The 114216-nt window shown below is 61.6% G+C and carries 101 protein-coding genes and 3 pseudogenes (1 of these 104 cut by a window edge); 45 read left to right on the top strand and 59 right to left on the bottom strand.

Features of this window, described 5'->3' with window-relative positions; translation table 11 throughout:
* Window positions 1-1080, top strand: the 3' portion of a protein-coding gene (locus tag AC0L3L_RS07285; RefSeq protein WP_473637090.1) for a helix-turn-helix domain-containing protein. It extends 60 nt beyond the left edge of the window; only the last 1080 of its 1140 coding nucleotides appear in the window; the start codon falls outside the window, past its left edge; the stop codon is at window positions 1078-1080.
* 510 nt (window positions 1081-1590) lie between these two features.
* On the opposite strand, the gene AC0L3L_RS07290 is transcribed toward AC0L3L_RS07285, so the two are convergent.
* From AC0L3L_RS07290 to AC0L3L_RS07300, 3 genes are all read right to left on the bottom strand, one after another.
* Complete coding sequence (locus AC0L3L_RS07290; protein WP_473637091.1) at window positions 1591-3363, bottom strand: SLC13 family permease; 1773 nt, start codon at window positions 3361-3363, stop codon at window positions 1591-1593.
* A 162-nt stretch (window positions 3364-3525) separates the two neighbouring features.
* A complete protein-coding gene (locus AC0L3L_RS07295) occupies window positions 3526-3762 on the bottom strand; it encodes a hypothetical protein (protein WP_077381301.1) in 237 nt (78 codons plus the stop codon).
* A gap of 111 nt (window positions 3763-3873) precedes the next feature.
* Window positions 3874-4806 (bottom strand): complex I NDUFA9 subunit family protein, encoded by a 933-nt coding sequence (locus AC0L3L_RS07300; RefSeq protein WP_473637092.1) that lies wholly within the window; start codon window positions 4804-4806, stop codon window positions 3874-3876.
* A gap of 331 nt (window positions 4807-5137) precedes the next feature.
* On the opposite strand from AC0L3L_RS07300, the gene AC0L3L_RS07305 reads away from it, so the two are divergent.
* From AC0L3L_RS07305 to AC0L3L_RS07340, 8 genes are all read left to right on the top strand, one after another.
* Window positions 5138-5749, top strand: a complete 612-nt coding sequence (locus tag AC0L3L_RS07305; protein ID WP_473637093.1) for a cupin domain-containing protein — start codon at window positions 5138-5140, stop codon at window positions 5747-5749.
* 120 nt (window positions 5750-5869) lie between these two features.
* Complete coding sequence (locus AC0L3L_RS07310; protein ID WP_473637094.1) at window positions 5870-6808, top strand: ABC transporter substrate-binding protein; 939 nt, start codon at window positions 5870-5872, stop codon at window positions 6806-6808.
* A 74-nt stretch (window positions 6809-6882) separates the two neighbouring features.
* On the top strand, window positions 6883-7680 hold the full coding sequence (locus AC0L3L_RS07315; RefSeq protein ID WP_473637095.1) for an ATP-binding cassette domain-containing protein: 798 nt from the start codon (window positions 6883-6885) through the stop codon (window positions 7678-7680).
* Window positions 7677-8681, top strand: coding sequence for an ABC transporter permease (locus AC0L3L_RS07320; protein ID WP_473637096.1), 1005 nt, complete (start codon window positions 7677-7679; stop codon window positions 8679-8681). Before AC0L3L_RS07315 ends, AC0L3L_RS07320 begins: the two co-directional genes overlap by 4 nt.
* A 4-nt stretch (window positions 8682-8685) precedes the next feature.
* On the top strand, window positions 8686-9777 hold the full coding sequence (locus tag AC0L3L_RS07325; protein ID WP_473637097.1) for a phosphotriesterase family protein: 1092 nt from the start codon (window positions 8686-8688) through the stop codon (window positions 9775-9777).
* 40 nt (window positions 9778-9817) lie between these two features.
* Window positions 9818-10588: a glutamine amidotransferase gene (locus tag AC0L3L_RS07330; protein ID WP_473637098.1), complete on the top strand. Its 771-nt coding sequence runs from the start codon at window positions 9818-9820 to the stop codon at window positions 10586-10588.
* A gap of 3 nt (window positions 10589-10591) precedes the next feature.
* Entirely contained in the window at window positions 10592-11500 is a 909-nt protein-coding gene (locus AC0L3L_RS07335) for a ribokinase (RefSeq protein WP_473637099.1), read from the top strand.
* The gene (locus tag AC0L3L_RS07340; protein ID WP_473637100.1) at window positions 11497-12327 is read left to right on the top strand and encodes a BtpA/SgcQ family protein; all 831 of its coding nucleotides are present in this window, start codon (window positions 11497-11499) and stop codon (window positions 12325-12327) included. Before AC0L3L_RS07335 ends, AC0L3L_RS07340 begins: the two co-directional genes overlap by 4 nt.
* A gap of 79 nt (window positions 12328-12406) precedes the next feature.
* Here the strand turns inward: AC0L3L_RS07340 and AC0L3L_RS07345 are convergent, their stop codons facing one another.
* The 4 genes from AC0L3L_RS07345 to AC0L3L_RS07360 all read right to left on the bottom strand — a co-directional run bounded on the left by AC0L3L_RS07345 (window position 12407) and on the right by AC0L3L_RS07360 (window position 18502).
* The gene (locus tag AC0L3L_RS07345) at window positions 12407-13393 is read right to left on the bottom strand and encodes an NAD-dependent epimerase/dehydratase family protein (protein WP_473637101.1); all 987 of its coding nucleotides are present in this window, start codon (window positions 13391-13393) and stop codon (window positions 12407-12409) included.
* Between the two features lie 173 nt (window positions 13394-13566).
* On the bottom strand, window positions 13567-17025 hold the full coding sequence (gene smc, locus AC0L3L_RS07350) for a chromosome segregation protein SMC (protein WP_473637102.1): 3459 nt from the start codon (window positions 17023-17025) through the stop codon (window positions 13567-13569).
* Window positions 17026-17142: 117 nt separating this feature from the next.
* On the bottom strand, window positions 17143-17871 hold the full coding sequence (locus AC0L3L_RS07355; protein ID WP_473637103.1) for a DsbA family protein: 729 nt from the start codon (window positions 17869-17871) through the stop codon (window positions 17143-17145).
* Between the two features lie 130 nt (window positions 17872-18001).
* Window positions 18002-18502 carry a DUF721 domain-containing protein gene (locus AC0L3L_RS07360; protein ID WP_473637104.1) on the bottom strand — a complete coding sequence of 167 codons (501 nt, stop codon included), beginning with the start codon at window positions 18500-18502 and terminating at the stop codon, window positions 18002-18004.
* A gap of 56 nt (window positions 18503-18558) precedes the next feature.
* On the opposite strand from AC0L3L_RS07360, the gene mutY reads away from it, so the two are divergent.
* Window positions 18559-19743, top strand: coding sequence for an A/G-specific adenine glycosylase (gene mutY / locus AC0L3L_RS07365; protein WP_473637105.1), 1185 nt, complete (start codon window positions 18559-18561; stop codon window positions 19741-19743).
* Window positions 19744-19789: 46 nt separating this feature from the next.
* Window positions 19790-20416, top strand: a complete 627-nt coding sequence (locus AC0L3L_RS07370) for an HAD family hydrolase (protein WP_473637106.1) — start codon at window positions 19790-19792, stop codon at window positions 20414-20416.
* Window positions 20417-20592: 176 nt separating this feature from the next.
* Here AC0L3L_RS07370 and AC0L3L_RS07375 read toward each other — a convergent pair whose 3' ends face one another.
* The 4 genes from AC0L3L_RS07375 to AC0L3L_RS07390 all read right to left on the bottom strand — a co-directional run bounded on the left by AC0L3L_RS07375 (window position 20593) and on the right by AC0L3L_RS07390 (window position 30200).
* Window positions 20593-21393, bottom strand: coding sequence for an FkbM family methyltransferase (locus AC0L3L_RS07375; RefSeq protein ID WP_473637107.1), 801 nt, complete (start codon window positions 21391-21393; stop codon window positions 20593-20595).
* A 627-nt stretch (window positions 21394-22020) separates the two neighbouring features.
* The gene (locus tag AC0L3L_RS07380; protein ID WP_473637108.1) at window positions 22021-26076 is read right to left on the bottom strand and encodes a glycosyltransferase; all 4056 of its coding nucleotides are present in this window, start codon (window positions 26074-26076) and stop codon (window positions 22021-22023) included.
* 65 nt (window positions 26077-26141) lie between these two features.
* The gene (locus AC0L3L_RS07385; protein WP_473637109.1) at window positions 26142-29756 is read right to left on the bottom strand and encodes a glycosyltransferase; all 3615 of its coding nucleotides are present in this window, start codon (window positions 29754-29756) and stop codon (window positions 26142-26144) included.
* Window positions 29757-29777: 21 nt separating this feature from the next.
* Window positions 29778-30200 carry a hypothetical protein gene (locus AC0L3L_RS07390; RefSeq protein ID WP_473637110.1) on the bottom strand — a complete coding sequence of 141 codons (423 nt, stop codon included), beginning with the start codon at window positions 30198-30200 and terminating at the stop codon, window positions 29778-29780.
* Between the two features lie 174 nt (window positions 30201-30374).
* On the opposite strand from AC0L3L_RS07390, the gene AC0L3L_RS07395 reads away from it, so the two are divergent.
* Window positions 30375-33335 carry an extracellular solute-binding protein gene (locus AC0L3L_RS07395; protein ID WP_473637111.1) on the top strand — a complete coding sequence of 987 codons (2961 nt, stop codon included), beginning with the start codon at window positions 30375-30377 and terminating at the stop codon, window positions 33333-33335.
* A gap of 139 nt (window positions 33336-33474) precedes the next feature.
* On the top strand, window positions 33475-33750 hold the full coding sequence (locus AC0L3L_RS07400) for an AbrB/MazE/SpoVT family DNA-binding domain-containing protein (RefSeq protein ID WP_473637112.1): 276 nt from the start codon (window positions 33475-33477) through the stop codon (window positions 33748-33750).
* Between the two features lie 73 nt (window positions 33751-33823).
* Here the strand turns inward: AC0L3L_RS07400 and AC0L3L_RS07405 are convergent.
* The 3 genes and pseudogenes from AC0L3L_RS07405 to AC0L3L_RS07415 all read right to left on the bottom strand — a co-directional run bounded on the left by AC0L3L_RS07405 (window position 33824) and on the right by AC0L3L_RS07415 (window position 36334).
* Window positions 33824-34428: pseudogene (locus AC0L3L_RS07405) on the bottom strand (DUF1349 domain-containing protein).
* A 6-nt stretch (window positions 34429-34434) separates the two neighbouring features.
* Window positions 34435-35112, bottom strand: a complete 678-nt coding sequence (locus tag AC0L3L_RS07410; protein ID WP_473637113.1) for a class I SAM-dependent methyltransferase — start codon at window positions 35110-35112, stop codon at window positions 34435-34437.
* A 298-nt stretch (window positions 35113-35410) separates the two neighbouring features.
* The gene (locus AC0L3L_RS07415; RefSeq protein WP_473637114.1) at window positions 35411-36334 is read right to left on the bottom strand and encodes a glycosyltransferase family 32 protein; all 924 of its coding nucleotides are present in this window, start codon (window positions 36332-36334) and stop codon (window positions 35411-35413) included.
* Between the two features lie 558 nt (window positions 36335-36892).
* Between AC0L3L_RS07415 and AC0L3L_RS07420 the strand changes: the two are divergent.
* The 3 genes and pseudogenes from AC0L3L_RS07420 to AC0L3L_RS07430 all read left to right on the top strand — a co-directional run.
* Window positions 36893-37168 (top strand): annotated as a pseudogene (locus AC0L3L_RS07420) (NUDIX domain-containing protein); the annotation flags it as partial.
* A gap of 46 nt (window positions 37169-37214) precedes the next feature.
* The gene (locus AC0L3L_RS07425; protein ID WP_473637115.1) at window positions 37215-37826 is read left to right on the top strand and encodes an HAD family hydrolase; all 612 of its coding nucleotides are present in this window, start codon (window positions 37215-37217) and stop codon (window positions 37824-37826) included.
* A 10-nt stretch (window positions 37827-37836) separates the two neighbouring features.
* Window positions 37837-38304 (top strand): hypothetical protein, encoded by a 468-nt coding sequence (locus AC0L3L_RS07430; RefSeq protein ID WP_473637116.1) that lies wholly within the window; start codon window positions 37837-37839, stop codon window positions 38302-38304.
* On the opposite strand, the gene AC0L3L_RS07435 is transcribed toward AC0L3L_RS07430, so the two are convergent.
* On the bottom strand, window positions 38223-39356 hold the full coding sequence (locus tag AC0L3L_RS07435) for a DNA methyltransferase (RefSeq protein WP_473637117.1): 1134 nt from the start codon (window positions 39354-39356) through the stop codon (window positions 38223-38225). The two genes, AC0L3L_RS07430 and AC0L3L_RS07435, sit on opposite strands and share 82 nt — an antisense overlap.
* A gap of 173 nt (window positions 39357-39529) precedes the next feature.
* On the opposite strand from AC0L3L_RS07435, the gene AC0L3L_RS07440 reads away from it, so the two are divergent.
* A complete protein-coding gene (locus tag AC0L3L_RS07440) occupies window positions 39530-40219 on the top strand; it encodes an HAD family hydrolase (RefSeq protein WP_473487608.1) in 690 nt (229 codons plus the stop codon).
* Window positions 40220-40258: 39 nt separating this feature from the next.
* Here the strand turns inward: AC0L3L_RS07440 and AC0L3L_RS07445 are convergent, their stop codons facing one another.
* Window positions 40259-40933, bottom strand: a complete 675-nt coding sequence (locus tag AC0L3L_RS07445; RefSeq protein ID WP_473487686.1) for a hypothetical protein — start codon at window positions 40931-40933, stop codon at window positions 40259-40261.
* A 126-nt stretch (window positions 40934-41059) separates the two neighbouring features.
* On the opposite strand from AC0L3L_RS07445, the gene thrC reads away from it, so the two are divergent.
* From thrC to AC0L3L_RS07465, 4 genes are read left to right on the top strand one after another with little or no spacing between them, the layout of a single operon-like run.
* Window positions 41060-42457 (top strand): threonine synthase, encoded by a 1398-nt coding sequence (thrC, locus tag AC0L3L_RS07450; RefSeq protein ID WP_473637118.1) that lies wholly within the window; start codon window positions 41060-41062, stop codon window positions 42455-42457.
* Window positions 42458-42471: 14 nt separating this feature from the next.
* Entirely contained in the window at window positions 42472-43764 is a 1293-nt protein-coding gene (locus AC0L3L_RS07455; RefSeq protein WP_473637119.1) for a M16 family metallopeptidase, read from the top strand.
* Between the two features lie 15 nt (window positions 43765-43779).
* The gene (locus AC0L3L_RS07460; RefSeq protein ID WP_473487610.1) at window positions 43780-44376 is read left to right on the top strand and encodes a GNAT family N-acetyltransferase; all 597 of its coding nucleotides are present in this window, start codon (window positions 43780-43782) and stop codon (window positions 44374-44376) included.
* 3 nt (window positions 44377-44379) lie between these two features.
* Window positions 44380-47268 carry an EAL domain-containing protein gene (locus tag AC0L3L_RS07465; protein WP_473487611.1) on the top strand — a complete coding sequence of 963 codons (2889 nt, stop codon included), beginning with the start codon at window positions 44380-44382 and terminating at the stop codon, window positions 47266-47268.
* Between the two features lie 163 nt (window positions 47269-47431).
* On the opposite strand, the gene AC0L3L_RS07470 is transcribed toward AC0L3L_RS07465, so the two are convergent.
* Window positions 47432-48358: an oxygenase MpaB family protein gene (locus AC0L3L_RS07470; protein WP_473637120.1), complete on the bottom strand. Its 927-nt coding sequence runs from the start codon at window positions 48356-48358 to the stop codon at window positions 47432-47434.
* Window positions 48359-48523: 165 nt separating this feature from the next.
* Window positions 48524-48787 (bottom strand): DUF4242 domain-containing protein, encoded by a 264-nt coding sequence (locus AC0L3L_RS07475; protein WP_292180858.1) that lies wholly within the window; start codon window positions 48785-48787, stop codon window positions 48524-48526.
* Window positions 48788-48938: 151 nt separating this feature from the next.
* On the opposite strand from AC0L3L_RS07475, the gene AC0L3L_RS07480 reads away from it, so the two are divergent.
* From AC0L3L_RS07480 to AC0L3L_RS07495, 4 genes are all read left to right on the top strand, one after another.
* Window positions 48939-49817, top strand: coding sequence for a LysR family transcriptional regulator (locus tag AC0L3L_RS07480; protein WP_473528644.1), 879 nt, complete (start codon window positions 48939-48941; stop codon window positions 49815-49817).
* A 17-nt stretch (window positions 49818-49834) separates the two neighbouring features.
* Window positions 49835-50131, top strand: a complete 297-nt coding sequence (locus tag AC0L3L_RS07485; protein ID WP_473528645.1) for a hypothetical protein — start codon at window positions 49835-49837, stop codon at window positions 50129-50131.
* Between the two features lie 146 nt (window positions 50132-50277).
* On the top strand, window positions 50278-51087 hold the full coding sequence (locus AC0L3L_RS07490) for a class I SAM-dependent methyltransferase (protein ID WP_473528646.1): 810 nt from the start codon (window positions 50278-50280) through the stop codon (window positions 51085-51087).
* Window positions 51088-51527: 440 nt separating this feature from the next.
* The gene (locus tag AC0L3L_RS07495; protein WP_473637121.1) at window positions 51528-52553 is read left to right on the top strand and encodes a transglycosylase SLT domain-containing protein; all 1026 of its coding nucleotides are present in this window, start codon (window positions 51528-51530) and stop codon (window positions 52551-52553) included.
* Window positions 52554-52681: 128 nt separating this feature from the next.
* Here AC0L3L_RS07495 and AC0L3L_RS07500 read toward each other — a convergent pair whose 3' ends face one another.
* Complete coding sequence (locus AC0L3L_RS07500) at window positions 52682-53290, bottom strand: YqgE/AlgH family protein (RefSeq protein ID WP_473487616.1); 609 nt, start codon at window positions 53288-53290, stop codon at window positions 52682-52684.
* A gap of 191 nt (window positions 53291-53481) precedes the next feature.
* On the opposite strand from AC0L3L_RS07500, the gene AC0L3L_RS07505 reads away from it, so the two are divergent.
* The 3 genes from AC0L3L_RS07505 (at window position 53482) to AC0L3L_RS07515 (ending at window position 55521) form a co-directional block, all read left to right on the top strand.
* Window positions 53482-54288, top strand: a complete 807-nt coding sequence (locus tag AC0L3L_RS07505) for a protein-disulfide reductase DsbD domain-containing protein (protein WP_473528648.1) — start codon at window positions 53482-53484, stop codon at window positions 54286-54288.
* 123 nt (window positions 54289-54411) lie between these two features.
* Entirely contained in the window at window positions 54412-54894 is a 483-nt protein-coding gene (locus AC0L3L_RS07510; RefSeq protein WP_473637122.1) for a redoxin family protein, read from the top strand.
* Between the two features lie 147 nt (window positions 54895-55041).
* Complete coding sequence (locus tag AC0L3L_RS07515) at window positions 55042-55521, top strand: DUF2938 domain-containing protein (RefSeq protein WP_473637159.1); 480 nt, start codon at window positions 55042-55044, stop codon at window positions 55519-55521.
* A gap of 5 nt (window positions 55522-55526) precedes the next feature.
* On the opposite strand, the gene AC0L3L_RS07520 is transcribed toward AC0L3L_RS07515, so the two are convergent.
* From AC0L3L_RS07520 to coxB, 12 genes are all read right to left on the bottom strand, one after another.
* Window positions 55527-56120 carry a histidine phosphatase family protein gene (locus tag AC0L3L_RS07520; RefSeq protein WP_473637123.1) on the bottom strand — a complete coding sequence of 198 codons (594 nt, stop codon included), beginning with the start codon at window positions 56118-56120 and terminating at the stop codon, window positions 55527-55529.
* 41 nt (window positions 56121-56161) lie between these two features.
* A complete protein-coding gene (gene rnhA / locus AC0L3L_RS07525; RefSeq protein ID WP_473637124.1) occupies window positions 56162-56689 on the bottom strand; it encodes a ribonuclease HI in 528 nt (175 codons plus the stop codon).
* Window positions 56686-57648, bottom strand: coding sequence for a homoserine kinase (locus AC0L3L_RS07530; protein ID WP_473637125.1), 963 nt, complete (start codon window positions 57646-57648; stop codon window positions 56686-56688). The genes rnhA and AC0L3L_RS07530 overlap by 4 nt, the downstream gene beginning before the upstream one ends.
* A gap of 7 nt (window positions 57649-57655) precedes the next feature.
* On the bottom strand, window positions 57656-58666 hold the full coding sequence (gene ispH / locus AC0L3L_RS07535) for a 4-hydroxy-3-methylbut-2-enyl diphosphate reductase (RefSeq protein WP_258119018.1): 1011 nt from the start codon (window positions 58664-58666) through the stop codon (window positions 57656-57658).
* Between the two features lie 96 nt (window positions 58667-58762).
* Entirely contained in the window at window positions 58763-59518 is a 756-nt protein-coding gene (locus tag AC0L3L_RS07540) for an SURF1 family protein (RefSeq protein WP_473637126.1), read from the bottom strand.
* Entirely contained in the window at window positions 59515-59901 is a 387-nt protein-coding gene (locus tag AC0L3L_RS07545; protein ID WP_473528654.1) for a DUF983 domain-containing protein, read from the bottom strand. The genes AC0L3L_RS07540 and AC0L3L_RS07545 overlap by 4 nt, the downstream gene beginning before the upstream one ends.
* Window positions 59902-59983: 82 nt before the next feature.
* Window positions 59984-60865 carry a cytochrome c oxidase subunit 3 gene (locus AC0L3L_RS07550; RefSeq protein WP_473528655.1) on the bottom strand — a complete coding sequence of 294 codons (882 nt, stop codon included), beginning with the start codon at window positions 60863-60865 and terminating at the stop codon, window positions 59984-59986.
* A 1-nt stretch (window position 60866) separates the two neighbouring features.
* Window positions 60867-61508 carry a cytochrome c oxidase assembly protein gene (locus AC0L3L_RS07555; protein WP_473528656.1) on the bottom strand — a complete coding sequence of 214 codons (642 nt, stop codon included), beginning with the start codon at window positions 61506-61508 and terminating at the stop codon, window positions 60867-60869.
* An 8-nt stretch (window positions 61509-61516) separates the two neighbouring features.
* A complete protein-coding gene (locus tag AC0L3L_RS07560) occupies window positions 61517-61678 on the bottom strand; it encodes a hypothetical protein (RefSeq protein WP_095492403.1) in 162 nt (53 codons plus the stop codon).
* A 2-nt stretch (window positions 61679-61680) separates the two neighbouring features.
* Window positions 61681-62625: a heme o synthase gene (locus tag AC0L3L_RS07565; RefSeq protein ID WP_473528657.1), complete on the bottom strand. Its 945-nt coding sequence runs from the start codon at window positions 62623-62625 to the stop codon at window positions 61681-61683.
* A gap of 77 nt (window positions 62626-62702) precedes the next feature.
* Window positions 62703-64352 (bottom strand): cytochrome c oxidase subunit I, encoded by a 1650-nt coding sequence (ctaD, locus tag AC0L3L_RS07570; protein ID WP_123147071.1) that lies wholly within the window; start codon window positions 64350-64352, stop codon window positions 62703-62705.
* 37 nt (window positions 64353-64389) lie between these two features.
* The gene (coxB, locus tag AC0L3L_RS07575; protein WP_473487625.1) at window positions 64390-65274 is read right to left on the bottom strand and encodes a cytochrome c oxidase subunit II; all 885 of its coding nucleotides are present in this window, start codon (window positions 65272-65274) and stop codon (window positions 64390-64392) included.
* A gap of 374 nt (window positions 65275-65648) precedes the next feature.
* Between coxB and AC0L3L_RS07580 the strand changes: the two genes are divergently transcribed.
* The 4 genes from AC0L3L_RS07580 (at window position 65649) to AC0L3L_RS07595 (ending at window position 68588) form a co-directional block, all read left to right on the top strand.
* Entirely contained in the window at window positions 65649-66239 is a 591-nt protein-coding gene (locus tag AC0L3L_RS07580; RefSeq protein WP_473487626.1) for an invasion associated locus B family protein, read from the top strand.
* A 138-nt stretch (window positions 66240-66377) separates the two neighbouring features.
* On the top strand, window positions 66378-67790 hold the full coding sequence (tldD, locus tag AC0L3L_RS07585; protein WP_473637127.1) for a metalloprotease TldD: 1413 nt from the start codon (window positions 66378-66380) through the stop codon (window positions 67788-67790).
* 146 nt (window positions 67791-67936) lie between these two features.
* Window positions 67937-68212 (top strand): AbrB/MazE/SpoVT family DNA-binding domain-containing protein, encoded by a 276-nt coding sequence (locus tag AC0L3L_RS07590; protein WP_123147067.1) that lies wholly within the window; start codon window positions 67937-67939, stop codon window positions 68210-68212.
* A complete protein-coding gene (locus AC0L3L_RS07595) occupies window positions 68199-68588 on the top strand; it encodes a type II toxin-antitoxin system VapC family toxin (RefSeq protein WP_473637128.1) in 390 nt (129 codons plus the stop codon). The genes AC0L3L_RS07590 and AC0L3L_RS07595 overlap by 14 nt, the downstream gene beginning before the upstream one ends.
* 124 nt (window positions 68589-68712) lie before the next feature.
* On the opposite strand, the gene AC0L3L_RS07600 is transcribed toward AC0L3L_RS07595, so the two are convergent.
* The 4 genes from AC0L3L_RS07600 to AC0L3L_RS07615 form a co-directional block, all read right to left on the bottom strand.
* A complete protein-coding gene (locus tag AC0L3L_RS07600) occupies window positions 68713-69219 on the bottom strand; it encodes an RES family NAD+ phosphorylase (RefSeq protein WP_473637129.1) in 507 nt (168 codons plus the stop codon).
* Complete coding sequence (locus tag AC0L3L_RS07605) at window positions 69212-69583, bottom strand: antitoxin Xre/MbcA/ParS toxin-binding domain-containing protein (protein ID WP_095492412.1); 372 nt, start codon at window positions 69581-69583, stop codon at window positions 69212-69214. Before AC0L3L_RS07605 ends, AC0L3L_RS07600 begins: the two co-directional genes overlap by 8 nt.
* An 86-nt stretch (window positions 69584-69669) precedes the next feature.
* Window positions 69670-70911 carry a class I SAM-dependent RNA methyltransferase gene (locus AC0L3L_RS07610; protein ID WP_473637130.1) on the bottom strand — a complete coding sequence of 414 codons (1242 nt, stop codon included), beginning with the start codon at window positions 70909-70911 and terminating at the stop codon, window positions 69670-69672.
* Window positions 70908-71702 carry a TlyA family RNA methyltransferase gene (locus tag AC0L3L_RS07615; RefSeq protein ID WP_473637131.1) on the bottom strand — a complete coding sequence of 265 codons (795 nt, stop codon included), beginning with the start codon at window positions 71700-71702 and terminating at the stop codon, window positions 70908-70910. The genes AC0L3L_RS07610 and AC0L3L_RS07615 overlap by 4 nt, the downstream gene beginning before the upstream one ends.
* Window positions 71703-71876: 174 nt before the next feature.
* Here AC0L3L_RS07615 and AC0L3L_RS07620 point away from each other — a divergent pair, with 174 nt between their 5' ends.
* Window positions 71877-72278: a GFA family protein gene (locus tag AC0L3L_RS07620; RefSeq protein ID WP_473637132.1), complete on the top strand. Its 402-nt coding sequence runs from the start codon at window positions 71877-71879 to the stop codon at window positions 72276-72278.
* 347 nt (window positions 72279-72625) lie between these two features.
* Entirely contained in the window at window positions 72626-74815 is a 2190-nt protein-coding gene (locus AC0L3L_RS07625; RefSeq protein WP_473487633.1) for an adenylate/guanylate cyclase domain-containing protein, read from the top strand.
* Between the two features lie 139 nt (window positions 74816-74954).
* Here AC0L3L_RS07625 and AC0L3L_RS07630 read toward each other — a convergent pair whose 3' ends face one another.
* The 7 genes from AC0L3L_RS07630 to AC0L3L_RS07660 form a co-directional block, all read right to left on the bottom strand.
* The gene (locus AC0L3L_RS07630; protein ID WP_473487634.1) at window positions 74955-76550 is read right to left on the bottom strand and encodes an ABC transporter substrate-binding protein; all 1596 of its coding nucleotides are present in this window, start codon (window positions 76548-76550) and stop codon (window positions 74955-74957) included.
* Between the two features lie 603 nt (window positions 76551-77153).
* Complete coding sequence (gene dxs, locus AC0L3L_RS07635) at window positions 77154-79067, bottom strand: 1-deoxy-D-xylulose-5-phosphate synthase (protein WP_473637133.1); 1914 nt, start codon at window positions 79065-79067, stop codon at window positions 77154-77156.
* Window positions 79068-79200: 133 nt separating this feature from the next.
* On the bottom strand, window positions 79201-80121 hold the full coding sequence (locus tag AC0L3L_RS07640; protein ID WP_473487636.1) for a pirin family protein: 921 nt from the start codon (window positions 80119-80121) through the stop codon (window positions 79201-79203).
* Between the two features lie 40 nt (window positions 80122-80161).
* The gene (locus tag AC0L3L_RS07645) at window positions 80162-80428 is read right to left on the bottom strand and encodes a DUF2277 domain-containing protein (protein ID WP_123147057.1); all 267 of its coding nucleotides are present in this window, start codon (window positions 80426-80428) and stop codon (window positions 80162-80164) included.
* A gap of 109 nt (window positions 80429-80537) precedes the next feature.
* Window positions 80538-80789, bottom strand: coding sequence for an exodeoxyribonuclease VII small subunit (locus AC0L3L_RS07650; protein WP_258119043.1), 252 nt, complete (start codon window positions 80787-80789; stop codon window positions 80538-80540).
* A 3-nt stretch (window positions 80790-80792) separates the two neighbouring features.
* Window positions 80793-81719 (bottom strand): histone deacetylase family protein, encoded by a 927-nt coding sequence (locus AC0L3L_RS07655; protein ID WP_473487690.1) that lies wholly within the window; start codon window positions 81717-81719, stop codon window positions 80793-80795.
* Window positions 81720-81901: 182 nt separating this feature from the next.
* Window positions 81902-82546: a TetR/AcrR family transcriptional regulator gene (locus AC0L3L_RS07660; RefSeq protein WP_473487637.1), complete on the bottom strand. Its 645-nt coding sequence runs from the start codon at window positions 82544-82546 to the stop codon at window positions 81902-81904.
* A 119-nt stretch (window positions 82547-82665) separates the two neighbouring features.
* On the opposite strand from AC0L3L_RS07660, the gene AC0L3L_RS07665 reads away from it, so the two are divergent.
* Window positions 82666-83886, top strand: a complete 1221-nt coding sequence (locus tag AC0L3L_RS07665) for an MFS transporter (protein WP_473637134.1) — start codon at window positions 82666-82668, stop codon at window positions 83884-83886.
* A gap of 61 nt (window positions 83887-83947) precedes the next feature.
* Here AC0L3L_RS07665 and ribB read toward each other — a convergent pair whose 3' ends face one another.
* Window positions 83948-85048 carry a 3,4-dihydroxy-2-butanone-4-phosphate synthase gene (gene ribB / locus AC0L3L_RS07670; RefSeq protein WP_473487639.1) on the bottom strand — a complete coding sequence of 367 codons (1101 nt, stop codon included), beginning with the start codon at window positions 85046-85048 and terminating at the stop codon, window positions 83948-83950.
* Between the two features lie 162 nt (window positions 85049-85210).
* Window positions 85211-86320 (bottom strand): chorismate synthase, encoded by a 1110-nt coding sequence (gene aroC, locus AC0L3L_RS07675; RefSeq protein ID WP_473637135.1) that lies wholly within the window; start codon window positions 86318-86320, stop codon window positions 85211-85213.
* A gap of 277 nt (window positions 86321-86597) precedes the next feature.
* On the opposite strand from aroC, the gene AC0L3L_RS07680 reads away from it, so the two are divergent.
* Window positions 86598-86861 carry a DUF1344 domain-containing protein gene (locus tag AC0L3L_RS07680; protein WP_128242504.1) on the top strand — a complete coding sequence of 88 codons (264 nt, stop codon included), beginning with the start codon at window positions 86598-86600 and terminating at the stop codon, window positions 86859-86861.
* A 597-nt stretch (window positions 86862-87458) separates the two neighbouring features.
* Here AC0L3L_RS07680 and AC0L3L_RS07685 read toward each other — a convergent pair.
* On the bottom strand, window positions 87459-87962 hold the full coding sequence (locus AC0L3L_RS07685) for a hypothetical protein (RefSeq protein ID WP_473637136.1): 504 nt from the start codon (window positions 87960-87962) through the stop codon (window positions 87459-87461).
* Window positions 87963-88357: 395 nt separating this feature from the next.
* On the opposite strand from AC0L3L_RS07685, the gene AC0L3L_RS07690 reads away from it, so the two are divergent.
* Window positions 88358-89146, top strand: coding sequence for a DUF1194 domain-containing protein (locus tag AC0L3L_RS07690; protein WP_473545376.1), 789 nt, complete (start codon window positions 88358-88360; stop codon window positions 89144-89146).
* Window positions 89147-89291: 145 nt separating this feature from the next.
* Here the strand turns inward: AC0L3L_RS07690 and AC0L3L_RS07695 are convergent, their stop codons facing one another.
* The 4 genes from AC0L3L_RS07695 to AC0L3L_RS07710 all read right to left on the bottom strand — a co-directional run bounded on the left by AC0L3L_RS07695 (window position 89292) and on the right by AC0L3L_RS07710 (window position 92389).
* A complete protein-coding gene (locus AC0L3L_RS07695) occupies window positions 89292-89879 on the bottom strand; it encodes a histidine phosphatase family protein (RefSeq protein ID WP_473487644.1) in 588 nt (195 codons plus the stop codon).
* A 54-nt stretch (window positions 89880-89933) separates the two neighbouring features.
* Window positions 89934-90752: an enoyl-ACP reductase FabI gene (fabI, locus tag AC0L3L_RS07700; RefSeq protein WP_473487645.1), complete on the bottom strand. Its 819-nt coding sequence runs from the start codon at window positions 90750-90752 to the stop codon at window positions 89934-89936.
* A 140-nt stretch (window positions 90753-90892) separates the two neighbouring features.
* Window positions 90893-91813 (bottom strand): DnaJ C-terminal domain-containing protein, encoded by a 921-nt coding sequence (locus AC0L3L_RS07705; protein WP_123147048.1) that lies wholly within the window; start codon window positions 91811-91813, stop codon window positions 90893-90895.
* 99 nt (window positions 91814-91912) lie between these two features.
* Window positions 91913-92389, bottom strand: a complete 477-nt coding sequence (locus tag AC0L3L_RS07710; RefSeq protein WP_473637137.1) for an RT0821/Lpp0805 family surface protein — start codon at window positions 92387-92389, stop codon at window positions 91913-91915.
* A 40-nt stretch (window positions 92390-92429) separates the two neighbouring features.
* On the opposite strand from AC0L3L_RS07710, the gene pdxH reads away from it, so the two are divergent.
* A complete protein-coding gene (pdxH, locus tag AC0L3L_RS07715) occupies window positions 92430-93047 on the top strand; it encodes a pyridoxamine 5'-phosphate oxidase (RefSeq protein ID WP_292186738.1) in 618 nt (205 codons plus the stop codon).
* Window positions 93048-93199: 152 nt separating this feature from the next.
* Here the strand turns inward: pdxH and AC0L3L_RS07720 are convergent, their stop codons facing one another.
* Together AC0L3L_RS07720 and AC0L3L_RS07725 are read right to left on the bottom strand one after the other, a co-directional pair.
* Window positions 93200-93958: a crotonase/enoyl-CoA hydratase family protein gene (locus AC0L3L_RS07720; protein WP_473637138.1), complete on the bottom strand. Its 759-nt coding sequence runs from the start codon at window positions 93956-93958 to the stop codon at window positions 93200-93202.
* Window positions 93959-94014: 56 nt separating this feature from the next.
* Window positions 94015-95784 carry an acyl-CoA dehydrogenase gene (locus tag AC0L3L_RS07725; RefSeq protein ID WP_473637139.1) on the bottom strand — a complete coding sequence of 590 codons (1770 nt, stop codon included), beginning with the start codon at window positions 95782-95784 and terminating at the stop codon, window positions 94015-94017.
* 211 nt (window positions 95785-95995) lie between these two features.
* Here AC0L3L_RS07725 and AC0L3L_RS07730 point away from each other — a divergent pair, with 211 nt between their 5' ends.
* Window positions 95996-96226, top strand: coding sequence for a hypothetical protein (locus AC0L3L_RS07730; RefSeq protein WP_473487650.1), 231 nt, complete (start codon window positions 95996-95998; stop codon window positions 96224-96226).
* A 169-nt stretch (window positions 96227-96395) separates the two neighbouring features.
* Entirely contained in the window at window positions 96396-97502 is a 1107-nt protein-coding gene (locus AC0L3L_RS07735; protein WP_473487651.1) for a glycoside hydrolase family 25 protein, read from the top strand.
* Window positions 97503-97521: 19 nt separating this feature from the next.
* Here the strand turns inward: AC0L3L_RS07735 and purD are convergent, their stop codons facing one another.
* Entirely contained in the window at window positions 97522-98799 is a 1278-nt protein-coding gene (purD, locus tag AC0L3L_RS07740; protein WP_473637140.1) for a phosphoribosylamine--glycine ligase, read from the bottom strand.
* Window positions 98800-99005: 206 nt separating this feature from the next.
* On the opposite strand from purD, the gene ubiA reads away from it, so the two are divergent.
* Window positions 99006-99989 carry a 4-hydroxybenzoate octaprenyltransferase gene (gene ubiA, locus AC0L3L_RS07745; RefSeq protein WP_473637141.1) on the top strand — a complete coding sequence of 328 codons (984 nt, stop codon included), beginning with the start codon at window positions 99006-99008 and terminating at the stop codon, window positions 99987-99989.
* Here the strand turns inward: ubiA and AC0L3L_RS07750 are convergent, their stop codons facing one another.
* The 3 genes from AC0L3L_RS07750 to AC0L3L_RS07760 form a co-directional block, all read right to left on the bottom strand.
* Window positions 99990-100556, bottom strand: coding sequence for a DUF6101 family protein (locus AC0L3L_RS07750; protein WP_473637142.1), 567 nt, complete (start codon window positions 100554-100556; stop codon window positions 99990-99992).
* A gap of 184 nt (window positions 100557-100740) precedes the next feature.
* A complete protein-coding gene (locus AC0L3L_RS07755; protein ID WP_473637143.1) occupies window positions 100741-102171 on the bottom strand; it encodes an FAD-binding oxidoreductase in 1431 nt (476 codons plus the stop codon).
* Between the two features lie 9 nt (window positions 102172-102180).
* The gene (locus AC0L3L_RS07760; protein ID WP_473637144.1) at window positions 102181-103152 is read right to left on the bottom strand and encodes an L-threonylcarbamoyladenylate synthase; all 972 of its coding nucleotides are present in this window, start codon (window positions 103150-103152) and stop codon (window positions 102181-102183) included.
* A gap of 176 nt (window positions 103153-103328) precedes the next feature.
* On the opposite strand from AC0L3L_RS07760, the gene AC0L3L_RS07765 reads away from it, so the two are divergent.
* Window positions 103329-103787: a hypothetical protein gene (locus AC0L3L_RS07765; protein WP_473637145.1), complete on the top strand. Its 459-nt coding sequence runs from the start codon at window positions 103329-103331 to the stop codon at window positions 103785-103787.
* 130 nt (window positions 103788-103917) lie between these two features.
* On the opposite strand, the gene AC0L3L_RS07770 is transcribed toward AC0L3L_RS07765, so the two are convergent.
* The 3 genes from AC0L3L_RS07770 to AC0L3L_RS07780 all read right to left on the bottom strand — a co-directional run bounded on the left by AC0L3L_RS07770 (window position 103918) and on the right by AC0L3L_RS07780 (window position 108221).
* On the bottom strand, window positions 103918-104247 hold the full coding sequence (locus tag AC0L3L_RS07770) for a hypothetical protein (RefSeq protein WP_473637146.1): 330 nt from the start codon (window positions 104245-104247) through the stop codon (window positions 103918-103920).
* A gap of 54 nt (window positions 104248-104301) precedes the next feature.
* Window positions 104302-106749: a glycine--tRNA ligase subunit beta gene (gene glyS, locus AC0L3L_RS07775; RefSeq protein ID WP_473637147.1), complete on the bottom strand. Its 2448-nt coding sequence runs from the start codon at window positions 106747-106749 to the stop codon at window positions 104302-104304.
* A 404-nt stretch (window positions 106750-107153) separates the two neighbouring features.
* Window positions 107154-108221: a glycine--tRNA ligase subunit alpha gene (locus AC0L3L_RS07780; RefSeq protein ID WP_473487661.1), complete on the bottom strand. Its 1068-nt coding sequence runs from the start codon at window positions 108219-108221 to the stop codon at window positions 107154-107156.
* Between AC0L3L_RS07780 and AC0L3L_RS07785 the strand changes: the two are divergent.
* Together AC0L3L_RS07785 and AC0L3L_RS07790 are read left to right on the top strand one after the other, a co-directional pair.
* Window positions 108198-109121 (top strand): annotated as a pseudogene (locus tag AC0L3L_RS07785) (NmrA/HSCARG family protein). The gene AC0L3L_RS07780 and the pseudogene AC0L3L_RS07785 overlap by 24 nt on opposite strands.
* 79 nt (window positions 109122-109200) lie before the next feature.
* A complete protein-coding gene (locus AC0L3L_RS07790; protein ID WP_473637148.1) occupies window positions 109201-111108 on the top strand; it encodes a patatin-like phospholipase family protein in 1908 nt (635 codons plus the stop codon).
* A gap of 67 nt (window positions 111109-111175) precedes the next feature.
* On the opposite strand, the gene AC0L3L_RS07795 is transcribed toward AC0L3L_RS07790, so the two are convergent.
* Window positions 111176-112951: a tetratricopeptide repeat protein gene (locus AC0L3L_RS07795; protein WP_473637160.1), complete on the bottom strand. Its 1776-nt coding sequence runs from the start codon at window positions 112949-112951 to the stop codon at window positions 111176-111178.
* A gap of 298 nt (window positions 112952-113249) precedes the next feature.
* Here AC0L3L_RS07795 and AC0L3L_RS07800 point away from each other — a divergent pair, with 298 nt between their 5' ends.
* The gene (locus AC0L3L_RS07800; RefSeq protein ID WP_473637149.1) at window positions 113250-114212 is read left to right on the top strand and encodes a helix-turn-helix transcriptional regulator; all 963 of its coding nucleotides are present in this window, start codon (window positions 113250-113252) and stop codon (window positions 114210-114212) included.
* Window positions 114213-114216: the final 4 nt, after the last annotated feature.

Consider the following 114216-nt stretch of genomic DNA (forward strand, 5'->3'; position numbering starts at 1 on the left):
TGGCCGCGCATGTCGCAGGATCCACTCGGCGAGGATGAGGTGGAGAAGGCCGTCCTGACGTCGTTGCGCTTTGAGACGGAAATCCTTCCACCAATCCAGCAGTTTGCTGCCTGGCGGGAGCATATGGCGGTATTGATGGATTCGCGCCTGCCGAACAATGTGGATCCCGAGGATGGATTTGTCGTCCAGCAGGCGGTGTGGAATCTGGGCGGCATGCTTTTGTTGCAACAAACCGTTCCGGCCTTCAGTTACGAACGCTCGCCAGACGCGGTGCGGTTCAGTCCAATTGACCATTGGCAGATCACCGTTCTCCGCGCCGGTCGCACCTGGACCGGAGTTGACGGACGTGTCGCGCAAAATGAACCGGGCATGATTGAAATCCGCTCGCTCGGGCATCCGTTTAGCGGGCGGGCGCTGGCAACGGAGTCGATCAGCCTGATCGTTCCCGTCGATCTGTTTGCCGATGGAGGTAGCTTGCCGGCGGCGAGCAACAACGTCGTTTTGGGTGGACACCGGGCCAAACTGCTGATCGATCTTGTGTCAAGCGTTGAAGCCAATCTCGATCGCTTCACGCAAGACGACCTTCCTAGAATCAAGGACCGTTTGCGGAAAATGGTATTCGACGCGGTTACACCTTTGGTGGATCGTGATGACGGCAACGATCAGATCTCACAAATCGGATTGATGACGCGGGCGAGACGCTTCATTTCGAGCAATCTTGCCTCGCCCGACCTGACACCGGATGCTCTCGCCCGGGAACTGGCGACCTCGAGGACACGGCTCTATGAGCTTTTCGAAACGTCCGGCGGCGTTGCGAATTACATTCGTCGACGACGTCTATCCGCAGCTCATGCAATGTTAGCCGATCCTTCCGACACCCGAAAGGTCGCCGAAGTTGGTCTAGCAATCGGCTTTGATTCAGCGGCGAATTTCAGTCGAGCTTTCACGCAGCAGTTCGGGTATAGCCCGAGCAACATACGCAAGCAGTCGTCCGAAGACTACATGTACCCGGATGGGCAAACAGGTAAGAAACCAAAGGTCACATTCGAAAGTCTGCTGCAAACGCTCGGCCTCTTTTGAGGATAACGAGGAGCATATATAAGATGTACACTAAGGACGTTCGATGACGACTTCGGGCATCTAAGCAATCGACCAACCTTCTATCCCTATAAATGGAAAATTTTCGAATAAGTCGCACGTCGCCGATAGTAGAATAACGCCTCTTCCATAGTAAGCCTCGCGATGTAGCGGTCTTCCGGCTCGAACCCCCGAGAGCTGGCAAACGCGACAGCCCAATTGGACCTCTCTGTCGTGAACCGCTGAGGGAATCTAGAGAGCCAATGCGTCAATCAAGGTTGTCCCATAGCGTGTTCAGATATCCTGATCTCTTTCACAAACGCTCGCAATTCGGCTGGAGGTGCGAGACAAAAAGTTCGAAAAGCATCCAGGAACCCCAGCCATCGCTCACAGGGTCCGTTCCGGACACATGTGTAGCAGCCGTTTAATAATGCGACAGTTGAGCACGTTAGTGATGCGACAGTTTTCGCCGGCCGGCGAAAGTTCGAGCCGGATTGGTCCGTCCATCGCATATCAGTTCATTGGCCATACGATCATTAGCATCGGCACAGCAACAATGACGACGAGGAACGATAGCGGCAGTCCCAGACGTGGATAATCGCTGAAACGGTAGCCGCCCGGCCCCATGACGAGCGTGTTGCACTGGTGGCCGATCGGGGTGAGAAAATCGCAGCCGGCGCCAATGGCGACCGCCATCAGAAATGCTTCCGGCCTGTAGCCGAGATCGCCGGCAAACTCGGCGGCGATAGGCGCCATGACCAGAACGGTGGCGGCATTGTTGAGGAATGGCGTAACGGCCATGGCGGCGACAAGGATGAGCATCAGTGCGCCGGGCGCCGGAAGAATGGTCCCCAGTTTGGCGAGCTCGCCGGCAACCACTTCTGTCGCCCCTGTACTGCGTAGCGAATCGCTCACCGGGATGAGAACGGCGAGCATGACGAGGATTGGACCATCCAGCGATTGGTAGACCTCCCGGACCGGGATGACCTTGAGAAGCACCATCCCGACCGCGGCCGCAAAGAAAGCAACGGAGACCGGTAGCAGCCCGAACGCAGTCGCCACCATAGCGAGAGCAAGGATGGTTACCGGCACGATACCCTTACGGACGCTACCAAGCAGGATAGCCCTTTCTGCCAGCGGCAGGCAGCCGAGTTCGCGCAATATCTCGGGTATCGTCGCTGCATTGCCCTGCAGCACGACGACGTCGCCGAGCCTTAGCTGGACTTCGGCCAGCCTGCGGTCGAGGCGCTCGCCGTGACGGCTGACAGCCAGGAGGTTGACATTGAAGCGGTGGTAGAGGGCAAGGCGCTGGGCTGTCCAGCCGATCAAAGGGGAGCTTTCACCGATGACGGCTTCGATAGCGACCATCTCGCTGGTCGTGTCGTCCCCTCTGGCCCTGTTGCCCGTAACGCTGAGTTTGCCCTGGGAGACAAGGCGATCCAGCGCCCCTGGGTCGCCCTCAAGCAGCAGAATGTCGTTCACTTTGAGGACAACGTCGGGCAGTGGCGTCATCCGCATAGTCCGGTTGCGCAGGATCGACGTCACGACAGCATCGCCGCCGGAAAGCTTGATGAGGTCTGCGACGGTTTTTCCAAGCACCGTCGAATCGCGGACAATTCGGGCCTCTGTCAGGTAATTCTTGATGTTGATGGCTTCATTCACCGACCCGCCCAGCTTTTCGCGCACCGGTAACAGCCAATAGAAAAACACCAGGAAGATCGTTCCGGCGGCGGCCAGCGCGGCTCCAACAGGTGTAAAGTCGAACATTGTGAAGGCGGTGCCGGTCAGTTCCTCCCGCACACGGGACACAACGACATTGGGAGATGTCCCCACCTGCGTCATGAGTCCACCGAGCAGTGACCCGAAGGCCATAGGCATCAGGAATATCGAGGGTGAAACGCTCGACCGGCGCGCGAACTGGAAGGCGATCGGGATCATGATGGCGAGCGCACCGATATTCTTTACAAACGCAGACAGGATCGTAACCACGATCACCAGCAGCGCCAGTTGCGACCGAACAGCCGACAGGTTGGGAGCAAAGCGCTTGATGGTAACTTCCATGATGCCCGAGCGGGCTATGCCTGCGCTCACCAGCAAGGCACTGCCGACAATGATCACGATGTCGTCGCTGAACCCGCTGAAGGCTTCGTCAAAAGGCACGATGCCAACCGCGAGTGAAAGCAACAGTGCCGCAGCTGCGACCAGATCATATCGATACCGGCCCCATACGAGCGCCGCCATCATCACGAAGATAACGGCGAACGACAGGATTTGCGGCGTAGTCATGTCTTCGAATGCCCCGCCGCAAATGCGGCTGATCAGAACGGCCAAACCGACCTTTTGTTGCTTTCGCTGGTCACGACTTTGCTAGCACGGTTCCATCTTGCCAATAAGCCCGTGTCGAGCGGTGTTCCTGGCTCATGGGGCCATGACCCTGGTAGCGTTGCATCAAGGTGCGCGATCGGTCAGTGCGCTTGCACCTTCCTCCGCGGCGCAATGTGCGCAGCAGTAGATGATGTCATCTTGTTCGACGCCATGTCCGATGATCCGGCATCCGCAATGCGGACAGAGCGGCGCAAGCTTCTGGATCGCGCATTCGAAGCTGTCGAACGTATAGGTTTCCTCAGCCAGCTTCACTTCGAAAGCCTTGTCGTAGTCATTCCCGCATTGATCGCATCTGGCCATAGTCCTTTTCCTTCTTCTTCATTGGCTCAAGCTCGACCAACCCGCCGCATGGCGATAGGTTCCCGTCAGGATCGTAGAGTCTTGCTAAGCAGGTGACGAGCCCGAGCAGCGTCACGCGCGCCGTTCGATCAAGCGGATCACCTCCTCGATGTCCCGCGGCGCGATGTCGAGTTCCTTCAGGCCCGGCGCGCCGATTGCTGCGACATTGTCGTGCCGCATAAGATCGACCTGGTTGCGCGTTAGGGGCGCGGCCGGAAGGAGTTCCGCGACGCCGGCCAAGGCGTCCCACGCCGCAAACGGCACCGGCATCAGCCTGATGTGCGTACCGAGCTGTCGGGCGATTTCCCGCAGCAGTTCCTTATAGGTGTAGATGCGCGGGCCACCGAATTCGAATATGGATGAGCCCTTGTTGTTTCGTCCGTCGATCAGCCGGCCGACTGCGTCTGCGACGTCTTCCACATAGACCGGCTGAAGCCGTGTGCCACCATCGCCGAACAGCGGATAGACCGGCAGGAGACGTATCAGCCTGACAATGGTCGTGAGGAAAACGTCGTCAGGTCCTGTCATGACGGCGGGACGCACAATGATGGCGCCGGGAAATGCGCTCGCCACCGCCTCTTCTCCGCGCCCACGTGCCCTGATATAATTCGAATCCGATTGGGGATCGGAGCCGATCCCCGAAATCTGGACGAACCGGTCGACCTCGCCAGCGCGCGACGCGGCGGCAAGATCAGCTGCGGCTTCCACATGCACGCGCTCAAACGTCTGGGCGCCCTGCTCGACATAGAGACTGACGGCATTCACGATGGCCTGTGATCCGGCAATGGCCGAGCCGATCGAGGACGCATCCAATATATCCGCCTCGACGGCTTCGGGCATCCTTGCAGTCGAAGAAAACACCGGGCCCACACGAGCCGGGTGGCGGGATGCGGCGCGGACCGTGAAACCCTTTTCAAGGAGCCGCTTCACGATCCGGCGCCCGAGAAAGCCTGTCCCGCCGAACACAGTGACGATCCGTTCTGCGTTGAGATCGTCAGGATCCATCTGCCTCGCCATCCCTTCTTCGCGTGCCTGCCAAGCGCCTGCCGCGAGGATTGCCCCTGGCCGGCGTATGAACCAGCCCCTTCGAACATCGGGTCGGTTGGAGAACAACGCAGGAACGCTTTTTGTTCCAGTCGGCGCTGGGTTGATCGGGGGACGGCCGATGTCGCTATAGAGGGCGGGTGTTTGACGCTGAGTTGCTTTATCCGTGCTATCAAAACCTGGTCGAGGCACTGCAGCGTCGAAATTGACAAATCATCACTTGCAAATCGGTCGCCGCTGTCTTTTGCTCGCGCGACAGTTGTCCCATGACTGTTGAATGGTTGGCGAACGGATGAACAAAATCGATCGGCGACGGCCGGAGTCCGAAATGGACGCCACCGTAAATGCCGCGCGGCTTGGAACGCGGTTGCGCCTCGCCCGGCAGACACGGGGCATGACGCTGAAGGCGCTGGCGACAGCTGCGAACTGCTCTGAAAGCCTTTTGTCCAAGATCGAGAACGGCAAGGCTTCGCCATCCCTGCCCATGCTTCACCGCCTGGTCGAAGTTCTGGAGATCAATATCGGCTGGATGTTCGAACAGGTCGACGACGACGAGGCGATCGTGTTCCGCGCAGGCGCGCGGCCACTGATCTCGCTCGACGCGCTGAGGCGCGGCGAAGGAATTTCGCTTGAGCGCATTATTCCGTATTCGCCCGGTCACCTGCTGCAGTGCAATATCCATCATATCGAGGCGGACGGCGAGAGCGAAGGTCCCATCCAGCATGTCGGCGAAGAAGTCGGCTATGTGCTCGCCGGCCGTATCAAGCTGATCGTCGATGGCAAGAGCCATGATCTCGCCACCGGAGATGCGTTCGTGTTCAGGTCGGAGCTGCCGCACCATTACCGCAACATCGGCAAGGAGAGAGCCAGCATTTTCTGGGTCAACACGCCAGCGACCTTCTGACGGGCGCTCAGAGATCAAATTCGTTGACAAATATTCAAGTCTCTTGAATGTTTGCCTCGTGCCTGTAGCACCAATGGGTCCAGCCGAACAGGTTTGGCCCGCAAGCAAGGGGAACCGTAAATGAGTCCGTTCACACTTCTCTTCCGTTGCGCCGCCCTCATCGCCATTTGCTCGACAGCGATGGGATCGGCGTTCGCCGATACGTTCGCTCTCGTCAACATCAACCAGCAGGCCCTGTTCTTCAACCAGATCAATGAGGGCGCGCAGAAGGCAGCCGACGCCGCAGGCGCCAAGCTGGTCATCTTCAATGCCAACAATGTGCCGAGCGCGCAAAATGACGCGATCGAGAACTACATCACACAGAAAGTCGACGGCATCATTCTGGTCGCCATCGACGTAAACGGCGTCAAGCCTGCAATCACCGCCGCGAAGGCGGCCGGCATCCCCGTGATCGCCATCGACGCGCAGATTCCCGACGGCGACAACGTTGCGTTCATTGGCGTCGACAACGCCAAGGCCGGCGAGGATATCGGCAAATTCTACGCCGACTATGTGAAGTCGGAGATGGGCGGCACTGCCAAGATCGGTATCGTCGGCGCGCTCAATTCGTTCATCCAGAACCAGCGGCTCGACGGCTTCAAGAAGGCGGTCACTGACAGCGGCCTGGCGATCACCTTCCTCGACACGGTCGACGGCCAGAATGTCCAGGAGACCGCGATGAGCGCTTCGGAAAATTTGATGACCGCCAATACGGACATGACGACGCTATACGCGACCGGCGAGCCGGCTCTGCTCGGCGCTGTTTCGGCCGTAACCAGCCAAGGCCGCACCGGCGACGTCAAGGTGTTCGGCTGGGACCTGACCAAGCAGGTCATTCAGGGCATTGACGATGGTTGGGTGGTTGCGGTCGTCCAGCAGGATCCGGCCGGTGAAGGCAAGGCCGCTGTCGAAGCATTGACCAAGCTCAAGAAGGGCGAAACGGTCGAGCCGATCATCAATATTCCGGTGACGATCGTGACCAAGGACAACGTCGACAAATTTCGCGCGATGTTCCAGTAAACTCCGTCGATGACCGGTCCGCGGCGCCGCTTGAGGCTACGCCGCGGACGCTTGGCAAAGCCCGTGGATCGAAGATGAGCAGTAGCGAGACCTATCGGGTGCGGATGAGCGGCATCTCAAAGCGCTACAACGCCATTCAGACGCTTGATGACGTGTCGCTGGTGCTGAAGCCGGGCGAGGTCCTGGGGCTTGTCGGCGACAATGGCGCGGGAAAGTCGACGTTGAGCAAGGTGCTGTCGGGGGCGGTGGTTCCCGATGCCGGCACGATCGAGATCGATGGCATGCCGGTGACCTTCAGCTCGCCAGCGGAGGCGCGTGCAGCGCGCGTCGAGATGGTCTATCAGGATCTGTCGCTCTGCGACACGGTCGACGTCGCCGGCAATCTCTTTCTCGGCCGCGAGCCGCGCCGCCGCATCGCCGGCATTTCCTTTCTCGACAAGAAGCGCATGCACGAGCAAACGCGCCAGATGCTCGACCGTCTCGGCATCGTCATCGCCGACACGCGGCTTAAGGTCGAAAACCTGTCCGGCGGACAGCGACAGTCGATCGCGATCGGCCGCGCCGCCTCGTTCGAGCCGTCCGTGCTGATTATGGATGAGCCGACGGCAGCGCTTGCCGTCGCCGAGGTCGAGGCTGTGCTGGACCTGATCCGCGCCGTGAGCGCGCGCGGCGTCAGCGTCATTCTGATCACCCACCGCCTTCAGGATCTATTCCTCGTATGCGACCGCATCCAGGTCATGTACGAAGGACGCAACGTCGCCGAGCGGCTGATCGGCGAAACCAATATCGAAGATGTCGTCAACCTGATCGTGGGCCGCAAGTTCAACGCTCGTTCGGCCACCAGCGCCTATCGCGATGGAGCGCCGGCATGAGCGACCTGACCCACTCCGCTCAGTCTCAAAGGGTCCGCGAAGGCACGTGGCGAGATGCGGTGCTTGCCAATGGCAGTGTCGTGTCGATCGCGCTGTTCTTTCTTGTCGTTAGCGTCATCTTTTCGGTGGCGACGGACGCCTTTCTGACGTCGCCCAATCTGCTGAACATCCTGCGTCAGTCGGCACCATTGCTGATCGTCGCCGCGGCGATGACATTCGTCATCACTACGGGCGGCATCGACCTTTCGGTCGGCTCCGTGCTGGCACTAGTGGCAACCTTGTCGGCGACATTGCTGCAGCTGGGCCTGCCATGGCCGCTGGTCATCCTCGCCATGCTTGCGCTGGGCGCCTTGCTTGGCGCGCTTCAGGGTTACTTCGTCGCTTATGAGGGCATCCCGGCCTTCATCGTCACGCTTGCCGGGCTTTCGGTGATCCGTGGCGTGGCGCTGCTGATCACCGGCGGCTACTCGATCCCCATCGAGCCGGGAAGCCCTTTCACGGTGCTGGGCCGCGCCTGGTTGCTTGGCGTGCCGGCGCCGGCGCTGATCGCGCTGGCGATCCTCGCGATCGCCTATATCGCCTTCAACGAGACGCCGTTCGGCCGCTACGTGACCGGCATCGGCGCCAACGCCGAAGCGGTTAGGCGCGCCGGTGTGAACACGCGGCTGACGACACTTTTCGTTTACGTGATTTCCGCCGCAGCGGCAGCACTTGCGGGGATCATCATTGCGGCCCGGCTCGGATCCGGATCGTCGAATGCCGGGCAAGGCTTTGAGCTCGAAGTGATCGCCGCGGTCGTGCTTGGCGGCACCAGCCTGTTCGGCGGCCGCGGAACGATCGTCGGCACGGTGCTCGGCGCGCTTACCGTGGCCGTCATCGGCAACGGCCTGATCCTGGCGCACCTGTCGCCTTTCCTGACGCCGATCGTGACCGGGACGATCATCCTGATCGCCATCTGGCTGAACTTCCGCCTGTTCCGCGGCGCCGTACGGAGCCGTTGAGCCTATGAGTGATCTTTTCGAGGACGCAGCTCCCAGGCAGCGGCTGGCGATCGGGGTCGATACCGGCCATGTGATGACCGTGCTCGGCCCCGTTCCGATCGAAGAAATGGGCATTACGCTGATGCACGAGCACATCTTGCTCGACGGCGCGCGCAGCTGGAAATGTCCCTGTCATCCCGACGACATGGCGCTCGCCGAGCAGCCGGTGAACATCGAGATCATCGGCGAATTGCGCATGAACCCTTACGTCAACCGCGATAATGTTTCGCTCGACGACAGTGACCTGGCGCTGTCTGAGCTGCAACGCTATCGCGCGCTGGGCGGCCACACCGTCGTCGACGCGACCAATATCGGCATCGGCCGCGAGCCGGAAAAGCTCGCCCGCATCAGCCGCATGTCCGGCCTGAAGATCGTCATGGGGACCGGCTTCTATCTGGAGCACACCCATCCCGAATGGCTAAAAGCGATGGATGTCGACGCAGTGACCGAGTTCATCGTCAACGACGTCGGCGGCGGCGAGACGCAGCCGCCGATCCTGGCCGGACTGATCGGCGAGGTCGGCGTCAGCAAGGATTTTACCGCCGAGGAGCGAAAATCGTTGCAAGCTTCGGCGCGGGCCTCGCGCATCACCGGCGTGCCGCTGTCGATCCACCTGCCCGGCTGGGAGCGGCTGGCGCATGAGGTGCTCGATGTCGTGGAGGCCGAGGGCGCCGATCTTCGCCACACGGTGCTCTGCCACATGAACCCCAGCCACAGCGATGTCGACTATCAGACAAGCCTCGCCCGGCGCGGCGCTTTCTTGGAATACGATATGATCGGCATGGATTACTATTATGCCGATCAGGACGCGCAATCGCCCTCCGACGAAGAGAATGCGCGAGCGATCGCGGCACTTATCGAGGCCGGCTTCGGCGACCGCCTGCTGCTGTCGCAGGATGTGTTCCTCAAGATCATGCTGACCCGCTTCGGCGGTTTCGGCTACGGCTACATCCTCAAGCACTTCATACCGCGCCTGAAACGGCATGGTGTCGAGCAGCCAGCCATCGACCGCATGCTGATCGCCAATCCGAAGGCCGTGTTCGCGCGGCAGAACTAAGCGGCCCGAACTTACGGCTGAGACTTATGACGGAGTTCAAATGTCCAAGAAAAAGATCCTGCTTGCCGGTGAATCCTGGGTGTCGACCGCCACCCATATTAAGGGCTTCGACCAGTTTCCGACGGTCACCTACCACACCGGCGCGGACGAATTGCTGACGGCGCTGAAGTCGACCGACTTCGACGTGACCTTCATGCCGGCGCATGAGGCACAGCGCAGCTTTCCGCAAACAATGGAGGCGCTTTCGGCCTATGATACGGTGGTGCTCTCCGACATCGGCGCCAACACACTGCTTCTGCATCCCGACACCTGGGTCCACTCCAAGCCGACGCCGAACCGTCTGCGTCTGCTGCGCGATTATGTGCGCGACGGCGGCGGGCTTTTGATGTTCGGCGGCTACTATAGCTTCCAAGGCATCAATGGCGGCGCGCGCTACCGCAAGACGCCGGTCGAGGAGGTGCTGCCGGTGAACTGCCTCGCGTTCGACGACCGCGTCGAGGTGCCGGAAGGGTTTTCGCCTGTCCTGAAAGGCTCCTCGGACCATCCGATCCTGAAGGGTCTCGGTTCGGATTGGCCAGTCCTGCTCGGCTTCAACGAGGTGACGCCGAAAGACGGGGCGGAAGTTCTGGCAACCGTGTCGTCGGACTACGGATCGCTGCCACTGCTCGTCACCGGCCACTATGGCAAGGGCCGCACTGTGGCCTGGACATCCGATGTCGGGCCGCATTGGCTGCCACCGGAGTTCATTGCCTGGAACGGCTACAAAACCCTGTTCGAACAGATGCTGAGTTGGGCGACCGGTGAGAGCTGAGCGATGCATGTCCATGTCGTCGGCAATGCCTGCGTCGACACGATTTTTCGCGTCGGCCGCTTCCCTGCCACCGGCGAGACTTTGAACGCCAGCAGCTACGCCGACGGCCTCGGCGGCAAGGGAGCAAACCAGGCGGTTGCTGCCGCGCGCACGGGTGCTGCGGTGACGTTTTGGACGGCGCTCGGCAAGGACCGCGCAGGCACATGGATCAGGAGCCGCCTCGACAGGGAGTTGTCCGACCTCGAGGCGATTGAATTCGACCTGCCAAGCGACCGCTCGACCATCGTCATTGAGGCCAGCGGTGAGAACTTCATCGTCAGCGGTGTCGCCTGCAGCGAGGCGTTCGATCCAATCGCGCAAACCGCACTTGCGCGCCAGATTGCGTTTGGCGACATCCTTGTCTGCCAAGGAAACCTGCGAGGCGACGCGATAGATGCCTGCCTGCTGGCAGCACAGGAAAATGGTGCGCGTACCGTCCTGAACGCCAGCCCTATCGATGCGGCGGCTCTGCCTGACTTGCGTCTGGCGCAGGTGTTGGTGGTGAATCAATCCGAGGCGAAAGAACTGACCGGCCAGGGTGATATGGCAGCCGCAGCCGGCGCGCTGGCGGCCAAAGGCGCCGGGACAGTCGTGATCACACTTGGCGCTGAAGGTTGTCTCTTCCTTGGCCCTGACCGGGGGGGATCGCTTCGTTTGCCGGCGCCACGTGTCGAGGCGCTCGACACCAGCGGCGCCGGCGATGTGTTTTGCGGCTGCCTGGCTGGCGGGCTTGCCAAGGGCATGTCGGTTATTTCAGCGCTGAACTTCGGGCTCACCGCCGCGGCGATTGCGGTGACTCGCCCGGGCACACTGATATCCTGTCCTTCCGCGTCTGAAATGGCGGCGCTCATCGATCAAACGGAGCTCTCATGACCCAACTCGGCCAATCAGGCGGCGACGCGCTCGTAGAACTTTTCGGCCGCACCAAAGTGGTGATCGGTGTCGTTCATCTTGCGCCGCTTCCGGGCGCGCCGCGCTATGACGGCGAGGCGGTCGAGGCGATCTATCAGCGGGGACTGGATGATGCGAGATCCTATCTCGATGGCGGATGCGATGGCGTGATCGTCGAGAATCATGGCGACATCCCCTTTGCCAAACCTGACGATATCGGACCGGAGACAGCGGCCTATATGGCGGTCGTTTCCGACCGTATCCGTCGCGAGCTCGGCAAGCCGGTCGGCATCAATGTGCTCGCTAACGCCGCGATCCCTGCCCTTGCGATCGCCAGTGCCGCTGGCGCGGGCTTTATCCGCGTCAATCAATGGGCGAATGCCTATGTCGCCAACGAGGGTTTTGTCGAGGGGGAGTCGGGTCGCGCGGCACGCTATCGCGCCAGGCTGCGCGCCAACGGCATCCGCGTTTTCGCCGATGCTCATGTCAAGCATGGCGCACATGCGATCGTTGCCGACCGCCCGATGGAGGAACTGGTCAAGGATCTGGTTTTCTTCGACGCTGACGCCATCATTGCGACCGGTCAGCGCACCGGGCACGCTGCGGATCTGAGCTATATCCGCATGATCAAAGAGGCTGCCGGCCTACCGACGCTGGTCGGCAGCGGCGTGACGCCCGATAATGCAAACGATATCCTTGGCATCGTCGATGGGATCATCATCGCCAGTGCGCTGAAGCATGACGGCGTCTGGTGGAACCAGGTCGACCCTGCCCGAGTAAAGACCTTCATGGCCGGGCTGAGGCGATGATCGAGCGGCGATTGGAGCGAAGTCGCGTCCCTCGGGCCGCAAACGCGGAGACCCGCAGGCGACGACACTCAGGCCGCAGTCACCTTGTCGTTGGTCCTGCAGCCCATTCGGACCGGTACCAGTCGATAAATCTCTTCAGCCCATCTTCAATTGAAACACTCGGCTTGAAGCCGAAATCGCGCTCCAGCGCAGTCATGTCGGCATAGGTCCGCTCGACGTCGCTGCTCTGCATCGGCTCGCTGTGGCGGATCGCCTTTACACCGAGCAGTCTTTCCAGATTGTCGATGAAATCGCCCAGCCGCACCGGCCGGTTGTTGCCGACATTGTAGAGCCTGCTCGGCGGAACTTCAGCCGATGGCGGCTTGTCGAGCACGGCAACGACTGCCCTCACCACATCGTCGACATAAGTGAAATCCCGCCACATCTCGCCATTGTTGAACACCCGGATCGGCTTGCCTTCGAGCATCGCCTTGGTGAATATCCAATAGGCCATGTCGGGCCGGCCCCAGGGACCGTAGACGGTGAAAAATCGCAAGCCGGTCTGCGGTACCCCGAAGAGATGGGCGTAGGTATGGCTCATCAATTCATCAGACTTCTTGGTGGCAGCGTAGAGCGAGACGGGCCGGTCGACCTGATCGGTCTCGCTGAACGGCACCTTGCGGTTGCCGCCATAGACCGAACTCGACGAGGCATAGACCAGATGCTCTAATGCGGGCTGCGTGCGACAGAATTCGAGCATCTCGAGATGGCCGACGACATTGGAACGGACATAGAGCCTCGGATTGTCGAGTGAATGGCGCACACCCGCCTGCGCGGCGAGATGGACAATCCTGGTTATGCCTTGGCCGGCCAAAGCGTTAGCGAGCGCCCCCTCTTCGGCGATCTCGATCTGATGAAATGAAAAGTCCTTGTGGGGCTGAAGGCGGGCGAGACGCCCCTTTTTAAGCGCCAGGTCGTAATAGTCGTTCATATTGTCGACACCGACGACTGCTTCCCCCCTGTTCAAGAGGTGGTGGCAAACATGGCTGCCAATGAATCCGGCGGCTCCAGTGACAAGTACAGGCAACAAGGTTCTCCATGCATATGCTGGCACACGACCGTGAAATCGAGATCGATTTCGGAAAGGATCATGCGGAATATCTAAACGCTACATGCGGATGGACGGCACCGACCTAGTCCAATTCGGTCTATAGCCGAAAGCCCCTACAGGCGCTACCAACAAGCCATACTGTCGAAGCTTCAGCTCGCCTCGCGCAGGGCCTCGGCCGCCTGCAGGTCGACCGACACGAGCTGGCTCACGCCCTGCTCGGCCATGGTGACCCCGAACAGCCGGTTCATGCGCGCCATGGTGATCGGGTTGTGCGTGATGATCACGAAGCGCGTCTCGGTGGTGGCGGCCATTTCGTCCATCAGATTGCAGAAACGCTCGACATTGTGATCGTCGAGCGGTGCGTCGACTTCGTCAAGCACGCAGATCGGCGCGGGATTGGTCAGGAACACGGCGAAGATCAGCGACATCGCCGTCAACGCCTGCTCGCCGCCGGAAAGCAGCGTCATCGTCTGCGGTTTCTTGCCGGGCGGCCGCGCAAGGATTTCGAGACCGGCCTCGAGCGGATCGTCGGATTCGATCAGTTGCAGTTCCGCCGTGCCGCCGCCGAACAGATGCGAAAACAGCCGCTGGAAATGGCCATTGACCACGTCGAAGGCAGCCAGAAGCCGTTCGCGGCCTTCGCGGTTCAGGCTCTGGATCGCCTGCCGCAGCTTGCGGATCGCCTCGATGATGTCCTCGCGTTCGGAAACGATGGTCTCCAGCCGGTCCGACAGATCCTTCTGCTCTTCCTCGGCGCGCAGATTGACGGCGCCAAGCCGCTCGCGTTCGATCTTCAGCCGGTCGAGCTGACGCTCGATCTCAGTCATCTCCGGCATCGGGCTGTCGGCCTCCAGGCCGGTGTGGCGGATGATCAGATGCGGCGGGGTGTTCAGCGTTTCCTGGATGCGCGCCTCGACCTCCAGCCGTCTTTCGTCGGCAGCGGTCAGCCGCTCTTCGGCGCGGACGCGGGTTTCGCGCGCCTCGGCCAGCGACTGGATTGCTGATGTCGCGGCCTTATCCAGTTCGGACTGCTTGTTCTCCGCTTCCTGCAACCGGTCGCCCGCCGCCTGGCGCAGGCTTTCGGCCTCGGCAAGCTGCGACAGCAAGGCGCGCCGCTTGGCGTCGATCTCGTCGGGTGCGTCGGCCAGCCTCTCGCGTTCGGCCTCGGCCTCGGCCTTGCGTTCGCTGAGCGCTGCGATCTGCGTCGAGGCGTTTTCGGCGCGCTCCAGCCAGTTGCGGCGTTCCGCGCCGATGGCGTCGAGGCGGCGCGTTCGCGCCTCGGCTTCCCGCCTCAAGCCTTCATGGACGGCGCGGGCATCGGCAAGGGTGGCGCGGTCGCGAGCGACGTTGGCAGCCGACTGTTCGAGCTGCAACTGCAGATCACCGAGATCGGGAGCGCTTTGCAGCAGCATCTCCGCCTCGATGAAAGCCGCGGCCGTCTCTTCATGGCTGTCGACGATGCGCGCGCGGGCTTCGTCAAGTGCGGCGCGTCGGCTCGACAGCTCGCCGCCGGCCTTCTCGGCCTCCGCCAGCACGTTGCGGGCGGCGTCCAACCCATGCTGGGCATCACGCCCGGTTTGACGGGCGTTGCGCTCGGCCTCGCTCGCCTGGGCAAGCGCCTGCTCGGCATGGGCAAGGGCTTCTTCGGCCTGACGCAGGATGCGGGTCGCGTGGACCGCCTCGGCATCGAGCTCGGCCAGCCGGTTTTTCTGCGCCAGCCGCTGCGCTGCCGCGGTCGGCGCGTCGGCGCTGGCGGTGAATCCGTCCCAACGCCACAGCGCCCCTTCGCGGCTGACCAGCCGCTGCCCGGGCGCAAGCAGCGCCTGCAGCCGCTTTCCGTCGCCCGCCTCGATGATGCCGACCTGCGCCAAGCGGCGGGCCAGTTGCGCCGGCGCGCGGACCACACTGGCAAGGCTCTTGATGGCTTCGGGCAAAGCGGCGTCGCCGGGCTGAACCTCGCTTTGGCCCCAATGCACCGGCGCGCTGCGGTCGAGCGGCACATCGAGATCCTCGCCAAGAGCCGCGCCGAGCGCCGTCTCATAGCCGCGTTCGACGCTGATCTGCTCCAGGACGGAGGGGAAGAGGTCGCCGCTCGCGGCATTCAGGATCTTGGCCAGCGTGCGGGCCTCGGTTTCGATCCGCGCCAGCTCGGCCTTTGCATCCTGAACCGGCGGGCGGGCGGCACTTTCCGCCGTGCGCGCCTCGGCGACAGCCTGTTCGGCGGCGATCGCCGCGGCTTCGGTCTCCTCGAGCAGCGCCAGCGCCTGTTCGACCAGAAGCTGCTTCTCGGCGGGATCGGGCAGGCCGGCGACCCTGGAGGCGATGTCGGACAACTCCCGGTCGACATCGGCGAGCTGGCGCGCGAAACGGTCGCGGCGCTCAGCGGTGTCGCGCAGCGTTCGTTCGATCTGGTTGCGGGAGGCGGCGGCCTCCGCCCGTTCGGCGGTCAGCCCGGCGAGTTTGGCTTCACTGGCGGCAAGCGTCGACGCCGCCTGTTCGACCGCCGCGCGGGTGCTGGCCTCGCGGTCGGCGGCGCCGGCGTTCTCGGTGTTGAGCGCGGCTTCTTCGGCGGCGAGGCGTTCAAGAATATCTGCATTGTCGCGGACCATCCGCTCCTCGCGAACGATGTCACCGTCGAGCTGCTGGAGCCGGCGGTCGAGTTCCAGTTGGCGCGTGCGGATGCGGCCCGCTTCTTCCTCGATCTGCGTCTTGGCGATCGACAGGCGCTGGAAGGCGGCAGCGGCGGCGGCTTCCGCGTCGCGCAGCTCCGGCAACCGGTGGGCGCCGATCCCTTGCTCCCTGGCGGCAGCCATCTGGGCGGCGGCGCGATCGCCGACAAGTGCCGTGGCAATCGCCAGCGCCGAGCGCGCCTCGCCTTCCTGCGTCTTGGCCAGCGTCCAGCGCAGATGCAGCAGCGTCGCTTCAGCCTTGCGGATATCGGCCGACAGGTTCTTGAAGCGGGAGGCCTGGCGGGCCTGGCGCTTCAGGCTTTCGATCTGGCTTTCCAGCTCGCCGACGACATCGTCCAGCCGTTCCAAATTTTGTTCGGCCGCCTTCAGCCGCAGTTCGGCCTCGTGGCGGCGTGTGTGCAGGCCCGAAATTCCGGCCGCCTCTTCCAGCAGGGCGCGGCGCGCCTGCGGCTTGGCCTGGATCAACTCGCCGATGCGGCCCTGCCCAACCATCGAGGGCGAGCGCGCGCCGGTGGATTGGTCTGCGAAAAGCAGCTGTACGTCCTTGGCGCGGGCTTCCTTGCCGTTGATGCGGTAGAGCGAACCCGCCTCGCGCTCGATGCGGCGCGAAACCTGCAGTTCGTCCGCGTCGTTGAAGGCCGAGGGCGCGCTGCGGTCGCTGTTGTCGAGGAAAAGCGTGACTTCAGCGGTGTTGCGGGCCGGACGCGTTCCAGAACCGGAAAAGATGACGTCGTCCATGCCGGACGCGCGCATGTTCTTGTACGAGCTTTCGCCCATCACCCAACGCAGCGCCTCGACAAGGTTAGACTTGCCGCAGCCGTTCGGCCCGACGATGCCGGTCAGGCCGCGTTCGATGACGAACTCACCGGGTTCGACGAAGGACTTGAAACCGAGCAGGCGGAGGCGCGAAAACTTCATTCGCGCCGCCCCATAAGCGGGTTCCGCAAAAGTGTTCCGCGGTGTTGCGAACAGAACCCGCGGCACAACAAAAAGTCGCGCACGCCGAAGCGCAGCCGCTTCGGCGCTGCCGAAACGTCAGAGCAGAGGGTCGATAATGGCCGAGATTTCCTCAATCGACAGCGCCCCCTTGTAGGTCTTTCCGTTGATAAAGAAGGTCGGCGTCGAGTCGACCTTGAATTCATCGGCGCCGCGCTTTTGGACCGATCTCACATCGTCCAGAAGTTTCTGGTCCGTCAAGCAGGCCTCGAAGGACTCCTGTGTAAAACCGGCCATCTTGGAGATTTGCAGCAGGGCGTCCTTGGTATTGGCGACACCTGCCCAGTTCGCCTGCTGCCTGAACAGAACGTCCACCATCGGGAAATAATTGTCTTTGGAGCAGCGCGCCAGCATGAAACCAGCCTCGGCGCTCGGGTCGAACGGAAATTCGCGCAGGATAAGGCGGGCCTTGCCGGTATCGATATATTTCGTCTTCAGCTCCGGGAGGGTGGTTTCGTGGAAATGCGCGCAGTGCGGGCAGGTCATCGAGGCATATTCGACGATGGTGACCTTCGCGTCGTCCTTGCCCAATTGCTCGTCGGGCAGTGCGCCGGGTTTCAGCAAGGCCGCCATGTCCACCGAGCCCTGGGCCTGAGGCGCCTTGGCCGCGGCCGGAGTGGCCGGCTTCATCGGATCGGCGGGGGCCGCAGGTTTCACATCCTCCGCCACGGCTTTCTCACCCGAGTCGCTGCAGGCGGCGAGCAGAGCCACCGCTGGAATGGCGGCCAGTGACGACAGGAGGTTTCTGCGGGACAAAAGACGGGTCATACGAATCACCTGACAATGGTTGGATTTTGCAATGCAAAGGCTAGAAAAGGCGAGAGTTGGCGCGAATTAAGGCATCGCCGTCCCCATTCCAATCGCCAAATCTTGTGTACGCGATCACGAAAGCGCGAGATTATACCTTCTTTTGACCGAGAATGGTGGCGCCGAGCCGCTCCAGCGAAGCGCGCAGCCCGTCATCCTCGATCATTCCGACAGTGCCTGACAACTTCACCTTCTCGGCCGCGGTCAGCGGCCGAAAGCTTGGTTTAGGCCGCCCTTTGTCCGCCGTCACCGGCTTTTGCACGATTCTGATCCGGCCGATAGCGTTGAAGCCGAGGAAGGCATTGACCCTGTTGATGATCTCGCCGGTCTCGTGCTGCAGATGGAGGGCGGCCATGCCTTCGCAGGCGATGACCAGCACCGCCGGCTCGAACGGATCATCTTCATGCATGCTGCGCGGCCACTGGATCTTTTCAGGGCGCGAACGGCTGGCAAGCCGCGGCCCGGCAATCTCCTCCCATGACTGGACGAGCCCGATCGACATGCCGGCCCGCTTGCGCAACACCGGATCGAGAATCTGGGTTGCGAGATCACTCACCGGAACGGGATTGCCGAAGGGCCTTTTCCCTGCCATGTGCGTTCTCCAGTCACGACCTTCACCACGCATCGGTTAGGCCAAGTCCTCGATCAATGGCACTGCACGACCAGACCCGCAAGACCGCATCCGGAGTTGGCGGCAAAGCCGCGTCTGGGGACAGCATCAAAGCTGCATCCGGAGACAGCGGCAGAGCCGCGTCTGGAGACAGCGACCACATCGCGTCCCGCCTGCTTGGCTGGTACGACGCGCATCACCGCGACTTGCCGTGGCGCATTGCGCCGCGCGAATTGGCACGCGGCATACGGCCCGATCCCTACCGCGTCTGGCTTTCCGAAGTCATGCTGCAGCAGACCACGGTCGAAGCGGTAAAATCCTATTTCCGGGCCTTTGTCGAGAAATGGCCTGATGTCGAGGCTTTGGCTGCCTCACCGACCGAAGATGTGATGAAGGCCTGGGCCGGGCTCGGCTATTATTCCCGCGCCCGCAATCTCAAGGCATGCGCCGATCTCGTCGCACGGCAAGGTGGCAGGTTTCCGGATACGCAAGCTGGCTTGAGAGAACTACCCGGCATCGGCGCCTACACGGCGGCTGCGATCGCGGCGATCGCCTTCGACCAGCCCGCCGCGGTCGTCGACGGCAACGTCGAGCGGGTCGTTTCCCGGCTGTTTTCGATCGTCACGCCGCTGAGCGAAGCCAAGGGGGACATACGCACCTATGTCGAGCGCATGGTTCCAGCGACCAGACCTGGCGATTTCGCCCAGGCAATGATGGATCTCGGCGCGACGATCTGCACGCCACGCCGACCGCGTTGCATGCTGTGCCCGCTGCGCGAGGTTTGCAGCGCCATTATTTCCGGCGATGCCGAACGCTTCCCTGTCCGCCAGCCGAAGGGCGAGAGACCATTGCGCCGCGGGGCTGCCTTCGTCGCCGTACGTGGCGATGGCGCCATCCTGTTGCGCAAACGTGGGGATAGGGGCCTGCTCGGCGGCATGACCGAAGTGCCGACGACCGGCTGGACCGCGCGGATCGACGGCGCCACCACAGCGGCGGCGGCGCCCTTCCCCGGCAACTGGCGGCCAGCCGGGAAAATTGGCCATGTCTTCACCCATTTCGCGCTCGAACTCGACGTCTTCAAAGCGATGACCGCTGTCGCCGCCCCAGCGGGGCATTTCTGGTCGCCGGCGCATGAAATTTCCGGCGAAGCACTGCCCACCGTCATGAAAAAGGTAATCGAAGCAGCGATACCGGGCGCGACGAAGAAGCAGCGTGCACATTGAATAGCCTACATCGCCCCGCATTGAATTGCGTTGAACGAGGACAAGAATGACCGAAATCCGCCACATCGTTTTCGACATCGGCAGAGTGCTGATCCACTACGATCCGAACCTGCCGTTCAGCCGTATCATTCCGGATGCCGAGGAGAGAAAGTGGTTTTTCGACAATGTCTGCACGCATGACTGGAACATCGAGCAGGACCGCGGCCGCAGCTGGGAAGAGGCCGAGGCGTTGCTGATCGCCGAACACCCGGACCACGCCGAAAACATCCGCAACTTCCGCCGCCTCTGGCACGAGATGGTGCCGCACGCTTATGACGACAGCGTCCAGCTCATGGGCAAGCTGATCGAGAGCGGCCACGACGTCACCATGCTGACCAATTTTGCGGCCGACACGCTTGCCGAAGCCCGGCAGCGTTTCGACTTTCTCAACCGCCCGCGCGGTGTGACCATTTCGGGCGAGATCGGCATGATCAAGCCGGATCGCGGCATTTACGACCATCACGTCGCCGCGTTCGGCCTCGAGCCCGCGGCCACGCTGTTCATCGACGACAGCCAGAAGAATGTCGACGGCGCCAAGGCCGCCGGCTGGCAGTCGGTGCTGTTCACCGACGCAAAGACGCTCGAGGCGGACCTCGATCGCCTGGGGATCAGAGTCGTGGTGCCGGCCTTCTGACTGTACCCCACACGAATGAAGCCGAGCCGCTCCATAAAAGGATAAAGTGAAGTTTGTACATGGCCTGCCGCCCTTCGGTCATGCAGTGTCTTTGCCTTTCTGGCGGTGGGGCTTCTGAAGATATCCTTCCAGAAAACGGTCCCCAGGGTAAACTGTGGAGGTTCAAAAAAAGGAGTTCAAACGCCCGCCGCCCTCGGCATGCGACGCCGAGCGTGCAGGTCCAGCCAGAACGAAAAGCTCGCACCAAACCAGAACGGTGTTGAGGTCTGCTCGTCGCGGAGCTTCGAGTAATGGGCGTGTGTCCGGCGGACTTCATCCTGATCAAGCCATCGTCCAAGCGTATCCTCGCCGAATGGACCTGATGCCCCTTCCGGGAAAACCCAATCACGTGTCCGCCGCAGTGTGCTCGTATCCCCAGCTTCCAATGCCAGCTGCTCCGGGGTGGGCGGAAGTTGCAAGGGGAGGAACTGGAACTGACTTATGCACTTGAACTCCGTATAGCCGAGAGCGCTCAATTTCGTGACGAACTGATCGAGGTCACCTAGTTCAACTGAGACATACGCCGGCAGATCGGCACGATCTTGTAACGCTTCGATGCATAGCAAATCGTTACCTTCGATATCGACCTTAAGGTAGAATGGCACACCGCATTGCTCCAAGACCCATCCGAACGTCTGGCAAGGGACCTGGATCCTGTGGTGGGGCAACCCGTTGCGGGATGAAATAGTGCGGTCAAAAGAGTTCCAAACGCTGTGTGCTTCGCATATCCAGAAATCTGAGACGCCGGGTTTTGCCGCGATCCCAATGTTGACGATCTGCAGACGTCCGCTTTCCAATTCTTTCCCGAAGCGGCTCACGGCGCCTTTGCAGAGATCTGGATCCGCTTCGATGGCTACGACACGAAAACCTCGGTGGAGGTAATATGCGGTATCATCCCCATTGTTCATTCCGACGTCATAGACCAAGTCAGCCTGCATGATACCTCGTTGTCTACTGAACCTACATTGTTGTTTGGACCAATCAATCTATCTGGCCAATTCGAGATCAACGTCCTTGATAACTTTCGGTTCAACTCGACTGTCAATGTAGACCTCGACATGACGATCTAACAGCTGCGGGCGGCATCTGTTCCCATTCACCGGTTGGGGCTGCGTTCGTGGACCGCCCTCTTGTTTATCATTTATTGCTATGGATCTCCAATGCCTGCGCATTTGACAATCGCGATCATGCTGACGGCTTCTGTACTTTCGCACCTCTATGAAAACGCCGCCGTGATGCCGAAATCGGCCGCCAGCATCAGCCCTAAAGACCGAAACCGTAACCCACCGACGCACATCAGACCGTCCAGTCGCGGAAATGCCGGTAGGTCGAGGTGTCCAGTTGCGGAAAGACTTTGTTGAACAAGATGTTGGCGATATCTCGCCGTCTCCCATGAATGCACGATGACCATGGCCGCCGTGGGAGACAGGATGGGTTCGCTGGCTGGAACGCAAAGCAACGCCCGCCAGCATCACCATCGTGACTGAGTGGCTTGACTGAGTGGCTCGTCCCGAACCGGCGGAAACGGCGCGGCCGGCGGCCCCGGGAATATCGGATGACGCACGCTATTCCCGAGTCGCCCTTCTTTCATCATTGCGGACGCGCTCCGTCCACCAACCGGCGTCTATCGCGATCTTTTCGAGCGCAGCCGAAAATTCGGGGCCGAATCGCTGCGGATCGTTGTGGGCGGGTGGGCCAGCCGCCAAGGCCAAGCCCAGCCGGTCTCGAAGCGCTCTCAACTTCTGGCGGTCATTCGCCAGCCCCGCCGCAATGAAGCGGTAATCGTCAGGGGTGTGTGCGACCATTTCAGGTAGTCCGAACGCTCGAATCCAGGATGTTCCTGTCAACTCGCGAAGGGAGTCGCCGGCAAGAGTCAACGCAGGCGTACCTGCCGACAGCGCTTCGCAGACGGTCGTCGCTCCAGTGTAGGGAAAACTATCGAGATAGAGATCGGCGTTTGCCATGATCTCTCTCACTCGCTTCGGCGTCTGAGTCGACAGAACAACCGCCCGCTCTTCCGAAACACCTGCAGCTTGCAAGCAGCGCAAGAGCCGATCGCGAAAACGGGCAGGCGCGAAATCCATCGACCAGTTGGACGCGAATGGACAGAGTACGAGCATAGACGCCGGTGCATCGCGCAAGATCGCCGCCCAGGTCTCCAGAAGCCTGTCCTCGACCTTGTGCGCCATCGCGCCGCTCACGAGCATCACTGCGTCTCTTGCGATACCGAGGTCCTGCCGGAGCTTTGCGGTTCTTCGAGGGGTCTCTTCGGTGAAGGCATAGGCGCTTTGGAGCGGCCCCTCGATCCAGGCCAGCTGTTCGACGTAATGCCTCTGTGGCTCGCCAGGTTCGGTGGCGCGGCACGACAATGCGAAATCGAAGCTGCGAAATCCACCAGTCGTCGGGCACACCGCGGCGTGCCAGATCTGAACCTCCGCCAGCCGGTGCGCGACAATAGCCGACGTCTTCTCGTAATCGGCGACGTAGCAGCCGGTTACGAAGAGATCCAGTTGCAGCGCTCGGATCGCTGCGACGGATTCGCCTACCGAAAGTCCACTTAGGCAAAGTTCGCGCTCGAAGCGCTTGCCAACGGAGACACCACCAGCCCCCTTGTCCATGCGGATGAGCACCGGTTCGAAGAGATTGCGGTCGATACCGGCGTACATGCCGAGCAGTGCCCAACCTTCGGGATTTGGCAACACATCGCGCACCAGGACACCGAGCCGCAACTTTCCGCTGGATGGGGGGCGACGGCGCGGCATGGCGAGGTGCGCGCCGTGCCGGACCAGCAGGCGCTCGATGCATCGGCTGCGCAGCCGAACAAGATCGCGCAATTCGCCGGCGCCGAAGATGGCGACCGTACTGCGCAACTCTCGTAAGCAACGAGCGGCCAAAGCGTAGATGGCGCTCTCAAGAGGCGCGCGTCCCAAGACGCGGTCGATACTTGAAAGCAAACGCAACAGAAAAGCACGATAGGTTTCACGGGCGCTTGCGGAATGGATATCGGGCGCGCGACCGAGATAGACCGCCGCACCGTCCGGTATCCAGAGAAGCGGCGCAGGCAGGCTTTCCAAGTCAGGCGAAAGGGCCAGATAAACGGGGCGAAACAGGAAAGACAGCAGCCATCCCCGCAATGCCGACGCTTCGGGGCGGTCACGTGGCCGGCCTGTCCAAGAGACTGCACTCACGAAGGCGACCGCTTCTGCGTTCTGGACAGCATGGCCGAGGCCCACGATGACGTCCAGACTACCTTTTTCCGAGGCGAGCAGGACCAGCGCCTTCGCGTCGCATGTCTCGATGAACTCGGCCAATTCCTGGCAAATCGCGGACAGCTCTACCATACCGCCGGCACCTCGATCTGAAACAAGCAGCGCTTTGCCCTGCCCGATCAGAGAGCGGAACCTCGGCGACGGCCTCGCCTGCGCCTTCGGCAGAAACGGCAGTGCGTCGATCGCCTCGCGACCTCGAAGCTCCATACTGGTCAGGACGAAGGCTGCGACCGTCGTAGCCGCGCTCATACTGGATGTTTCGGGCACATACACGGAGTGAAACACGAGGTTGGAAGGCTTGCGCCCGGATTGCCGGGGCAGCGCGATCTCGATCTCGCCGGCACCATCGAGCTGTACGGCCGTGTGGATATTGCCGTCCTCGCTGACCGCGAAGAAGTGGCGGAATCCGGGAAGTGGATCGAAAAGCGGTTCGATACAGACGCGAAGGACAAGATCACTTGCCATTTCTGGCGTGCAAAAGGACATCTGGGCTTCGGCTAGGACGTTGCGCGCACCTCCCAGTTCCGGTTCGACATGCCAACCTGAGCCTAGAAAGGCACGGCCGGAATCCTCAATTCCGAGGAAGATACATTCGCCTAGATTAAGGATAGGCGGAATGCTCCGATCGTCAATCACCGACAGGCTTAGGTCCAGCAATCCGATTTCGGCGATGCGAAGCAGCGCGCCCACCGCGTCGGTAGCCGGCTCGAATCCGATTTCGATATCATTAGATAAGACCGCGACCTGGTTTGTGGGCAGTCGCACGACCAAGCTTCGTGTGCTCCCGAGCCAGCCTGAAAACAAGGAACGCCCGTCCTGACGCAACTGCAGCCAGCCGCGCGGCGGAAGTTCTCCGAAAGAAAGAACAACTGCGAACTTTCCCGACGACGCCACCTGAAATCGCATTCTGGCACTTTCGGCGCGCATGGTTGCCCCGCCGTCGTTGTCCGTTTCCCATTCGCTGATGTCGAGTCCAGCGGCAAGCGCTTCCGCGAAAGGAAGCAATCCCGCCGTGCACAAACAAGGCGCGGGCGCGTTGGCTCCCTTGGTCGATACTTCCAGGCCAAGAATCCTCGGCGGAGGCGGTTGACGATCGGCCGGTCGCTGGGCTCCGACCCTGGTGGAGACCTCGACCGTGATGCATCGGTCCAACGCCCAAGGGTCGTAGGCGATCGGTACGCGCACGTGTATCGCATCGCTCAGTTGTCCGTGCCAGACAAGCTCCCCGTCGAGCTTGACCTCCGCACAGGACTGACCATTGTCCGCCCCAGCGGCAGGTTCGATTTCGAGCGCGAGGAGCAGCGCTTCCGGCGTTGGGTCGATGCGGAACTCAACCAGACTACTGAGTCGCGACGAAGACGTGCCGTCAAGCAGATCCGGTACAGGACGTAGGGGTTCGCGCCTATCCCTGAGAACGCCGGTCCAGCGATCGAAAGGTAGGAATTTCGGCCATCGCGATCTTTCCAGCCGAGCGACCGCAGAACGGTCCACCCGTATTTCCTGGCCCGCAGATACTTCACTCGGTGGGTATGTTCGCGAAGGCCTTCGGCTCGTGGCACCGGCTTCTTCGAGAATTTTCCGGGCACGGTGGCCAAGCAGGAATCGCAGCGCCTCCGCTTCATGTGGATCCTCGGTAAAACGCTCCGCGACTTCTGCAAGATCAAACAGCGCGTCGGAGGTGTCGGTTCTGTTGGCAAACTCGCGCGCAAGGTGCGGCATGGCGTCTAGCGCCTGGGCATGGTTGTTGCCGCCATGAATGCGATAAGAACCCAGAACCTGCGGCACGTGGTCGGCGCGCCCGAAGAGCGCTGCCGCGCGGATGAGATAACAGTCGGCACTGGTGCGCCAGCGCGGTTCAGGCATAGGCAGAACGCGCTCGAGCAAGCGCCGCGAGAACGCGTTGCCCGATGTCGGCGGAGATGAAAAAGCGCCGGTACTGAGCAATTCCGGACGGTTATCACCTGCACTCGATCTGATCGATGCGGCATGCACGCCTGTGCTGTGACCAGCACCGTCGACGGTTTCCAGCCCGAATGTGAGGACGGCGAGATCGTCGCTCCAATGGTAGAGGATGACATCGATCGCGTCTGGACGAAGCAGATCGTCTGCGTCGACGAAGATCACAATGTTCCCAGTCGATCGGGCGAAGCCGACGTTAAAGGCAGCTGCCTGCCCGCGATTGTCGGTCCTCAGCAGTTCGATTCGACTGCCGTATCCCTCGAGAACCCGGCCGGTGGCATCCGTGGAACCGTCGTCTACCACGATCACTTGGGAGGGGGGGCATGTTTGGCCCAGGATGCTTTCGAGGCAGTCCTGCGTGAAATGTCCATAGTTGTAGCAGGTGACGATCACGCTTACTGTAAGATCCGCAGGTGCTTTCAAACTCGGTGGTCCGCCGTCGCTTCGCCTCTGATCCCTCATTTTTCCTGATCCACTAGTTTGCGCCGTGCCTTGTCGCCCGATGACCGTCCATACCTGGCTGCTACGCGCGATCGTCCAGCGTGTCGGACGACCTCGACGGCGCATATCGCGCCGCCGAGCATGCCGGGGCTGCTGGCGCCAACGGCAATGGCGGCCACGACGGCATCCACTTCGATCGTCAGCAGCGGGCCGCGTTTCGCGTCAGAGGGCACGATCGGCAGGCGGAGCGTTTCGAGGCCGCCTATCTTGGTTTCGGCGTAGGCATCCCCACACATCAACCGAAGATGCTGCCTCGGTCGAAGCTGGGTTAGCACGGCTACATCCAAGAACTGCGAGTCTTGAGGCAATGGCGGCAACTTGAGGGAAGTGCGGTGCACCGCAAACCAGAGCGCCGAATCAAGCACCGGATACCAGTCCGAGGGCGCGACGGTAAAACGCGACAAGGTCCCAGCATCGAAGAAGGATGCCGCAGCTTCGGAAGTCCCCTCATCTGGCTGGATCGCAGGTGAGGCAGGCCTGAAAAGCTGAACGGAACCGAGCGTGAACGGCCAATCGCCTTCCAATCTGCCTTCCAGCACCGGACACGCCTCCCCTTCCGGAAGGTCGACCGTTAGCAGATTGTCGGCCCCCAACCAGTAAAGGCAGGTTCGTCCGCCAATAGACAATTTGGCCATGACCGGCTCCGTGTGCGCCGCCCTCATCGTCAAATAAAGTGCCAGCCTCGCCGGTCCAAAGCCTGCGGGCACCGGAATGCCCAGCCGGAAGTTGCCCGGCGCCAACAACGCTACCTTTCCGTCGGGGATTAATCCCCGCGCGTCTCGCCCGGGGCCCTCCGCAAAGGGTCCAGCGTCATGGCGGATGTTTGGGCTAAGGACGGTGCCGCCATGACCGTAAGTGAGCGCATCCACTCGAAGCGAAGCGAGTCGCAGAAAGGGCCATCGGCCGGTTCCCGGATCGGCTCCGAGCCAAAGCTCCACCTTGAGCCGGCCCGATATTCCGGCGATGTCTTGGGAGACCATCACGGAAAAGGATCTCCCGTCTGGGGCCTCGTGGATTTCCATCATCACGCCGTTGACGACAACCTGCAGCACGTCGACGAGCGGAGAGCCGACGTCGTCCGCCAGGCAAAGGCAGAGCGAGTAAGGCGCACGCTCGTGCACGGACAATGCCAGAGTTGCGTGCGCACCCGCCATCGCTACGCCATGCCTGTCCGGCCAGTCCCATCCATTGACCAGCATTCCGTCGGCCCGCGAGAATTCAGGCGGCCAACTGGCGTGCGATCGTTTGCGTGAGAATAATACCTCGTGCGATACGGGAACGCGCGGCGCAACCGGCGGCGCTGCAGGTAGGAGGGAAATCTCTAACAGCCGGAAGCAAACCCGTTCGGCTTGCGCGGGAGGTACCCGCATGCTCAGGCATGCCGCGTATGCTCCCGGACCCGAACCGATCGGCGTCCAGCGCAGGAGTAGTTCCTGCGGCAGGGTGAATTCCATCGAGCCGGTTCTATGAAGGTTGAAATCATCGATGGCAACGCCGTTGAGGCGCACTTCGATGCCCCGGACCGGCGCATCGCCGGAAATTTCGAATTCGAACCTTGCCCGCCAGTTCGCCGCGATCTCCGGCAAACGAAAAGCGAGAAAGGCTTCGGGCGCTTCCGGCCTTAAGCCGGAAATTTCGCCGAGCGACCACCCACCGCCGACGATCCGGCGTGCATTCGGCGACGTGGCGAACGTGACACGCTCTCCGGGGCTGAGACGCGGCCATTTCGCGGGCCCGGCCGCATAGACAAGATCTATCAACTCGGGTTTCAATGCGGCGATGGAATGAGCGCCCGCAGCTTGGCCGCCGATTACCAAGCGCGATGACTCGATCGCGTGCCGTAGCTTATCGCCAAAGGTCAAAGTACGGGATGTCAATGCGTCGCCAACCCCTCCAGCCACGTCCTTCAAGATCCGTGTCACCGAGCGATGCGGGCTTTCGAGCGTGACCTGCAACAGCAGCCGCCTGAGCCCGAGGCGACATCGCTCCGCAAGCGGGGGCGGCATGAATTGCGTCAACTTCGGCAGGATGCCTCTCCAAGCCCGCGCACGCTGCACCTGAAGCTTCGGGAGCAGGTAAGGCTCGGCGCCGAGGACCCGAAAGTAGCCGTTTCGGTCATGCACGCGATACTGCCCCAGCACCTCGTCGAGATCGGCTGTCTCGCCCAGCGTCGCGCATGCGATCACCAGATACAGGTCGGCGCAAAGGCGCCAGTCCTGCTCCGGAATCGGAAGCACGGCCTCCAGGATTTGCCGCGGAAAGGCGTTGCCGCTGGTCGGCATGAAAGGAAAGATGCCGCGCGCTGCGAGCACGCCGCACAGCCAACCTTCGGAATCACGTCCGTCGGGCGCATAGAGCCCGATCGGCCGGCCAGACTGGTCCACAGTCTCCAGCCCGAACTGCAATCTGGACACACCTCGCAGCGATGCCTTGCCGATCTGCTCAACCAAATTTGGAAGCAGCAGGTCATCGGCGTCCAGAAAAAGTACAATGTCTCCGGTCGCGTGCTTGAATCCCTCGTTTAGGGCGGAGGCTTGGCCGCCATTGGCCTTGAAGACCGAAACAATTCCCGGCGTGGCGGTAATCATCTCGCGCGAGCAATCGGTCGAACCGTCGTCGACGACGATCACTTCCCTCGCGGATACCGTCTGGTTCAGCGAAGTCGCAATCGCATGGCCTAAATAGGAGCCGTAATTGTAATTATTGATGACGATGCTTACAGACCGGCGCGGCGCGCGCCCTAGCGCCGTCACAGCTTCGTCCAAGGCGGCGGCCAACGCGTCGGCATGGTTGGGCAGCGCGTTCAGCAACGCTTCCAGCGCGAGGGCTCGACGGGCGGCGTCGCGACGGTTCCTGGGCGATCCAGACACGGAGGCGAACGCGCCCGGCAGATCAGAAGGCTTCGAGACGTCATGGGTCAGGCTAAGGCCGGCGAAGCAATTTTCTCCCACTACAATCAACTCCACTCCCGCGGCGAGCGCGGCAAAGGCAGCGATTGATGGACCCGAAATGAGCGCCACGGGCAGCTGCTTGGCCGCTCCTTCCATCTCGTCGGACGGTACCGGCAACGGGCTGGTTTCCGCAGGAAGCCAGCTAAGTGGTAATTCGTTAACCACAACGTTTCCGAAGGTCCTCAGGGTAGCAGTTTCCACTGGATTGCCAGTCAATGGCAGGTTGGCTACAAGAGCACCAACCGCGTCGACGCCCAGCGTCGAGCCAAAGGCAGAAACCAACCGCCACAAGCGACAGTCCTCACCCTGTCGCCCGCTCGGGAGGTATTCTGAAAGGCGATGGCGTCCGCTGATCCAACTGCTGCTGACCGAGATTGTCGGTAAGTGCGCGGCGGCCGCCGCCGCAAGCATGTCGCCGTGCTCCGGATCGTCGCGGCCGCACGTAAGAACCGCTGAGCCACCATTCGCGGCGACATCTGCTACAGGCGCGACCCTTAGGGCGATGGAACGCGCCGCCAGCCGTTCAGCCAATCCCATTTTCAGACCAAGCTTATGGAAAGACGGCGTGACCGAACAAACCACAGACTCGGCTGAGTGAATCACTCCCTTGTCAGTGCGCATTCGTCATAGGCGGCTGGGAACTCAGTACCGCCCGCCTCCCGCTTGTTTAGGTACGCTGCTCCTGGTTGCAAGGCGCGTTCTGGGCCCAGGCAAGCTAACGCGCACGCGGGCGGGAAGCGCGCTCAGGACCGACGAGTCCAGCCGAGCGATTGCAGAGGGTGACAAGGCCGCCAGCACGGATGCTGGCATTGCGCCGAGGAGCGGGGCAATGCAACGGCTAGACGGATAGCTGTTGAGGAACGCATTAATGTCACGCGGCGACCTGGACTGCAGGGCCGTGGCGCACATCGCGCCTTCCGCCTCATTGACGTCCCGTTCGGCCTGGGTTTTCGCCATGACCCGCCATTCCGGAACGCAGCCGACCTGGGTGAGTGCGATGCCGCCGAGCGACACGCCCGTGATCAGCGATCGTGTCAGTGCAGAAAGCTTTTCGTCGCCAGGCATGAAATGCTCCAGAATTTCAAACCAATGACTGCGTCGGGGCGCCTATTCCCTCAATTTGTAATATTACACGGAAACGATGTGATTCAAAGCCGCCGTGATGGCCCCTTTTTCTTTACCGTCCGTCGGCGGTGCGGTAAGGAAGACGCACGATCAAACCGCTGAGGGTTCAGTAGAATGCGCCCAAGCCTTCTCTTCCGGTTTCTGGCGTTTCAGAACACACTCGCCGCCACATTCGCTCTGATCCTCGCCGCCGCGATATCGGTTGCCTTCACCGATTCCGCGCTTGCCCAACGGATCGCGCTCGTGATCGGTAACGGCAAGTACCAAAGTGCCGGAACGCTGGAAAATCCGCCCAAGGATTCCGCGGCGATCGCCGAAAAGCTTCGCGAACTGGATTTCAAAGTTACCATGGCGATCGACTCCGATCTGCGTGGTATGCGCGCATCCTTGCAGGCGTTTACCGAAGCTGCGAGTTCCGCCGAGATCGCAGTGATCTTCTATGCGGGCCATGCGATCCAGGTAGACGGTGAAAACTACCTCATCCCCGTTGACGCAAAAATCCGCTCTCGCGACGACCTGTCGCCCTCGGCGGTTCGCGCCGGCGAGATTTACGAGAGCCTGTTGAAGGCCCACCCACAGGTAACCGTCCTCATCCTCGATGCATGCCGAGATAATCCTTTCACCAAGGCGGTCAAGGCCCCCGCCGGTCTCGCTAGTGGTTCAGCTTCCTCGGCCATGCTCGTGAAACACCCTAACTCCGGCGGTGCGATCATCGGCTTCGCCGCCGCGCCCGGAGCGGTTGCCTATGACGGCGGGGCCGGCAACAGCCCCTACACGACCGCGCTGCTGCAGTGGATCGACCGGCCGGGCCTCGAACTCGCCACAATGCTGCGCCGCGTTCGCAGCACGGTGGTCGAATTAACACGTGGCGCACAGGTTCCCTGGGTCGAGGAAGCCCTGCTGCGCGAAGTGTACATGCATCCTTCGGGTCCCGCTGCAATCGCCAAACTCGAATCCGGCGAGAAGCTTCAGGTCGCACTTCTCGAGACGATGCGGGCTCTAGACAATCCAGAGGAAAAGATGGCCGCCAGTGAATTCTACAAGCGATTCACTGGCAACGACCAGGCGGCGCATCTCGTGCTCGGGGAGTCCGCGGAGAACCAGCAGAATCCAGACAACGCTTTCGCCACCCAGGCTCTTGTGTGGCTGTCGATCCGGCAAAGCCGCGATCCGGAAGACTTCCGCAAGTTTCTCGCGACCTACCCGGAAGGACCATTCGCGCTCCTCGCTTCTGCTAGGCTTGAGCGCGTTGAGGTTGATCGGTTCAAAGTCGCTTCGCTGACGAACAAAACCGGCATTCTGATAGTGGGGGAGACGTCTGTTACTGCCGTCACACCGGTGCCTTCGGAAGCAATGGTGCCCGGAGCCAGCACTGACGCAACTAAAGCACTGCGCCCGCAGGATGCACCTGCGCAACCGCAGCAGCCCGCTGCCAAAACGGCGCCCGTCGCCGGGGGGGCGGAAGCAAAAGTGGTCCGGCCCGAAGCGCTCGGACCGGCGGCGTCTCAGGGGCAGCAGGTGGCCGCCCTTGAGACCGACGATCCGCTTGAAGGAGAGGCCGCACTCGGGCTCTCGCGCGATGCGCTCTCAGGCGTGCAGATGCTTCTGGCAGCCTCCGGAAACTATAGCGGGGCCATCGACGCCAATTTCGGCCCTAGGACACGCGGGGCTATAGCCGCCTTCCAGAAGTCGGCTGGTCTGGCCGATAGCGGCTATCTGAACCGGGCAACGCTTCAAGGGCTGACGAACCAATACGCCCGGAACGCGCTGTCGGGCATGGCACATGCCAGCGCGCGGGCGGCCGTACATCTGGTGGCCGCCGTGGCATCGCGCGGGCCCGGTGCCCGCCCGATCACTCTGCGCGTCGCCGCGATGAGCCGCAACGACCAGGTCCACGCCTTCTGGAACAACCTTGCCCAGGATTTCGAAGCCGCGCATCCGGGCTACCGCATCGAGATCACGCACCAACCCGACTATGAGTACAAAGAGAGGCTGCTATCCATGCTCGGCTCGCCGACGCCTCCCGACATCATGCACACCTGGGGCGGCGGCCATCTGGAGGCGCTGAGGGTCGCCGGGTTCGCACGAGACCTAACTAAAGAGATGTCTGACGGCTGGGCGATGGAGTTCCGTCCCGGGGTCTTGCAATCTTTCACTCAAGACGGTCGCATTTACGGCGTGCCGTCGTCCGTGGAACTTGTATCGCTATGGACAAACAAGGCCCTTCTAGACAAAGCCGGTGTCAAAAGGGAACAACTCGCGACATGGGACGGATTCCTCCGGGCCGTGCGCCAGCTGCGATCCGCTGGAATCATTCCGATCGCCATCGGCGGCCGCGACCGCTGGCAGTTCCAGTTCCTCTACGGAATGCTGGCGGAGCAGATCGGCGGGCGCGACGCTTTCGCCGAGGCCTATGCTGGTGGCTCGGATGGCTTCATAGCGCAACCTTTCGTCGTCGCCGGAGACCGGCTGCGACAGCTGGCCGACCTCGATCCGTTCCAGCCGGATTTCCTCTCGGTTGGCGAGGGGGACGCGGGAATGCTCTTCTCCAAGGGCAAAGCCGCGATGATAGTCACAGGCAACTGGCGTCTCAACACGATGCGCTGGAACTGGCCGGGTGGCTTTGACAGAATGAAGAATGAGCTTATGCGTCTGGAGTTGCCGGGCACTGCCCATGGGGTCGATGGAGCGGCCACCTACGGCGGCGCTGACGGCTACGTCATTAACAGCAAGGCGCCCGACATGGCAGTGGAACTGCTCCGCGTGCTCGCCTCGCCCGCCGTCCAAACGAGGATCGCAGAGCTTGCCGACTCGGTCCCCTCCGTCTCAGGAGCCGACCTGGGCATCTCCGATCCATTCGTCAGCGAGGTAGCCGACACGCTGCTCCGCAGCAGCTATCACCAGCTTTACTATGATCAGGCGCTCGGACCGGAAGCCGGCGAAGTCGTGAATGATGTAGCAACCCGCCTGGCGACGGGTCAGCTAGGCGGTAAAGAAGCCGCGCGCCAGATCGATCGCGCCTGGCAGCAGGCTCTACACGAAAGATCGGATCAACCGGTGCCAATCAAGCCGTAGCTGCGGCCACCATCCCCGAATCGGGCGCTGGGCATCCGCCTCTCCAAGATGCCCAGAGGCAGATAAGCGCATCGAGATCGGTGCGTCCAACTCACCCGGATGCAATTTGCTTTGCGATATAGCCACGGTTACTGGCGCGATGTTACGATGCTGCATTACAGTTGGCCGCCTGAGACGCGGCCGGAATGTCCGCCGCTCCGCTAGTCTTAGCCTAGCTATCCGTCTTCCTGCAGTTGTGGTCGAGGCCCTCGAACTCAGGGAAGGCGACGAGATTGAGATCCATGTCACCGATGCCCGACAATTCGGCGTCGCGCGCAAACCTGCGCGCGAGGAATTGCTGAAGCGGCTTCGCGCCTTCCGCGGCCGCCTTCCCGCCGATTTCAAGCTCGACCGGGATGAGGCGAATGCCCGCTAGCTTGTTCGACCGCAATCGGCTGTCGGAACGATACTGCTGTGAAAACGGCGCTCCGATCGGCTGACAGCACGCGTCAGTCATGGAGTTCCCTCGATATCGCCGGGCCGACCGAAAAATCGCTGGATGTGACTTCGAAACCTTCACGTTGCGGCGAACAGCACATCATGCCGACATCGATTGTTTTCGAGGGCGGGAAGTAGGCGAGCCGCACCGGCTTCCAGCGATGGTCGGAGGCATCGAGATACTGAACACGGATTGTCTCGGCATGGCGGGTCAGCCGGATCCTGACGCCGTCCGGTCCGGCGGGGATGCTGACCAACGACCAGTCGGAGGCATCGTTGGTGACGACGACGGAAAAATAGGCGAGCCCGTCGGTGAACTCGATGCCGTCCTTGACCCAATGCGTCTCGCTCAGCCGGACCATCAAACCGGCCTGGTCGTAGAGCACCTTGTAGTCCCCCTTGACGGTGACCTCGGCGCTGAAATCTCCCTCGACCTGCCGGTAGAGGAAGTGGCCATTGTCACGCCAGAAGGCATAAAAAGTCTCGCGCCAGAAATCGGTCTCCTTGCCGGTCCGCACATGACGGAGCTGTCGCCGAAAGCATGATGCGGTGGCGGGTTGAGCCAGGTCAGTTCTGCAGCTGAGATGTCATCGACTTGCTCGTCTCGCCGGTTCATGCTGGGTCATCCGTCGCTCTTGCGACGAAGCCACAACAAAACCTCCTTTGTCTCCTTCACCGTGCCTGGATGCCCGAAAACCGCGCGTTTGAACTGCAGCGGAATGGTCGCCAAACGCTTCGCGTTTAGATTAAAAGGTTCTTCCGTCAATCTCAACGGACGATACCCACCATTTGAGATATCGCTGTTTGCTTTGCCTTCATACGCTCTCCATCTAACTCGCCAGCCGCCCTGTCCCGTGTGAGTGATATCGTTTGTTATTAGGGAAGCCTTAAACTGTTTCTGAAGCTTCGCCAGGAACGCATTTACCGAATCATTCGAGAGGTGCTGTAAAACATCTTTGATCACGCACAAATCTGCGGTTGGCAACGGATCTGACAATAAATCCAAACAAGCGAAACGAACATTACTTGAACCATAGGCATCGTTTAGCTTCTCAATAAGCTCCGGTACAATATCGACACCGGTATAATCCACGCCTGTCCAGTCAAGTGTTCTCCCCAATGCCCAATCACCGCACCCCACGTCCACCACCGAACGGATACCTTTCCTTTTTATATAATCGACGAGCAATTCTGAATATGTCTGCAGCACCTCCGGGTCTGAGCCCGGCCCGCTTTTTGACGTGCCGCCCCACGCATGCTCTATATAGATCTTCGAAAATTGCTCTTTTGTATTATTCATAAATCTGCGTCTGATGATTTAGGTTTGATTTCCGGGATTGGCCGAGGGTCTGGCCGTAAAACGTTGGATTTTCCGGGTGGACTTGTCGATTGTACGTTGCGCGCCTCGGTCTAGCTAGTCTAACATGGGGCCGCGCGGCGGACACGCCAACGTCACCGCAGAATGCCACGCCATTTCTTGCAGAACTTGACAATCTGCTCTGCCGCCCAAGCGATGTGCGCACTGCCTGTATAGGTTCGAAGGAGCCGTCTATGAACCTGCCAAGGTAGTTCTAACAAGCAGCCCTATCGATTCCGGGTTACCAACTATGCGACCAGTACGTGGTCATCCACGCATCCGGGAAAAGTTCATTTTTTTCGTTTGTTGATAGGTAACTTCCTGACAATACCCTACGTCTAATAATTTGGTGAACAGAATCTGACCAATCTAGAGGATATAATCTCTTTGCCGGAAGTATAGAAATATTTGTTCGACGTTGTTGTGGTTTTAAATTCAATGGCAGCTTCGCCACCATTGTCGAAATAGCGGTTTTCGAAAGAATTGTATTCTTTGCTTGATACAGATCGACCGCAGATTTCAGTATCACGGGACCGGTAACATATTCGGGGGAACGTTGAATTTCTTTAATCTGCAGCATTATCCAAATGACCAGCAACCAAAATTCTTCCTTCGGTTTGGACGCCATTATCGCGTTGGGAATTGAATGATCAGGATCGGTTCCCATTTGACCGAGAATGACGTCGCCCTCCCTTCGTAACCCGTCGAGTGACCGCAAACATTCAACGTCGAGATCGGCATATATACCCCCATATCTGTATAGAAAGAAATATCGCACAACATCAGCCCGATATATCTCTCCCGGATATCTCATATAGAATTCATAAAACCATGGAAATTCTGACTTAATAAATTCGCGATTATCGTCATCGTCCCACAACACCATTTCGAAGGAGGGGTTGAGTTGCGCGAACGTTTCCCTCCACATCTTAAAGCTATTTGGAAAAGATATCTTAGATTTCCATGTTTGAAATATTGTCGCCGGAATCTCATTTTCTTGGATCAATTTTTGATAGGCATCACGCAGTAATGTTTCATTGACAAATAATCCTCCTATTTCTACAAATGTCTCTTGACCGTACTCGTTCCAATTCACAATTAGTTTTCCGCTCGAAAGACTATAAATCCCACGACCTCCGCCTTCGTGCTCTATTTGATCGTCCACAGATGATAACTTCAGGGTTCCCTTCCAATGTGGATGGACTGCTAGGACGGTCCGGGATTGTGGGCCACTCATTTTCAATCCGACGTGATAGGTCGGTCCTTTCACTTCGCCTAAGTTGCGCGTTTACGAGACGTCATCAACTCTCTAGCGGAAAAGTCCTCGAAGCTGAAGGGGAAGGGATGCTGCCGGTCTCAACGCAGCTCAACTTTGCTAGTAGCAAGGTAGAGACGAACGTTGACTTGGCGAAGGACAAGCCGGCTCGGCGCGCCCACTTTCGCGACACACCGAAGCCAGGAGCATGGCCGCTTGGAACGTGGCTGTGCCACGTCAGGCTCACGGCGGCGCTGAATCTCGAACTCCGGTTTCGAGTCATCGCCCGAGGTTTGAAGCGCAGAATGGTTGGTTGCAATCAGCACCAGCGTCTTCTCACAGTCTGTGCAAGAGCCACGCAGTAGAACGCTCTAAAACACAAGTTGCGGCTCGCGCTAACTAGCCGCTGCGGATCGGTTCCTAGCGTTCCGCAAACGCGGAAGGAGCATTCGCTACCTGCTAGCAACGCCGACGACCGGCTGGACCGCGCGGATCGACGGCGCCACCACAGCGGCGGCGGCGCCCTTCCCCGGCAACTGGCGGCCAGCCGGGAAAATTGGCCATGTCTTCACCCATTTCGCGCTCGAACTCGACGTCTTCAAAGCGATGACCGCTGTCGCCGCCCCAGCGGGGCATTTCTGGTCGCCGGCGCATGAAATTTCCGGCGAAGCACTGCCCACCGTCATGAAAAAGGTAATCGAAGCAGCGATACCGGGCGCGACGAAGAAGCAGCGTGCACATTGAATAGCCTACATCGCCCCGCATTGAATTGCGTTGAACGAGGACAAGAATGACCGAAATCCGCCACATCGTTTTCGACATCGGCAGAGTGCTGATCCACTACGATCCGAACCTGCCGTTCAGCCGTATCATTCCGGATGCCGAGGAGAGAAAGTGGTTTTTCGACAATGTCTGCACGCATGACTGGAACATCGAGCAGGACCGCGGCCGCAGCTGGGAAGAGGCCGAGGCGTTGCTGATCGCCGAACACCCGGACCACGCCGAAAACATCCGCAACTTCCGCCGCCTCTGGCACGAGATGGTGCCGCACGCTTATGACGACAGCGTCCAGCTCATGGGCAAGCTGATCGAGAGCGGCCACGACGTCACCATGCTGACCAATTTTGCGGCCGACACGCTTGCCGAAGCCCGGCAGCGTTTCGACTTTCTCAACCGCCCGCGCGGTGTGACCATTTCGGGCGAGATCGGCATGATCAAGCCGGATCGCGGCATTTACGACCATCACGTCGCCGCGTTCGGCCTCGAGCCCGCGGCCACGCTGTTCATCGACGACAGCCAGAAGAATGTCGACGGCGCCAAGGCCGCCGGCTGGCAGTCGGTGCTGTTCACCGACGCAAAGACGCTCGAGGCGGACCTCAAGCGTTACGACGTCGCGTTCTGACCGCTACGTTATGGGCAGGATTGTCTTAACCTACGACCCGTACTGGCCAATGCTCGATGTTGATATCGTGCAGGGTAACTTTCGTGGCCACGGCGTCGTGTATTTCACAATCAACGAAATAAGCGAATTCATGACGTCGCTGAAAGCATACCCCCTTGAGCGAGCGATGCTTTCGCTGAAGTCACCAGGCTTGTTAAACATCTCTGTTTTCCCAACGGATAGCGTTGGGCATCTGGCATTTCGAATCGAGGTCGCTGAAGAAGCCGATGCAGTCGAATTTGCGCGTATTCAGCTTCGCACCGACTATTCGGGACTGTCCCGTTTTCACAATCAGCTCACCTTGATGGCCGAAGGCGATTTGAACGAAATTATTCTGGAAGAAGGGGCTGACGGCTATCAGGCCCCTGCCCGCTCCATGCCGAGACGGGCGATGCGGCGAAGCTCGTCGATCGGGGTCAGGCCGCCGCTGCGCTCATAGTGCCAGAAGGTCCAGCCGTTGCAGGCATCCAGCCCCTGCACTTCCGCGCCGATCTTGTGGATCGATCCGGCGCTGTCGCCGACGGCCACGGTGCCGTCGGCGCGCACCCTGGCCGCCCAGCGCTTCTTGGCGTCGTAGAGCGTGGCGCCCGGCAGCATCAGCCCGGTGTCGATGAGGCTGACGAAAGCAACGCGCGGCTCGGCGCGCTTGCCGGTAAGCACGGTAAGAGCAGCGCCGTCCAGCGGCCGAACTGCATCGATGCGCTCGTTGGCGGCGTCGATATAGGCCTGCTCGCGCTCGATGCCGACGAAATGGCGGCCGAGGCGCTTGGCCACGGCGCCGGTGGTGCCGGAACCGAAGAAGGGATCGAGCACGATATCTCCGGGCTTCGTCGAGGCCATCATGATGCGGGCGAGCAGCGCTTCGGGCTTCTGCGTCGGATGCAGCTTGTCGCCATTTTCGTTCTTCAGGCGCTCGCCGCCGGTGCAGATCGGAAACAGCCAGTCGGAACGCATCTGGATGTCGTCATTCGACGCCTTCAGCGCTTCATAGTTGAAGGTGTAGCCCTTGCCCTTTTGGTCGCGCGAGGCCCAGATCATCGTCTCATGGGCGTTCTGAAAGCGGCGGCCGCGGAAATTCGGCATCGGATTGGTCTTGCGCCAGACGACATCGTTGAGGATCCAGAACCCCAGATCCTGCATCTTGGCGCCGACCCTGAAAATGTTGTGGTAGGAGCCGATGACCCAGATGGTGCCGTTGGGCTTCAGCACGCGGCGCGCCGCCAGCAGCCAGGCCCGGGTGAAGGCGTCGTAGACCTCAAAACTCGCGAACTGGTCCCAGTCGTCGTCGACGGCATCGACCTTGGAATGGTCGGGCCGGTGCAGATCGCCGTCGAGTTGCAGATTGTAGGGCGGATCGGCAAAGATCACGTCGATGGATTTTTCCGGCAGCCGGTCGAGCGCGGCGACACAATCGCCCTTCAGGATCGTATCCAGCCATTCAGATTGCTGGGGAGCGTGGGAAAGCTCGTCGAGAAGACGCACGGCAGACATTGTTACACCCAAAGCACGCGTTACTGTTTACTCCCTGTTATGGTTACCGATCAGCGTAAATATTCGGTGAAGGCCTGGTTCGGACCCCAGGTAATTTGCGAAGATCGGCCTGTTGGTGTATGCCGCGCCGCCTGAACCGTCCCAGCCGCCTCCCTCCCGCTTTCCGGATCGCCATGCCTCAGCCAGACCTTGTCATCTTCGATTGCGACGGCGTGCTCGTCGATTCCGAAATCATCGCCGCGCGCATCGAAGCCGAGCTTTTGACGTCGGCCGGTTACGAGATATCGGCCGAGGAGGTTTCCGAAACCTATGCCGGGCTGACCTTCAAGGACATCATGATGCGGGTCGAGGAAAAATCCCGCGTCCCGTTCCAGGCCTCGCTGATCGATCGTGCCGAAGACCTGGTCGACCGCCGGCTGCGCAGCGACGTGCGCGCCGTCGACGGGGTGCACGAAGCGGTCGCCGCGGTGACTGCGCCGCGCTGCATCTGCTCGAATTCGCGCACCGAGCGGATCGAGTTCATGCTGGAGAAGGTGCATCTGCTGCCGTTTTTCAGCGGCCGGATTTTTTCCTCTCTGGAAACACCGAGCGGAAAATCCAAGCCGGCCCCAGACGTGTTTCTCTTTGCCGCGGCAAAGCTCCAGGCCGATCCGGCGAACACCTTCGTCATCGAGGATTCCGTGCATGGCGTGACCGGCGCCAGGACAGCCGGCATGCGTGTGATCGGCTTCACCGGAGCGGCGCACAGCTATCCCGGGCATGCCGACGCGCTGACCGAGGCCGGCGCCGAAACGGTCATCCGCCGCTGGGCGGAACTGAAAAGCGTGATCGCCGCCCTGTCGGAGTGGTCGGCGGATGCGTGAGACAGGCGTCCAAATGGACGCGCAGCTCCAAAGCCGCGGCTATTCGGCCGCGGCAATCTTCTTGTCGGTCTTCTTCGGCGGGCCTTCGTCATAGCCGGCGAACGCCTGATAATCCTTCGCGGTCGGCTCGGGAACGACAACGTTCGAGTCGGTGAAGACGAACTGAGTGGCACTGGAGGGATTGGTAACCTGGACCTGATGTTGGTGAAGCTGCGAGTAAAGGACCTCGGTGCCGTGCATCACAGCGATACGGATCGGCATGGTGATGGTGCCCGGGCTGAACATCGGTCCCGGAACGACCTTGCCGGCGACGGCGATCTTCATCGTCAGCGAGCCGTTGGCACGGTTGCAGTCGCGGGTCACGTCGGTGATCGAAGCCTGGTAGATGATCTTCGCGGAATCGTCCTGCTGATCGCTGCTCACTTCAAGCGCAGCAGCTTCGGCGTCCTGAGCGGCGGCTTTTTTCTTAGGCTTTTGGTTGCCTTTGGCATAGGTATTGAAGAAGGCGGTGCCGTCGCGCAGCGTCACTTTCGGACAATAGGCCAGCAACTGGCTGGCGAGAATCTTGGGGTCCGGCGGTGGTGGCGGTGTCGTGTCCTTCTTTCCGAAGCCCAGCATGCTACTGCCGCCTGATTGGCAGCCGGCGGCGGTAAGCATAAAGCCGGTGAGCGCCAGACCCGCGACGAAACGACCGTTGGATGAATGAAACGCCATGAACTGCACTTCCCTCTCGCAAAGCGGGTGACGTATATCAACCGCGCGGCAAAAATGCGACTGAGCAACTACGGAAATTAACCACTTTGCCGCGGACGGACCGCCCGGCAGCAATGGAACATGACGATGCAATATGTGAGTACCCGCGGGGAAGCGCCCGTGCTTGGATTTTCCGACGCGGTGCTCGCGGGCTTGGCGCGCGATGGCGGTCTTTATGTGCCTGATATCTGGCCGCAGTTTTCGGCGGCACAGATCCGCGCGATGCGCGGCCTTGCCTATCCCGACCTCGCCATCCGCGTGCTGTCGCCGTTTCTCGGCGGCGAGATCGCGATGCCGGTGTTCGAACGCCTGGTGCGCGAAGCTTATGCGACGTTCCGTCACGAGGCGGTCTGCCCGCTGGTGCAGACCGGCTCGAACATGTTCGTTCTGGAACTCTTCCATGGCCCCACACTTGCCTTCAAGGACGTGGCCATGCAGCTTCTCGCCCGGCTGATGGACCATGTGCTTGCCGAACGCGGCCAGCGCGCCACCATTGTCGGCGCCACGTCCGGCGATACCGGCGGGGCCGCCATCGATGCCTTCGCCGGGCGCAATCGCACCGACATCTTCGTCCTTTTCCCGCACGGCCGGGTCTCGCCGGTGCAGCAGCGGCAAATGACGACGTCCATCGCCGCAAATGTCCATGCACTGGCGGTCGAAGGCAATTTCGATGACTGCCAGGGCCTGGTGAAGGACATGTTCAACGATCACGGTTTTCGCGACCGGGTGTCGCTGTCCGGGGTCAATTCGATCAACTGGGCCCGCATCATGGCCCAGATCGTCTATTACTTCTCGTCGGCGCTGTCGCTCGGCGCGCCCGACCGGCCGGTCTCCTTCACGGTGCCGACCGGCAATTTCGGCGACATCTTCGCCGGCTACGCCGCCAAGAAGATGGGGCTGCCGATCGAGCGGCTGGTCATCGCGACCAACGACAACGACATTCTGGCGCGCACGCTGTCGAGCGGCGAATACCGCACGAAAGGCGTCTTTTCGACCACGTCGCCGTCGATGGACATCCAGGTCTCTTCGAATTTCGAGCGCTTGCTGTTCGAGGCGGCCGGCCGCGACGCCTCGACCGTGCGGCGCTACATGAACGGTCTCAAGCAGTCCGGAGCCTTCATCATCGAAGCCGGCGAGATTGCCAGGGTCCGCTCCGAATTCGATGCCGGTCGTTCGACCATGGACGAAGTCGCCGCTACGATCCGCTCGACGCTCGCAGCCAGCGAGTATCTGCTCGACCCGCACACGGCCGCGGCCATGCATGTTGCGGTTGCGAAGGCCACCAGTGCCGTCCCGATGGTCGTGCTGGGCACCGCCCATCCGGCAAAGTTCCCGGCCGCCGTCGAAGCCGCCAGCGGCGTGTCGCCTGCCCTGCCCGCATGGCTAGGCGGGTTGATGACATCAGAGGAAAAATACACGGTACTTCCATCCGACCTGAAAATGGTGGAAGATTATGTTAGCCGCCACACGCGGGCGGCAAGTTAGGGAGTATTTGCTTTATGGGTGTTGAGGTAAGCCGTCTGTCGAACGGCCTGACAGTCGCCACCGAAACCCTTCCAAGCCTCGAATCCGTCGCTCTTGGTGCCTGGGTCAAATCAGGGGCCCGCAACGAGCGTAGCGAAGAGCACGGAATGGCCCACTTGCTTGAACATATGGCGTTCAAGGGAACCAGAAGGCGAAGCGCCTTCGAGATCGCCTCGGAAATCGAGGATGTCGGCGGCGAGATCAATGCCGCCACCAGTGTCGAGACCACCTCCTATTATGCCAGGGTGCTGAGCGACGATGTGCCCCTGGCCGTCGATATCCTCTCCGACATCCTGCAGGAATCCGAGTTCGACCCGCAGGAGCTGGAGCGCGAGCAGCATGTGATCCTGCAGGAGATCGGCGCCGCTCACGATACGCCCGACGATATCGTCTTCGACCGCTTCACCGAGACGGCTTTCCGCCACCAGACGATCGGCCGCTCCATCCTCGGCACGCCGGAAACCGTCAAATCCTTCACCTCGAAGCAATTGCACAAATTCATCGAACGGCAATATGGCGCCGAGCGCATGGTGGTCGTCGCCGCCGGCGACATCAAGCACGACAATTTCGTGCGCGAGGTCGAGAAGCATCTCGGCGGTTTCCGCAGCAAGTCCGACAACACGATGCCGCAGTTTGCGCAATATGTCGGCGGCGATTTCCGCGAGGACCGCGACCTGATGGACGCGCAGATCGTGCTGGGGTTCGAGGGCCGCGCCTATCATGTACGCGACTTCTACGCCTCGCAGGTCCTGTCGATGATCCTTGGCGGCGGCATGTCGTCGCGTCTTTTCCAGGAGGTCCGCGAAAAGCGCGGGCTTTGCTATTCGGTCTATGCCTTCCACTGGGGCTTTTCCGACACCGGCATATTCGGCGTCCATGCCGCGACCGGGCAGAGCGACATCGCCGAACTGGTGCCGGTGGTTATCGACGAGTTGCAGATGGCCGGCGAGAGCATCCTGCAGGAGGAACTCGACCGGGCACGCGCCCAGTACCGCGCAGGCCTGATCATGTCCGCCGAGAGCCCGGCCAGCCGTGCCTCGCAGATCGCCCGGCAAATGCTTCTGTTCGGCCGGCCGATCGCAAAGGAAGAGCTGATGGAACGGCTGTCGGCGCTGACGGTCGAGCGGCTGACGGACCTGTCGTCACGGCTGTTTTCGACCAAGCCGACGCTGACTGCCGTCGGACCGGTGGGTACGCTCGCTCCCTATGAGGCGGTCCTCGAATCGCTATCGGGCACGCAGACCACGGCCCGAAAGCTCGCCGGCTAAGTCCATCAAAGCGTCATGTTCGCGCTCCCTTTCTTTCGCCGTGACCTGCCGGCACTGAAGGGTGACCGGGTCACGCTGCGCGTGCCGCTGACCAATGACTATCGTGAATGGTCGGTGCTGCGCGGGGAAAGCCGCGCCTTCCTGGAGCCGTGGGAGCCGCGGTGGAACCCCGACGAGCTCGACCGCACGGCCTGGCGGCATCGCCTCAGCCGCTATCGCGAAGACTATGCGCAGGGAACGGCCATAGCCTTCTTCATCTTCGAGAAAGGCAACGGCAAGCTTGTCGGTGGAATCACCCTCGGCAACATCCGCCACGGCGTCGCACAAAGCGGTCATATCGGCTACTGGATCGGCGAGCGCTACGGCGGCCGTGGCCTGATGACCGACGCGGTCAAGGTGGTGACGCGCTTCGCCTTCGATACGCTGAGGTTGCACCGGATCGAAGCGGCCTGTATTCCCGACAACGCCCGGTCGATCCGCGTGCTTGAAAAAGCCGGATTCCGGCGCGAAGGACTTCTGCGATCCTATCTCAGGATCAATGGCATCTGGCAGGACCACTACCTCTACGCCCGGATCGAAGACGATCCGCCGGGCGCGGGAACGAAGGACTGATTTTTGACGAATTTCCTGCGAATCGGGTCGTTGTTCGCCTTTGTGCTGACGGCAATCGTCGTGCTCTGCGCGGCGTCCTCGGCCTTCGCCGTCGAGCCGATCAAGATCGCCCGCGACGACGTGGCGCTCGATCTTTCGGGCGCCGTCGAAATCTACCGCAACCAGGGCGAGAACTTTCAGGTGTCGACCGCTCCGGGCCCGGACGGCATCGTGCGGCGCATCGAGGTCGAGGCCAATGATGCGCGCTCGACCGGTGACTGGGCAGTGTTCGCGCTTGCCAACACCACCGATCAGCAGCTCGACAGGCTGATCGTCGCACCTCATTTCCGGCTGGTGAATTCCGGCATCTTCTGGCCGGATCTCGGCTCGACCCGCATTGCCGCGATCACACCCAGCGAGGGCTTCGCGCTCGACCGCCAGACCAGCCCCGACGCCGATGTGTTTCGGGTGACGCTGAACCCCGGAACGGTGATCACCTTCATTGCCGAACTTGCCTCGCCCAAACTGCCGCAGGTCTATCTATGGGATCCGGAATCCTACAAGGACTCGGTCAACTCCTACACGCTGTTTCGCGGTATCGTAATCGGCATCGCCGGCCTTCTGGCGCTGTTCCTGACCATCCTTTTCGTCGTCAAGGGGACCTCGATGTTCCCGGCAACCGCAGCACTCGCCTGGGCGGTGCTCGCCTATATCTGCATTGATTTCGGCTTTCTCAACAAGGTTTTGGAAATATCGCCCGGCAACGAGCAGATGTGGCGAGCCGGAACGGAGGTGGCGCTTGCGGCGACCTTCGTGGTGTTCCTGTTCGCCTATCTCAACCTCAACCGATGGCACGGCCATTTCAGCTACGGCGCGCTGGTCTGGATTCTGGGGCTGGTACTGATCGCAGGCGTTGCAATCGTCGATCCGGCGGTCGCCGCCGGCATCGCCAGGCTGTCCTTCGCCGCCACCGCGCTGACCGGCCTCGGCCTGATCATCTTCCTCGGCATACGCGGCTACGACCGTGCCATCATGCTGGTGCCCAGTTGGGTCATGGTCCTGTTGTGGCTATGCGGGTCGTGGATGGCGATCACCGGCATGCTCGACAACGACATCGCCCAGCCGGCATTGGGCGGCGGGCTGATCCTCATCATCCTACTGATCGGCTTCACCGTCATGCAGCACGCCTTTGCCGGCGGCGCGCTGCATCAGGGCCTGTTCTCCGATCTCGAACGACAGGCGCTGGCCGTCGCCGGATCGGGCGACACGGTTTGGGACTGGGACGTGATGCGCGACCGCGTCGTCACCAAGCCGGATGTCAGCATCCAGCTTGGCCTTGCGCCCGACAGCCTGGGCGGCGCCGCCCGCAACTGGCTGCCGGTGCTGCATGCCGATGATCGCGACACGTTCCGCACAACGCTCGACGTGGTGCTCGAACACCGGCGCGGCCGGGTGTCGCAGAATTTCCGCCTGCGCGGTGCCGATGGGCACTATCACTGGTTTTCGCTGCGCGCCCGGCCGGTGATCGGATCGGACGGCGAGGTCATCCGGTGCGTCGGCACCATGGTCGACGTGACGGAGCAGAAAAAGTCCGAGGAGAGGCTGCTGCACGATGCCGTGCACGACAATCTGACCGGCCTGCCGAACCGGGAATTGCTGATGAACCGGCTGGAGGCGATCATCTCGATCGCGCGCACCGAAGAGAAGGTGCGTCCGACCGTCTTCGTCATCGACATCGACCGGTTCAAGCAGGTTAATGACGGGCTCGGCATCTCGGCCGGCGATACCATCCTGCTGACCATTGCGCGCCGGCTGCACCGGCTGCTCAAGCCGAAGGATTCGCTGTCACGCTTTGCCGGCGACCAGTTCGCACTGATGCTGCTTTCCGAACAGGACCCGGCCCGCATCGCAGCAGTTGCCGACGCCATCAAGCATGCGATCAACAATCCGATCACCTTTGCCAAGCGCGAGATCGTGCTGACCGCCTCGATCGGGCTGGTCACCTGGACCTCGGCGCAGAGTTCGGCCGAGGACATGGTCAAGGATGCCGAGCTTGCCATGCACCAGGCCAAGCGTTTCGGCGGCGACAGGATCGAGCCGTTCCGCCCCGCCTTCCGCACCGTCGGCACCGACCGGCTGCAGTTCGAGTCCGACCTGCGCCGCGCCATCGATCGGCGCGAATTCACACTCGCTTACCAGCCCATCGTGCGGCTCGAAGACGGCAGCGTTGCCGGCTTCGAGGCGCTTTTGCGCTGGGACCATCCGCGCCGCGGCATGATCCCGCCGGGCGATTTCATCCCGGTCGCCGAGAGCTGCGGCCTGATCGTGCAGCTTGGCTTGTTCGCCATGCAACAGGCCGCCGAAGATCTGGCCGGATGGCAAAAGCAGATCGGCGACGCGCCGCTGTCGGTTTCGGTCAACCTGTCCAGCCGCCAGCTCATCCGCCGCGATCTGGTCAGCGACGTCCGCTCGGTAATCGCGCGGGCCAATCTGAAGCCGCGCTGCTTCCGGCTCGAACTCACCGAATCGCTGGTGATGGACAATCCCGAGCAGACGGCCCATGTGCTGAACAAGCTGAAGAAGCTTGGTATCGGCCTGTCGCTGGACGATTTCGGCACCGGCTACTCATCGCTGGCCTATCTGACGCGCTTCCCCTTCGACACGATCAAGATCGACAAGAGCTTCGTCGACGACGCGACACCGAAACGCGCGGTGCTGCTCAAATCCATGGTCAACATGGCGCATGAACTCGGCCTTTCGGTCGTGGCGGAGGGCATTTCGGATGAAAGCGACGCGCTCGAACTGCGCCAGATGGGCTGCGAGTATGTGCAGAGCTTCATGTTCGGCGCGCCTATGCCCGGCGATCAGGTGCTGAAGACGCTGAAGGAACAGTATCCGCTGACTCGGGCTTGATTTCGTGCAAGTCGTTGTCCCAAAATTGCTGCGCACTTTGGGTGACATGCTAGGGGTCCGCCTCCGGGCGCTCGGAGGTTGCGAGTAACCCGTTTTGGTCACGCGGTATCGAAAACTAATTTGCTACCCGCGGCGCGGCTCCATCAATGTTGGAAAGCCTGAATTAACGTCGGCGATAGAGATAGTTCTCGGAAAGGCCGAGGCGACGGCACGATTGAACGGCCGGGGATGAAGGGAGGACGATGCTCTCGCAGATTGCAGCCGTCGTCTTCACAAAAGCACGCTCCCACGGCTTCAACGTCCAGCGGTCGCCGAGTGCCAAGCGTGTGCGCACCCAGCGGGGTAGGATCTCGACTGCCGCCTTCAGAAATGGCCGCTGAAGCGGTCGAGCCACTCCCGGCAAGGCGGGAACGTCTTCCATGATCTGCAGGAATTCCAAGACGATCGGCGACGGGACGAGTCTTTGCCGCATCACGTCGAACAGCGCGTAAAGCTCGGCCTGCGACGTGGGCGCCCCGGCCGCACCATAGAGAAGCGCGACGGGGCGAGCCTCAGCAGACATTGCGTCCCGTTCGAAAAAATACAGACGATGCACATAGACGTGATACGCCTCCATGAAACCAAACCCGGCCGTCGCTTGCACCCAGTCCAGCAACTCCGGGTCGGTGGCGTGGTATGGCTCACCTTCGCTGGTTCGACCCGAAACGCGCCCATGCATCCTGACCACACCTTCAATCATGGCCTTAGCCTTGGTTCGAGGGCCATAGACCGTAACCAAGGCAGCGAGGCCGGTACGCTGTAATCGTCGGAGCGCCTGCGAGCGGAATGTGCTGTGCTGCCAAATGGCGTCGCGAACTCGCGGCTCTGCCAATTCGAGCAGCACCGCCGTAACCCCGCCGATGAACAGCGCAACAGGGTTCTTGAAAATACGCCAGGATACCGAGTTGGGCGCTAACAGCGCCGGCTCGCCTTCCGGGGTCGAGAAGTCCATCTGCGATCCGAGCCGCTGGCGCATGAACGACTGCGCAAGAGTATCCACGCGGCGCTCAAGCGGGCGAGGCAGAGCAATGATGCCCGAGTTGCCAAACATGGTGCGCCTCCGACTCCTGCGAACAGCAAGCGTTAGACCTGTGGGCTAGCGGATACAGCAAGAACGTCCTGGTCTTTCCGTCGTTCCAAATGATCAGCCTGGCGCGCTGCGCATGACCCGCAAGAACACCGGGCCCGGATGATCACGAGCCCGGTCGTGCTGGCCTTATGGGGTAAGATCGAGCGCTGGTACGATCCTGTGATAGGGCAGCCCCGCATCGTCGTTTAGACGCTTCACGTCGGTATCGGAGGCAGCGTCAAACAGGCACATGCAGCGGCCGTCCTCCGGTGCGAAGGTCGAGCGCAGATAGCTGATGTCGGTGCCGTTGGAGGTCATCTCGGCGGCTTTGCTGATCGCCGCCTTCTGCGCACCTCCCAGAGCTTCCATGCTGATGCCCTTGAGGTCGCGTTCCACCATGTAGACAGTCATTTCCAGATCTCCTCCTGTGAACAGTGACCACAGGAGTTGAATGCAGTGGCGGTCGAAAGAGAACGACATTTTTTCTATCGATCGATAGCCGACAGTTATCGATGAAAGGATTACAATGTGGTTTCGTGGAACCGCCTCGGGAGGGCTCGCCATGGAGATGTTTCAGGTCCGCTACGTACTTGCCGCCGCGAAGATGCTGAACTTCACCAAGGCCGCCACCGATTGCAACGTGTCTCAGCCGGCGCTCACCAAAGCGGTCAAGACGCTCGAGGATGAGCTTGGCGCGCCCTTGTTCCACCGCGAGGGAAAGCGCGTCCTCCTGAGTGAGTTCGGACGCTCCATTCTGCCGCATCTTCAGCAGATCATGCAGGAGGCCCACGCAACCAGAACGCTTGCCGACAATTTCAGGCTGCTCAACCAGGTGCCGATCCGCCTCGGCGTCATGTCGACCATCGGCCATGTGAAGCTCGCCCGGTTCCTCGCAAAGTTCCAGCGCGATTATCATGGCGTCGAGCTCGAAGTCAGCGAGGCGAGCGTTCAGGAACTGAAAAACAGGCTTGAGCAAGGCGATCTCGATCTTGCCGTTCTCAATCCGCTGGAGGGATTGGGAGCGGCGTTCCGCGTCCATGATCTCTACAGTGAGCGCTACGTCGTCGTATTCGCGCCGGATCACCGGCTTGCGAGCCTCAATGCAATCAAGTTGGTCGATCTCTCTCAAGAATCCTATGTCGATCGTCTGTCCTGCGAAATGCGGGACTTGGTAATGGGTGTGTGCCGGGAAAGAAACGTCAGCCTTTATGCCCGCTTTCGTTCCGAGCGCGAGGATTGGATCCAATCAATGGTGCTGGCGCGGATCGGCTTCGCCTTCATGCCTGAATATTCGGTGACATCGCCTGAACTTTTGCAGCGTCCGCTGATCGAACCAGCGGTGGCACGCACGGTGTCCCTGGCTAGCGTTCCGGGCCGGCCCTATAGCCCGGCGACGGCGGCAATGGTCCGAGCTGCCCAGACGTTCGATTGGCCAGGCTAGGCGTTTATTGCTGAGGCTTGAGCTACTGCTGGTTTGAGATGCGTCTGCGCCGCCCTGGTGTTCCTCCGGCCGGTACCGACCGTATTCAGGACCTGCCGACACTCGATCGCTGCGCATTTTGGGCGATGTGGCTGTATGAGACGCCTAAAGGCGGTGAGATGGACATGGCTTTGCTCGCGGTGGAAGAGATGCCTCCAAGCTCTGCCTCAAGCTTCTGGATAGCGCGGGTCAGCGCCGGCTGGGTCACGCAGCAGCGACGCTGCCAGGAAGTAGCGGATTTCGTGCATCTGCATGGATTCGCCCTTTCCCGATGACAGCCATGCATCGGCGCGACAAAATATTAGCATTTTCTTTTTCTTCGGAACGACTGCAACTTTCTTGCTTCGTTGGAATCGCGCTCGCCCAAGGAGCGCGGGTGAAGGCTCACAATGGCCGGATGGAAATTTGAGGGAGGACAATCATGACCTTGCCCAGCTACGCAATGAACCAGGCAAGTTTCCCGGAGATGTACGAGCGGTGGCTCGTCGGCCCTCTCTTCCGTCCATGGGCCGAGATGGCTCTTGACGAGCTGGAATTGTCTTCGGGCGATCGCGTACTCGATATCGCTTGCGGAACAGGAATAGTGGCGCGCGTTGCAAAAGAGCGGCTCGGTGAAGCCGGATATATCGTCGGCATCGACATCAGCCCCGACATGCTTGCCGTGGCGCGGGGTATAGAACCAGCCATTGACTGGCGCCAGGGCAATGCCGGCGAGCTGCCTCTGCGTAACGGTGAGATGTTCGACGTGGTCGTCTGCCAGCAAGGACTGCAGTTCTTTCCTGACAAACCCGCGGCGGCGGCGCAGATGCGTCGCGCGCTGGCGAAGGGTGGCAGGCTGGCGATCGCCACGTGGCGCCCAGACGACGAAATCCCGTTCTTTCGCGAATTGCGCCGCGTCGCGGAGCGCCATCTGGGCGCCATCGCCGATCAACGGTACAGCTTCGGGGAAGCGGCTCCACTTGAGGCGCTGCTGCGAGACGCCGGCTTCCACGAGGTCCGATCGAGGATTGTTTCGCGCACCATCCATCTCGGGGAAGGCGCACCTTTCCTGCATTTGAATACGATGGCGCTGGTCGGGATGAGTTCCTTAGCCAAGGAAATGGGCGATCAGGAACGCAAGCGCGTCGTGGAGGCGATCGTGAGCGAGAGTGCGCCCGTGCTGCAGCCATACACCATTGGGTCGGGACTGGCCTTCGAGCTCAGCACCAATCTGGCGACAGCCAAAGGCTAAATGACTCTCACCAACGGAGAACTCGTTCGATCGAGTATTGCGCCGAGAATGGCTGCTCATGCACAATCTTCCGTTCGAGAACCGAAGGGATTGCCCCGCTGCGGTCGAGCGCAGACCACCTCAGGGAAATTTCTGCCCGCAATCGAGAGGCTTCACAAGCAACGCATCGGCTACGCAGCCCTCGATTAAAATCAGCTTGCTTTACATTTCGAATTATTTTGCCGCACTGTGGCCATTGTGCCGCCATTATCCATGACTAGCTAAATGAAGCACCGACCGTTCTTCTTGTCTTTTTCGACGTTGACGGCTCAACGTTGGAAATAGATCTGCCCCAGAATATCTGGGCGGCTAGACAAGGAACGGAGGGGGACCTGGCGTCACTCCAAAGGACAATTGAATTCTTTGCTTGCGGAGGCGTCCTCCTTTCGGGCGGACGGCCTTTGTCGAAAAGGATCGCGGGGCTTGGGCTGGCGGCGACAGTGGCAGCCATGCCATGGCCGGTCTATTCGGGAGTTTTGGTCAACGGAGTGACCGAAGCCGCAGTTGCCACTGCTGTTCCGTACTCCGCTTTGAGTTTCCCCTCGGCCGCGTCCGAGTTCGACATCATCGATCCGGGCACCATATCGACCTCCCGACGCAAGGGAGAAGGCACACTGGTCGACGCGTTGAAGGGCACCGTCTCCATCCTTTCCGAAGGCGCGGAACAGATCGTCATCGGGATGTCGGTGCACGAGTTCGGCGAATACAAGGTGTCGCAGTACATTGCCACCGAGATTCTGCGTGCCGCCAAGGACACCCAATTTCCAGCCGACACCCTTTTCGCGATCGCCGAGAAGGAATCCTCCTTCGACATCAACAACCGCCCGCCTAAAGGGTCGGCACTTGGTCTTATGCAGTTCCTCGACCAGACATGGCTCGAGGCGGTGAAGAAGTACGGTGCAGAGTTCGGCCTGGGCGACGAAGCGGAACTGATCCGGATCCGCCCCGAGGGCAAGCGCGAACACCATTTCGTCGACGACAAGGCCGAAGAAGAGCGCATCCTTGAATTCAGGCGCGATCCCTATCTGTCGGCAGCACTGGCGGCCAAGAACCTTCTCGCGGCCAAGGAACGCATCGAAGCCCGTCTCGAGAAGGCTATGGACGAAAGGGATCTTTACCTCCCCCATTTCCTTGGCACAAACGGGGCAGCAACACTCCTGTCGAATGCCGAAGAGAAGCCCAATGCCACGGCCAGCAAAATCTTCCCCAAGGCGGCGCGCTTCAATACTGCCATCTTCAAGGCCGAGGGAAATCAGCTCACCGTCGGCCAGTTTCACCAGCGCATGCGCTCCTTCCTGGAAGCCCGCATCGGCAAATACAGCGATGTCGAAACCCGCGTGAAACAGGCTGACCTGTCCTGGACAGCCGGTATCGAGAATCTCGTCTACGATTTGGGCAAACGGCTGGCGATGACACTGCAGCGGTAGCCAGCCAGGTATCGGGTTTTCACCACTAAAGCGCGTCGCGTTTGATCGGCCTCACGCGACGCGCTTTAGGTTGTTGTTTTATGCATGTCGCTATCGCAAAACCGCTGCACACTTTTGCGCGACATGCATTAGGCGTGCCCGGCCGCCAGGCTGAGATGCGCGAGGTCGATGCCGATCGAAGCGAGAATCCGGTCGTATTTGCGCTCGATGTCGGTATCGAACAGAAGCTCCGCATTTGCCGGGCAGGTCAACCAACCGTTCTCGGCGATTTCGCTTTCCAGCTGACCGGCGCCCCAGCCCGAATAGCCGAGCGCCATCAGCGCATGCCGGGGCCCACGGCCCGACGAAATGGCGCGCAATATGTCGACGGTCGCGGTCAGGCAAATGTCTTCGGAGACGGCCAGCGACGATTCCACCCGGTAGTCGCCCGAATGCAGGACGAAGCCGCGGCTGCGATCCACGGGTCCGCCGTTGCGCACGACGAAGTCGCGGGCCTGGGCGGGCAAGCGGATCGCCTCCTGTTCGTTCATGATGCCGAGCTGCACGAGCAGATCCGGAAACAGCATCTGCTGCGTCTGGTTGATGACCAGGCCCATCGCGCCTTCGTCGCTGTGCGCGCAAATGTAGATGACGGAGCGCGTGAAGCGGTCGTCCTTCATGCCGGGCATGGCAATCAGGAACTGGTCGTCGAGAAAGCCGCGTCCCGCAGCCATCTTCTTGTGGCGCAACAAGTCCATGAGGGGAGCGTAACGCGTTTCTGGAGCGCCGAAAAGATGCGCCGCGCGCGATTTGGTCGCAGATGTGCATCTAAGGTCACGCAAGCTGTGCCCGAGGTCACGCAAAAGCTGTGCCCGAGGTCACGCAAATATGATAGCAGCGACCCCATGAAGTCATTGCGCAGCCATGAAAGGACGCTCAAATCACCGCCATGCAAAGCTTGAAAGTCCTGCTGCTCAGCGCCGCTGTCGGATGTGGAACCGGCCTTCCCGCCGCAGCCTCCTCGTCGATCTGGTACAATAGCGAAGGCGGCAAAGTGCGGCTTGTGACCAGCGGCAAGCCCGACGAAGCCGGGCGCATCCATGGCGTCCTCGATATTGCGCTCAAGCCTGGCTGGAAAACCTACTGGCGCGATCCGGGCGACGCGGGCGTGCCGCCGCAAATCGATATCTCGGCCAGCACCAACATTGTCAACGCGACGTTTTCGTTTCCACCGCCCCAGCGCCACGACGACGGCTACGGCAAATGGGCCGGCTATGACCATCCGGTTTCGCTGCCGGTGACCTTCACGCTGTCGGCGCCGAACGAGCCGGCCGTCATCGATGCCGATATCTTTCTCGGCATTTGCGAGACGATCTGCATCCCGGTGCAGACGAAGCTGACCATCGATCCGGGCTCCGATCCGGACAATGTCGAAGATGCCGCATTGGTGAAGGCGGCCCTTGCAACCCTGCCTGCCCCCGCAGGACCCGATTTCGGCATCAATATCCTGCCGGGCGACCGCGAGACACTGATTGTCGAGGCGAGCTTTCCGGGCAATCCCGAAGCAGCGGATTTCTTCGTTGCCGGTGAGCGGGATTACATGTTCGGCGTGCCGGCCCGCAGCGAAAAGGAAGGCAAGCTGCTGTTTACCGTGCCTATCCTCGACAGGCCGACGACGACGCCGACGGATGGCGGACTTTACTACACGCTGACAACTGCAGCCGGCGCGGTCGAAGGCCTGCTGCCGTTCCCTTGATCCCGAGCAAAGGATGTTCAGGTCGAACATCCTTTTGTGTTCCCGGCTCCCCGAGGTTGCGGGAAACAGCTGAGTTCGCTATCGCAAGAACACTTCCATTCCATCTCTCAAGTGAGGACCAAGATGACGATTGCCGTTGGCGATAAACTGCCCGAAGCGACCTTCAAGACGATGACTGCCGACGGCGCAAAAGCGATCACGACGGCCGAGATTTTCTCGGGAAAGAAGGTGGTGCTGTTCGCCGTTCCCGGCGCTTTCACGCCGACCTGCTCCAACAATCATCTGCCCGGCTATCTGGACAATTACGACGCCATCCTGGCGCGCGGCGTCGACACCATCGCCGTCGTTGCCGTCAACGATGTTCACGTGATGGGCGCCTGGGCTCGCTTCAGCGGCGGTGAAGGCAAGCTCTTTTATCTTGCCGACGGCAATGGCGATTTCGTCAAGTCGATCGGCCTTGACGCCGATCTTTCCAGCGGCGGCATGGGGCTGCGCTCGAAGCGGTTTTCGATGATCGTCGACGACGGCAAGGTCACCGCGCTCAATGTCGAGACAAAGCCCGGCGTCGACGAATCCGGGGCGGCTCATATTCTCGGACAGCTTTAGATTTTCGGCTTGGGCTCTTAAAGCGCGTCGCGCTTTTAAGTCTTTGTTTTTCGTTATCCCAAAACCGTTGCGCACGCTCGGGTCAAGCGCGAGGGCAAGCTTTTGGGCGACATGCATTAGGGATTGTTTGCTTGGGGGACCTCAATGATGTTTGACATCTTCTGGCGCGCTGTGGCGATCGGCATCGGCGCCACGGCGCTCATGGACCTCTGGGCGATTTTTCTGAACACCGTGTTTGCTCAGCCGCGGCCGAACTGGCGACTGGTCGGTCGCTGGGTCTGGCATCTGAAGCGCGGCAAGGTGTTCCACGACGACATCGGCGAGGCAGCACCCTACGCGCATGAATCGGCGCTGGGCTGGGCCTTCCACTATTTTGTAGGCATCGTCTACGGCGTCGTTCTGGCCGTTTTGGCAGGAGCGGCGTGGCTGGCCGCGCCGACCTTCCTGCCGGCGTTCATCCTCGGAATCGTCACCGTGGGCGCCGGCTGGTTCCTGCTGGCGCCCGGCATGGGTGCCGGCTGGGCCGCATCAAAGCGCCCCAACCCTATGCAGATCCGCGCCCTCAACCTCGTGTCGCATACTGTGTTCGCGCTCGGACTTTTCGGCACGGCGCTGCTGATCCGTTAGCCAAATTAATCGTCGCGGTGCTGCGCCAGCCTGTCGATCGGCCGCCATCCGTGGACAACGCGACGCGCGCGGATATCGTACGCGAAATAGTTCCCGCCGCCCGCTGGCTGATCCGCCTCGCGGCTGATCTCCCGCTCGCCGAGAGAAACCAGCAGAAGCGTTCCGACACCTCCGTGGCCCACGAAAGCAACGTCGGCGGCGTCATCTGTGCCGAGCACAGTGTCTACCTCGCTCAGAATACGATGCTGAGCATCGATAGCCCGCTCCCATCCGCGAATGCTGCTGTATGGATTGGCGAAGAATTGGTCCGCGACCGCTTCGAACTCCGCAGGCGGTAGGAAACCGGTTGCCGATCGGTCATTCTCATGCATCCGTTCCCTCACCTCGACCTCAAGGCGGAGATGCCTTCCGAGTATCTCGGCGGTTTCCATCGCCTTGCGTTCACCCGATGACACGATACGCCGGATCGACCGAGCCCACGGCTGATCGAGCATTGCAGACGTTCTCGCTCGCCCGATGTCGGATAGCCCCCACTCTGGCACTGGAACATTGGCATCGATCCGAACCTGAGGATGCGTGATGTAGTATGCGATCGGCATGATAGGGTCTTCCTGCCAGAGAGCGGACCCGCAGCGGGAATTCAATAACTCTGGGTCGAGCGCCGTGGCTTTGCGACCGCCGGCTGCTTCGACTGCGGGCCTGGCTTCGGCGTCGCGGTCTTGACGGGGCCTTTCTTGAACGGCGCCATGCCACGCCGCGCCAGCTCGTCGGCACGCTCGTTCTCCGGATGGCCGGCGTGGCCCTTGACCCAATGCCAGATGACCTGATGACGGTTGCGCGCCTCGTCGAGGGCCTGCCACAGCTCGGCATTCTTCACCGGTTGCCTGGCAGCGGTCTTCCAGCCGTTGCGCTTCCAGCCGTCGATCCAGCTGAAAATACCGTCCTTGACGTAGTTGCTGTCGGTATAAAGATCGACGGCGCAGGGTTCTTTCAGCGCATTGAGCGCCGAGATGGCGGCCAAAAGTTCCATGCGGTTGTTGGTGGTAGCAGCCTCGCCGCCCGACAGTTCTTTCGTGACGCCGTTGAAGCGCAGGACCGCCCCCCAGCCGCCAGGTCCCGGATTGCCCGAACAGGCACCATCGGTGAAGATTTCAACGCGCTTGGTCATGTTAGTCCATACTCGGAAGGGGATTTGATCGCCCGGTGGAAACGCATCCTGCGGATGTATTCGGTCGGGTCGCGTTTTATGACCAGCCCGCCGTTGGCAACGGTCAGCCAGTCGTAAAGCCGGGTCAGCATGAAGCGCAGCGCCGAGCCGCGCGCCAGTATCGGCAGCGCAGCTTTCTCCTCGCCGCTCAAGGGCCGCACGCTTTGGTAGCCGGCAAGCAGCGCCGTGCCCTTGGTCAGGTTGAAGGAAAAATCCTTCTCGAAGCACCAGGCGTTGAGGCAGGTAGCGACATCATAGGCGTAGAGATCGTTGCAGGCGAAATAGAAGTCGATCAGCCCGGACAGTCTCTCGCCGAGGAAGAAGACATTGTCGGGGAAAAGATCGGCATGGATAATGCCCTCCGGCAGGCCTTTGGGCCAGTTCCGCTCGAAATCTACGAAGTCGGCATCGACCTCGGCCGCCAGTCCCGGCTCGACCTCGTCGGCGCGAGGGCGAGCGGCGCTCCACAGCTTGCGCCAGCCATCGATGGCAAGAGCGTTCGGACGGGTCATCGGAAAGTCGGCGCCGGCAAGATGCAGTGCCGCCAGCGCCTTGCCGACCTCGCCGCAATGCGCTGATGTCGGCCGCCGCAGCGAAAGACCTTCGAGGAAAGTGATGATGACCGCCGGCCGGCCGGCAAGTGTTCCGATGACGTCGCCATCATGCGCCGTCACCGGAAGCGGGCAGGAAATGCCCTTCCTGGCGAGGTGGCCCATGAGGCCGAGGAAGAACGGCAGGTCGGCCTTGTCGACGCGCTTTTCGTAGAGCGTCAGGATGTAGGAGCCGCTGGTCGTGTGCAGCAGGAAATTCGAGTTCTCGGTGCCTTCGGCGATGCCCTTGTAGGATAGGAGATCGCCGACCGGATAGGCCTCCAGGAACGCGCCGAGCTCGCCTTCGTTGACGTCGGTGTAGACCGCCATGGGCTCTTCACGCGGCTCCGTTGACGAAGGCCATGTCGGCCGCCGTCAGTTCGACGTCGCGCAGGACCCGCATCACCGGAAAATCCTCCGTTTCCGTCGCCGTCACCGCCAGCTCGATCGTCACGTCGAAGCGCTGCCGGAAGGCGTCGATGATCTCGTCGACGATGATTTCCGGCGCCGACGCGCCGGCCGACAGACCGAGCGTCGAGATTCCGGCAATGTCGGTCCACGGAATTTCGGAGGCGCGCTGTACCAGAAGCGACATCGAGGCGCCGGCGCGTTCGGCCACTTCGACAAGACGCCGCGAATTGGAGGAGTTGGGGGCGCCGACAATCAGGAAGAGATCGGAGCCCGCGGCGGTCTCCTTGACCGCTTCCTGACGGTTGGTGGTGGCGTAGCAGATCGATTCCGCGGCCGCCGCATGCAGATCGGGAAAACGATCCTTAAGCACCCGGATGATGCCGGCGGTGTCCTCGACCGACAGCGTCGTCTGGGTGACGAAACCGAGCGCCTGCGGGTCGGCGGGCACCAGATTCGCCGCGTCGGCTTCGGTCTCGATCAAGGTGACGGCGCCGTCCGGCAACTGCCCCATCGTGCCAATCACTTCCGGGTGGCCGGCATGGCCGATCAGAAGCACATGGCGGCCGAGCCGCTGATGACGCATCGCCTGCTTGTGGACCTTCGACACCAGCGGGCAGGTGGCGTCGAGATAGAAGAGATTGCGCGCCTGGGCGTCCGCCGGCACCGACTTCGGGACGCCATGCGCCGAAAAGACGACCGGGCTCTGGCGATGTTCCGCCGGTATCTCGGAGAGTTCCTCGATGAACACCGCACCGAGGCTTTGCAGCCCCTCGACGACGTAGCGATTGTGTACGATCTCGTGGCGGACATAGACCGGCGCGCCGTATTTCTTCAGCGCCAGCACGACGATCTGGATGGCGCGATCGACGCCGGCGCAGAAGCCCCGCGGTTGGCAGAGCCTGACGGTCAGCGGTGGCTTTGTGGTCGTGTGAAGCATGATTCCCGGCCGGTTGGTCGTAACGTTAGCTCAAGTCTTGAACTCAAGGCGCGAAATGAGGTGCGCACCCCTGCCCTGTCAAGGGCGCGGTGCCGATCATTCTTCTTTCGCCGGGCGGCGAAGCGTGAAGATGAGGACGCCGGCAAGGGCAGCGGCAAGGCCGTACCAGGTTACGGCGTATTGCAAATGGCTGTTCGGCAGGTCGATGATTGTAACGCCGCCGACCGGCAGCCCACCCGGGTTCGGCGTGGCGTCCGCGTCGATGAAGAATGGCACCAACCCCGCGCCGGCCGGCAGACCGGCGCTGGCCGCCATGGCATCGCGATCCTTCCAGTAGAAGATGTTCTTTTGCGGATCATTGTCGGGAAGCATCATCGAGGGCTTTGCCGGCAGCGGATTGCGGGCGAGCCCCGTCACCGTCACCTGGCCCGCACCCTGGCTTTGCGGGCGCTTGGCCGCGTCCTTGAGATCGTAGGGCACGAAGCCGCGATTGATCAGGACGAAGCGGCCGTCCTCCAGATGCAAGGGCGTGAAGACATCGAAACCGGACTGGCCCTCCCAAGTCGCGAAGAAATGTCGCTCGCTTTGATGCAGGAATGTGCCTGATGCCGTCACCGGCGTGTAATCCACATCGCCGGTTGCGGCGAACCGCTTTTCGACCTCGGCCAACGGCACAGGTGCGGAATGCGTGCGCTGGCCGATGGTCTGGAGAAGACCCTCTTTCCAGTACAGGCGCTGGACCTGCCAGGTGCCGAGCGCCAGCAGGATGAAGAACAGCACGAGGCCGAGGCCAAGCAGCAATGCCGTCTTCGGCCGCGAACGGCCTGTGATCGAGGCGGATGTTGTGCTCATTCGCCGAGGTCCAGCCTGCCCTCCGCCGCCTTGTTGCGGTATTGCAGCGTCAGGAGCACACCCTTGATCAGCCTGAGCGCGCCCAGGCAAAGCACCAGCGTCAGCGGTATCCACAGCAGGAAATGCAGCCAGAGCGGCGGATTCAGCGTCACCTCCATCCACAGCGCCAGCCCGACGACGATGAAGCCGATGATCAGGATGACGAACACCGCCGGACCGTCGCCGGCATCGGCGTAGGAATAATCGAGGCCGCAATTGGCGCAGCGTTTGCCGACGGTGAGGAAGCCGGAAAACAGTCGTCCCTCGCCGCAGCGCGGGCAGCGGCCGTGCAGGCCGGCCGAGATCGGATCGATTGGTGGCCAGATCGCCTTGTCGTCGCTCATTGCGATACTTTAGCGCCCTTCGCCCCAAAAGATAAGGCGGCCACGTCGCCGCAGCCGCCCACGCAATTCCTCAAAAAAGATTTCAGTGACCTTCAATCACCGCGCCGCTCGAGGCCCAGACATAGATCGACGCGAACAGGAACAGCCAGACCACGTCGACGAAGTGCCAGTACCAGGCGGCCGCCTCGAAGCCGAAATGGTGCTTGGGCGTGAAATCGCCCTTCATCGCGCGGACCAGGCAGACCAGCAGAAAGATGGTGCCGATGATGACATGGAAGCCGTGGAAGCCGGTTGCCATGAAGAAGGTGGCGCCGTAAATCGAATCCCTGAAGCCGAACGGCGCGTGCATATATTCGTAAGCCTGCACCATGGTGAACAGCATGCCGAGACCGACCGTCAGCACCAGGCCGTTGATCAGCCCCTTGCGGTCGCCATGAAGCAGCGCGTGGTGCGCCCAGGTCACCGTGGTGGCCGACAGAAGCAGGATGACGGTGTTGTAGAGCGGCAGGTGGAAGGGGTCGAGGACTTCGAGGCCCTTCGGCGGCCAGACGCCGCCGGTGAAGGCGGCGCGGGCGTATTGCTGTGCCTCGCCGGGAAACAGGCTGGCGTCGAAGAAAGCCCAGAACCAGGCGACGAAGAACATCACCTCGGAAGCGATGAACATGATCATGCCGTAGCGCAGATGCAGCGACACGACCCGCGTGTGGTGGCCTTCATGCGCTTCCTTGATGGTATCCGACCACCAGGCGTACATGGTGTAGAGGACGATCAAAAGGCCGATGAAGAACAGCCACGGATTGGCGATGTTGAAGCCGAAAACGGGGAAATCGCCGCCCTTGAGATACTGCATGTAACAGACGCCGCCGATCGCGGTGACCAACGCGCCGACCGAGCCGAGGAAAGGCCACGGGCTTGGGTCGACGAGATGGTAGTCATGTTGTGGTTTTGCGTGCGCGTCTGCCATATCAACCCCCGAGGCTTCTTTCGGTGTGTGAAACTTTGTTGCTTGTGCCTTCGGCCGGCACTGTCGAGGCCGCCGGCTTGTTGTTCTCGTTCTTCTCGACCGGGAACATCGTATAGGACAGGGTAATCGTCTTCAGGTCCTTCAGTTCCGGCGCATCGACGATGTCGGGATCTACATAGAACACGACCGGCATGTCCAGTGTCTCTCCAGGCTTCAACGTCGTGTCGGTAAAGCAGAAACACTCGACCTTGTTGAAGTAGGATCCTGCAAGTTCCGGCTGCACGTTGAAGGTGGCGCGGCCGGTGGTGTCGCGGACGAACTTGTTGGTGGCGCTATAATGCGCCTGCGCCGTCTCGCCTATCTTGATGGTGACCGAGCGGGCAACCGGCTGGAACTGCCAGGGCACGCCGACTGTGTTGGCGTCGAAACGGATGGTGATATCGCGGTCGAGCACCCGGTCGGCATATTGCTGCGTTGCGCGTTTTACGGTGCCGCCGTAACCGGTCGCCTCGCAGAACATCGCATAGAGCGGCACCGCGGCATAGGCCATGCCGATCATGCCGCCGAAAAAGGCGATGCAGACGCCGGCGACAATGCGGTTGGTGTTCTTCTTTTGAGGATGGGTCACTGTTTGGCGGTTCATCTTGAGCCTCACATCGTTCCGGTGAGGTTGTGACCGAATTTCACGACGGTCGCGATATAGAAGATGACGACAAGCACCGCCAGCGCCAGGCCGATGGCTACCGAGCGGTTGCGCCGGGCCTTCTGCTGGCGCTCCGTCAGCGTGATGAGTTCAAGCTTCTTGTCGGCCATGGTCATGCTCCACCCATGGCCAGCACGCGGTCGACAACGCAGTCGGCAAGATAGACGGCGAAAATGGCAAAGAGGTAGAGCAGCGAGTAGCCGAACAATGCCTTGGCCGGTTTCATCACATGGTCGCCGTCCGCCATCTGCAGCACCTTCCACGCGTACCAGACGAAGCCGGCACCAAGCAGCACCGCAAAGACACCATAAGCGGGGGTGGTGAAACCGAGCGTCCATGGCAGCACGCCAACCGGTGCAAGGATCAGCGCGTAGGCAAAGATCTGGCGTCGGGTCGAAGCCTGGCCCGCGACATTCGGCATCATCGGGATGCCGGCCCTGGCATAGTCCTCGGACTTGAAGAGGGCGAGCGCCCAGAAATGCGGCGGCGTCCACAGGAAGATGATCAGGAACAGGACGATACTTTCCAGGCTAACTGTTCCGGTCACTGCGGCCCAGCCGATCACCGGCGGAATGGCGCCGGCAGCACCGCCGATGACAATGTTCTGTGGCGTCCAGCGCTTCAGCCACATCGTGTAGACGACGGCATAAAAGAAGATGGTGAAGGCCAGCAGCGTCGCCGACAGCCAGTTGACCAGCACGCCGAGCGTCATCACCGACAGCACCGACAGCACCAGGCCGAAACTCAGCGCCTCGCCGGGCCGGATGCGGCCGGCCGGCACCGGACGGCCGGCGGTCCTGGTCATCACCGCATCGATATCGGCGTCATACCACATGTTGAGCGCGCCGGAGGCCCCTGCACCAATGGCAATGGCCAGGATAGCGATCACCGCCAGAAGCGGATTGATGGTCACAGGTGCCGCGACCAGGCCGACAAAGGCGGTGAACACCACCAGCGACATGACGCGCGGCTTCAACAGGGCGAAGAAATCGCCCGCCGTCGCTTCCGACACGCGAAAGCCCGGTTCGTCAGTCAAGGTGTCGTCGACAAGGGCCATGCGTACTTAAAGTCCATCATTCCGTTGGCCAAAACCGCCGGCGAACCGGCGGTTCCGTATTTCCCCCAGGCAGAAGCCTATTTGATCTTCGGCAGCTGTTCCCACTGGTGGAAGGGCGGCGGCGAAGGCAGCTGCCATTCGAGCGTCGTTGCACCCTCGCCCCATGGGTTGGCGCCGGCAACCCGCTTCTTCTGGAACGCCTCGAACACGCCATAGAGGAAGATGACCACGCCGACGGCCGAAATGTACGAGCCGTAGGACGACACCATATTCCAGCCGGCAAACGCATCCGGATAATCGATGTAGCGGCGCGGCATGCCGGAGAGGCCGAGGAAATGCTGCGGGAAGAAGACGAGGTTGACGCCGACGAAGGTGACCCAGAAGTGGGTGTTGGCGATGACAGGCGAATACATGTAGCCGGTCATCTTCGGGAACCAGTAGTACCAGCCGGCGAAGATGGCAAAGACCGCGCCCAGCGACAGCACATAGTGGAAATGCGCGACCACGTAATAGGTGTCGTGCAGCGGGCGGTCGAGACCGGCATTGGCAAGCTGGACGCCGGTAACGCCGCCGACGGTGAACAGGAAGATGAAGCCGATCGCCCAAAGCATCGGGGTCTTGAGCGAAATCGACCCGCCCCACATGGTGGCGATCCACGAGAATATCTTCACGCCCGTCGGCACGGCGATAACCATCGTGGCGAAGACGAAATAGCGCTGCGTGTCGAGCGACAGGCCGGTCGTGTACATGTGGTGCGCCCAGACGATGAAGCCGACCGCACCGATCGCGACCATGGCATAGGCCATGCCTAGATAGCCGAAGATGGGCTTCCTCGAGAAGGTCGAGACGATGTGGCTGACGATGCCGAAGCCCGGCAGGATCAGGATGTAGACTTCCGGGTGCCCGAAGAACCAGAACAGGTGCTGGAACAGGATCGGGTCGCCGCCGCCGTCCGGCGCGAAGAAGGTCGTGCCGAAGTTGCGATCGGTCAAAAGCATTGTGATGCCGCCGGCCAGAACCGGAAGCGACAACAGCAGCAGGAAAGCGGTGATCAGCACCGACCAGGCGAACAGCGGCATCTTGTGCAGCGTCATGCCAGGCGCGCGCATGTTGAAAATGGTGGTGATGAAATTGATGGCGCCGAGGATCGACGACGCGCCGGCGATGTGCAGCGACAGGATCGCAAGATCCATCGCCGGTCCCGGCTGGCCCGATGTCGATAGCGGCGGATAGATCGTCCAGCCGCCGCCGACGCCGTAGGCGCCAGGCGCGCTCGGCATGAAGGCCGAGATGATCAGCAGGATGAAAGCCGGTGGCAGCAACCAGAACGAGACGTTGTTCATGCGCGGGAAAGCCATGTCGGGCGCGCCGATCATGATCGGCACCATCCAGTTGGCGAAGCCGCCGATCAGCGCCGGCATGACCATGAAGAAGATCATGATCAGCGCATGCGCTGTGGTGAAGGCGTTGTACATGCTCTTGCCGCCGTCGAGCGCAGCGTCGGCGTTCAAGCCGTAGACCATCTGCGCCAGGCCGGTGAAAATCTGGATCCCCGGCTCCTGCAGTTCCATGCGCATGACGACCGAAAGGGCACCGCCGACGCAGCCCGCCATGATCGCGAAGATCAGATAGAGCGTACCGATATCCTTGTGGTTGGTCGAATACACCCACCGGACCCAGCCATGATACGGCTTGTGGTCGTGGTCGTGAGCTGCAGCGTCTGCCATGTTCGGCTCCGTTCCCTGATCTTTTCTGGTCGCGGCATCAGTTGCCGGCGGCCGCTACCTTGTCTTTGCCGTCGACCTCGGCCATCAGCGCCTTGTTGGCGCCGGGAAGGTCGGTGCCGGCTGCCGCCAGCCAGGTCTTGTACTGGGCGTCGGAGACGACTCGGATCGCGATCGGCATGAAGGCGTGGTCCTTGCCGCAGAGCTCCGAACACTGGCCGTAATAGAGGCCTTCCTTTTCCGCCTTGAACCAGACCTCGTTGATGCGGCCCGGAACCGCGTCGGTCTTGATGCCGAAGGACGGCATGGCAAAGGCGTGGATCACGTCCGCCGCCGTCACCAGCACCCGGGTCATGGTGTTGACCGGCACCACCATCTCGTTGTCGACGGCGAGCAGGCGCGGATAAGCGCCGCGGTCCTCCTTACCGGCCGCCGCGCGGTCAGAATCCGCCAGGATCGCTGAGTTGAAGGAAAGCGTGTTTTCGGTCTGGTATTCGTAGTCCCAGTTCCACTGGTTTCCCGTCGCCTTGACGGTCAACTTGGCTTCCTCCGGCGGTGTGTATTGCGCGGTCAAAAGCTGGAACGAGGGGATGGCGAGCATGAGCAGGACGACGACCGGCCCAACCGTCCAGATCACCTCGATCAGCGTGTTGTGGCTGGTGCGCGACGGGATCGGGTTGACGCTCGCGCGGAACTTCAAGATGCAATAGGCGAGAAGAAAGAGCACGAAGAGGGTGATCGGCACGATGAACCACAGCGTATAGTGCTCGAACAGGGCGATCTGCCGCATCATGTCGGTGGCGGCGGGCTGGAATGTCACCTCCCACGGCGCAGGCTGGGCGGCATGGGCGGATGCACCGGTGAACAGTGTGGCGGCAGCCCAAGCGCTTGTCAGGAATTTGGCGCCTGCTAGGAATTTTCTCATTGCCGTCATTATCTCCCAGTTCCTCGCGATCGGACCGCAAGAATATCGAACAACGCCGGGACGGGAATCCCGGACAGTCCCGAGGCTGGTTCAAACCATACTCTATTTGCCTCTGCAAGAAATGAGCGGAGGAAACCGTGCGGCATTTTTGCGCGCAAGCGCGGCTGCGCATTTTGGCGGCGGCCGCGGCGGTGGCGGATCGCGGAAGCCCGAGCGGCGGAGTGTCCTGGCAAAATGCGCCGGGCTGTCGCAATTCGGGCGAATTTGACACGGAAAAGCGCACAATTGCCTTGGTCGAGGCAGGCCGGCAGTGGTCTCATCCTTTACTTGCCCTTGGCGCGGCTTAAAGTGCCGTGATTCGCAATGGAGCCGTCATGAACTCTTGGCTTTGGAGACTTGGGCTTTCGAGACTTCGGGTTTCGCGATTGGGGCTTTCGAGAAGCTTGGCGAAGGTCATTCTTCTCGCTGCCGTGTCTGGCGTTGGCCTATCTGGTGTTGGCTTGTCTGGCATCGGCCAGGCCAATGCTGCGCAGCCAAGCGGCAAGGTGCGGTCGACGCATGGCGCATGGTCGGTCATCTGCGACACGCCGGCCGGAGCCACATCAGAACAATGCGTGATGATGCAGAACGTCGTCGCCGAGGACCGTCCCGAGATGGGGCTTTCCGTCGTCGTGCTGCGCACCGCCGACAACAAGGCCGAAATACTGCGCGTGCTGGCGCCGCTCGGAGTGCTGCTGCCCAACGGACTCGGTCTCAATGTCGATGGCAAGGACATCGGCCGGGCCTATTTCGTGCGCTGCTTCCAGGACGGCTGCTATGCCGAGGTCATTCTCGAAAAGCCGCTGCTCGACACGCTGAAGACCGGAACGTCAGCCACCTTCATCGTCTTTCAGACGCCGGAGGAAGGCATCGGCATTCCAGTCGAGCTCAAGGGTTTCGCCGACGGTTTCGCCGCCCTGCCTTGAGACCAAAATCCCAAAGGCCTTACCAACGAAAAGAGATTGTGATTGGCCTTTGGCGATGACAATGGTCATTGCCGATTGTCTGGACGCACCTGCGCGCCTACATCGTGAGGACAATCTCTTTCCACGGACGGACCTGCCATGAACAGCCTCATCGGCCAATTCGACATTTCCGACGATCGCATCAAGCAGATCGTCGCCGAGACTATCAACGGCGCCGACGACGGCGAGCTGTTCCTCGAATACAGCGAGAGCGAAGCGCTGATGTTCGACAATGGCCGGCTGAAGACCGCCAATTTCAACACAGACCAAGGCTTTGGCCTGCGCGCCGTCGCCGGCGAAGCGAGTGGCTACGCGCATTCCAGCGATCTTTCCGAAGCATCGCTGCTGCGCGCGGCCGACGCCGTCTCGACGGTCAAGAGCGGCTATTCCGGCACGTTTGCCGCGGCTCCTGCCCGCACCAACCGCCATCTCTATGGCGACGAGAACCCGATCCCCTCGCCTTCCTTCGAGGCCAAGGCCAAGCTCCTTCAGGAAATCGATGCCTGGCTGCGAGCCGAGGATCCGCGCGTGCGACAGGTGACGGCTTCGCTCGCCGCCTCCTGGCAACATGTCGAGATCGTGCGCGCCGACGGCCAGGTGGTGCGCGACATCCGCCCGCTGGTCAGGATCAACGTGTCGGTGGTGGTCGGCAATGGCGACCGCCAGGAGAGCGGCTCCTACGGCATGGGCGGGCGCAAGGCGTTTGGCGAATTTCTGGTCAAGGAGAGCTGGAAGCACGCGGCCAAGGAGGCGCTGCGGCAAGCGCTGGTCAATCTCGAAGCGATCCCCGCGCCCGCCGGCACCTTCGACATCGTCCTGTCCAGCGGTTGGCCGGGCGTCATGCTGCACGAGGCGGTCGGCCACGGGCTGGAAGGCGACTTCAACCGCAAGAAAACATCGGCTTTCGCCGGGCTGATGGGCCAGCAGGTGGCCGCGAAGGGTGTCACCGTCGTCGACGACGGCACCATGCCCGAGCGGCGCGGCTCGCTGACCGTCGATGATGAAGGAACACCTTCGGCCCGCAACGTGCTGATCGAAGACGGCAAGCTTGTCGGCTATATGCAGGATCGCCAGAACGCCCGGCTGATGGGCATGAAGGCCACCGGCAACGGGCGGCGCGAAGGCTATGCACACCAGCCAATGCCGCGCATGACCAACACCTACATGACCTCGGGCGACATGGAGCCGGACGAAATCATCGCGTCGGTCAAGAACGGCATCTATGCCGTCTCCTTCGGCGGCGGCCAGGTCGACATCACCTCGGGCAAGTTCGTGTTCGGCTGCACCGAGGCCTACATGATTGAAAATGGCAAGGTGACGCAGCCGATCAAGGGCGCCATGCTGATCGGCAATGGGCCTGACGCCATGCACCGCGTTTCGATGATCGGCAACGACATGAAGCTCGACACCGGCATCGGCATGTGCGGCAAGGCCGGCCAGGGCGTGCCGGTCGGCGTCGGCCAGCCGCATCTCAGGATGAACCAGATGACGGTCGGCGGAACGCGGGTTTGATAGAAGCTGCCGGCTGGTTTTGTGGTCACGAATACCATCCCGGCCGCCACTGCTGCTCCATCTCGTCAAATGCGTAGCTTGCGCCTTGAATTTGGCGCGACCTCCTATTATCTTACGTTTGTCTTACATCTAGGGGCGTACGTGCCGTGGCTGCTACGGAAAAGCTCATAACCACCGTCTCGACCAAGGGACAGGTCATTTTGCCCAGCGCAATCCGGAAACGGAGGGAATGGGACGCCGGCACGCGTCTTCTGGTCGAAGACACTCCGGAGGGCGTGCTGCTGAAGCCTGCGCCAGTCTTCGCCGAGACACGGCCAGAAGACGTGTTCGGATCCCTGCCCCATAGAGGCAGGCCGAAGACGTTGGAAGAAATGGATGCAGGTGTGCTGGCCGAAGCGCGGCGGCGCCATGCTCGCGATTGATACCAATCTTATCGTCCGCTACCTGACAGGCGATCACCCGACACAGTCTCCCCGCGCCGGGGCGCTGATCGATAGCCAGCCGGTCTTTGTCGCCATTACAGTGATCCTGGAGGTCGAGTGGGTGTTGCGCAGCACCTATGGTTTTGCGCCGCTCGAAATCGCCCGTACGCTACGGGCGTTTAGTGGGCTCCCCACGGTGGAGGTGGAAGACGGAGCGGTCGTGTCGTCCGCGCTCGACCTCTCGGAAAGGGGATTAGATTTCGCTGATGCGTTGCATCTGGGCAAGTCCGCTCACTGCGCCGGCTTCGCGACTTTTGACCGTAAGTTCGTCAAGGCCGCAAGGGCGGCCGGATATGAGGGCGTGCAAGAAGCCTAGCCGTCTCCCGACCAGGTTCGAACTGCCCTAAAGCGCGTCGCATTTGACCGGGCTCATGCGACGCGCTTTAGGTTGTTGTTTTGTCGTTATCGCAAAACCGCTGCACACTTTTGCGCGACATGCATTAAAGCCATGAAGCCGGCGTTTTCGGCAGGCGATGGTCGGGATCGATGACCTTCAGACGGGGTGCGTTGCTCTCGTTCCATCGCCAGAGGGCGACGCATGTGCCGCCGGGCGACATGAAGGAGGGGTAGATCACGCCATGCTGCCCATCGGCAATCAGGCGATCTCTCAGCGTGTGCGTCTCAGGCATCAGGCCTTGATCCATGATGTCGCGCCATTCACATCGGTGAATGTCTGCCGTCACGCCGAGCTTGGTCAGCACGTCAGCGTCCGTCAGGTTGGCTAGGCGCGGGCCTGAAAGTTCGAGCTGCGCAATCAGCGCCGGATGCTGAACAAAGCCCTGATTGTACTCCGCCCAAGCAGTGGACAATTCGCGCGCGGCATAGATCGTCGGGGTGCCCACCGGATTCCAGCGACCGCCAAAGCGGGCCGCTCCTTCGCCGGAAAGCGGCAGATGCGCCCAACGCGGCACGAAGGCGCGCCATAGGCTCAGCCTGTTTTCAGGCATAAATGCCGGAGCGGACTGCCTCCAGATAGGCAAGCACCTTGTCCGTTTTGCCCTCTCGAACGAGATCGTAGGCGGTCTTTCCCGCCCAGCCAGGGATTGGCTGATGCTTGAACCAGATCGCCGCACGCTGTTCATCGCCGGCCATCTCGCCTGCCATCGCCAGGATACGGACAATCGGACTCAATGCGGCGTCGACCTTGCGCGCGCCGGTCTTGGCGGCAAGCGTGTTGCGCGCGACGCCGATCAGACCCGCCAGTTCGGTCAGATTGACGCCCAGCAGTTCAGCTACCCGTCTTGCCGAAAGAAATGGCGTCCGTTCCTCGCCAAAGCGCGATGCTCTGATATCGAGGGCTGCGGTATTCATAACAGGTTCCTAGCACATTTTGAACGACACGCGATCAAAATAGGCTCATTTCTGGCGCAATTCAAGCTCAACGCTTGCAAAGCCTACTACCGCCTTCTCCTCGGCTTCTCCAAAAGCGCGACGGCCTCGACATGCGGAGACCACAGGAACTGGTCGATCGGCGTTACGCTTTTCAGGGCGTAGCCGCCGTCGATCAGGCTGCGCAGGTCGCGCGCCAGCGTCACCGGATTGCAGGAAACCGCGGCGACCAGCGGCACGTCGGAACGGGCAATCTGCTTCGACTGGTCCTCGGCGCCGGCGCGGGGCGGATCGAACACGATGCCATCGAAGGTATTCAACTCCTTGAATGTGAGCGGCCGCCGAAACAGGTCGCGGCGTTCGCTGGTCACGCGCTTCAGACCGCTGGCGAAACGGAACGCCCGGTCGAGCGCCGAAAGCGCTGCCGCGTCACCCTCCACCGCATGGACTTCCGACTTGGCGGCGAGACGTAGCGCAAAGCTGCCGCAGCCGGCGAAGAGATCGGCGACCTTCTTGGCGCGCGCGAAGTGCCGGCCGACGATGTCGGCCATCGCCTGCTCGGCGGCTTCGGTGGCCTGCAGGAAGGCGCCCGGCGGCACCGCGACGGCGATGTCGCCGAACATGACAACCGGCTTTTTGGGCTCGATTATGATCTCGCCATCGATCGAAAGCCTTGCCAGCCCCTGAGCGATGACGAAATTGGAGGCGACGCGGCGCTGGTTTTCGCCAAGCTTGCCGGACTCGTGAACCGCGACATCAAGGCCGGAACCGGTCACTGTGACCGTCATGCGGAACGATTTCGTCGTTGCGCAAACCAACTCGGCGAGTGCTTTCAGACGGTCGAGCTTTGCGACGATTTCGGGCAGCGAGATCGGGCATTCCTCGATGGAAATGATTTCGGACGACAGCGCCCGAACGAATCCGAGCAGCATGCCGGCCTCGCTCCGTCGGGCGGTGAACACGACGCGCCGACGCGTCTGCGGCGCGCACGGCACCAGCGCGTCAATGTCGCAAGTGACACCCTTGCTGTTGAGCGCTTGCGCAACCTTGTCGCGCTTCCACCGATGATAAGCTTCGGCCTCAAGATGCTGGATGGCGCAGCCGCCGCATTCGGTGAAATGCTGACAGGCAGGGTCGATGCGAAGCGGCGAAGCCTCCAGCACCGACATCAGCGTGGCACGGTCCTTTTCGCGCGCGGCGGTGACGGTTTCACCGGGCAGCGTGAACGGAATGAAAAGCTCGCCGGTTTCGGTCTCGGCGACGCCGTCGGCCTGGGAGCCCAGCCTTGTGATCGTGAAGCGCGCGTTCATCGGCCTCCGATCCCCCTGTTCTCGACTCCGGCGTCTTTGATCCCGGCGAGCAGGAACTCGCGGTTGCCGTCGCCGCCTTCGATCGGTGACAGATGCAGTCCCAGCGAGCGCCAGCCCGGGACGCCGTCGAGCCAATCCTGCAGCAGGCCGGCAACCCGCGCGGCATCGTATGGGTCTTTCAGCAAGCCGCCCTTGCCGATCGCCTCGCGGCCCGCCTCGAATTGCGGCTTAACCAGAAATATTGCTCTGGCGCCGCTCCTGGCAATGGCGAGCGCCGGCGGCAGCGCCAGCTTCAACGAGATGAAGCTGACATCGGAGACGATAAAATCCGGAATGCGATCGGCAAGATCGGCGGCGGAAAGATCACGGGCGTTCAATCCCTCGATCACCGTCACACGCGGATCGCCAGCGATATCCTGATGTATCTGGCCATGCCCGACATCGATCGCCGTGACATGTGCCGCGCCGCGTTCGAGCAAGACCTGAGTGAAGCCTCCGGTCGAGGCGCCGACGTCGAGCGCTTCGCTGCCGGCTGGATCGAGACCGAAATGATCGAGCCCGGCGATCAGCTTCAGCGCAGCACGCGACACGTAACCCTGCGCCGGATCATCGACTTCTATGAGGCAATCAGCCAGGACGGTCTGGCCGGGCTTGCGGGCGATGACGCCGTCAACCGTCACAGTACCGCGCTCGATCGCGTCGCGGGCGCGAGAGCGGCTGGGGAACAGGCCGCGCGCGACGAGCAGTTCGTCGAGCCGCTGGCGTGTGCTGGCTGGCAAAGGGGAGTTCATCGGCCTTCATGGCGAAAGCCTGTCACGAAGGCAAGGATATTGGGAAGACAACGAACATCTTGCGAAAGCGGCGAGCGCATCAGGCTGCGCCACAATCTGTTGAATATCGCACCAGGTCCGGCACAATGTTGGGAACGATATGCTCGTGTTTCTGCCAGAACGTGAGGAGGACGGATGCTGACCGGAACCTGCCATTGTGGCGCGGCCCACTGGACGTTGGAGGGCGATCCCGGCTCGATCACAGCCTGCAATTGCACGCTTTGCCGCCGCTATGGCGCGCTGTGGGCTTACGATTATGTTGACGAACGCATCCGTCTTGCGGGACCGACAAGTGCTTATACGCGCTCCGGAAAGGATGACCCGTCGCTCGAGATTCTGTTGTGTCCGACATGCGCCTGCGTTCTGGCCTGGCGTGGTTTGCGCTCCAGTGCCGCCGGTCGCACTCGAATCGCCGTCAATGTGAGGCTTGCGCCGCCTGACGCCGTCGCCGACCTGCCAATCGACCATTTCGATGGTCTCCATAAGTTCGAGGACCTGCCGCGCGATGGTCGCTGCGTGCGCGATATGTGGTTCTAATGCATGTCGCGCAGAAGTGCGCAGCGGTTTTGCGACAACGACATGCGTAAAAACAAGAACTTAAAGCGCGTCGCATGAATCCGTTCAAATGCGACGCGCTTTAGCGGAAATCTGACACTCAGTACCGGTGCGGAAGGGCGGAAGATGACCCCTTGGCGGTGGTTCGTTCGCGACCGGCCGAATTCACGCCCATGACCCTGAGCTGACCTTCATCAGCCCATTTCGCTGCCCGATGGCCGACGTTCACCCCAACCAGCGTTCCTGACCCAAAGCCGACCAGAGCAGGACTAGGCTCCGAAGCGATACTCTATTATCATGGAAACAGTTGCCCAGCGCCGGAAACCTCCATGGAGCGCAGGCTTGCGGCGATACTTGCCGCTGACATCGTTGGCTACAGCCGCCTTATGGAAGCCGATGAGGCGGATACCCTCGCGCGCCTGAAGAGCACCCGCGAGAACCTGATCGATCCGAAGATCGCCGCTCATAAGGGGCGCATCGTGAAGCTCATGGGCGACGGCGCGCTGATAGAATTCTCCAGCGTGGTCGACGCGGTCGGTTGCGCCGTCGAAATCCAGCGGACGATGGCGGAGTGCAACGCCGAACTGCCGAAGGAAAAACAGCTCGAATTCCGCATTGGCGTAAACCTTGGTGATGTGATTGTCGAAGGACAGGACATCTATGGCGACGGCGTGAATGTCGCGGCGAGACTGGAAGGATTGGCCGAACCCGGGGGCGTCCTGATTTCAGGAACGGCATTTGATCAGGTCGAGAGAAAGCTGGATTTTGAGTTCGAATTTTTGGGTGAACAAAAGCTCAAGAACATCGAAAAACCTGTTCGTCTGTATCGGGTAGGCCCGCGGGCACGCGCCGCGTCCGGAACAGTTCCAGCAAAACGCAAACGTCATATCGAATGGCGCCGGCTGACAGTCGCGGCGACGGCGCTGATCCTGATCGCCGGAGGTGTAGCGCTTTGGAAGGTGGTCGGGGACGGTTCAGGACCGCCGGTCGAGGTGGCCTCCAGGGAAAGAATGGCGTTGCCGCTGCCCGATAAGCCGTCAGTCGCTGTATTGCCATTCACCAACATCTCGAGCGACGCCGGCCAGGAGCACTTCGCCGACGGCATGACCGATGACTTGATCACCGACCTTTCCAAGGTTTCCGGCCTCTTCGTGATCGCGCGAAACTCGACATTCGTTTACCGCGGCAAGCCGGTAAAAATCAGCCAGGTCGCCGAAGAACTTGGCGTGCGTTACGTTCTCGAGGGGAGCGTACGGCGAGCCGGCGAGCAGGTGCGAGTCAACGCCCAGCTCATCGATGCCCTCACCGGCGGGCATGTGTGGGCGGACAGGTTCGATGGAAACGTCGCCGATATTTTTGCGGTCCAGGACGTTTTTGTCGCAAAGATCGTCGAAGCGTTGAAGGTCAACCTCACCACCACCGAAAAAACGGAAATTGCCCGCGCCAAGCCGGACAACATTGCAGCCAAGGAAGCTTTCGAAAAGGGTTGGAGCCTTTATCTCCGTTACAACGCAAAGGATACAGCTGCCGCCATCACGTCCTTGAAAAAAGCAACCGAACTTGATCCCGAATATGGGCGAGCTTATGCCGCCCTGGCGCTGGCCTACTTCCGCGTCGTTGACTCACTCTGGGGTAAAGAACTCGGTAGGGACGAACCATATTTCTGGTGGGGAGCTCACGATTACGTAGAGTTGGCCAAGAAATATCCAACGTCACTGTCTTATACGGTCGAGGCATTGCGGGACGGTTATCAAGGCCTGGCCAAAGATGCACGCAGGAATGCCGGTCGAGCGATTGCATTGGATCCCAACGACCCCGAGGCACACATCGCAACGGCTTGGGCGCTGACGATCTCAGGCGAACCTGCCGACGCGCTGAATTTCGTCGCGACCGCCATGCGGCTCAACCCGAGCTATCCAAGCCACTACGTTCTCGCTCGTGGATTGGCGCTCTTTGCAATGGGCGATCTGAAACAAGCGGCTGAGGTGTTCGGAGAAGGCGTCAGGCGAAACCCAGACGCAACTGCGCTCTTTCTACCTCTCAGTTCCGTGCTGGCGCAGCTCGGTCGCCGGGAAGAAGCGAGGCAAATGCTGATGAAGTTCCGGCCCGGCATAGGCCAGAAAGGCCTCGAAAACATTCCCGACACCTTACACCACTCGTTCAAATGGGATTATGAACACGCAAATGTCGGGGAGCGCCTGAATGATGGTGTCCGTATCGCTGCGCTGCCGCTGGACGTCACCGTTACGAGCCTGGAAGCAGAGCTTGGCGCCGGCGATCCCTTTTCCCAGCTATATGCAGCAAAACGACTGGGCTGGTTTGGACCAGCGGCATTACAAGCCGTTCCGGCTCTGGTTGAAGCGCTTAAGGTTGAGTATCTCCGCCGGGAGGCCATCGAGGCGCTGGGAAAGATCGGACCTCCGGCACAAGCTGCGATACCTGCGCTTGTCGCACTCCAGAATGAAGCTCTGGTTGGCATTTACGCAAAGGACGCGCTGTCCAAAATCAGAGGCAATTGATGGACCCTGGACGCGCGTCAGGGATTTCCGCTTGTGGCCCAACTCGGACCTGCTGCGATGTCCGCTCCGGAGCCGCTGTTGGGGGACAAGGAGACATCAAACGCGTCCAGTCCGCCATCCCAATTGTCGAGTAGACGGCCTAGGCGAACCACCAGCGTTCGGCGATCTTCGACCCGTCCATCGGCCAGTTCGACGCCAACTCGCCATGGGCGAGAGCCTTGGTGTGGGCATCGACATAGGAGTTGAAAACGAGGTTGATGAGCCCGCCGTCGTCATGCAGCAATTGCTGCATTTCGGCATACATGCCGGCGCGCTTGGTATCGTCGGTCTCCGAGCGGGCGGCGACGAGCAGCTCATTAAAGCGCGGATTTTTCCAGAACGTTTCGTTCCACACCGCTTCCGCCGCATAGCCGGTGGTGAACATCCAGTCGCACGTCGGTCGGCCGGCCCAGTAAGAGGCGTAGAACGGCTTCTGGAGCCAGACATTGTCCCAATAGCCGTCGTTGGGCTCCCGGATCACATTCAGGTTGAGGCCGGCGGCGCGGGCATGCTCCTGCCAGAGGAAAGCGGAGTCGGTAGCACCCGTGAACCCGGCATCCGCGACCGACAGGTCGAACTGGGTGTTCTCGGCCCCCGCCTTCTTGAGCAGGCTCTTGACCATGTCGGGGTCGTAGACGTGCTTCGGCTGCGGATCAGTCGCGAACTTGACGGTCGGCGCGATCGGATTGTCGTTGCCGATGGCGCCGTGGCCAAGAAACACCTTCCGCACGATCTCGTCACGATTGAGCGAGTACTTCAACGCATTGCGCACATCGGGATTGTCGAAGGGCGCCTTCTGGACGTTCATGACATAGACGTAGTGGCCGTAGCCCGTCGTCTCTGAGATCACGAGATCGGGGTTCTGCTTCAAAATGTCGAGCGTCTTCAGATCGCAGCGATCCATGTAATGGACTTCGCCGGTGTTGAGCGCGTTGGTGCGCGCCGTTACATCATTGATCGCCAGGTATTCGACACGGTCGAACCAGCCCTTGTCGGATTTGAAGTAGTTCGGGTTCTTATTAAAGGTGGCGATGACGCCCGGCTCGAACTTTTCGAGCATATAGGGGCCGGTGCGGGTGCCCGACTCCCAGTCGACGCCGCCCTCTTTCGCCGGCATGACCAGGATGTCCGACATGATGTAGGGGAAGTCGGCATTGCCGCCGTCGAGTTCGAACACCACCGTCAAGGCACCGTCGGCGACGACATTCCTGACCGTAGCCAAGAGCGATTTCATCATCGATTTCGTGCCCTCCATGGTGTGATGCCTGACCGAGGCCACGACATCATCAGCGGTAACCGTCTTGCCATTGTGAAAGGTGGCGCCTTTCCTCAGTTTGAACACCCACTTCTTGGCGCCGTCTGACGGCTCAAAGCTCTCGGCGAGGTCGGGGACCACGTTGCCCTTGGAATCGATCTCGGTCAGGCTGTTCGACAAGGTTCCCCCTAGCGCGGTGCCGGTGAACCGGTTGACGTAGGTACTCGGGTCCAGTGAATCGGTGGCGGCGGCATCGCTGATGCCGATCTTCAAGGTGCCGCCCTTCTTGGGCTCGGCGCGCGCGACCCTGACGAACATTGCATTGGCGGCCGTGGCGGTAAGGCCGGAGGCGAGCGCCAGCTGAACAAAGTCACGACGCGAAACCCTGCCTTTGGCGGCAAGCGTGGCGGCCAACTTCAGTTTCGTTTCAAATTCCGTCACAGATGCTCACCCTCGAACGGAAGATCATGCGAGACCCTCGGCGGCCCGAGAGACTTAGGACGATAGCACAACAGGCATTCCCGAGCTAACGAGGACCTCCGGCAGCGCACGGTCGGACTCGTGTCCTCTCGCTTGCTCCCGCGCGGACTTGGGCCTCGCCCGGGGCGGATGGATCGGTCGATATTCAGTTCGTTGGCTGCGACGGAAAGATTGCCAACTGTATTTCGATTACACCAGGCTGGAGTTACTGGGTCCGCCTCTATCACCCGCGCACGCAAATTTTAGATCGCATATGGGTATTCCCGGAGCCGAAGCTGATGAATTGATATGAGGATGTCGAATGTCCGCTCTTTCAAAGCTGCCCTGGAATCGCTTTCGCTAATGTCCGTTTCTGGCTGGTCGCTCATTTCCAGTCGACAATCGAACGGCACGAAACCACCCAGTTCTGCTCTTCACACGCGGTAGCAAGCATCAGGATTTCAATCTGCTTCTAGAAGATTGGCCGCGAGACCAGAGACACCGTAGGCGAATGCCAAATGACAACGCAAACAGTCAGTTACGACCGCGCGTCGGGAAGCTTATTCAAGCCGTTGAGATTTTGATTCAGGCGCTTTGCGCGCTGGCGGTGTGTCCCAGCGCCACGAAGACGGTGCGCACGATACCGGCGGCATCAAGCCCGGCGTCGGCGTACATCTTTTCGGGCTTGGCGTGATCGACGAAGCTGTCGGGCAACACAAGCGGGCGTACCTTCAGGCCGTTTTCCAGCAGCCCTTCATGGGCCAGGAATTGCAGCACATGGCTGGCGAAGCCACCGACCGCGCCCTCTTCCACTGTTACCAGCACCTCATGCGAGCGCGCCAGCCGCCGGATCAGGTCCTCGTCGAGCGGCTTGGCGAAACGAGCATCGGCGACCGTGGTGGAAAGCCCTGCCGCGCCGAGTTCCTCGGCCGCAGCCAGGCAATCCTGCAGCCGCGTGCCGAAGGAAAGGAGCGCAACCTTGGTGCCCTCCTTGACGATACGGCCCTTGCCGATTTCGAGAACCGAGCCACGCTCTGGCAAGTCGACGCCGACGCCGTTGCCGCGCGGGTAGCGGAAGGCGATGGGGCCTTCATCGTAGCTTGCCGCCGTGCGCACCATGTGGCGCAGTTCCGCCTCGTCCGCCGCAGCCATGACGACGAAACCGGGCAGCGTCGCCAAAAAAGTCGTGTCAAAGGCGCCGCAATGGGTCGCCCCGTCGGCACCGACGAAGCCGGCGCGATCGATCGGAAAGCGGACCGGCAGTTTTTGGATGGCGACGTCATGGACGACCTGGTCATAGGCGCGCTGCAGGAAGGTCGAATAGATCGCAGCGAAAGGTTTGAAGCCTTCCGTGGCAAGGCCGGCGGCAAAGGTCACCGCATGTTGCTCGGCGATACCGACGTCGAAGGTCCTCGACGGGAACGCCTCGCCGAAGAGGTCGAGGCCGGTGCCGTTCGGCATGGCGGCGGTGATGGCGACGATGCGGTCGTCCTCTCGGGCCTCCTGGACCAGGCTTTCGGCAAAGACCTTCGTGTAGCTCGGCGCGTTGGCCGGCGCCTTGGCCTGGGCGCCGGTGATGACGTCGAACTTGTTGACGCCGTGATATTTGTCGGCGGCCGCCTCGGCCGGTCCATAGCCCTTGCCCTTCTGGGTCACGACGTGGATCAGCACCGGGCCGTCGGCATTGTCGCGGACGTTCTTCAGCACCGGGATCAGGTGCTCGAGATTGTGACCGTCGATCGGGCCGATGTGATAGAAACCCATTTCCTCGAACAGCGTGCCGCCAGTGACGTAGCCGCGCGCATGTTCGACCGCCCGCTTGATGGCGCGATCGGCGCGCTCGCCCAGATAAGAAGTCAGCTTCTTGCCGAAATCGCGCAAGCCCAGATAGGCCTTGCCCGACGCAAGGCGGGCCAGATAGGCGCTCATTGCGCCGGTCGGCGGAGCGATCGACATGTCGTTGTCGTTGAGGATGACGATCAGACGGGCATCGAGCGCGCCGGCATTGTTCATCGCCTCATAGGCCATGCCGGCCGACATGGCGCCGTCGCCGATAACGGCAATGACATTGTTGCGGCCACCGGAGAGATCGCGTGCCATTGCCATGCCGAGGCCGGCGGAAATGGAGGTCGACGAGTGGGCGGCGCCGAACGGATCGTATTCGCTCTCGGCGCGCTGGGTGAAGCCGGACAGGCCGCCCTCTTGCCGCAGCGAGCGGATACGGTCGCGGCGGCCGGTCAGGATCTTGTGTGGATAGGCCTGGTGACCGACATCCCAGATCAGCCGGTCCTCTGGCGTGTTGAAGACATAGTGCAATGCGACCGTCAGTTCGACCACGCCAAGGCCAGCACCGAGATGTCCGCCGGTGTGGGACACGGCGTCGATCAACTCGGTGCGAAGCTCCAATGCCAACTGCGGCAGATCACGTTCGTCAAGCGTCCTGAGGTCGGCGGGTATGCGGACCTTGTCGAGAAGGGGCGTATGGAGCTTTGCGTTCACTGGTGGTAGGGCCTGCTTTTTATTCACGTGCGAAATAGGCCGCTGGCCGGCGAATGTAAATGCGTGTGAGTGACGCGGGCCAGATTCAAAGTGTTAAGGTTTCCTTTGCGTGTCCAAAACCGCACGCGGCGCTCTAATTGTCCGGCAGAGGAATGAACTCTTCTTCATCCCCAGGAACGATATCGAAGCGGCCTGTCTTCCACTCTTCTTTGGCCTGTTCGATGCGTTCCTTCGACGATGACACGAAATTCCACCAGATGTAGCGCTTCGAGCCAAGTGAGGCGCCGCCGAACAGCATAAAATGCGCTCCACCCTCCGAGGACACGACAATCTCGTCGCCGGGCCGAAACACCAGCAGCCGCTCTGCCGGAAAGCGGTCGCCGGAGATCGAGACCTCTCCCTCCAACGTATAGATGGCGCGCTCCTCGGCATTGGCAGGGATTTTCACGCTGGCGCCGGGCGCCAGGCTGAGGTCTGCATAGAGCGTTTCAGAAGCGGTCACGACCGGAGACCGCAGCCCGGAAAAGGCGCCGATGACAACGCGCCCGCTGACGCCTTCGGCGTCGATCTCGGGCAGACGCATGGCCGCCGTATTCTCGAAGATCGGGTCGACCTCCTCCTTGTCGTCGGGCAGCGCCAGCCATGTCTGCAGGCCGGAAACCGACATCGGCGCGCCGCGCAGCTCCTGTGGCGTACGCTCGGAATGGACGATACCGCGGCCGGCGGTCATCAAATTCACGTCGCCGGGCTGGATTACCATTTCGGTGCCGAGCGAATCGCGATGCCTGATCTTGCCGTCGAACAGGTAAGTCACCGTCGACAGGCCGATATGCGGATGCGGACGGACGTCGAGCGCCTGGCCGGCCCGCAAAATCGCCGGGCCCATGCGATCGAAGAAGATGAAGGGACCGACCAGCCGACGCCTGGCGGTCGGCAAGGCACGGCGAACCTGAAAGCCGCCAATGTCCTTGGCGTTCGGAATAACCATCAGTTCGATCTGGTCGCTGGCGAAGGCGTCACCGGGCAGGGGGTCGTTTCCGGGGAAGAAGCTCACGAAACCTCCTTGTCAGCAGCAATGCACGGTTGCCATCAAATTAGGCGAAACGGATTGCCGCTTTTGCGCGCGCCTTGGCCGCGACTTCCTCGCGACTGCGCGGATGGTGCGTGGTTTCGAGAGAATCGAGAAGCTCGCGAGCCGACGCAGCGATAGCATCGACGGCATGATCGAAGGCGTCCTGATTCCGCTTCGAGGGTCGTGTCGATCCGCTCAGCTTGCGGACGAACTGAAGCGCCGCGTCGCGAATTTCCTCGTTCGTCGCCGGCGGATCAAAATTGAACAGGGTCTTGATGTTTCTGCACATCGCTTTTCTGGACCTCCGCGTCTCGCTTTTATCCTAGTTTGAGCATGATCTTGTCCGAAAACCGGTTTCCGCTTTGCGCCAACGCGGACCTTCGGTTCGGGATCATGCATTACTCCGCGTCCAGCGGCTCTGTCCCCACAGGCTTGCCGTCGCGCGAAAGCCTGATCTTCTCGACCTTATCCTCGGCCGCCTTGAGCAGCCGATCGCAATGTACCTTCAGTGCCTCACCGCGCTCATAAATGCGGATCGACTGATCGAGCGGCACGTCGCCGCGCTCCAGATCATCGACGATTTTCTCCAGCGCGTCGAGCGCCTGCTCGAAGCTCATCGCCTTGACGTCTTCGTTGCTCTCACCAGCCATCGTTCATCCTTTCATCAGTCGCCCGACATGGGCGGCGACCGAAAATGCCAATCCCTGCAGATCGTAGCCGCCCTCGAGCAGGCTGACGAGCCGGTTGTCGCTGTGACGACCGGCGCGCTGCATCAGCTGGCCGGTTGCCCAGTCGAAATCGTCCTCGGTCAAGTTGATCTCGGCCAGCGGATCGCGGTGATGCGCGTCGAAGCCGGCGGAAATTATGATGAGGTCGGGCGCGAAATTGTCGAGCGCCGGCAAGATGCGCGACAGGAAAGCGTCGCGGAAAACCTCGCTGCCGGTCTGCGGCGCCAGCGGCGCGTTGACGATATTGCCGGCGCCGGTTTCGCTCACGGCTCCGGTTCCGGGATAAAGCGGCATCTGGTGCGTCGAGCAATAGAGCACCGACGGATCGTCCCAGAAAATATCCTGCGTGCCATTGCCGTGATGCACGTCCCAGTCGACGATGGCAACGCGCTCGGCCTGGTGCTGCCTTTGCGCGTAGCGCGCCGCGATCGCCGCGGTGTTGAACAGACAGAAGCCCATGGACGTCGTCTTTTCGGCGTGGTGGCCGGGCGGGCGGGCGGCGACAAAGACATTGGCGACGTTGCCCCGAAAGACATCGTCGACGGCGGCGTTGGCAGCGCCGATCGCCGTCACGGCCGCCTGCCAGCTTTTCGGGCTGGCGGTGGTGTCGGCGTCGACGCGAGCGATACCGGTGTCCGGTATCGTAGCGCGGACCCGTTCGACGAATTCCTGCGGATGTGCGTAGAGGATGGTGGCCTCGTCGCCTTCCGGCGCCTCGGCACGATCAAGGGCGGCAAAGGCTTCGTCGTCGAGCACGCGTTCGATAGCGCGCAGGCGGTCCGGCCGCTCCGGATGACCGGGCGGCGTTATGTGCTCGAGAAAGATCGGGTGGGTATAAAGCCTTGTTACCATGCCCCCGATATAGGCGCGCCCGGCGGCTTTGACCATGTTTTTGGCACGGCCAAAGGCAGACGTTCAACAGGGTTTAGATGTTGGATGCTGGTTGGGTCCGGCGCGAGCTACCGACCGATGCTCGGCCAGCCGCCGGTCCCAGTCGGGGTCGGGCACCTGGCCTTTGATGGTCTTGAACAAACTCAGGCCAGCGATTTGTCAATCTCAGCCGGTGCCTGCGGACCGCCAATCCTGCGGCCTTGCTTGAGCAATCCCTCCAGAAGCACGTTGAAGGCCTTCACCGCCTTTTTTGACGTCGCTTCGGGATCCTCCGAATTTGCGATCCACTGCGCGGCATGTAGCGAGGCGCCGCTGACCAACCTTGCTGCGGCTTCGGGATCAACGGCAACGATGGTTCCCTCGTCCCTCAGCCTTTGAAGGTTCTCGCTCATCGAGCGGATGCATTCGTTCTGGCTCGGCCATTGCGAAGGATCGCCGAGCACCGCCGGTCCATCGCGAAGGACGATACGCTGGATCTCCGGCTCCAGTGCCATCTCGATATAGGCGGTACATTCGTCGACAAAGCCCTGCCAGAGAGTGTCCGCCCTGGCCGAAACGATCTTCAGCCGGGCCAACATTTCCCCGTCGATCTCGGCGATGACCGCCTGGAGAAGGCCCTTCTTATCGCCGAAGTGATGATAAAGCGCGCCACGCGTCAGCCCGGCCGATGCGGTGAAGTCGTCCATCGACGCCTCCGCATAGCCGACAGTGCCAAAGGCATGGCGCGCCGCCGCGACCAGTTTGGCGCGGGTCTCCGCGATCATCTCCTTGCGTGGTTTGTGCCCCATTCGCTCATTCCTTCACATACGCCTCGTATATTAATTGACATACGCGTCGTATGTCATTATCTGATTTGCATACGCCACGTATATAAGTGGCTCGGCCTCAAAAATCCAGGAGTGTTCTCATGCCCAATCCCTATCGCGAAATCTTCAAGGCAAGGGGAGCAAAGGGCTTCGCCGCAGCCGGCTTCGTTGCCAGGATGCCGATGGCCATGGCTCCGATCGGGATCGTCGCGATGCTGTCGCAAACGCACGGTGAGTACTGGCTGGCCGGCGCCGTCTCCGCGACATATGCGCTGGCCAATGCTTTTGTCGCGCCGCAGATATCGCGGCTGGTGGACCGCCTCGGCCAATCGCGGATTGTGGTGCCCACCACCGTCATTTCCGCGCTCGCTTTCGTAGTGCTGATTGCGGCGGCCAATCAGGACTGGCCGATATGGACACTGTTCGTGTCAGCGCTGCTGGCCGCCGCAATGCCCAGCATCCCCGCAATGGTGCGCGCGCGCTGGACAGAGCTCTTCCGGGATCGCCCCGAAATGAACACCGCGTTCGCTTTCGAGTCGGCGGCCGACGAGTTGGTCTACATCGCCGGGGCATCGCTATCGGTGGGCCTGAGCGTCGCCCTTTTCCCGGAAGCGGGAATGTTGGCGAGCACATTGTTCCTCGCGTTCGGCTCGACAGCCTTCATCCTGCAGCGCTCGACCGAGCCGCGAGTGCGACCGGTGGAAATTGGTTCGCGCGGCTCGGCAATCCGCCTGCGGCCGGTCCAAATCATCACCTTGGCCCTGATCTTCATCGGCGCGACCTTCGCAACCACGGAGGTGGGCACCGTGGCGATCACCAAGGAGCTCGGCCAGCCGGGCGCCGCCAGCCTCGTCATCGGCGTCTATGCCCTCGGATCGTTCGTCGTCGGCATCATCATCGGCGCCCTGAACCTGAAAACACCGCTGCAAATTCAGCTTGCCATCGCGGTCGCTATCATCGCGCTCACCACGCTGCCGCTGCTCGTCGCAGAAACGGTACCTCTTCTGGCACTGGCCGTGTTCGTTAGCGGCGTGGCGATCTCGCCGACCTTCATCACGGCATTCGGCCTGATCGAGCGGCGCGTGCCGGAGGCCGTGCTGACCGAGGGCGTCACTTGGGTCATGACAGGCATAGGCATCGGCATGGCGCTCGGCTCCTTCGCCGCTGGATGGGTGGTGGACGCCTTCGGCGCACAGAGCGGGTTCCTGGTGTCGGTGGCGGCGGGCGCAATCGCGCTGGTCATAGTGCTCGCCGGCCAGCGCAGCCTTGCCACGGCGCATACGGTGTCGCAATCCGACGCAGCCGCGGTTCCTGCCGAATAGGCTCCTATGCGTCCGGTCCCAAGCGGGGCCGGACGCATGCCGGCGATCCGCTAGACCAGCCCTAGAGAATCTCGGTCTTGGCGATATGGATGCCGAAGCCTTCCAACCCGACATAGTGGCGTTCGCGCGAGGCGATCAGGTTGATCGAGGAAATGCCAAGATCCTTCAAGATTTGCGCGCCAAGACCGATCTCGCGCCATTCGCTTTCGCGGCGGCGCGCCTCTTCATGGTCCTCGCGATCGCCGGCAGCCGGCCGGTTGCGCTCCTGATGGGCGACGCCGACGGAGCCTTCGCGCAGATAGACGATGACGCCGCGCCGGCGCTCGCCCATCGATTTCATGATGGCGTCCAGCCTGTGGCTGGTGCCGAAGACGTCCGTCACAACATCCTCTGAATGCAGCCGCACCGGCACCTCCTCGCCGTCGCGGATGTCGCCGAAGACGATCGCCACATGGTGCATCGAGTCCCAGGGCAGCGTGTAGGTGAAGACCTGCGCCTTGCCGCCAGGCGTGTCGATGTCCGAACAGGCGACACGCTCGACCAAGGTTTCCTTGCGCTGGCGGTAGGCGATGAGGTCGGCGACCGAAATCTGCTTCAAACCGTTCTTTTCGGCGAAGGCCTGTACCTGCGGGCCGCGCATCACAGTGCCGTCATCATTGACCAGCTCGGAAATAACACCGACCGGCGGCAGGCCGGCAAGCTTGCAGAGGTCGACTGCGGCTTCGGTATGGCCCGAGCGCATCAGCACGCCGCCTTCGCGCGCAATCAGCGGAAAGATGTGGCCGGGGCGGACGAAATCGGACGCCCCGACATTGCCGTTGGCAAGGTTGCGCACGGTCAATGTGCGGTCGTCGGCCGAGATGCCCGTCGTCGTGCCGTGCTTGAAATCGACGCTGACGGTGAAGGCGGTGGTGTGGGCCGAGTCATTGTCGGCGACCATCGGCGAAAGATTCAGCCGCTTGGCTTCCTCGCGCGGCATCGGCGTACAGACGATGCCGGAGGTGTTGCGGACGATGAACGCCATCTTTTCCGGCGTGCAATGGACGGCGGCGACGATCAGATCGCCCTCGTTCTCGCGCCCGTCATCGTCCATGACGACGACGATTTCGCCGCGTTCGAATGCGCGCAGGGCTTCGACGATCTTCTTCTGGTCGTAAGGCATAAGGTGCTCGCTTTTGCTCGCGGGAGTAGGGCAGTAGGGCAGTAGGGGAAAGAAGAAAGTTTGTCACCTCGGCAGGTCGCGTAACATACTCCCCTACTGCCCTACTGCCCTACTGCCCTACTGCCTACTGCCTACTGCCCTACTGCCTACTCCCCTACTCCCCTACTCCCCTACTGCCTTCCCCGTCTGTCCCCGATGACGTAGATAGTGATCGGCGATCGCGCAGGCAACCATCGCCTCGCCGATCGGCACGGCGCGGATGCCGACGCACGGGTCATGCCGGCCCTTGGTCATGATCTCGACGTCGTTGCCGTCCTTGTCAATCGACTTTCGCGGGGTCAGGATCGACGAGGTCGGCTTGACAGCGAAGCGCGCGACGATCGCCTGGCCGGTCGAGATGCCGCCGAGGATGCCGCCCGCATTATTGGAGAGGAAGACCGGCTTGCCGTCATTGCCCATGCGCATCTCGTCGGCATTCTCTTCGCCGGTGATGCGGGCGGCCTCGAAGCCGTTACCGATCTCGACACCCTTTACGGCATTGATCGACATCAGGCCTGAGGCAATGTCCTGGTCGAGCTTGGCATAGATCGGCGCGCCGAGGCCTGCCGGAACGCCGTCGGCGACGATCTCGATCACCGCGCCGATCGAGGAACCAGCCTTGCGGATGCCGTCAAGATACGCGGTGAAGACGGCGATCGATGCCGGGTCGGGCGTGAAGAACGGATTTTCGGCGTCGCCAACGAAATTCCAGTTCCAGTTGGCGCGGTCGATCGATTTCTCGCCCATCGATACCAGCGCACCGCGCACGATCATGCCGGGCACGACCTTGCGGGCCAAGGCTCCGGCCGCCACCCGCGCCGCCGTCTCGCGGGCCGAAGAGCGGCCGCCACCGCGATAGTCGCGCAGGCCGTATTTGGCATCGTAGGTGTAATCGGCATGACCAGGCCGGTACTGGCGGGCGATCTCGCCATAGTCCTTGGAGCGCTGGTCGACATTCTCGATCAGCATCGACACCGGCGTGCCGGTGGTGATCATCGTCTCGCCGTCCTCATCCAGAATGAAGCCGGACAGGATCTTGACCTCGTCGGGTTCGCGACGCTGCGTCACAAAACGCGATTGACCCGGGCGGCGCTTGTCGAGGTCGGCTTGGATCTCAGCGCGCGTGAAGCGGATGCCGGGCGGACAGCCGTCGACCACGCAGCCGAGCGCTGCGCCATGGCTTTCGCCCCAGGTGGTGACGCGGAAAAGGTGGCCAAACGTATTGTGAGACATGAAACCAGCCCTGCCGGCATCGGAGCCGGCTTAGCACATGACCCGAAAATCGGAGCGATTTTTGGGGTCATGCGCAAAATCAAAGTGCTACAGCGTCCTGCGCCCGTCCAACAGGAACGCGCGCCGCTGCAGTCTGCGTTCTATTGGCGTTTTCCGCAGTGGTCAAACTGTGATCTGGCGGATTTAGTTTTGACACATTCGGTTGGTTTCTGCTTCCCTCGATCCGTCTGTTGAACACCCGCCGCCGCCGTGCCGGCGCAATGATAAGAGGACGATGATGCGTATCCTGATCGGCGCCGTTGCCGCGACTTTGCTGATTTCCACCGCCGCCTTCGCCGGCCAAACCGAAGGCCTGATCAAAGAGGTCGATAAGGACACGTTGACGCTGACACTCGACGACGGCAAATCCTACAAGCTGAACGCCGAAACCGATCTCGAAGCGCTGAAACCCGGCATGGATATCGTGATCGCCTACGACGAGACAAACGGCGAGAATGTCATCACCGACATGCAATTGCCGGACAGCGATTCAACCGAATAGAGTCATTCAGTTTGGGCGGTGCTGGCTATTCTCGCGAGCAACGATACCAGTTCCGGCTGGCGGTGGGTCTCGGTTTTGGCGAAGACGGCTTTCAGCTGATTCCTGGCGGTTTCGTAAGTGACTCCCAACTCATCCGCGACGGCCTTCAACTCTGCGCCCGATGAAACCCGGCGAGCCAGTCTCGCCTCGGCAGGGGTCAGCCCGAAGCAAGTCCGCAAGGCAACCTCCGACGGCTGAGGATAAATGTCCGGATCGATAAAGCAGACAACTATCTGACAGGATGCAAAGACGTTCGTGGTAATTCTTGGCAGGCGCGTGGGATAAGCTAGCAGAGGCCTGCCTCCGAGGCGGGGCAGCGGGACGGGGTCCACCATTGCTGGCAGGGTCGGATTTCGCAGCAGCCCGTGAAATGCGCCTAAGGGCATCAGTGGCGTTCTTGTCGGCACAAGCCAGATGGCGGCCGGTCACCCAAAGGTCTCGACCGAACAGGCTCTCTGCAGGTTCGTTCACCAGGATCACGGCGGCGTTCCGGTCAAGCATCTGCAGGCGTGCCGCTTGCGCTGAATGCACCCATCGCTCCTTCGGCACGCGCGAAGCTCAGCATTCTCGCGAGCGCGACCGCGGAACCCAACTGTCTGGAGAAGTCGGCAAGGCTCTGAATCTCGGATGGCGAAAAAGGGCCTTGCTGGATCGACCTCTGGATCGACAGGCACCAGAGGCATCGCCTGCCGCAACCTTCACACCCGCAAACCACCGCAGGCCGAATGGCGCGAGAAATTCCTGATAGTAGGGATGCCTGGCGATTTCCTCGGGCGTCAGTACGTCAAGCTCGCTGACGGCGCCTCTCCGGATCAACAGAGGCAACAGGTTGTACCGGTCGTCCCGGTCGATCCAGCCATCCTTGACGTATGTCTCGAGCGACGGACCCATTCGGCGACTTTTCGGTATGCCGGGGAAATGCCCTTTCGTGTCGAACAGCATTGCGCCAAAGCTTCCAGTGGCGTCCGCAGCCACATCCATTGCAGCATCCCAAAGCGCCGGGTCGGCCGCCGCTTCGGCTATGGCATTGCCCACTGCATTCAGATCGAAAGCCGTGCCCATCTCCGTCCCGCAGCCGAGAAGCAATCCGAGCTTATATTAGCGAAGTTGAAACTTCTAGCCGGCCGCGGACGAGGGAGCCTGACGAGTAGGGCTAGTACACTTGGTCTGACCCAGTTGGGGCATGCGCAAGATTTGAATTTCTATAAAACAGCCTTCGGGAACCGGCGAGGTCACGGGGTCAAAAGACGAACGACGCATCCTTGCGTGTTCAGTTGTCTCGGCGCGAGCGTAAAGCGGGCCGTAGGCGTCTTTTGTGAATGGGGGGATCGGTGGCTAAAATTGCAACGCACGGCGCACGCACCGTCCAAATCAATGGCGACATCGCCCCTACCAACGGAACTCTCCACGCTCTTACGGCGACCCCCGCAGTCGCACCGAAACACCGGGGCGCCCTCATGCCTACCCTCATCATCTGCACAAGCTGCCTTATTCCAGCTGCATCCGTCCGCGCGCAGAAGGCCGACACTGCGGTTGACGTGTGCCTCGTCCTGGCCGCAGATATCTCGGCCAGCATCGCCAATGACACAGCCCATATGCAGCGTGAGGGTCACGCTCAGGCGTTGAGCCACCGTGACGTTGTGTCCGCCATAGCCCTGACCCGCACTGGGCGGATCGCCGTGACCTACGTCGAATGGTCCAGCCATCATACCGCCCACACCATATTGCCTTGGCGCATTATAGAAAATGCGCGCGGCGCGCGAGAGGCAGCTGACGTTATTCGAGATATGGGCCACCGTACCGGTCAAGACCGCCTCGGCCTCACTAGCCTCAGCTGGGCCATTTCCTACGCGTCCCAGAGCCTGGCCCAGTGCCCCGCCACACCCGACCGCGCGGTTATCGACATCTCAGCGAATGGACCCAACAATGATGGTCCTGCCCCAGAGACTGCGCGGGACCACGCCTTGGCCATGGGCCACATCATCAATGCGCTTGCCATCCCCGCGCCGGTGCTACCACTTGACGATTTAGCTGTCAGCCTCGACCCATACGAAGGAGTGTGGCAGCACCCAACCGACTATCTCTATAGCCACGTTACCGGCGGTCCCAACAGTTTCGCGACCACAGCTCGTACATTGGAGGATTATTTTCCTGTCCTCCGCCGCAAAATCGTCACGGAGATTGCCGGTTTGTCCGACAATCCGCTTGAGCATGTGCAGGAAGTGGAGCTTGCCTGGCGGCCTTGATTTGAAAAGATAGCAGAGCAGGACCGCACCCGCCTGGGAGAGGCCGTACGGGGACTGGCGGCCAACCGCCGCCCGCTTCTCTACGTCGTCCCGACTTGGCATCAATTTTTGAATCAATGTCTGAGAAGGCCTGAACTCGCGTCCTTCAGAGCCACTCCAGGGTTCGTCCCTCCAGCCTGAGCAAGCGATCCTGCGGCACATCCAGGTTTGCGGCTTCTGCCTCGGGCATTCCCAGCACCATGCGAAACAGGGCGCGCACGACGCCGCCATGGGTCACGCAGACCGTCGGGCGGTCCAGCGCGTCGAACCACGGCTTTACCCGCTCGAGCAGCATTTGATAGCTTTCGGCGCCCTCGCCGGGCGGCAGGAAATTCCATTTGTCGAGGCGCCTCTCCCTGCCCGAGCCCAGATGCCGGGCCTCGAGTTCGGGAAAGGTGAAACCCTGCCAATCGCCGAAACTCATTTCGACAAGGCGGGGATCGGTGCGGTAGGCCCGCGGATCGAGCCTCATTGCAGCGCGAATGCGCTCCATGGTCTGGCGCGTCCGCCGCATCGGACTGGCGACAAAGTCGAAATCCTCGGGGTTATCAACGAATTCGGCAAGCCGATGGCCGTTGCGGGTCGCCTGCTCGCAGCCAAGCGGGTTGAGATCGGTGTCGGCCTGTCCTTGCAGCCGGGACTCGGCGTTCCACACCGTCTGGCCATGGCGCGCGATGTAGACGAGCGGATACATCAGGTCATCCGGAGAGCGGTCGAGAGCAGGCTGGAGGCGGGAGAGTTCGAGGGGTTATTCCTTGACGGTCGAAATATCAGGCGCGTCGACCGCCTTCATGCCGACGACATGGTAACCGGAATCGACATGGTGGATCTCGCCGGTGACGCCGCGCGAAAGATTGGACAGGAAATAGACGGCTGAATCGCCGACTTCCTCTTGCGTTACCGTCTGCTTCAGCGGTGAATTGTATTCGTTCCACTTCAATATATAGCGAAAATCGCCGATGCCGGAGGCGGCCAGCGTCTTGATCGGGCCGGCGGAGATGGCGTTGACGCGAATTTTCTTGGCGCCGAGGTCGACGGCCAGGTAGCGCACGCTGGCTTCAAGCGCCGCCTTGGCGACACCCATTACGTTGTAATGCGGCATCACTTTTTCCGCACCGTAATAGGTCAGCGTCAGCAGCGAACCGCCATCGGTCATCAGCGCCTCGGCGCGCTTGGCGATGGTGGTGAAGGAAAATACCGAGATGTCCATGGTGCGCAGGAAATTGTCGCGCGTCGTCTCGACATAGCGGCCTGTCAGCTCGTCCTTGTCGGAAAAGGCGATGGCGTGGACGAGGAAATCGAGCTTGCCCCAATGCTTGGCGATGTCGTCGAAGACCGCATCGAGCGTTGCCGGATCGGTCACATCGCAATGACCGACGACACGGGCGTTGAGTTCAGCCGCCAGCGGCTCGACGCGTTTCTTGAACGCCTCGCCCTGGTAGGTCAGCGCAATCTCGGCGCCGTTGTCGACGCAGGCCTTGGCTATGCCATAGGCGATCGACCGATTGTTCGCGACGCCCAGGACAAGCCCGCGCTTGCCGGCCATAATGCCTTGTCCACCCGTCATGTGAGCGCTCTCCGCAAGATCTTCTGCTTTGTGGAGTGGCTATCGCACAGGCACAGAGCCCCTTCAAGCGCTCAACACGGACAGTTCAGGGGACAAAAGCATCGCTCTACAGTGCCGCGCGTCCTTTTGGACGCGCAAAACTAGCGCTTTCGGTTGCGCATCAGCGCTTCGAGATCGCTGTCGCCACCTTCAGGCAGCATCAGCCGCACGTGCGCGTAGAGATCACCGTGACCGCCAACTTTTTCCGGCAGGCCCCTGCCCTTCAGCCGCAGGACCTTGTCCGAGCTCGACCAGGCGGGAACATTTACCGCAAGCCTGCCGGTCGGCGTTTCGACCGCCACCTTAGCACCCAGCACCGCATCCGCCAGTGCAACCGGCAGGTCGGCGTGGAGGTCGCGGCCTTCGACACGATAGCGCGGGTGCCGCCGGAAGCGGATCTTGACCAGCGCGTCGCCCGGCTGCCCCGGCCCTTGCTCGCCCTGGCCTTTCAGCCGGATCGTCTGGCCGTCCTCGACATAGGCTGGCAGTTTGACAGCGACCTTGCGCCCGTCGGGGAACATCGCCGTTACCTTTTCCGCAGTCGCCGCTTCCTCGATGGTGACGTCGAGCGTCACGTTCAGGTCGGCGCCGGACGGCGCCTGCCGGCCGGCGCCCGTCCCGGCACCGCGAGAGAAGGTCTCGCCAAAAATCTGGCTGAAGATGTCGCTGTTGCCGTCGAACGGATCGCCGCCCGGACGGCCTGAGCGAAACTCGAAGCGCGAGCCGCCCGGTCCTTGCTGCCGACGAAAGCCGGCGAACGGATCGGCGCCGCCGGCGGCACCCTCGAAGCCTTGAAAACGCGGCTTGCCCTCGGCGTCAATCTCGCCGCGATCGAAAGCCGCACGGTTCTTCTCGTCGCCGACGATCTCGTAAGCCTGGTTGGCTGCGGCAAACCGCTCCTTCGCCTTGGGATCCGGATTCTGGTCCGGATGATACTCCTTGGCGAGTTTGCGGTACGCCGATTTTATATCCTTGGCCGATGCGTTCTTGGCAACGCCCAGCACCTCATAGGGGTCGCGCATGCTTCCTGCCCTGGAGAAGAAGTGAGTCCACGATTGCCACCTATATGCGCTCGCATAGGAAGAAATTCCAGTGGCGCGCGGCCATATGATGGCGGAAAATCAGAGCGCTTTGAAGTCCTGCATCCGCCACGCGCCGGCGCCGGCCAGGCACACCTCGCCCTTGAACAGGGCGACGCCGTCGAAGCTTTCGCGCGACGCGGTGAAGCGGCGGCAAAGCTGACCGTTGTCCCTAGACTCCGCCAGTTCGATGATCGAGCCCCGCGAACCGGTATCGGAATTCGCCCAGGGAACGGCCTGCCCGCCAAGTTCCTGAATATCGGCGGAAGACACCGCGTTGCGGATCGTCGCCTGGTCCGAGGCGCGATCCTGATCGATCGGTGAGGCAACAGCAGGCGTGCTGCTGGTCAGGATCGTACGGTCGACCTCCGCCTGCTCCAAACTGAAGCCGCCGGCACCGCAGGCGGCAAGCGGCAAGGCGACCAGCACGATCGCGGCGGCCTTGACCGCAGCCTGGGCGCTGGCCGAAGCGATAAGGCTCCATTGCCTGCTGTCAAAAGGTTGCGCGATGCGCGACAATCGGCAATCTCCCCGGCCGGCAATAGAATTTGGAAAAACTATGAGCGAAACTGAGTTAACAAGCGGTGACTTTACCGAGGCTGCCGAGCCATTCCGCCTCTTTGCCGCATGGCTCGACGACGCGACGAAGAGTGAGATCAACGATCCCAACAGCGTAGCGCTGGCGACCGTCGATGCCGAGGGCATGCCGAATGTGCGCATGGTGCTGCTCAAGGGGTTCGATGAAAGCGGATTTGTGTTCTATACGAATTTCGAGAGCGCCAAAGGCCGCGAGATTCTTGGCAGCATGAAGGCGGCGATGTGCTTTCACTGGAAATCGCTGCGCCGGCAGGTGCGCGCGCGCGGGCCGGTGGAGATCGTTACCGAGGCGGAAGCAGACGCCTATTACGCGACGCGTCCGCGCGGCAGCCGAATCGGCGCTTGGGCCTCGAAACAATCGCGGCCTCTGGAGAGCCGCTTCGCACTGGAAAAAGCCGTCGCCGAATACACGGCGCGCCACGCGGTCGGCGAGATCCCACGGCCGAAACACTGGTCGGGCTTTCGTATCGTGCCGCAGACGATCGAGTTCTGGCACGACCGGCCTTTCCGGCTGCACGACCGCGTCGTCTTTTCCCGCAACGCCAAGGGTGGCTGGGACAAGACGAGGCTTTACCCCTGAGAGGGGTGGTCCCTTAAGCGGCTTCACCGGGGAGAACTGGACGCGCGGCAATATGGCATCGCCAAAATACGGTGGAGCACTAACGGCGCCGGCAAAATCTGGGCAAAAGAGCCCAACGGTTCCGACTCGATCCCACCTATCAAATGCCGGGACTAAACACCTACCTTCTTCCTGGTCATGAAGGCCATCAAGGCCGCGCGGGCCTCGTCGGATTTGAGCCGCTCGCGGAAATGCTCGCTTTCCTGGCCGATGCGGGCAACGAGCTCTTCACGCGAGCCGCGCATCAGGTCACGCGCGATCTTCAGCGCTTGGGGCGGCTTGGCCGCGATCTGCCCGGCGACGGCAAGCACGGCGGATTCGAGCTCGTTCTCCTCGACCACCGCGTAGATCAGTCCGGCCGCTTTCGCCCGCTCGGCCGAAAAGCCTTCGCCGAGGCCAAGCAGCGCGAAGGCGCCTTGCCGGCCGAGAATCTGCGGCGCAAGCAGGCTCGACCCCGCCTCGGGGACCAGTCCGAGATCGACGAAAGGCGTGCAGAACATCGTGCGCGGTGTGGCGAAGGTCAGGTCGCAGTGCAGGTTGAGCGTGGTGCCGATGCCGACCGCGATGCCGTCGACGCCGGAAACCATGGGCTTTTCCGCCCTGGCCAGCGCCATCAGGAAATCCCAAACCTCGGCGCCGCCCTCGCCGCCGGTGGCGACGACCATGAAATCGGCAAGATCGTTGCCGGACGAGAAAGCGCCGGAAACACCGAGGAAGACGTGAACACGGATCACCGGATCCGCGTCGCCCTCGGCAAGGGTTTTGGACATTTTCGCATACATGGCGCGCGTCAAGGCGTTCTTCTTGTCCGGACGGTTCATGCGGATGATCTGGATGGCGCCCTGGCGCTCGACGAGGATATGGTCTGTCACGGGTGGTGGTCCTTTGTGAGACGCCGGGCTTTTGTAAAACGTCGACCTTGTGGATGTCAGGCAGAAATCAGTGTCTTGCCGGCAGCGGCAAGGCTTTCGGCGCCGCCGATGACCCGCTCCTTCAGCGCGCCCGCCTCGCCGAGCAGGTTTTCGGCGAAGAAACGGCAAAGGGCGACGCGGCTTTGGTCGGCAAGCGCACCGCGTGCCAGATAGGCGCCGCCCGCCGCAATCGAGATCAGCCGCAGATACGGCGTCGCACCGGCCAGCCCCTCGTCCGAACGCCCGTCGGCAAGCTGCCCTTGCAGGAAACGCGTCGCCTGGCCGAGGTCGTCGAGCGCCTGGTCGAGACTATCGGCGGTGCGGCCAAAACCCTGAAGATTTGAGGTCCGCACTTGATTGGCGACCGCTTTCAGTTCGGCGATGTAACCATGCACATGCTCGCCACCGCCAAGCGGCAGCTTGCGCACCACCAGGTCGATCGCCTGGATACCGTTGGTGCCTTCGTAGATCGGCGCGATGCGCGCGTCACGATAAAGTGCTGCCGCACCGGTCTCCTCGATGAAACCCATGCCACCATGCACCTGCAACCCGAGCGAGGCGACCTCAACGCCGACATCGGTGGAAAAGGCCTTGGCCAGCGGCGTCAACAGATTGGCACGTTCCTGCCAATGGGTGGCTTCATCGCCGACAGATACGCGCGCGTGGTCAATGGCATGCGCACAGGAATAGCTGATGGCGCGCGCAATCTGGGTCAGCGCCTTCATGGTCAGGAGATTGCGCTGCACGTCCGGGTGATGGACGATCGGCGCCATGCCATTGCCGTCATGGCTTGCAGCCTTGCCTTGCCGGCGGTCATTGGCGTAGGCGAGCGCCTTCTGCGTGGCCGTTTCGGCAACCGCCACGCCCTGCATGCCGACGGCGAGCCGCGCATTGTTCATCATGGTGAACATGCAGGCGAGGCCCTTGTTTTCCTCGCCGATCAGCCAGCCGATCGCGCCGGGGGTGGTCCCTTCGAAACCGTCGCCATAGATCATGGTGCAGGTCGGCGAGGCGTGGATGCCCAATTTGTGCTCCAGCCCTGAGCAGAAGACGTCGTTGCGTGCGCCCAGCGCGCCGTCGTCGCCGACAAGGAATTTCGGCACCAGGAACAGCGAAAGGCCACGCGTACCGGCCGGCGCGTCAGACAGCCGCGCCAGCACCAGATGGATGATGTTGTCGGTGAAATCGTGCTCGCCATAGGTGATGAAAATCTTCTGGCCGAAGATGCGGTAGGTGCCGTCGCCGGCCGGCTCGGCGCGGGCGCGCAAAGCGTTCAGATCCGAGCCCGCCTGCGGCTCGGTCAAGTTCATCGTGCCCATCCACTCGCCGGAGACGAGCTTTTCCAAGTATTTGGCCTTCAGCGCCTGTGAGGCGTGCTTGTCGAGTGCTTCGACCGCGCCCATGGTGAGCGTCGGGCCGATGCCAAAGGCCATGGCGGCGGAGTTCCACATTTCGAGCGCGGCGACGCCCAGCATGGTCGGCAGCGCCTGGCCGCCGAATTCCTCCGGTGCGGACAGCGCGTTCCAACCGCCGTCGATCCAGCGGCGATAGAGCGCCTTCCAGCCGGGCGGCATGGTGACGGCAGCGCCGCTCAGCACCGCGCCTTGTTCATCGCCGATCTTGTAGAGCGGCGCGACCTCTTCTGTGGCGAAGCGGCCGGCTTCCGCCAGAATGGCGTCGACGAGGTCTTCGCCAAGCTCGCCAAAGGTGCCGGCGTCGAGCGCCGGCTTCAGGCCGGCCACATGCTTCAGCGTGAAGGCGATCTCCTCGACCGGTGCCCGATACATGCCGCTCGCTCCTCCTCTGTCCGGCAGGGAAACTTAATATCCGTGCGGACACAAAACCATTCGCTTTTGGGTCGCCTCTCCCGCCTTCTTTTTACGTAAACGTCAAATTTTGTCACGCGGATTTTGCAATTGGAGCTGTTCACGCTAAAATCGGCAAAAAGCCGGACAAGTCGACCGGCGACAGATTCAAGAATACTGGATCGGACCGCCCGTGCTCGCCAGACCTGACGCCTTTCGCTGCATCGAATGCGGCCTGCCCTATCGAGCGGCAGGTTTTTGGCACCATCGGGGCAAGATCGAGGACGGCGCCGCCTATTGGTCGGATCGCGGCATTCTGTGTTCGCCGCAATGCTCGCTGGCCCATCATCGCAAGCGCCAGGCTGAGGGAACGCTGCCGCAAGCGCCGGCGCCCGACCCGTTCCAGCCGCTCTCCCCCCGTTGATGGCCAGTAAAGCCACCACCGGCAGAATTGCGGCATTCGCCGCGGGCCGCCGAAAGTATTTCCTTAACCATGGCGGTTCAGGATCAGGTTTTGGCCAGCAAGGATCTGCTGTTTGAAGCCGCCGGCGCACCCTCTTCGCCGCCTAGGACTCCTCGTCGTCGCGACCGCGATGACAATGGTGTTGGGGCCGACACAAGCCTCGGATTTCTCCGCGCCGTGGAAGGATGCCGACCGGGCGCTGGTGATCGACGCCTACGAATACAATCCCATTGATTGGGCTGAACTTGCGACCGACAAGCGGATCGTCGGCTTCATCAACAAGGCGTCCGACGGGATGCCGCCAGTCTATTTCTGTTTCGGCGACGAGACCGAGACGCGGCTCTGCAAGACGCTGTGGAAGCGCCATGCGGTGGCACAGGAACTGTTCCAGACGCGCAAGGTAGTGGCCAAGGCGCTCGGCCTGAAATGGGGCGCCTATCATCTCGCCCGCCCCGGCAACCCTGTGGGACAGGCCAATAATTTCATCAATTTCGCGAAACCTGGTCCGGATGACCTGCTTGCCCTCGACATCGAGGATGACGACCCCACGAAATGGATGTCGCTCGAGGATGCAGAGGAGTTCGTGCGCCATGTGCATCGGCGACTGGGCCGCTTTCCGGTGCTCTACACCAACGGCAAGACCGCCAGGCACATCGCCGACAATAAGTACAAATACCGGCTCCTGTCGCGGCTGCCGCTCTGGTATGCGCGCTACAAGCCGGACATCGGCGTGCATTTTCCGATGGGCAACTGGCAAGGCTACGCACTCTGGCAGTTTTCGGCAAAAGCCAATTGCGGACGGTTCCGCTGTCCTTACCGGGTGGCCGGCACGCCCAACGATATCGACGTCAATGTCGCACCGATGGATGCCGCCACATTGCGCGCGCAATGGCCCTTCGGCGGCCTGATCGATGCGCAGCCGGATTACCTCGCCTCGATACCGGTGCCTCTCTCGCGCGAGGCCGGCCTTGCGGGCAATGCCATCACCTACGCCACCGTGGTGGCATCACCGACCTTCTCCGAAATGATCGCCATGTTCAGCGCCCGCTGGGCCAAGTTCCGCAGCAGCTTTCAAATGCCTGCTGTGAAGACGTTGCTGCGCCTTCCGCGCGGGATTGCCGAATATGTGGCCTGGACGCGGAAAGAAAAGCCCTCCGCATCAGCCGTTGAAGCCGCGCCCGCCGCCAGCGATCCGGTCAGCACCGCATCAACCGAGTTCGACCGTGGCCTGCGCTGAAGCTGAAAGCCGTTCGGCGTCAGCGCGCCTGCTCGCGCGCGACGGCCTGCCAGCCGATGTCGCGGCGGCAAAAACCTTGCGGCCAATCGATCCGGTCGAGCGCCGCATATGCTCGTCTCTGCGCCTCGCCGACCGTGCCGCCGACGGCCGTGACGTCGAGCACACGGCCGCCATTGGCGACCAGCGCGCCGCTACTGATGGCGGTGCCGGCATGAAAGATCTCGACGCCATCGCCCGCGGCCTCTTCGACGCCGCGGATGACCGAGCCCTTTTCCGGCGTGCCGGGGTAACCCCTTGCCGCCATCACCACGGTGAGTGCCGCCTCGTCGCGCCAGCGCACTGAGGTATGCGCAAGCTGGCCGTCGGCAGAAGCGTTGAGCAGGACCAGGAGGTCGTCCTTCAGCCGCATCATCAGCACCTGGCATTCCGGGTCGCCGAAACGAGTGTTGTATTCGATCAGCTTCGGCCCCTCGCCTGATATCATCAGCCCGGCAAACAGCACGCCGGAAAACGGCGCGCCAAGTTCGGCCATGCCGCGCATGGTCGGCTCGACGATCTCGCGCATGGTGCGCTCGATCATCTCCGGCGTCATCACCGGGGCCGGCGAATAGGCGCCCATGCCGCCGGTGTTCGGGCCGATGTCGCCGTCGCCGACGCGCTTGTGGTCCTGTGCGGTGCCGAACGGCAGCGCGGTGGCGCCGTCGCACAGGCAAAAGAAACTCGCCTCCTCGCCGGTGAGAAACTCCTCGACCACGACCTCGGCGCCGGCCTGTCCGAAGGATCCGTCGAAACAGGCATCGAGTGCTGCCAGCGCATCGGCCAAATTCATGGCGACGGTGACGCCCTTGCCGGCGGCGAGGCCGTCGGCCTTGATGACGATCGGCGCGCCCATCTTTTCGACATAGGCCCTGGCCGACGCAAGGTCGCCGAAACGGCCATAGGCGGCGGTCGGGATGTCGTATTTCGCGCAAAGATCCTTGGTGAAACCCTTCGAGCCTTCCAGCCGCGCCGCCGCCTTGGACGGGCCGAAGACGCGAATGTTTTCAGCGCGGAGGTCGTCTGCAATGCCAGCGACCAGCGGCCCTTCCGGCCCGACCACGACGAGGTCGATCTTTTTCTCCGTGCAGAACCGGGCCACCGCCGCATGATCGGCAATGTCCAACGTCACCAGTTCGGCTTCTTGGCCGATGCCTGGATTGCCCGGCGCCGCGTAAAGCTTCGTCAGCAGCGGCGAGGCCGCGATCTTCCAGGCCAGCGCATGTTCGCGGCCGCCGGAGCCGATCAACAAAACACGCATGCCCAGATCCCTTGCCATTCCACGATCAGGACTGCGCTATTGCGCCCCGGACGATGGGTCAAGACATTTGGATGGTTTGGGACCAATTGCGCACGGGAACGTCGGGCGTCAACGGGGAAAGGCTGGTTCGCCGCCTACGATATTTTACGGCATGACCATTTGGCTTGATGCTTGACGGCGTTCGCCTCTGCTGCCACTTCAGCACGATGGAACCCATCCAATCGAAAGCTGCCCAGGGCCGCGTCGCCGATGCGCCGAGCGGCCACTGGGTCTACCGCATTCTGCCGCGCTGGCTGTGGTCCTATGCGCAGCTTGCCCGGTGGGACCGGCCGATCGGTTGGCAGTTGCTGCTGTGGCCATGTTGGTGGTCGGCAGCCCTTGCCGCAAGTGCCTATCCACGCCCTACTGATCCACTGCTCTCGCTGCTGCCGGCGCCATGGTATCTCGTGCTGTTCCTGATCGGCGCCATCGCCATGCGCGGCGCCGGCTGCACCTATAACGATCTGGTCGACCAGGACATCGACAACCAGGTGGAACGCACGCGCTCGCGGCCGCTGCCGGCGGGAAAGGTCACCCGCCGGCAGGCCTGGGCGTTTCTCGTTATCCAGGCATTGATTGGACCCGCTGTGCTTCTGCAGTTCAACAGCTTTGCCATCCTGCTCGGCATCTGCTCGCTCGCCGTCGTCGCCATCTACCCATTCATGAAGCGATTCACCAACTGGCCGCAACTGGTTCTCGGCCTTGCCTTTTCCTGGGGTGCGCTGATGGGATGGGCGGTCGAATTCGGCGATCTCGATGGCCCGCCCGTCATGCTCTATATCGGCTCGATCCTGTGGGTGATCGGTTACGACACGATCTATGCGCATCAGGACAAGGAGGACGACGCCATCGTCGGCGTGCGTTCGACCGCACGCCTGTTCGGCGACAACACCAAGACCTGGCTCGTTGGGCTTTATGGCGGGGCGCTGGTCTGCTTCGCCATCGCCTTCGCCTCGGCGCAGGCGCCGGTGCCGGCGCTGGCCGGGCTGATCGCCGCCGGCGCCCATATGGCGCAGCAGATAGCAAGGCTGGACATCGACGATCCGGACCAGTGCATGCTTCTGTTCAGATCGAACAACCAGGTCGGCTGGCTGATCTTCCTTGGCCTGATCGGCGGTGGGCTGTGGGTGGCGTTGAAGCCGCTGGTGTAGTTATTCGCGCGAGATAATTTCCTGGCCGCCAATCACCAGCCTGAGGCCGAGATCGCCGGCCCTGCGACGGGCGAGGAAGCGCGGACGACGCGTGGTCGAAACCCGACCCTTGCGGCGGTTCTGCGCCGGCAATGTCTTGATGATGGCGCCAAGCGATTCCTCCAGCGTGCGGGCGATGCCGTCCGATTCGATCAGAAGCATCGGCAGGCGGTAGGCAGCGGCCCAGGCGCGCCAGTCGGCGGCGACATCCTCGAGATCGTCGGCCACCAGCAGCGGCACCGACAGCATCGGATCATTGTGCAGAAGCTCCAGCGTCACCGTGACATTGCCATCCGGATCCTCCATCGCGCGGGCGGCCACGCCACGAAACGCGTTGGCAGGCAGAGCGATGAACGCTGGCACGCCGCTCATCTCCAGCATGCGGCGAATGACGGCGCCACGGTGGTCGATGGTGAAGGTAACGTCGCCATAATCGTCGCGCGTGGCGTAGCTCACCACCTGCGGCAGGCGGAATGGGTCGAGGCGCATGTTGCGCCCGGCCCAGACTGGCTTCAGTCCAGTGTTCATATTGTGCCTTTCCTGTCTCTCCTGAGAGCCGGTCTTCCGGTTCTCCGGGCCGGTTTTTCCAGCCTCGTTATGGGGAAACGTTAGCGCGGGCTTCTTATCGCAGCGCTTAAGAAAGTCGGTTAAATTTTGCTGATCTCAAGGGGATGGTTATCGGAATGCGACCATTTGCAAGACATCGAAAGGATCAGATAACCTTACCGGGATTCATGATGCCGGCCGGGTCGAAGGCCGTCTTCACCCTACGCATCAATTCGATCGCCATCGGCGGCGCCGTCGCGATCAGTTCATCGCGCTTCAGCTGGCCAATGCCGTGCTCGGCCGAAATCGAGCCGTGGAAGCTGCGCACGACATCATGCACGGCCTTGTTCATGGCGTGATAAAGCCCGAGAAACGTTTCGTCATCGCCGCCGATCGGCCGGGAGATATTGTAGTGGAGATTGCCGTCGCCCATGTGGCCGAAACAGACCTCGCGCGCGCCCGGGCTGACCGATTGCACGGCGCCGGCCGCTTTTTCGATGAATTGCGGGATGGCCGCCACCGGCACCGAGATGTCGTGCTTGATCGAGGCGCCTTCGGGCTTCTGCGCCTCGGGCAGCACCTCGCGGAAATTCCAGAAGGCATCGCCCTGCGTGATGCTCGCCGCAATCACCGCATCACCGACGATCTCCTGTTCGAGGCCGGCTGAAAGCACCTCTTCGATCAGGGCCCTCGCATCCTCCGCCGAGCGGCCCGAAGAGATCTGCATCAGCACATACCACGGCCAATCCCCGGACAGCGGCCGCACGATGCCTGGCGCGTGCAGAAGCGTAAAGTCGAAGGGCCTCTGGCCGATCAGTTCGAACGCGGTGAGCGCGGCACCGGCGCGATCCATCGCCAGGCTGAACAGAGACAGTGCCGCCTCAGGTGACGACAGGCCGGCAAAGGCCACTTCGCGCCCCTTGGGCTTGGGGAAAAGCTTGAGCACGGCGGCGGTGATGATGCCGAGCGTGCCCTCCGCGCCGACAAACAGGTTCTTCAGATCGTAGCCGGTGTTGTCCTTCTTCAGCTTGCGCAGATCATCGAAGACCTCGCCAGTCGGGAGCACCACTTCGACGCCGAGGCAGAGCTCACGCGCATTGCCATAGGCGAGCACGCCGGTACCGCCGGCGTTGGAAGAGAGATTGCCGCCGATCTGGCAGGAGCCTTGCGCAGCAAGCGACAGCGGAAACAGCCGGTCGGCGGCATCGGCCGCTTCCTGCAGCGTCTGCAGGATGACGCCAGCCTCGACGGTAACCGTGTTGGACAGGATGTCGATCTCGCGGATGCGGTTCAGCCGCGACAGCGACAGCACGATCTCGCGGCCGGACATATCCGGCACCTGCGCGCCGACCAGCCCGGTATTGCCGCTTTGCGGCACCACCGGCGTTCCCGTCTCGGTCGCCAGCCGCATAATGCGGCTGACCTCGTCGACGCTGCCGGGCTTCAGCACCAGCGCCGTTCGGCCATGCCACAGGCCGCGCCTTTCGGTGAGGTAGGGCGCTATGTCCTGCTGGTCGCGAAGCGCATATTTGTCGCCGACGATGACCGCAAAGCGGTCGATGAGGGCGGGGTCGATATCCCGGGATATGTCGTTCATAGTTGGAAACTATGGCCCTGCGTCGATCTTGTCACGAGGGGCGGCGGCGCGCGAAAGCCGGTCGTTGATCGCCTCGCCCAGCCCATCGAGGGGGATCGGCTCGACGGCGATTGTCTTGGCGCCGCTGCGATCGAGATCCTGCATATGGGCAAAGAGGTTGGCCGCGGCCTCGCGCAGATCGCCGGTCGCGGACAGGTTGCGCAAGGCGGCAGCGCCTTGCCAGCCTTCAGCACGGCGGGGGCCGAACGCCAGCAAGGCTTCGCCCTTTGCAACTTTTGCGGCGTTGACCCGCACCGCAGCACCAGGCGCGTAATGCGAGGCGAGCATGCCCGGCGCCTCGATGCCCGCCGCACCGCGCGACAGCTTCGCGCCGGCGGCCGCTTCGATCTCCTCGGCGGCAATGCCTCCCGGTCGCAGCAGCCGCAGCTTTCCGCCCTCGATCTTCACGATTGTCGATTCGAGCCCGACGGACGTTGCGCCGCCATCGACCACCAGCTTGATTTTTGCACCAAGATCGGCCGCCACTGCCTCGGCCGTCGTGGCGCTGATCTTACCTGAGGAATTCGCGCTGGGCGCGGCAAGCGGGCGTCCGAGCCTGACGATCAGTTCGCCGCCAAAGCCTTTCGGCATGCGCAGCGCGATCGTATCGAGCCCGGCGGTGACCAGCGGATGAATGCCGTTGCCAGGCCGCTGCGGCAGCACCAGCGTCAGCGGTCCCGGCCAGAATGTCTGCGCCAGTCTTTTCGACAGCGGATCGAACAGCGCGAGGCGCGCGGCCATCGCCAGATCGGCGACATGGGCGATCAGCGGGTTGAAGCGCGGCCGGCCTTTGACCTCGAAGATGCGCGCCACGCCCACGCCATTGGTGGCGTCGGCGGCCAGCCCGTAGACGGTTTCCGTCGGAATGGCGACGACATCGCCGCGTTCGAGCAGCGCCAGCGCCCGCTCCATCGCCTCGCCGGCGGCAAGTATCTCAGCCACTCTCATCACCTTACAGATGCGGGACCTCACAGATGTGGGTGCGTAATACGGTGACGTTTACGGGGCAAGTCCGGGCGTTAGCGAATTATCAAATCGCTAAAATGCTAGCTTTCCTCGCAAGCCCGCATCAATTCCCGGACGATATGGTACCGACTTGTTGGGCAAGGGGAACTATCATGGTCTGGGTGCGTATCCTGGCAGCGCTCGGTCTCACTCTGGCGGCGGGCGGAGCACAGGCTTCGTCATTCGTTGTTCTCGGTGCACCATCCTCGACGCCATCCGTCGTCAGGCTCGGCGCGCCTGAAGCGGTGAAGATGGCTGGAAGCTCCTCGACGCCATCGATCGTGGCGCTCGGCGAACCAGTGCCCGACGTCACCTATGAAAAAGTTGCTGCGATCCCGAGCCAGCCCAAGCCCAAGCATGATTTCATGCAAAGCCCGATGATCATTCGCGGCGGCATCGTCGGCGACGCCTTCGCAAAGCCGGCCCCCAGCGTCGCACCTGCCGCGACAACCGCTGTCGCAGCACCTGGGGCGGCCACCAGATCCGACAAAAAGATAAGTGCAACGAACAGCCCGCCTGAGCCCGCAACGCCGCAACCGACGCCCATTCCCGAGATCGACCAGGCCAGATAGCCGTTCGAGGCCAGGACGACGCTCGCGCGCCGCCTGGTTCATTGAGTAAAATTCCGTCGCCTGAAAAACCTCATGCCGCGACTTCTTCGTCCGCGTCGGTGGCGTCCGACTCTTCCTCTTCGTCGGTGTCCTATTCGTCAGCGTCCGGCGCTTCGGCCTTCACGCCGTCGTCTTCGTCTTCCTCGTCCTCGTCGTCATCGTCATCCAAGAGGGTAGCGGCTTTGTCGTCTTCAGCGCCTTCCTCGGCCGTCGCGTCGCTTTCGTCGTCACCGTCCTCATCGTCTTCCGACAGATCGGCAGCTTCGATCGCGACAGCGGCCTCGTCGAGGGTTGTTTCGGAAGCGGACGCAACCGCTCGGCGGGAGTTTCTTCTGTCACTTCGATGTCGCGAGCGGAATTCATGGAAGCCTCCGCGGGGTTGGGGAGCATGTTCCCGGTGCCACGCAGAGATCATCGTCATATGACTGTAAGCTGGCACGAATCGGCTATTGGGAAAGAAACATTTTCCCAAGCCTCAGCCGGCGATTTTCGAGAAATCCGCAACCTGGTCGGTGGCTGCCCGGATGCGTGCCAGCAGTGCCAGACGATTGGCACGAACGGCCTGGTCCTCATCATTCACGAGAACGCGTTCAAAGAATGAATCAACCGGCTCACGCAACGCGCTAAGCGCCAGCATGGCGGCGGAAAAGTCTTCATTGTGAATCGCTTGGCCGGCTTCCTTCTCGGACTGATTCACCGCGGCGAACAGCGCTTTCTCAGCCTCTTCCCGGAATAGAGCCGGCTCAACACGTTCGGCAACCGTCGTTTTCTTCTTCTCCTCGGCAGCCAGGATATTGGCCGCACGCTTGGTGCCGGCAAGCAGGTTCTTGCCGTCCTCGGTGTCGAGGAACGTGCCAAGTGCTTGGACGCGGCGGACGATTTGGAGCAGGTCGTCGGACCGCGAAGCCCCCTCATCCGGCCGCTCTGCGGCCACCTTCTCCCCGAGGGGAGAAGAGGTCGCCAACGCTGGTGCCAACCTCTTCTCCCCAGCGGGGAGAAGGTGGCCCGAAGGGCCGGATGAGGGGGCTTCGCCACTTGACAACACCGCGTCAATCAGATCGTGCCGCGCGCCCTGGTCGCGGAGATAGACCTTCAGGCGGTCGTGGAAGAAGGCGAGGAGATCGGCGCTAAAGGGCCGTCCGGACGCGAGATAGTTCGCCATCTTGTAAACGCGGTCGAAGAGAGATGTCAGCGCAAGCCGGACACGATTCTCGACCAAAATCCTGATCACTCCCAGCGCCGCCCTCCTCAGCGCATACGGGTCCTTTGACCCCGTCGGCTTTTCGTCAATCGCCCAGAAGCCGACCAGCGTGTCGAGCTTGTCGGCGAGCGCTACGGCCACCGATACCGGGTCGGTCGGAACACGGTCGGACGGGCCCTGCGGCTTATAATGTTCCTCAATCGCGGCGGCGACCGAGGGATGCTCTCCCTGCAGCAGCGCATATTTGCAGCCCATGGCGCCCTGCAATTCCGGGAACTCGCCGACTACCTCGGTGGTGAGGTCGGCCTTGGCCAGGACGGCAGCACGACGTGCGAGCGCGGTAATCTCCCCCCTTGAGGGGGAGATGTCGCCGAAGGCGACAGAGGGGGTCGGCACGTCCTGACGCGACGCCCTATCGCGGACAGAGAATGCCGGCGTTTCACGCGAGACAACCCCCTCTGGCCTGCCGGCCATCTCCCCCTCAAGGGGGGAGATCGACTTCGCCACGATCGGCGCCAACACCTCGGCAAGCCGCGCAATGCGCTCAACCCGCTCACCCTGCGTCCCGAGCTTGGCGTGGAAGGTGACGCCGAGATGGTCGAGACGGGCCATGCGCTGGTCGAGCGGCTTTTTGAGATCAAGCCCGAACTTTTCCGCCGATGCCTGCAACTGGTCGAGATCAGGCAGGTCGCCCTGGTCGGTCTTCCAGAAATAGAGCGCGTCGGACAGGCGGGCGCGCACCACCTTGCCGTTGCCGTGGGCGATCTCCTTGCCACCGTCGCTTGCTTCGATGTTGGCGGTCAGGATGAAGCGGTTGGAAAGCGCTTCACCGACACCCGGTGGCCGCGTAACGAAGCACTTCTGGTTGGCGCGGATGGTCAGCCGGATCACCTCGGCCGGAATGGCGAGAAAGTCCTGCTCGAACTCGCCCATCAGCACGACAGGCCATTCGACCAGGCCTGACACTTCCTCGAGCAGCCCCTCGTCCTCGACCAGATCGAGCCCGTTGGCGAAAGCGAGATTCCTGCCGTCGGAAAGGATGATCTCCTTGCGCCGGTCGGCGTCGAGCACGACCTTCGCCGCCTCCAGCTTGGCGGCATAGTCGTCGAAGCGGCGCACGGTGATCGCGCCCGGCGCATGAAAACGGTGGCCGTAGGTGACATTGCCCGAGCGGATGCCGTCGATCTCGAAGTCGACGACCACCGGCTCCTCGGTCTCCGGGCCGAAGGTGCAAAGGATGGATTGCAGCGGCCGTACCCAGCGCAACGATCCGGGTTTCGCCGAGGCCGGCCCCCAGCGCATCGATTTCGGCCATGGAAAGCCGCGGATGATGCCCGGCACCAGTTCGGCGATGATTTCTTCCGCCGCCCGGCCCGGCTTCGCAATATGGGCGACATAGAAGTCGCCCTTCTTCGGATCGGCATGGACATGCGCCTCGGCGATCGAGGAAAAGCCGGCCTTGCGCAGAAAACCTTGCACCGCCTGTTCGGGCGCCTTGGTCGAGGGTCCCTTGATCTCCTCGCTTATGTCCTTCGAGCGCGCGGTCACGCCGCGAATGTCGAGCGCCAACCGCCGCGGCGTCCAATATTCGCGCGCCGCCTCATAGGTCAGCCCGGCCTCGACCAAACCGTCCGTCATCATCTTCTTCAAGTCGCCCGCCGCCTTGCGCTGCATGCGCGCGGGAATCTCTTCCGAACGGAGTTCTAAAAGCAGGTCGGGCATTGATTGTGCTCACGCGGCAAAATGGTCCGGGCGGGGCATAGCAACTCGGCTGGCCGCTGTCACCCTTCCCCATGCAATCGGCGTGTCTACCGACGATTTCCAAAAAATTTCCGCTGCCTGTCGGGTCGAAGCGGGGCTATCCGTCCTTGGGTCAAAGATTTCCATGAACCGAACGCAGCGCTGAAGCGACCAACGCTCAGGCAGGAAACTATTGGCTGAACGACCATGAAGACGGCATCGACATTCCTACAGATCCTCGCGCTCAGCGCCTGTTTCGCAGCGCAGGCTCATGGGACGTTCGCGATGCCTGGCGTTAGACAAGCGCTGCGGACGATGGCTGGCTCCAGCGGCCAAGGCGTATTGCCAATCAGCGCTTCAGTCGAAATCGCAAATAGCCTCTGGAGCTAAGCCGCCAGCCCGCCAGCCTGCGTCAGCAAAAACGCCTCGCCGCAGGCTTTCGCCAGATTGCGTACCCGCAAGATGTAGCTCTGCCGCTCGGTGACGGAAATCACGCCGCGCGCGTCGAGCAGGTTGAAGACGTGGCTGGCCTTGATGCACTGGTCGTAGGCGGGGAATACCAGGCGGTGGTTCCCCTCCCCTTTGGGGGGAGGGTGGCCGGACGAAGCCTGGCCGGGAGAGGTCGCTCGGGCAGTGCTCGACGTCCTACTTGCGGTGCCTTCTGAGGCAACCCCCTCTGCCCGCTTCGCGGGCATCTCCCCCTCGAGGGGGGAGAAGGGCGCGCCGGCATCGAGCAGCGCCTTGCACTCGGCTTCGGCGTCCTCGAAATGCCGAAGCAGCATCGCCGTGTTGGCGAATTCGAAATTGTGGCGCGAATATTCCTGCTCGGCCTGCAGGAAGACGTCGCCATAGGTCACCTTGTCGGCGCCCTCGCGGCCGTTGAAGTTGAGGTCGTAGACATTGTCGACGCCCTGCACATACATGGCCAGCCGCTCCAGCCCGTAGGTGAGCTCGCCCGCCACCGGCGCGCATTCGATGCCGCAGACCTGCTGGAAATAAGTGAACTGCGACACTTCCATGCCGTCGCACCAGCACTCCCAGCCCAGCCCCCAGGCGCCGAGCGTCGGGCTTTCCCAGTCGTCCTCGACGAAGCGGATGTCATGCAGAAGTGGATCGACGCCAATGGCCGACAGCGAGCCGAGATAAAGCTCCTGCAGATTAGCCGGGTTCGGCTTCAGGATCACTTGGTACTGGTAATAGTGCTGAAGCCGGTTCGGGTTCTCGCCGTAGCGCCCGTCCTTGGGCCGGCGCGAAGGCTGCACATAGGCCGCGTTCCAGCGCTTTGGCCCGAGCGCGCGCAGCGTCGTCGCCGGATGGAACGTGCCGGCGCCAACTTCCATGTCGTAGGGCTGGAGAACGACGCAGCCATAGTCAGCCCAGTAGTTATGCAAGGTCAGGATCAGCTCCTGGAACGAGCGGCTGGGATGCATATGGGCTGGGATATCAACAGTCACGGCGGCCTCGACGGGAAAGGCGGGGATGCGGCTCTCCCTAGAGCGCCCACCGGCAAGCGTCAAGGCAAGGGGCCGGCCGCAGAGGCGTGTCCCAGCAAAAACCGCGAACTCGCCGAGGAAGTCGTCGAAGCAGATCTGGACCGCCCGGAAAGCCTCAAAGCTGCATTTGAAGGGGCATACGGCGTCTTTCTGGTCACCAATTTTTGGGAAGAAGGTACCGACGAGTTCAAGCAGGCAACAGCAGCGGTGCGCGCCGCCAAAGAGGCCGGCGTCCAGCATTTTGTCTAGTCAACGTTGCCCAATGTAGAAGCAATCAGCGGCGGCAAGCCCCACGTTCCCCACTTCACCGGCAAAGCCAAAATTGATTGGATCGTGAAGAAGGCCAGCTTTGCGCATCATACGTTCGTTATCGCGCCATTTTTCTACCAGAACTTTGTGGGCGCACTTGCTCCGCAAAAGCAGGAAGATGGAAACCTGGGCTGGGCTCTTCCCCTTGATCCGGACGTACGTTGCATTCACATGGGCGACATCACCGAACTCGGCGACATCGTGGCCGGCGCATTCGGACACCCGGATGAGCCAGGAAACGGCGAGCATCTGCCTTTGGTCGGTGATTTCATAAGCTTCAATGAAATCGTCGACACGCTGAAACGGCAGGGACATAAGATTTCATTCAAACAAGTCCCAACGGACGTTTTTGCTACCTCTTTTCCTGGGGCCGCCGAGGTGGCAGGGACTTTTAGCTACTTCCAGGTTCACACTTACCTTGGCCCGGGTCCGCACGACGAGATTGCGCTTGCAAACAAAATAGCAGGCAGGCAAGCGAGCAGGTTCGCGATGTGGGCTCAAGTGAATTTCCCGGCCCAAAAGACGGACGCCGAGAGCGGCGTGGCGGCCTGATCGTGGCCCTTGCTGGGAGCCAGAGAGCGCCCAGCGGTCAGTCCCGCGCCTCAGCCGTTCGGCGGCTCTCATGTGTGGTATGGTGTCATTCGGCAGGGCGTCCAGCACCCTCGAGGAGACAAAAGTCATGGATTCCCAAGGGATGGCTCAGATGTCCTCCGTCGATTCTCTTGCAGCGAGTTTATTGTCGGCGACATTGATGTTCGATCGGGCGTCGTTGCTGGCGCTCGAGGCTTTAGCTGCCGAATCCGACCGTCGGGTCCTGAGACGCGGTGAGGTTCTGGTTCGCGAAGGCGATGCGTCGGACAGGTTTTTCATCGTGCTGTCTGGACGCTTTACGGTACACAAAGGAGATTCGACTGGCTCGGTCGCCGAGATCGCACAGGGTGAACTCATCGGTGAAATCGGTTTCTTCGCAGGACTACCCCGCACGGCCACTGTCCTTGCAGCGCGCGATTCGATCGTCCTTGAAATCGGTCGCAATCATTTCGAGAAGGCGGCCGAGACATTGCCGAGCCTGAGAGAGGCGGTCACGGTATTTCTGGCGCGCCGGTTTGCCACCCAATCTCCGAGTTCGTCGCGTCTCAAGGAACCTGCCAAGATCCGGACGCTTGCGATCATTGCAGCCGGCGGAAGTCGCATCTCACCGGTGCTCATCCAGCACCTGCGGCAAGCGTTCGGCGCGGCCACGCGCGCTCGGTTCGTTTCCCGGCTTGAGATCCAAGCGAAGTTCCCAGGTCTTCCGATCGACGACCAGCCGATCCTTAACTGGTTGAACGAACTGGAGGCGGAAGCCCAATTCATCGTCTATGTTGCCGATGAGGAACCTAATGAATGGACCCAAGTCTGCATTCGCCAGGCCGATACCGTCCTGTTGCTGGCCAACGCGTCCTGCTCGCCTCGCCTGAACCCGTCTGAGGAACTGACGCTAGCGGTCCATCCGCCATCGACCAGTCGGCTTGTCCTAATTCACGACAATCGCTCGGCAGCGGTCTCCGGTACCTCTGCATGGCTCGATGAGCGACCCTATGTTGACCAGCATCATCATGTTGCGCTGGACGGCGGGTCTGATTTCCAGCGCCTGGTCCGATTTATTTCGGGCAAGGCATTGGGCTTCGTGGCGGCAGGGGGTGGGTCCCTCGGCAGCGCTCATTTAGGCGTCTACAAGGCTTTCGTTGAGGCGGGCGCTTGCTTCGACTATCTCGGCGGGACAAGTTCCGGAGCGGCGATGATGGCCGGCTTCGCAAGAGGCTTGGATGCCGACCAGATCGACCGAGGCACCCACAACATATTTATCAAGAGCCGGGCGTTTCGCCGTCCCACCTTGCCGCATTTCGCGCTTCTGGATCACAAAGCGTTTGATCGGGCTCTTCGGCTGGAATACGGCGACGTTCTGATCGAGGATCTTTGGCTTCCGTTCTTTGCGCTTTCGACCAATCTGAGCAGCCGTCAGCCCCATGTCCACCGTCGTGGAAAGCTCTGGCACGCCGTTCGGGCGTCGGGCTCCATCCCGGGCGTCCTGCCGCCGTTCTTTACAGATGACGGCGATATGCTGGTGGACGGCGCTATCATGAACAATTTGCCGCTGGAGCAGATGACGGAGCTCAAGACCGGACCCAATGTCATCGTTACCTTCGGGACGAGTGCACCGCAGAAATACGACATAGACTATGACCGCATCCCCGGAGCTTCCGAACTGGCATTGGCCTTGCTGAACCCTTTCGGTCGTGCCCGCTTGCCTCGGGTTCCCAGCATGCTTCAGGTCATTGCCTCGAGCATGCTGGCACACCGGCCGCAGGACATTGCCGTCGGCGAAGAGGATATCTTGGTCTGTCCGGAGGTTCCGAACACGATCAGCTTCATGGATTGGAGTCGGCATTCCGAGTTGTTTTCGGATGCCTACGACCGTACGACCCGATGGATCGAGGAACATCTCCGCCAGAACGACTCAGGGCTCCGAGCGGTGCTCGGCACCGAGCACGATTAGCATGGCTTATAGTCCAGACCCTTAGCGACAGCGGCGACGAGCCCCGCATAATCGAATTCAGAAGTATTCAGCCCTTCGGCGCGGGCGCCGGCTCGGGCTTGACCTTCGGGGTTTCCTGCGCTGTGTTGGATTCGATCGGCGGCAGGCCCTTTAGCAGTTTCTTCTGCAAGGCGGCGAGCACGTCGGGATCCGGCTTCAGGTCGCGGGCCTGGTTCCACTGGAAGGTGGCTTCCAGCCTGCGGCCGACGCGCCAATAGGCATCGCCGAGGTGATCGTTCAGCACCGGATCTTCCGGCTTCAGCGACACGGCGCGCTCCATTTCGCGCACAGCGTCTTCAAACCTGCCCATGCGGAAATAGGCCCAGCCCAGCGAATCGACGATGTAGCCGTCGCTCGGCCTGAGGTCGACGGCCTTCTGGATCATCTGAAGGCCTTCCTTGAGGTTGACGTTCATGTCCACCCAGGAATAGCCGAGATAGTTCAGAACCTGCGGCTGGTCGGGGAACAATTCCAGCGCCTTGCGAAAATTCGGCTCGGCCTTGGGCCACTCCTTCAGCCGCTCATAGGCGATGCCGCGCTGGTAGAAAATATTCCAGTCAGCGCGGGTCGGGGACTTCAGCATCGCTACCGCATTGTCATAGAGACCAGCCGCGGAGCGGAAATCCTCCTTTGAGGCATAGACGCCACCGAGCGCCTGATAGGCACGCATGTCGTCGGGATGCGCTTGGACGAGGGCCTTCAGATGGGCGATGGCCTCGTCATAGCGGTCGAGATCGGCAAGGTTGAGGCCGAGCTGCAGTTCCGAAAGCGCCTTCAGTGGCGAACTGGCCGGGATGCGGCGATAGAAGGCGATGGCGCCCTCGCCGTCCTTCAACTGCTCGGAAACGGCGGCGAGTTGGACAAGGGCCGCGTCGCTGTCGGCCCGCAGTGCCAGGGCATATTGAAGATAGAGGCGAACGAACGGCTCGCCGCCACCGCGATTGAGCGCGGTGGCGAGATCGAGCAGAATTTCCGAGGCGCCGTCGGACGGGCCTACAACGAAGGGTTCGACCTTCTCGCCCTTGGTGATCTTGTCGCGAAGCGCTGATATCTCGACCTTGCCGGGGGCAAATGCCTCGGCCTGATCGAGCACGGAAAGCGCCTTGTCATTGTCGCCCTTGCGGGCAAGGAAGGAGGCATAGGCCTGCGCATTGCGCATCCAGGTTTCGGGCGCGGCGGCGCCGGTCGCGGTGTCCTGCAAGGTCGCGGCGTAAATGGCATCCGCCTTTTCGGGCAGGCCCGAGGCATCGGCGATAAGCGCGCGATGGAAGGATTTGAAGAGGCCGAACCAGTCCGGGCCCTGCAGTCTGTCGATCGAGGCCATGGCCTCGCCGGGGTCGCCGGCGCCCTGCTTGGCCCAGCCGGTCATGACGCCGGAGATCAGCCGGTCGAGATCGGATTCGAGCGAAAGCTTGAGCCAGTATTCGGCCTTGGAAAAGTCCTTCTTGTGAAAGGAGCCGACGGCCAGCGCCAGGCGCGAGAACCGCTCGACGTCGGGAACCGTCTTGAGCTTGTCTGCATAGACCAGGGATTCTTCGAAGCGCCCTTGCGCGATCAGCGACAGCATCAGGCTTTGCTGCAACGAGGTATCACCGGGAGCGAAGGCGAGCGCCTGCTTGTAGTAGGCGATGGCGCTGTCGAGATCATTGTCGCCTTCGGCGACCCGCGCGGCAAGATAGGCCCCCGAGAACGACGTGATATTGACCGGCTCGGTGGTCTCTTTGGCATAGGCGGGCAGACCGGAGATCGCCATGCCCGTCACAACTGCCAGCCCTGTCAGCCAGCGCGCACATCCTTGCCGCATCGTATCCCTTTCAGTCAAAGCCATGCCCGCGTCAGCGGGATCGCCGTAGACTCGATCTTTTCCAGGTAAAGCATGGCCTTTTTGGGGTCACGCTTCAACCCGGCCCGAATTCACAATCGGGTCATGCTATCAAAAACCACGCGAAAATGCGCCCAACTGCGACCGTCGACCGCGCTTTGCCGGCCTGACGCGCCGCCGGCCTGTCCTGCTGCAGCACCGGCGCCGCTATGCCGTAAGCGATCCGTAAGCGGCGGGCGGCGAAAGTTTACGCAGCGGAATGATGCGTGGAACTGTGCAGATGGATGCCGTTGCTTCGCCCAGGAAGATGCCGATGCTGGAAATGCCGCAGGACCAGCAGGCCTTCGCCATTGTCGATCGAATCTACGAAGCGGCGTTCGCGGCCGAGCTGTGGCCGGAGGTATTGGCGGCGGGAAGCGCGATCTCCCGCTCGGCAAACGGCGCGATCTTTGTAGTCAGCGATCATTCGCCGGTCCGCGCCATCACCGAAACGCATGTCCAGCCCTTGCTCGACGCGTTCATGAAGGGGGATACTTGGCGGTTCTCCGAGAGCGTGAAGCGCATGTGCGCCGCGCAGCCGGCAACCTTTGTGTGGGTCGATAATTTCATCATCTGCGAGGAGATCGAGTGCGATCCCGTTCGCAAAAGTGCCACCGCGTTTGGCATCGGGCCGCATCTGTGCACAGCCATCCCCATGCCTGGCCGCGAGCTTGTCCTTTTTGTCTTCCAGCGCTGGCTGAAGGACGGGAGTTATGACCAGGCCGCAATCGGACTGTTGAACGGACTGCGTCCGCACCTCGCACGGGCGAGCCTTGTCGCCGGGCGCCTGGGCCTGGAACGGGCCAGGACCGCCGTATCCATTCTCCGGGAAATCGGGCTGCCGGCCGCAATCATGAATGGATCGGGCATGAGTGGATCGGGCCGTGTGCTGACGGCCAATCCGCTTTTCGAAGACATGGCCGACGTCTTCCTTCCCACAGCCCATGGCGGCATCGCGATTGCCGATCAAACTGCAAACGCGCTGTTCCAGCAGGCGATCGCGCAGAACCGGGATAACCGCGTCGTGCGGTCCATCCCCGTCGCTGCCATCAAGGGGCGGTCCGCGCTGGTCGTTCACCTGTTGCCGCTGCGCCGCGCCGCGCATGATATTTTTTCGGGCGCGGACATTCTCGTTGCCGCAACCGTGGTCGGCATCGGCGCGACTGTTCCATCGCCCAGTATCTTTCAGGCCTGTTCGACCTGACGCC

The organism is Mesorhizobium sp. WSM4849, from assembly GCF_055811385.1.

Bases quoted from the DNA above. Each gene is read 5' to 3' on its own strand.
- AC0L3L_RS07425 (WP_473637115.1), top strand. From the start codon at position 37,215: ATGACCGAAATCCGCCACATCGTTTTCGACATCGGCAGAGTGCTGATC.
- AC0L3L_RS07335 (WP_473637099.1), top strand. From the start codon at position 10,592: ATGCATGTCCATGTCGTCGGCAATGCCTGCGTCGACACGATTTTTCGC.
- mutY (WP_473637105.1), top strand. From the start codon at position 18,559: ATGGCACTGCACGACCAGACCCGCAAGACCGCATCCGGAGTTGGCGGC.
- AC0L3L_RS07400 (WP_473637112.1), top strand. From the start codon at position 33,475: ATGTTACGATGCTGCATTACAGTTGGCCGCCTGAGACGCGGCCGGAAT.
- AC0L3L_RS07735 (WP_473487651.1), top strand. From the start codon at position 96,396: ATGACAATGGTGTTGGGGCCGACACAAGCCTCGGATTTCTCCGCGCCG.
- AC0L3L_RS07725 (WP_473637139.1), bottom strand. From the start codon at position 95,784: ATGTATCGGGCACCGGTCGAGGAGATCGCCTTCACGCTGAAGCATGTG.
- aroC (WP_473637135.1), bottom strand. From the start codon at position 86,320: ATGTCTCACAATACGTTTGGCCACCTTTTCCGCGTCACCACCTGGGGC.
- AC0L3L_RS07340 (WP_473637100.1), top strand. From the start codon at position 11,497: ATGACCCAACTCGGCCAATCAGGCGGCGACGCGCTCGTAGAACTTTTC.
- AC0L3L_RS07705 (WP_123147048.1), bottom strand. From the start codon at position 91,813: ATGCGCGACCCCTATGAGGTGCTGGGCGTTGCCAAGAACGCATCGGCC.
- AC0L3L_RS07750 (WP_473637142.1), bottom strand. From the start codon at position 100,556: ATGAACACTGGACTGAAGCCAGTCTGGGCCGGGCGCAACATGCGCCTC.
- AC0L3L_RS07410 (WP_473637113.1), bottom strand. From the start codon at position 35,112: ATGAATAATACAAAAGAGCAATTTTCGAAGATCTATATAGAGCATGCG.
- AC0L3L_RS07550 (WP_473528655.1), bottom strand. From the start codon at position 60,865: ATGGCAGACGCGCACGCAAAACCACAACATGACTACCATCTCGTCGAC.
- AC0L3L_RS07695 (WP_473487644.1), bottom strand. From the start codon at position 89,879: ATGTATCCGCTCGTCTACATCGCGCGCCATGGCCAGACGGTGTGGAAC.
- AC0L3L_RS07580 (WP_473487626.1), top strand. From the start codon at position 65,649: ATGAACTCTTGGCTTTGGAGACTTGGGCTTTCGAGACTTCGGGTTTCG.
- AC0L3L_RS07300 (WP_473637092.1), bottom strand. From the start codon at position 4,806: ATGGATCCTGACGATCTCAACGCAGAACGGATCGTCACTGTGTTCGGC.
- AC0L3L_RS07615 (WP_473637131.1), bottom strand. From the start codon at position 71,702: ATGAACTCCCCTTTGCCAGCCAGCACACGCCAGCGGCTCGACGAACTG.
- AC0L3L_RS07475 (WP_292180858.1), bottom strand. From the start codon at position 48,787: ATGACTGTCTACATGGTGGAACGCGACCTCAAGGGCATCAGCATGGAA.
- AC0L3L_RS07620 (WP_473637132.1), top strand. From the start codon at position 71,877: ATGCTGACCGGAACCTGCCATTGTGGCGCGGCCCACTGGACGTTGGAG.
- AC0L3L_RS07370 (WP_473637106.1), top strand. From the start codon at position 19,790: ATGACCGAAATCCGCCACATCGTTTTCGACATCGGCAGAGTGCTGATC.
- AC0L3L_RS07795 (WP_473637160.1), bottom strand. From the start codon at position 112,951: ATGCGGCAAGGATGTGCGCGCTGGCTGACAGGGCTGGCAGTTGTGACG.
- AC0L3L_RS07395 (WP_473637111.1), top strand. From the start codon at position 30,375: ATGCGCCCAAGCCTTCTCTTCCGGTTTCTGGCGTTTCAGAACACACTC.
- AC0L3L_RS07490 (WP_473528646.1), top strand. From the start codon at position 50,278: ATGACCTTGCCCAGCTACGCAATGAACCAGGCAAGTTTCCCGGAGATG.
- rnhA (WP_473637124.1), bottom strand. From the start codon at position 56,689: ATGACCAAGCGCGTTGAAATCTTCACCGATGGTGCCTGTTCGGGCAAT.
- AC0L3L_RS07500 (WP_473487616.1), bottom strand. From the start codon at position 53,290: ATGGACTTGTTGCGCCACAAGAAGATGGCTGCGGGACGCGGCTTTCTC.
- AC0L3L_RS07460 (WP_473487610.1), top strand. From the start codon at position 43,780: ATGTTCGCGCTCCCTTTCTTTCGCCGTGACCTGCCGGCACTGAAGGGT.
- AC0L3L_RS07600 (WP_473637129.1), bottom strand. From the start codon at position 69,219: ATGCCTGAAAACAGGCTGAGCCTATGGCGCGCCTTCGTGCCGCGTTGG.
- AC0L3L_RS07790 (WP_473637148.1), top strand. From the start codon at position 109,201: ATGGTGTCATTCGGCAGGGCGTCCAGCACCCTCGAGGAGACAAAAGTC.
- AC0L3L_RS07770 (WP_473637146.1), bottom strand. From the start codon at position 104,247: ATGACGATGATCTCTGCGTGGCACCGGGAACATGCTCCCCAACCCCGC.
- AC0L3L_RS07510 (WP_473637122.1), top strand. From the start codon at position 54,412: ATGACGATTGCCGTTGGCGATAAACTGCCCGAAGCGACCTTCAAGACG.
- AC0L3L_RS07690 (WP_473545376.1), top strand. From the start codon at position 88,358: ATGCCTACCCTCATCATCTGCACAAGCTGCCTTATTCCAGCTGCATCC.
- AC0L3L_RS07295 (WP_077381301.1), bottom strand. From the start codon at position 3,762: ATGGCCAGATGCGATCAATGCGGGAATGACTACGACAAGGCTTTCGAA.
- ctaD (WP_123147071.1), bottom strand. From the start codon at position 64,352: ATGGCAGACGCTGCAGCTCACGACCACGACCACAAGCCGTATCATGGC.
- AC0L3L_RS07470 (WP_473637120.1), bottom strand. From the start codon at position 48,358: ATGTTTGGCAACTCGGGCATCATTGCTCTGCCTCGCCCGCTTGAGCGC.
- AC0L3L_RS07605 (WP_095492412.1), bottom strand. From the start codon at position 69,583: ATGAATACCGCAGCCCTCGATATCAGAGCATCGCGCTTTGGCGAGGAA.
- AC0L3L_RS07755 (WP_473637143.1), bottom strand. From the start codon at position 102,171: ATGAACGACATATCCCGGGATATCGACCCCGCCCTCATCGACCGCTTT.
- ribB (WP_473487639.1), bottom strand. From the start codon at position 85,048: ATGCCTTACGACCAGAAGAAGATCGTCGAAGCCCTGCGCGCATTCGAA.
- AC0L3L_RS07515 (WP_473637159.1), top strand. From the start codon at position 55,042: ATGTTTGACATCTTCTGGCGCGCTGTGGCGATCGGCATCGGCGCCACG.
- AC0L3L_RS07315 (WP_473637095.1), top strand. From the start codon at position 6,883: ATGAGCAGTAGCGAGACCTATCGGGTGCGGATGAGCGGCATCTCAAAG.
- AC0L3L_RS07555 (WP_473528656.1), bottom strand. From the start codon at position 61,508: ATGAACCGCCAAACAGTGACCCATCCTCAAAAGAAGAACACCAACCGC.
- AC0L3L_RS07685 (WP_473637136.1), bottom strand. From the start codon at position 87,962: ATGGGCACGGCTTTCGATCTGAATGCAGTGGGCAATGCCATAGCCGAA.
- AC0L3L_RS07440 (WP_473487608.1), top strand. From the start codon at position 39,530: ATGCCTCAGCCAGACCTTGTCATCTTCGATTGCGACGGCGTGCTCGTC.
- AC0L3L_RS07565 (WP_473528657.1), bottom strand. From the start codon at position 62,625: ATGGCCCTTGTCGACGACACCTTGACTGACGAACCGGGCTTTCGCGTG.
- AC0L3L_RS07325 (WP_473637097.1), top strand. From the start codon at position 8,686: ATGAGTGATCTTTTCGAGGACGCAGCTCCCAGGCAGCGGCTGGCGATC.
- AC0L3L_RS07455 (WP_473637119.1), top strand. From the start codon at position 42,472: ATGGGTGTTGAGGTAAGCCGTCTGTCGAACGGCCTGACAGTCGCCACC.
- glyS (WP_473637147.1), bottom strand. From the start codon at position 106,749: ATGCCCGACCTGCTTTTAGAACTCCGTTCGGAAGAGATTCCCGCGCGC.
- purD (WP_473637140.1), bottom strand. From the start codon at position 98,799: ATGCGTGTTTTGTTGATCGGCTCCGGCGGCCGCGAACATGCGCTGGCC.
- AC0L3L_RS07390 (WP_473637110.1), bottom strand. From the start codon at position 30,200: ATGCCTGGCGACGAAAAGCTTTCTGCACTGACACGATCGCTGATCACG.
- AC0L3L_RS07435 (WP_473637117.1), bottom strand. From the start codon at position 39,356: ATGTCTGCCGTGCGTCTTCTCGACGAGCTTTCCCACGCTCCCCAGCAA.
- AC0L3L_RS07645 (WP_123147057.1), bottom strand. From the start codon at position 80,428: ATGTGCAGAAACATCAAGACCCTGTTCAATTTTGATCCGCCGGCGACG.
- AC0L3L_RS07540 (WP_473637126.1), bottom strand. From the start codon at position 59,518: ATGAGCACAACATCCGCCTCGATCACAGGCCGTTCGCGGCCGAAGACG.
- AC0L3L_RS07665 (WP_473637134.1), top strand. From the start codon at position 82,666: ATGCCCAATCCCTATCGCGAAATCTTCAAGGCAAGGGGAGCAAAGGGC.
- AC0L3L_RS07290 (WP_473637091.1), bottom strand. From the start codon at position 3,363: ATGACTACGCCGCAAATCCTGTCGTTCGCCGTTATCTTCGTGATGATG.
- AC0L3L_RS07655 (WP_473487690.1), bottom strand. From the start codon at position 81,719: ATGGTAACAAGGCTTTATACCCACCCGATCTTTCTCGAGCACATAACG.
- AC0L3L_RS07765 (WP_473637145.1), top strand. From the start codon at position 103,329: ATGGTCTGGGTGCGTATCCTGGCAGCGCTCGGTCTCACTCTGGCGGCG.
- AC0L3L_RS07610 (WP_473637130.1), bottom strand. From the start codon at position 70,911: ATGAACGCGCGCTTCACGATCACAAGGCTGGGCTCCCAGGCCGACGGC.
- AC0L3L_RS07445 (WP_473487686.1), bottom strand. From the start codon at position 40,933: ATGGCGTTTCATTCATCCAACGGTCGTTTCGTCGCGGGTCTGGCGCTC.
- AC0L3L_RS07660 (WP_473487637.1), bottom strand. From the start codon at position 82,546: ATGGGGCACAAACCACGCAAGGAGATGATCGCGGAGACCCGCGCCAAA.
- AC0L3L_RS07480 (WP_473528644.1), top strand. From the start codon at position 48,939: ATGGAGATGTTTCAGGTCCGCTACGTACTTGCCGCCGCGAAGATGCTG.
- AC0L3L_RS07330 (WP_473637098.1), top strand. From the start codon at position 9,818: ATGTCCAAGAAAAAGATCCTGCTTGCCGGTGAATCCTGGGTGTCGACC.
- pdxH (WP_292186738.1), top strand. From the start codon at position 92,430: ATGAGCGAAACTGAGTTAACAAGCGGTGACTTTACCGAGGCTGCCGAG.
- fabI (WP_473487645.1), bottom strand. From the start codon at position 90,752: ATGACGGGTGGACAAGGCATTATGGCCGGCAAGCGCGGGCTTGTCCTG.
- AC0L3L_RS07800 (WP_473637149.1), top strand. From the start codon at position 113,250: ATGGATGCCGTTGCTTCGCCCAGGAAGATGCCGATGCTGGAAATGCCG.
- AC0L3L_RS07680 (WP_128242504.1), top strand. From the start codon at position 86,598: ATGCGTATCCTGATCGGCGCCGTTGCCGCGACTTTGCTGATTTCCACC.
- AC0L3L_RS07530 (WP_473637125.1), bottom strand. From the start codon at position 57,648: ATGGCGGTCTACACCGACGTCAACGAAGGCGAGCTCGGCGCGTTCCTG.
- AC0L3L_RS07360 (WP_473637104.1), bottom strand. From the start codon at position 18,502: ATGGCAGGGAAAAGGCCCTTCGGCAATCCCGTTCCGGTGAGTGATCTC.
- AC0L3L_RS07545 (WP_473528654.1), bottom strand. From the start codon at position 59,901: ATGAGCGACGACAAGGCGATCTGGCCACCAATCGATCCGATCTCGGCC.
- AC0L3L_RS07355 (WP_473637103.1), bottom strand. From the start codon at position 17,871: ATGACCCGTCTTTTGTCCCGCAGAAACCTCCTGTCGTCACTGGCCGCC.
- tldD (WP_473637127.1), top strand. From the start codon at position 66,378: ATGAACAGCCTCATCGGCCAATTCGACATTTCCGACGATCGCATCAAG.
- AC0L3L_RS07320 (WP_473637096.1), top strand. From the start codon at position 7,677: ATGAGCGACCTGACCCACTCCGCTCAGTCTCAAAGGGTCCGCGAAGGC.
- AC0L3L_RS07505 (WP_473528648.1), top strand. From the start codon at position 53,482: ATGCAAAGCTTGAAAGTCCTGCTGCTCAGCGCCGCTGTCGGATGTGGA.
- AC0L3L_RS07595 (WP_473637128.1), top strand. From the start codon at position 68,199: ATGCTCGCGATTGATACCAATCTTATCGTCCGCTACCTGACAGGCGAT.
- AC0L3L_RS07650 (WP_258119043.1), bottom strand. From the start codon at position 80,789: ATGGCTGGTGAGAGCAACGAAGACGTCAAGGCGATGAGCTTCGAGCAG.
- ispH (WP_258119018.1), bottom strand. From the start codon at position 58,666: ATGCTTCACACGACCACAAAGCCACCGCTGACCGTCAGGCTCTGCCAA.
- AC0L3L_RS07310 (WP_473637094.1), top strand. From the start codon at position 5,870: ATGAGTCCGTTCACACTTCTCTTCCGTTGCGCCGCCCTCATCGCCATT.
- thrC (WP_473637118.1), top strand. From the start codon at position 41,060: ATGCAATATGTGAGTACCCGCGGGGAAGCGCCCGTGCTTGGATTTTCC.
- AC0L3L_RS07625 (WP_473487633.1), top strand. From the start codon at position 72,626: ATGGAGCGCAGGCTTGCGGCGATACTTGCCGCTGACATCGTTGGCTAC.
- AC0L3L_RS07375 (WP_473637107.1), bottom strand. From the start codon at position 21,393: ATGCAGGCTGACTTGGTCTATGACGTCGGAATGAACAATGGGGATGAT.
- AC0L3L_RS07560 (WP_095492403.1), bottom strand. From the start codon at position 61,678: ATGGCCGACAAGAAGCTTGAACTCATCACGCTGACGGAGCGCCAGCAG.
- AC0L3L_RS07305 (WP_473637093.1), top strand. From the start codon at position 5,138: ATGAACAAAATCGATCGGCGACGGCCGGAGTCCGAAATGGACGCCACC.
- AC0L3L_RS07430 (WP_473637116.1), top strand. From the start codon at position 37,837: ATGGGCAGGATTGTCTTAACCTACGACCCGTACTGGCCAATGCTCGAT.
- AC0L3L_RS07520 (WP_473637123.1), bottom strand. From the start codon at position 56,120: ATGCCGATCGCATACTACATCACGCATCCTCAGGTTCGGATCGATGCC.
- AC0L3L_RS07385 (WP_473637109.1), bottom strand. From the start codon at position 29,756: ATGCGCACTGACAAGGGAGTGATTCACTCAGCCGAGTCTGTGGTTTGT.
- smc (WP_473637102.1), bottom strand. From the start codon at position 17,025: ATGAAGTTTTCGCGCCTCCGCCTGCTCGGTTTCAAGTCCTTCGTCGAA.
- coxB (WP_473487625.1), bottom strand. From the start codon at position 65,274: ATGAGAAAATTCCTAGCAGGCGCCAAATTCCTGACAAGCGCTTGGGCT.
- ubiA (WP_473637141.1), top strand. From the start codon at position 99,006: ATGGAACCCATCCAATCGAAAGCTGCCCAGGGCCGCGTCGCCGATGCG.